The 114,871-nt window shown below is 58.0% G+C and carries 108 protein-coding genes, 2 tRNA genes and 1 pseudogene (1 of these 111 running past the window's edge); 59 read left to right on the top strand and 52 right to left on the bottom strand.

The window, feature by feature from the left end:
* Positions 1-1,649: the 5' portion of a methyl-accepting chemotaxis protein gene (locus G3M63_RS10710; protein WP_150300498.1), read on the bottom strand. The gene continues 1 nt to the left of window position 1, outside the view; the window shows 1,649 of its 1,650 coding nt (coding positions 1-1,649); the start codon lies at positions 1,647-1,649; the stop codon is cut by the window's left edge — 2 of its three bases fall inside, at positions 1-2.
* A 200-nt stretch (positions 1,650-1,849) separates the two neighbouring features.
* Here G3M63_RS10710 and G3M63_RS10705 point away from each other — a divergent pair, with 200 nt between their 5' ends.
* The 13 genes from G3M63_RS10705 (at position 1,850) to G3M63_RS10645 (ending at position 17,679) form a co-directional block, all read left to right on the top strand.
* Positions 1,850-3,127: an MFS transporter gene (locus tag G3M63_RS10705; RefSeq protein ID WP_150300499.1), complete on the top strand. Its 1,278-nt coding sequence runs from the start codon at positions 1,850-1,852 to the stop codon at positions 3,125-3,127.
* Between the two features lie 23 nt (positions 3,128-3,150).
* Positions 3,151-3,471, top strand: coding sequence for a 2Fe-2S iron-sulfur cluster-binding protein (locus G3M63_RS10700; RefSeq protein WP_150300500.1), 321 nt, complete (start codon positions 3,151-3,153; stop codon positions 3,469-3,471).
* 15 nt (positions 3,472-3,486) lie between these two features.
* On the top strand, positions 3,487-4,722 hold the full coding sequence (locus G3M63_RS10695) for an NAD(P)/FAD-dependent oxidoreductase (RefSeq protein ID WP_150300501.1): 1,236 nt from the start codon (positions 3,487-3,489) through the stop codon (positions 4,720-4,722).
* A gap of 125 nt (positions 4,723-4,847) precedes the next feature.
* Positions 4,848-6,086 carry a multidrug effflux MFS transporter gene (locus G3M63_RS10690; RefSeq protein WP_150300502.1) on the top strand — a complete coding sequence of 413 codons (1,239 nt, stop codon included), beginning with the start codon at positions 4,848-4,850 and terminating at the stop codon, positions 6,084-6,086.
* Between the two features lie 35 nt (positions 6,087-6,121).
* Positions 6,122-8,362, top strand: coding sequence for a CoA transferase (locus G3M63_RS10685; protein ID WP_150300503.1), 2,241 nt, complete (start codon positions 6,122-6,124; stop codon positions 8,360-8,362).
* 135 nt (positions 8,363-8,497) lie between these two features.
* On the top strand, positions 8,498-9,235 hold the full coding sequence (locus tag G3M63_RS10680) for an SDR family NAD(P)-dependent oxidoreductase (RefSeq protein ID WP_163983032.1): 738 nt from the start codon (positions 8,498-8,500) through the stop codon (positions 9,233-9,235).
* Positions 9,236-9,263: 28 nt separating this feature from the next.
* Positions 9,264-10,565 carry an acyl-CoA dehydrogenase family protein gene (locus G3M63_RS10675; protein ID WP_150300505.1) on the top strand — a complete coding sequence of 434 codons (1,302 nt, stop codon included), beginning with the start codon at positions 9,264-9,266 and terminating at the stop codon, positions 10,563-10,565.
* Complete coding sequence (locus tag G3M63_RS10670) at positions 10,562-11,614, top strand: phosphotransferase family protein (protein WP_223825013.1); 1,053 nt, start codon at positions 10,562-10,564, stop codon at positions 11,612-11,614. Before G3M63_RS10675 ends, G3M63_RS10670 begins: the two co-directional genes overlap by 4 nt.
* Positions 11,615-11,670: 56 nt before the next feature.
* Positions 11,671-12,429: an SDR family NAD(P)-dependent oxidoreductase gene (locus G3M63_RS10665; RefSeq protein WP_150300506.1), complete on the top strand. Its 759-nt coding sequence runs from the start codon at positions 11,671-11,673 to the stop codon at positions 12,427-12,429.
* Between the two features lie 621 nt (positions 12,430-13,050).
* Positions 13,051-14,415: a DUF1329 domain-containing protein gene (locus G3M63_RS10660; protein WP_150300507.1), complete on the top strand. Its 1,365-nt coding sequence runs from the start codon at positions 13,051-13,053 to the stop codon at positions 14,413-14,415.
* Positions 14,416-14,450: 35 nt separating this feature from the next.
* Entirely contained in the window at positions 14,451-15,482 is a 1,032-nt protein-coding gene (locus G3M63_RS10655; RefSeq protein WP_150300508.1) for a hypothetical protein, read from the top strand.
* Between the two features lie 63 nt (positions 15,483-15,545).
* Complete coding sequence (locus tag G3M63_RS10650) at positions 15,546-16,334, top strand: SDR family NAD(P)-dependent oxidoreductase (RefSeq protein ID WP_150300509.1); 789 nt, start codon at positions 15,546-15,548, stop codon at positions 16,332-16,334.
* 61 nt (positions 16,335-16,395) lie between these two features.
* A complete protein-coding gene (locus tag G3M63_RS10645; RefSeq protein ID WP_163983030.1) occupies positions 16,396-17,679 on the top strand; it encodes an MFS transporter in 1,284 nt (427 codons plus the stop codon).
* A 7-nt stretch (positions 17,680-17,686) separates the two neighbouring features.
* On the opposite strand, the gene G3M63_RS10640 is transcribed toward G3M63_RS10645, so the two are convergent.
* The 4 genes from G3M63_RS10640 to G3M63_RS10625 form a co-directional block, all read right to left on the bottom strand.
* Positions 17,687-18,493 carry an FkbM family methyltransferase gene (locus G3M63_RS10640; protein WP_150300511.1) on the bottom strand — a complete coding sequence of 269 codons (807 nt, stop codon included), beginning with the start codon at positions 18,491-18,493 and terminating at the stop codon, positions 17,687-17,689.
* A gap of 184 nt (positions 18,494-18,677) precedes the next feature.
* Entirely contained in the window at positions 18,678-19,031 is a 354-nt protein-coding gene (locus G3M63_RS10635; RefSeq protein ID WP_150300512.1) for a nuclear transport factor 2 family protein, read from the bottom strand.
* A gap of 66 nt (positions 19,032-19,097) precedes the next feature.
* A complete protein-coding gene (locus tag G3M63_RS10630) occupies positions 19,098-20,375 on the bottom strand; it encodes a cytochrome P450 (RefSeq protein ID WP_150300513.1) in 1,278 nt (425 codons plus the stop codon).
* 42 nt (positions 20,376-20,417) lie between these two features.
* Positions 20,418-22,007 (bottom strand): NAD(P)/FAD-dependent oxidoreductase, encoded by a 1,590-nt coding sequence (locus tag G3M63_RS10625; protein WP_150300514.1) that lies wholly within the window; start codon positions 22,005-22,007, stop codon positions 20,418-20,420.
* A gap of 525 nt (positions 22,008-22,532) precedes the next feature.
* On the opposite strand from G3M63_RS10625, the gene G3M63_RS10620 reads away from it, so the two are divergent.
* The 9 genes from G3M63_RS10620 to G3M63_RS10580 all read left to right on the top strand — a co-directional run bounded on the left by G3M63_RS10620 (position 22,533) and on the right by G3M63_RS10580 (position 33,078).
* Positions 22,533-23,891, top strand: coding sequence for a DUF1329 domain-containing protein (locus G3M63_RS10620; RefSeq protein WP_150300515.1), 1,359 nt, complete (start codon positions 22,533-22,535; stop codon positions 23,889-23,891).
* Positions 23,892-23,963: 72 nt separating this feature from the next.
* Positions 23,964-24,872: an alpha/beta hydrolase gene (locus tag G3M63_RS10615; protein WP_163983028.1), complete on the top strand. Its 909-nt coding sequence runs from the start codon at positions 23,964-23,966 to the stop codon at positions 24,870-24,872.
* 229 nt (positions 24,873-25,101) lie between these two features.
* Positions 25,102-26,763, top strand: a complete 1,662-nt coding sequence (locus G3M63_RS10610; protein ID WP_163983026.1) for a DUF1302 domain-containing protein — start codon at positions 25,102-25,104, stop codon at positions 26,761-26,763.
* A gap of 41 nt (positions 26,764-26,804) precedes the next feature.
* Entirely contained in the window at positions 26,805-28,154 is a 1,350-nt protein-coding gene (locus tag G3M63_RS10605; RefSeq protein WP_150300518.1) for a DUF1329 domain-containing protein, read from the top strand.
* A gap of 31 nt (positions 28,155-28,185) precedes the next feature.
* Positions 28,186-28,983 (top strand): SDR family NAD(P)-dependent oxidoreductase, encoded by a 798-nt coding sequence (locus G3M63_RS10600; protein WP_150300519.1) that lies wholly within the window; start codon positions 28,186-28,188, stop codon positions 28,981-28,983.
* A 38-nt stretch (positions 28,984-29,021) separates the two neighbouring features.
* Positions 29,022-29,468, top strand: a complete 447-nt coding sequence (locus G3M63_RS10595; protein ID WP_150300520.1) for a nuclear transport factor 2 family protein — start codon at positions 29,022-29,024, stop codon at positions 29,466-29,468.
* Between the two features lie 63 nt (positions 29,469-29,531).
* The gene (locus tag G3M63_RS10590; RefSeq protein WP_150300521.1) at positions 29,532-30,902 is read left to right on the top strand and encodes a phosphotransferase family protein; all 1,371 of its coding nucleotides are present in this window, start codon (positions 29,532-29,534) and stop codon (positions 30,900-30,902) included.
* Positions 30,903-30,932: 30 nt separating this feature from the next.
* Positions 30,933-31,778 carry an SDR family oxidoreductase gene (locus G3M63_RS10585; RefSeq protein ID WP_150300522.1) on the top strand — a complete coding sequence of 282 codons (846 nt, stop codon included), beginning with the start codon at positions 30,933-30,935 and terminating at the stop codon, positions 31,776-31,778.
* Positions 31,779-31,824: 46 nt separating this feature from the next.
* Positions 31,825-33,078, top strand: coding sequence for an MFS transporter (locus G3M63_RS10580; RefSeq protein ID WP_150300523.1), 1,254 nt, complete (start codon positions 31,825-31,827; stop codon positions 33,076-33,078).
* 10 nt (positions 33,079-33,088) lie between these two features.
* On the opposite strand, the gene G3M63_RS10575 is transcribed toward G3M63_RS10580, so the two are convergent.
* The gene (locus G3M63_RS10575) at positions 33,089-33,985 is read right to left on the bottom strand and encodes an AraC family transcriptional regulator (protein WP_150300524.1); all 897 of its coding nucleotides are present in this window, start codon (positions 33,983-33,985) and stop codon (positions 33,089-33,091) included.
* Between the two features lie 265 nt (positions 33,986-34,250).
* On the opposite strand from G3M63_RS10575, the gene G3M63_RS10570 reads away from it, so the two are divergent.
* The gene (locus tag G3M63_RS10570; protein WP_150300525.1) at positions 34,251-34,607 is read left to right on the top strand and encodes a hypothetical protein; all 357 of its coding nucleotides are present in this window, start codon (positions 34,251-34,253) and stop codon (positions 34,605-34,607) included.
* Between the two features lie 74 nt (positions 34,608-34,681).
* Positions 34,682-35,089 carry a VOC family protein gene (locus G3M63_RS10565; protein ID WP_150300526.1) on the top strand — a complete coding sequence of 136 codons (408 nt, stop codon included), beginning with the start codon at positions 34,682-34,684 and terminating at the stop codon, positions 35,087-35,089.
* 2 nt (positions 35,090-35,091) lie between these two features.
* On the opposite strand, the gene G3M63_RS10560 is transcribed toward G3M63_RS10565, so the two are convergent.
* Entirely contained in the window at positions 35,092-35,871 is a 780-nt protein-coding gene (locus G3M63_RS10560; RefSeq protein ID WP_150300527.1) for an SDR family oxidoreductase, read from the bottom strand.
* A gap of 113 nt (positions 35,872-35,984) precedes the next feature.
* Here G3M63_RS10560 and G3M63_RS10555 point away from each other — a divergent pair, with 113 nt between their 5' ends.
* Positions 35,985-36,626, top strand: coding sequence for a TetR/AcrR family transcriptional regulator (locus G3M63_RS10555; RefSeq protein WP_150300528.1), 642 nt, complete (start codon positions 35,985-35,987; stop codon positions 36,624-36,626).
* 50 nt (positions 36,627-36,676) lie between these two features.
* Here the strand turns inward: G3M63_RS10555 and G3M63_RS10550 are convergent, their stop codons facing one another.
* The 7 genes from G3M63_RS10550 to G3M63_RS10520 form a co-directional block, all read right to left on the bottom strand.
* Positions 36,677-37,507, bottom strand: a complete 831-nt coding sequence (locus tag G3M63_RS10550) for an SDR family NAD(P)-dependent oxidoreductase (protein ID WP_150300529.1) — start codon at positions 37,505-37,507, stop codon at positions 36,677-36,679.
* Between the two features lie 37 nt (positions 37,508-37,544).
* The gene (locus G3M63_RS10545; protein ID WP_150300530.1) at positions 37,545-38,357 is read right to left on the bottom strand and encodes an enoyl-CoA hydratase/isomerase family protein; all 813 of its coding nucleotides are present in this window, start codon (positions 38,355-38,357) and stop codon (positions 37,545-37,547) included.
* 1 nt (position 38,358) lies between these two features.
* Positions 38,359-39,324: a lactoylglutathione lyase gene (locus G3M63_RS10540; RefSeq protein WP_150300531.1), complete on the bottom strand. Its 966-nt coding sequence runs from the start codon at positions 39,322-39,324 to the stop codon at positions 38,359-38,361.
* A gap of 70 nt (positions 39,325-39,394) precedes the next feature.
* Positions 39,395-41,908 (bottom strand): RND family transporter, encoded by a 2,514-nt coding sequence (locus G3M63_RS10535; protein WP_150300532.1) that lies wholly within the window; start codon positions 41,906-41,908, stop codon positions 39,395-39,397.
* 128 nt (positions 41,909-42,036) lie between these two features.
* Positions 42,037-43,185 (bottom strand): YCF48-related protein, encoded by a 1,149-nt coding sequence (locus G3M63_RS10530; protein ID WP_163983024.1) that lies wholly within the window; start codon positions 43,183-43,185, stop codon positions 42,037-42,039.
* A gap of 119 nt (positions 43,186-43,304) precedes the next feature.
* Positions 43,305-44,672 (bottom strand): DUF1329 domain-containing protein, encoded by a 1,368-nt coding sequence (locus G3M63_RS10525; RefSeq protein ID WP_150300534.1) that lies wholly within the window; start codon positions 44,670-44,672, stop codon positions 43,305-43,307.
* 23 nt (positions 44,673-44,695) lie between these two features.
* Positions 44,696-46,366, bottom strand: coding sequence for a DUF1302 domain-containing protein (locus tag G3M63_RS10520; protein WP_150300535.1), 1,671 nt, complete (start codon positions 46,364-46,366; stop codon positions 44,696-44,698).
* A gap of 445 nt (positions 46,367-46,811) precedes the next feature.
* On the opposite strand from G3M63_RS10520, the gene G3M63_RS10515 reads away from it, so the two are divergent.
* Entirely contained in the window at positions 46,812-47,675 is an 864-nt protein-coding gene (locus tag G3M63_RS10515) for an SDR family oxidoreductase (protein ID WP_150300536.1), read from the top strand.
* Positions 47,676-47,747: 72 nt separating this feature from the next.
* Here the strand turns inward: G3M63_RS10515 and G3M63_RS10510 are convergent, their stop codons facing one another.
* Positions 47,748-48,656, bottom strand: coding sequence for a LysR family transcriptional regulator (locus G3M63_RS10510; protein ID WP_150300537.1), 909 nt, complete (start codon positions 48,654-48,656; stop codon positions 47,748-47,750).
* Between the two features lie 130 nt (positions 48,657-48,786).
* On the opposite strand from G3M63_RS10510, the gene G3M63_RS10505 reads away from it, so the two are divergent.
* The 9 genes from G3M63_RS10505 to G3M63_RS10465 all read left to right on the top strand — a co-directional run bounded on the left by G3M63_RS10505 (position 48,787) and on the right by G3M63_RS10465 (position 61,687).
* Complete coding sequence (locus G3M63_RS10505) at positions 48,787-52,350, top strand: indolepyruvate ferredoxin oxidoreductase family protein (RefSeq protein WP_150300538.1); 3,564 nt, start codon at positions 48,787-48,789, stop codon at positions 52,348-52,350.
* Between the two features lie 25 nt (positions 52,351-52,375).
* The gene (locus G3M63_RS10500; protein WP_150300539.1) at positions 52,376-53,557 is read left to right on the top strand and encodes an isovaleryl-CoA dehydrogenase; all 1,182 of its coding nucleotides are present in this window, start codon (positions 52,376-52,378) and stop codon (positions 53,555-53,557) included.
* Positions 53,558-53,597: 40 nt separating this feature from the next.
* Positions 53,598-55,205 (top strand): carboxyl transferase domain-containing protein, encoded by a 1,608-nt coding sequence (locus G3M63_RS10495; RefSeq protein ID WP_150300540.1) that lies wholly within the window; start codon positions 53,598-53,600, stop codon positions 55,203-55,205.
* Between the two features lie 60 nt (positions 55,206-55,265).
* Positions 55,266-56,060 (top strand): gamma-carboxygeranoyl-CoA hydratase, encoded by a 795-nt coding sequence (locus tag G3M63_RS10490; RefSeq protein ID WP_150300541.1) that lies wholly within the window; start codon positions 55,266-55,268, stop codon positions 56,058-56,060.
* Between the two features lie 68 nt (positions 56,061-56,128).
* Positions 56,129-58,084, top strand: coding sequence for an acetyl/propionyl/methylcrotonyl-CoA carboxylase subunit alpha (locus G3M63_RS10485; RefSeq protein WP_150300542.1), 1,956 nt, complete (start codon positions 56,129-56,131; stop codon positions 58,082-58,084).
* Positions 58,081-58,989 (top strand): hydroxymethylglutaryl-CoA lyase, encoded by a 909-nt coding sequence (locus G3M63_RS10480; protein WP_150300543.1) that lies wholly within the window; start codon positions 58,081-58,083, stop codon positions 58,987-58,989. The genes G3M63_RS10485 and G3M63_RS10480 overlap by 4 nt, the downstream gene beginning before the upstream one ends.
* A 36-nt stretch (positions 58,990-59,025) precedes the next feature.
* On the top strand, positions 59,026-59,724 hold the full coding sequence (locus G3M63_RS10475) for a CoA transferase subunit A (protein WP_150300544.1): 699 nt from the start codon (positions 59,026-59,028) through the stop codon (positions 59,722-59,724).
* Between the two features lie 2 nt (positions 59,725-59,726).
* The gene (locus G3M63_RS10470; RefSeq protein WP_150300545.1) at positions 59,727-60,377 is read left to right on the top strand and encodes a CoA transferase subunit B; all 651 of its coding nucleotides are present in this window, start codon (positions 59,727-59,729) and stop codon (positions 60,375-60,377) included.
* A 128-nt stretch (positions 60,378-60,505) separates the two neighbouring features.
* A complete protein-coding gene (locus tag G3M63_RS10465; protein WP_150300546.1) occupies positions 60,506-61,687 on the top strand; it encodes an acetyl-CoA C-acetyltransferase in 1,182 nt (393 codons plus the stop codon).
* 44 nt (positions 61,688-61,731) lie between these two features.
* Here G3M63_RS10465 and G3M63_RS10460 read toward each other — a convergent pair whose 3' ends face one another.
* Positions 61,732-62,055, bottom strand: coding sequence for a 2Fe-2S iron-sulfur cluster-binding protein (locus tag G3M63_RS10460; protein ID WP_150300547.1), 324 nt, complete (start codon positions 62,053-62,055; stop codon positions 61,732-61,734).
* 199 nt (positions 62,056-62,254) lie between these two features.
* Between G3M63_RS10460 and G3M63_RS10455 the strand changes: the two genes are divergently transcribed.
* From G3M63_RS10455 to G3M63_RS10445, 3 genes are all read left to right on the top strand, one after another.
* Positions 62,255-63,196, top strand: coding sequence for a Rieske 2Fe-2S domain-containing protein (locus tag G3M63_RS10455; protein WP_163983022.1), 942 nt, complete (start codon positions 62,255-62,257; stop codon positions 63,194-63,196).
* Between the two features lie 21 nt (positions 63,197-63,217).
* The gene (locus G3M63_RS10450; RefSeq protein ID WP_163983020.1) at positions 63,218-64,255 is read left to right on the top strand and encodes an aromatic ring-hydroxylating dioxygenase subunit alpha; all 1,038 of its coding nucleotides are present in this window, start codon (positions 63,218-63,220) and stop codon (positions 64,253-64,255) included.
* Positions 64,256-64,329: 74 nt separating this feature from the next.
* A complete protein-coding gene (locus tag G3M63_RS10445; protein ID WP_163983018.1) occupies positions 64,330-64,704 on the top strand; it encodes a VOC family protein in 375 nt (124 codons plus the stop codon).
* Positions 64,705-64,907: 203 nt separating this feature from the next.
* On the opposite strand, the gene G3M63_RS10440 is transcribed toward G3M63_RS10445, so the two are convergent.
* Positions 64,908-67,250, bottom strand: coding sequence for an FdhF/YdeP family oxidoreductase (locus G3M63_RS10440; RefSeq protein WP_163983016.1), 2,343 nt, complete (start codon positions 67,248-67,250; stop codon positions 64,908-64,910).
* A 194-nt stretch (positions 67,251-67,444) separates the two neighbouring features.
* Between G3M63_RS10440 and G3M63_RS10435 the strand changes: the two genes are divergently transcribed.
* Positions 67,445-68,377: a zinc-binding alcohol dehydrogenase family protein gene (locus tag G3M63_RS10435; protein WP_150300552.1), complete on the top strand. Its 933-nt coding sequence runs from the start codon at positions 67,445-67,447 to the stop codon at positions 68,375-68,377.
* 782 nt (positions 68,378-69,159) lie between these two features.
* Here the strand turns inward: G3M63_RS10435 and G3M63_RS10430 are convergent.
* Entirely contained in the window at positions 69,160-69,429 is a 270-nt protein-coding gene (locus G3M63_RS10430; protein WP_150300553.1) for a BPSL0761 family protein, read from the bottom strand.
* Between the two features lie 147 nt (positions 69,430-69,576).
* On the opposite strand from G3M63_RS10430, the gene G3M63_RS10425 reads away from it, so the two are divergent.
* Positions 69,577-69,732: a hypothetical protein gene (locus G3M63_RS10425; RefSeq protein WP_163983015.1), complete on the top strand. Its 156-nt coding sequence runs from the start codon at positions 69,577-69,579 to the stop codon at positions 69,730-69,732.
* Here G3M63_RS10425 and G3M63_RS10420 read toward each other — a convergent pair.
* From G3M63_RS10420 to dapA, 7 genes are all read right to left on the bottom strand, one after another.
* Positions 69,729-71,147: a DUF6035 family protein gene (locus tag G3M63_RS10420; RefSeq protein WP_150300555.1), complete on the bottom strand. Its 1,419-nt coding sequence runs from the start codon at positions 71,145-71,147 to the stop codon at positions 69,729-69,731. The genes G3M63_RS10425 and G3M63_RS10420 overlap by 4 nt on opposite strands.
* 499 nt (positions 71,148-71,646) lie before the next feature.
* Complete coding sequence (locus G3M63_RS10415) at positions 71,647-71,889, bottom strand: hypothetical protein (RefSeq protein WP_163983013.1); 243 nt, start codon at positions 71,887-71,889, stop codon at positions 71,647-71,649.
* Between the two features lie 589 nt (positions 71,890-72,478).
* Positions 72,479-72,568, bottom strand: a tRNA-Ser gene (locus tag G3M63_RS10410).
* Between the two features lie 45 nt (positions 72,569-72,613).
* Positions 72,614-73,327 carry a phosphoribosylaminoimidazolesuccinocarboxamide synthase gene (purC, locus tag G3M63_RS10405; RefSeq protein WP_150300557.1) on the bottom strand — a complete coding sequence of 238 codons (714 nt, stop codon included), beginning with the start codon at positions 73,325-73,327 and terminating at the stop codon, positions 72,614-72,616.
* Positions 73,327-74,124 carry an MBL fold metallo-hydrolase gene (locus tag G3M63_RS10400; protein ID WP_163983011.1) on the bottom strand — a complete coding sequence of 266 codons (798 nt, stop codon included), beginning with the start codon at positions 74,122-74,124 and terminating at the stop codon, positions 73,327-73,329. Before G3M63_RS10400 ends, purC begins: the two co-directional genes overlap by 1 nt.
* Positions 74,125-74,128: 4 nt before the next feature.
* Positions 74,129-75,241, bottom strand: coding sequence for an outer membrane protein assembly factor BamC (gene bamC, locus G3M63_RS10395; protein WP_163983009.1), 1,113 nt, complete (start codon positions 75,239-75,241; stop codon positions 74,129-74,131).
* Positions 75,242-75,276: 35 nt separating this feature from the next.
* Entirely contained in the window at positions 75,277-76,152 is an 876-nt protein-coding gene (dapA, locus tag G3M63_RS10390; RefSeq protein ID WP_163983007.1) for a 4-hydroxy-tetrahydrodipicolinate synthase, read from the bottom strand.
* A 199-nt stretch (positions 76,153-76,351) separates the two neighbouring features.
* Between dapA and G3M63_RS10385 the strand changes: the two genes are divergently transcribed.
* A complete protein-coding gene (locus G3M63_RS10385) occupies positions 76,352-76,909 on the top strand; it encodes a glycine cleavage system protein R (protein WP_150300561.1) in 558 nt (185 codons plus the stop codon).
* Between the two features lie 22 nt (positions 76,910-76,931).
* Positions 76,932-77,399 carry a peroxiredoxin gene (locus G3M63_RS10380; RefSeq protein ID WP_150300562.1) on the top strand — a complete coding sequence of 156 codons (468 nt, stop codon included), beginning with the start codon at positions 76,932-76,934 and terminating at the stop codon, positions 77,397-77,399.
* Between the two features lie 45 nt (positions 77,400-77,444).
* On the opposite strand, the gene G3M63_RS10375 is transcribed toward G3M63_RS10380, so the two are convergent.
* Positions 77,445-78,536: an AI-2E family transporter gene (locus G3M63_RS10375; protein ID WP_150300563.1), complete on the bottom strand. Its 1,092-nt coding sequence runs from the start codon at positions 78,534-78,536 to the stop codon at positions 77,445-77,447.
* On the bottom strand, positions 78,533-78,784 hold the full coding sequence (locus G3M63_RS10370) for a sulfurtransferase TusA family protein (protein ID WP_150300564.1): 252 nt from the start codon (positions 78,782-78,784) through the stop codon (positions 78,533-78,535). The genes G3M63_RS10375 and G3M63_RS10370 overlap by 4 nt, the downstream gene beginning before the upstream one ends.
* A 103-nt stretch (positions 78,785-78,887) precedes the next feature.
* On the opposite strand from G3M63_RS10370, the gene G3M63_RS10365 reads away from it, so the two are divergent.
* The gene (locus G3M63_RS10365; RefSeq protein ID WP_371923583.1) at positions 78,888-80,327 is read left to right on the top strand and encodes a M48 family metalloprotease; all 1,440 of its coding nucleotides are present in this window, start codon (positions 78,888-78,890) and stop codon (positions 80,325-80,327) included.
* Here G3M63_RS10365 and nadA read toward each other — a convergent pair whose 3' ends face one another.
* Entirely contained in the window at positions 80,328-81,368 is a 1,041-nt protein-coding gene (gene nadA / locus G3M63_RS10360) for a quinolinate synthase NadA (RefSeq protein WP_163983005.1), read from the bottom strand.
* Between the two features lie 178 nt (positions 81,369-81,546).
* Here nadA and G3M63_RS10355 point away from each other — a divergent pair, with 178 nt between their 5' ends.
* Complete coding sequence (locus tag G3M63_RS10355; RefSeq protein ID WP_163983003.1) at positions 81,547-82,188, top strand: Yip1 family protein; 642 nt, start codon at positions 81,547-81,549, stop codon at positions 82,186-82,188.
* Between the two features lie 403 nt (positions 82,189-82,591).
* Complete coding sequence (locus G3M63_RS10350; protein WP_150300567.1) at positions 82,592-83,107, top strand: DUF4142 domain-containing protein; 516 nt, start codon at positions 82,592-82,594, stop codon at positions 83,105-83,107.
* Positions 83,108-83,489: 382 nt separating this feature from the next.
* On the opposite strand, the gene G3M63_RS10345 is transcribed toward G3M63_RS10350, so the two are convergent.
* The 4 genes and pseudogenes from G3M63_RS10345 to G3M63_RS10330 all read right to left on the bottom strand — a co-directional run bounded on the left by G3M63_RS10345 (position 83,490) and on the right by G3M63_RS10330 (position 85,246).
* Positions 83,490-83,936 carry a PA2169 family four-helix-bundle protein gene (locus G3M63_RS10345; RefSeq protein ID WP_150300623.1) on the bottom strand — a complete coding sequence of 149 codons (447 nt, stop codon included), beginning with the start codon at positions 83,934-83,936 and terminating at the stop codon, positions 83,490-83,492.
* 80 nt (positions 83,937-84,016) lie between these two features.
* A pseudogene (locus G3M63_RS19540) lies at positions 84,017-84,172 on the bottom strand (DUF2892 domain-containing protein); the annotation flags it as partial.
* Between the two features lie 293 nt (positions 84,173-84,465).
* Positions 84,466-84,690 (bottom strand): DUF2061 domain-containing protein, encoded by a 225-nt coding sequence (locus tag G3M63_RS10335; RefSeq protein WP_150300569.1) that lies wholly within the window; start codon positions 84,688-84,690, stop codon positions 84,466-84,468.
* A 37-nt stretch (positions 84,691-84,727) separates the two neighbouring features.
* Complete coding sequence (locus G3M63_RS10330) at positions 84,728-85,246, bottom strand: ferritin-like domain-containing protein (protein WP_150300570.1); 519 nt, start codon at positions 85,244-85,246, stop codon at positions 84,728-84,730.
* Positions 85,247-85,594: 348 nt separating this feature from the next.
* Between G3M63_RS10330 and G3M63_RS10325 the strand changes: the two genes are divergently transcribed.
* The 3 genes from G3M63_RS10325 to G3M63_RS10315 all read left to right on the top strand — a co-directional run bounded on the left by G3M63_RS10325 (position 85,595) and on the right by G3M63_RS10315 (position 88,056).
* Positions 85,595-86,764, top strand: a complete 1,170-nt coding sequence (locus G3M63_RS10325) for a hypothetical protein (RefSeq protein WP_150300571.1) — start codon at positions 85,595-85,597, stop codon at positions 86,762-86,764.
* A gap of 9 nt (positions 86,765-86,773) precedes the next feature.
* Positions 86,774-87,505, top strand: coding sequence for a DUF892 family protein (locus G3M63_RS10320; protein ID WP_163983001.1), 732 nt, complete (start codon positions 86,774-86,776; stop codon positions 87,503-87,505).
* Positions 87,506-87,594: 89 nt separating this feature from the next.
* Complete coding sequence (locus tag G3M63_RS10315; protein WP_150300573.1) at positions 87,595-88,056, top strand: hemerythrin domain-containing protein; 462 nt, start codon at positions 87,595-87,597, stop codon at positions 88,054-88,056.
* Between the two features lie 101 nt (positions 88,057-88,157).
* On the opposite strand, the gene G3M63_RS10310 is transcribed toward G3M63_RS10315, so the two are convergent.
* From G3M63_RS10310 to aspS, 13 genes are all read right to left on the bottom strand, one after another.
* Positions 88,158-88,233: transfer RNA gene (locus tag G3M63_RS10310), tRNA-Lys, on the bottom strand.
* A 155-nt stretch (positions 88,234-88,388) separates the two neighbouring features.
* On the bottom strand, positions 88,389-89,243 hold the full coding sequence (gene ybgF / locus G3M63_RS10305) for a tol-pal system protein YbgF (RefSeq protein WP_150300574.1): 855 nt from the start codon (positions 89,241-89,243) through the stop codon (positions 88,389-88,391).
* Between the two features lie 8 nt (positions 89,244-89,251).
* Positions 89,252-89,767: a peptidoglycan-associated lipoprotein Pal gene (pal, locus tag G3M63_RS10300; RefSeq protein ID WP_150300575.1), complete on the bottom strand. Its 516-nt coding sequence runs from the start codon at positions 89,765-89,767 to the stop codon at positions 89,252-89,254.
* A 42-nt stretch (positions 89,768-89,809) separates the two neighbouring features.
* The gene (tolB, locus tag G3M63_RS10295) at positions 89,810-91,090 is read right to left on the bottom strand and encodes a Tol-Pal system beta propeller repeat protein TolB (protein ID WP_150300625.1); all 1,281 of its coding nucleotides are present in this window, start codon (positions 91,088-91,090) and stop codon (positions 89,810-89,812) included.
* Between the two features lie 29 nt (positions 91,091-91,119).
* Positions 91,120-92,199 carry a cell envelope integrity protein TolA gene (gene tolA, locus G3M63_RS10290; protein WP_256669774.1) on the bottom strand — a complete coding sequence of 360 codons (1,080 nt, stop codon included), beginning with the start codon at positions 92,197-92,199 and terminating at the stop codon, positions 91,120-91,122.
* Positions 92,196-92,642: a protein TolR gene (tolR, locus tag G3M63_RS10285; protein ID WP_150300576.1), complete on the bottom strand. Its 447-nt coding sequence runs from the start codon at positions 92,640-92,642 to the stop codon at positions 92,196-92,198. The genes tolA and tolR overlap by 4 nt, the downstream gene beginning before the upstream one ends.
* Positions 92,643-92,653: 11 nt before the next feature.
* Positions 92,654-93,325, bottom strand: a complete 672-nt coding sequence (tolQ, locus tag G3M63_RS10280; RefSeq protein ID WP_150300629.1) for a protein TolQ — start codon at positions 93,323-93,325, stop codon at positions 92,654-92,656.
* 26 nt (positions 93,326-93,351) lie between these two features.
* On the bottom strand, positions 93,352-93,795 hold the full coding sequence (ybgC, locus tag G3M63_RS10275) for a tol-pal system-associated acyl-CoA thioesterase (protein ID WP_150300577.1): 444 nt from the start codon (positions 93,793-93,795) through the stop codon (positions 93,352-93,354).
* Between the two features lie 66 nt (positions 93,796-93,861).
* Complete coding sequence (gene ruvB / locus G3M63_RS10270) at positions 93,862-94,905, bottom strand: Holliday junction branch migration DNA helicase RuvB (protein WP_150300578.1); 1,044 nt, start codon at positions 94,903-94,905, stop codon at positions 93,862-93,864.
* Between the two features lie 44 nt (positions 94,906-94,949).
* Positions 94,950-95,549, bottom strand: a complete 600-nt coding sequence (gene ruvA, locus G3M63_RS10265) for a Holliday junction branch migration protein RuvA (RefSeq protein WP_163982999.1) — start codon at positions 95,547-95,549, stop codon at positions 94,950-94,952.
* Positions 95,550-95,564: 15 nt separating this feature from the next.
* Entirely contained in the window at positions 95,565-96,092 is a 528-nt protein-coding gene (gene ruvC, locus G3M63_RS10260) for a crossover junction endodeoxyribonuclease RuvC (protein ID WP_150300580.1), read from the bottom strand.
* Positions 96,093-96,232: 140 nt separating this feature from the next.
* Positions 96,233-96,979: a YebC/PmpR family DNA-binding transcriptional regulator gene (locus G3M63_RS10255; RefSeq protein ID WP_163982997.1), complete on the bottom strand. Its 747-nt coding sequence runs from the start codon at positions 96,977-96,979 to the stop codon at positions 96,233-96,235.
* Positions 96,980-97,150: 171 nt separating this feature from the next.
* The gene (gene aspS, locus G3M63_RS10250) at positions 97,151-98,929 is read right to left on the bottom strand and encodes an aspartate--tRNA ligase (RefSeq protein WP_150300582.1); all 1,779 of its coding nucleotides are present in this window, start codon (positions 98,927-98,929) and stop codon (positions 97,151-97,153) included.
* A 470-nt stretch (positions 98,930-99,399) separates the two neighbouring features.
* Between aspS and G3M63_RS10245 the strand changes: the two genes are divergently transcribed.
* Both G3M63_RS10245 and G3M63_RS19645 read left to right on the top strand, forming a co-directional pair.
* Complete coding sequence (locus G3M63_RS10245; RefSeq protein ID WP_150300583.1) at positions 99,400-99,870, top strand: Dps family protein; 471 nt, start codon at positions 99,400-99,402, stop codon at positions 99,868-99,870.
* A gap of 192 nt (positions 99,871-100,062) precedes the next feature.
* Positions 100,063-100,683: a cold-shock protein gene (locus G3M63_RS19645; RefSeq protein ID WP_306110134.1), complete on the top strand. Its 621-nt coding sequence runs from the start codon at positions 100,063-100,065 to the stop codon at positions 100,681-100,683.
* 24 nt (positions 100,684-100,707) lie between these two features.
* Here the strand turns inward: G3M63_RS19645 and G3M63_RS10235 are convergent, their stop codons facing one another.
* Positions 100,708-100,923 carry a SlyX family protein gene (locus tag G3M63_RS10235; protein WP_150300584.1) on the bottom strand — a complete coding sequence of 72 codons (216 nt, stop codon included), beginning with the start codon at positions 100,921-100,923 and terminating at the stop codon, positions 100,708-100,710.
* 1 nt (position 100,924) lies between these two features.
* Complete coding sequence (locus G3M63_RS10230; RefSeq protein WP_150300585.1) at positions 100,925-101,350, bottom strand: HIT domain-containing protein; 426 nt, start codon at positions 101,348-101,350, stop codon at positions 100,925-100,927.
* A 266-nt stretch (positions 101,351-101,616) separates the two neighbouring features.
* Here G3M63_RS10230 and G3M63_RS10225 point away from each other — a divergent pair, with 266 nt between their 5' ends.
* The 3 genes from G3M63_RS10225 (at position 101,617) to G3M63_RS10215 (ending at position 105,377) form a co-directional block, all read left to right on the top strand.
* Positions 101,617-102,900, top strand: a complete 1,284-nt coding sequence (locus tag G3M63_RS10225; protein ID WP_163982995.1) for an OprD family porin — start codon at positions 101,617-101,619, stop codon at positions 102,898-102,900.
* Between the two features lie 156 nt (positions 102,901-103,056).
* Positions 103,057-104,790 (top strand): proline--tRNA ligase, encoded by a 1,734-nt coding sequence (locus tag G3M63_RS10220; protein ID WP_150300587.1) that lies wholly within the window; start codon positions 103,057-103,059, stop codon positions 104,788-104,790.
* Between the two features lie 8 nt (positions 104,791-104,798).
* Positions 104,799-105,377, top strand: coding sequence for a lytic transglycosylase domain-containing protein (locus G3M63_RS10215; protein WP_163982993.1), 579 nt, complete (start codon positions 104,799-104,801; stop codon positions 105,375-105,377).
* Positions 105,378-105,620: 243 nt separating this feature from the next.
* On the opposite strand, the gene G3M63_RS10210 is transcribed toward G3M63_RS10215, so the two are convergent.
* Positions 105,621-106,082 carry a TlpA disulfide reductase family protein gene (locus tag G3M63_RS10210; RefSeq protein ID WP_163982991.1) on the bottom strand — a complete coding sequence of 154 codons (462 nt, stop codon included), beginning with the start codon at positions 106,080-106,082 and terminating at the stop codon, positions 105,621-105,623.
* The gene (locus tag G3M63_RS10205; protein ID WP_163982989.1) at positions 106,079-107,350 is read right to left on the bottom strand and encodes a YihY family inner membrane protein; all 1,272 of its coding nucleotides are present in this window, start codon (positions 107,348-107,350) and stop codon (positions 106,079-106,081) included. The genes G3M63_RS10210 and G3M63_RS10205 overlap by 4 nt, the downstream gene beginning before the upstream one ends.
* Before the next feature lie 100 nt (positions 107,351-107,450).
* Between G3M63_RS10205 and arsC the strand changes: the two genes are divergently transcribed.
* From arsC to G3M63_RS10190, 3 genes are read left to right on the top strand one after another with little or no spacing between them, the layout of a single operon-like run.
* Positions 107,451-107,804 (top strand): arsenate reductase (glutaredoxin), encoded by a 354-nt coding sequence (gene arsC / locus G3M63_RS10200; protein ID WP_163982987.1) that lies wholly within the window; start codon positions 107,451-107,453, stop codon positions 107,802-107,804.
* Positions 107,801-108,418 carry an NAD(P)H:quinone oxidoreductase gene (wrbA, locus tag G3M63_RS10195; RefSeq protein WP_163982984.1) on the top strand — a complete coding sequence of 206 codons (618 nt, stop codon included), beginning with the start codon at positions 107,801-107,803 and terminating at the stop codon, positions 108,416-108,418. Before arsC ends, wrbA begins: the two co-directional genes overlap by 4 nt.
* Complete coding sequence (locus G3M63_RS10190) at positions 108,405-108,812, top strand: DUF2069 domain-containing protein (RefSeq protein WP_150300596.1); 408 nt, start codon at positions 108,405-108,407, stop codon at positions 108,810-108,812. The genes wrbA and G3M63_RS10190 overlap by 14 nt, the downstream gene beginning before the upstream one ends.
* Positions 108,813-108,847: 35 nt before the next feature.
* Here the strand turns inward: G3M63_RS10190 and hda are convergent, their stop codons facing one another.
* Genes hda through G3M63_RS10175 form a run of 3 tightly spaced genes read right to left on the bottom strand, consistent with a single transcriptional unit; the run spans position 108,848 to position 111,891 of the window.
* Positions 108,848-109,543 (bottom strand): DnaA regulatory inactivator Hda, encoded by a 696-nt coding sequence (hda, locus tag G3M63_RS10185; protein ID WP_218573596.1) that lies wholly within the window; start codon positions 109,541-109,543, stop codon positions 108,848-108,850.
* 17 nt (positions 109,544-109,560) lie between these two features.
* Entirely contained in the window at positions 109,561-110,658 is a 1,098-nt protein-coding gene (locus G3M63_RS10180) for an AI-2E family transporter (protein ID WP_150300598.1), read from the bottom strand.
* Positions 110,659-110,688: 30 nt separating this feature from the next.
* Complete coding sequence (locus tag G3M63_RS10175; RefSeq protein ID WP_163982980.1) at positions 110,689-111,891, bottom strand: DUF2066 domain-containing protein; 1,203 nt, start codon at positions 111,889-111,891, stop codon at positions 110,689-110,691.
* Between the two features lie 281 nt (positions 111,892-112,172).
* Between G3M63_RS10175 and purM the strand changes: the two genes are divergently transcribed.
* The 3 genes from purM (at position 112,173) to G3M63_RS10160 (ending at position 114,721) form a co-directional block, all read left to right on the top strand.
* Positions 112,173-113,237, top strand: a complete 1,065-nt coding sequence (gene purM, locus G3M63_RS10170) for a phosphoribosylformylglycinamidine cyclo-ligase (protein ID WP_150300601.1) — start codon at positions 112,173-112,175, stop codon at positions 113,235-113,237.
* 3 nt (positions 113,238-113,240) lie between these two features.
* Positions 113,241-113,885 carry a phosphoribosylglycinamide formyltransferase gene (gene purN, locus G3M63_RS10165; protein WP_163982978.1) on the top strand — a complete coding sequence of 215 codons (645 nt, stop codon included), beginning with the start codon at positions 113,241-113,243 and terminating at the stop codon, positions 113,883-113,885.
* Positions 113,886-113,956: 71 nt separating this feature from the next.
* On the top strand, positions 113,957-114,721 hold the full coding sequence (locus G3M63_RS10160) for a DUF3108 domain-containing protein (RefSeq protein ID WP_223825017.1): 765 nt from the start codon (positions 113,957-113,959) through the stop codon (positions 114,719-114,721).
* Positions 114,722-114,871: the final 150 nt, after the last annotated feature.

The raw sequence follows: 114,871 nt of genomic DNA, 5'->3' as shown, positions 1-114,871 counted from the left end.
CACGTCCGGAAATGGCTGACCGACATTTTTAACTCCCCGGCCAGTTCCCGTAGAGACCCTACCGCCGACGTGACCTGATGTGAAACCATGTCGCCCTCCTCCGCCATTTTGGCGATGCGTTCGATACCCAGCGAAATATCTTTCCCGCCCTCATTCTGAACCTGCACGGCCGACGCGATTTCGCTTACGCCCGAGGTCGATGCACCCACCAGCCTGGCAGCTTCGGACAACACGCTTACGAGCTCCTCAAGCAGCTTCTGGCTGCTGTCCAGCGCGGCAGCCCCTTCATCAAGCACACTGGCAACGCTGTTGGACTGGCTTTCCAGCCCGTGCGTCAGGTCGTTGATCGAATTGGCCGCCGTGGCGGAGCGCTGGGCGAGGTTGCGCACTTCATCAGCGACCACGCTGAATCCGCGGCCGCTTTCGCCTGCGCGGGCAGCTTCGATAGCGGCGTTGAGGGCCAACAGATTGGTTTGTGCTGAAAGTTCCTTTACCTGGTTGATGCTGGCGGCGATGGCGGTGGTGCTGGCGACGAAATCACCGACTGAGGCAGTAATTGCGGAAAAGGCATCGCGCACGCGGCATATTTCGTCCAGCAGTCTGGTCAATGCGGACTGACCGGCCTGGGCCCCCCGCAAGCTGTCTTCCGCCGAGGAACGCAGCGCGTCCGCATGGGTGGAAATGGAGGCAATACCGCCGCTCATCTGCTCGACCGTAGTCGCCGCCTGGGTCGCTGCACTGGCTTGCTCATTAGCCCCTTGCGCCACCTGATTGGAGGTAGCCACCAACTCATCGGCGGACGCGCCAACCGAGCCGGCTACCCGGGTTACCTGTCGCACAGCCGACTGCAAGCTATCTATAAGCACGTTAAAGGCGATTGCAGTCTGGGCAATTTCATCTCGTCCGATCACCTGCACCCGATGGGTCAGATCGCCATCGCGCAGCTTCACCGCAGCCTGCTCAATCGCCTTTATCGACCTGAGTATCTGATGTCGCATCAGCAAACCTACAATCAAGCCTAACGCGATGGCTACAAAGACGGCGATTACCAACGCTTCGGTTACCGACGTGGCGGTCTCGTTGGCCCCCTCAAAGGACACACCGGACAGTTCCTGTTGCAGTGTCATGAACTGCGCCAGCAACCCGAGCACACGGTTATATTCAGCACGCACGTATCCCAGCTGCGAGGGTGCCATATAGGGGTTGGTTAGCGCGGCTTCAGCCAGATCATCCACCCCTTGGGCGAATGCCTTGGCCTGTTCGCCGAAGGTCTGGAAGGTCTGTCGTTCCTCCTCGCTCAGATCGGCGGTATGGGCCAGCCCTGCCTCGATACCTGCCAGCATATCCCGCACACTGGCCTGCATATCCTCCACGTAGAACTGCATGTCTTCCTTGGATACTTTGCCCTCGGCTTGAATAAGCTGCACTACTGCGGCGTAGGATCCGACCATTGCGGCTTGTGATGCCGATGAGATTTCCAGCGCTCGCTGATACTGACTGAAGCGGACCTGCTCAATCTGGTGAAGCACGGTCTGCTGGCGATTCAACCCGTAATAGGCTACCGCTGACACGACGGCCAGCAGGAGCACGATGAGCGCAGGAGCAAACATGAGCTTTGCACCCATGGAAAAACGGCTGAGCCATGGCATAGTTATCCCTCGTCTTTTTTATTGTTGTCGTGTGCATGGAACAGTCCCTTGGTCTGGACAATCCTGTCCCCATGCAATATTCTGACTTCAGTATATAGTTCTGAATCCAGAAATTGAAACCGCTCTTGCAAAGGTTAACCTCAAGGGGAATGACTGCAGCGTTCAAACTGGTGATATAAAAACAATGAAGGACATTGCACATGAATGTTTCAGTCAATAACGCCTCCATCGACTTTTCAGAGTTTCGAACCAGTTGGCGAGTACTGATCCTGGCACTGTTAGGTATAGGCATCAGTATTAATTCCTCATTGCTCTACGGCTTCGGAACGCTGGTTGTTCCTCTGGAAGAAGCCTTTGGCTGGAGCAGAAGTGCCCTGCAGGTAGCCGTTACCTTCCTGTTCGTGGGCGCGGTCATCTCGCTGCAGTTGGTAGGCTGGTTCAATTTGCGTTTCGGCATCAAGAAAGTAACCGTAGTCTCCATGTCATTGACGGTGCTGGGTTACCTGGGGGCCACGCAGATCGGCGGGTCGGTCTGGAGCCTTTATCTGGCATTCACGATCATTCCAATATTGAGCATTGGCAACCTGGCGGTCAGCTGGACGCAGTTACTCAACATGTGGTTTGAGAAGAATCGCGGCCTGGCATTGGCCATTGGCCTGTCCGGAACCGGCTTGGCCGCCGCGACCATCCCGCCGTTGCTTTCCTGGGGCATTGGCATTTGGGGCTGGCAATCGGCGTTTATCATACTGGCCATGCTCAACCTGTTTCTGCTGTTGCCCCTGACCATCTGGTGGTTTTCGGTACCCAAGCCCAAGAGCCATGCCAGCGAAGCTAGCAAGCAGGCTGCCCAGCGCAGCATCGCCGGCATGACGTTCAAGGAAGGTTTCACCTCGAAAAAATTCTGGATCTGCAATATCGCCCTGGTACTGGTAATTTCGGTAGTTATCGGCATGGTTACCAATACCGTACCAATTTTGCGCGACATGGGACTGTCTGCGGAAGAAGCCGGTCTGATTTTCGGTGGCTTTGGCATTTCACTGGTTTTTGGCCGGATTCTGGTCGGTTATCTACTGGATCGCGTCTGGCCTCCAGGCATATCGGCCCTCAGTCTAGCCATGCCAGCCCTTGGCTGCGTCATTCTGCTCAGTGGCACCACCGACTTTACCCTGCTCCTGCTGGCAGCGATTTCGTTTGGCTTTGGTGCAGGCGCCGAGTTTGATATTGCCGCCTTTCTAATTGCGCGCTATTTCGGGCTGAAAGAATACGGTCGCCTGTTCGGATTCCACATCGGCCTGCTGACCGCCACCTCGGCCGCCTCACCTTTGCTGTTTGCAGCATTCCTGAGCCAGACAGGCTCCTACACGGCCATGCTTATCTATTGCGCGGTCTGCTCCATCGTAGGGCCGTTAATGCTCCTCACGCTGGGCCGGCCTCCTGTATTTGAAGTATCCCCACCCATGAAGGCTGCAGTGGCCTAAATCTGTTCACGGAGACGTTTACAATGCCAACAATTACGCTTATCGAACACAACGGTACCCAGCACTCAGTCATGGGTGAGGTCGGCCAATCCGTTATGCAAGCTGCCATGAACGCCATGGTGCCGGGCATTCAAGCCGATTGCGGCGGCGCTTGCAGCTGCGCCACCTGTCACGCCTTCGTTGAGGACGCCTGGACGGGCGTCGTCCCGGCGGCAGAGGACGCTGAGCTGGACATGCTGGAGTTCGCCAACGAACGCCAGGAAACCAGCCGCCTGACCTGCCAGTTGACCATTCAGGAAAATATGGACGGCATGGTGCTGCGTTTGCCTGAGTCCCAGTACTGAGCCCCAGGAGCAGATATGACGCTTTCGTCAGTTGTAATTGTCGGTGCCGGCCAAGCCGGATTTCAGGTCGCTGCGTCGCTGCGCCAAGGCGGATTCGCCGGAAGGATTTCCCTGGTGGGAGATGAGCCTGGCCTGCCTTATCAGCGTCCGCCCTTGTCCAAGGCGTACCTGCTTGGCAAGATCAAGGCAGAGAATCTGGTCTTCCGGCCCGCTGCGTTTTTTGATCAACAGCAGATCGAACTGATTCACGATAAAGCGGTGATCATTGATCGCCAGAATCAGCGAGTGGTACTGGAAAGCGAAAAGGCACTGGAATATGACCATCTGGTTCTGGCAACCGGCGCCCACAACCGGCCGCTTTCGATCCCGGGGGAACACCTCGAAGGCGTGTTCGGTATCAAAACCCTCGCGGATGCCGACGCATTGGCGCCCAGGGCCAAGGACGCCAAGAATGTAGTAGTGATCGGCTGCGGGTTTATCGGACTGGAGTTCGCCGCGGTAGCCGCGGCGCAAGGCGCCAGCGTGCAGGTGATCGACCGCGGTGACCGTCTCATGGCCAGAGCGATTTCTCCGCAGATGTCCGACTTGTTCCTCAAGGCGCACGAGTCCTGGGGCGTCAAATTTCACTTCAGCCAGGCGGTCGATCAGATCATGGGGAAAGACGGCAAGGCCGTCGGCGTCGAAAAGGTTAACGGCGACGTCATCCCTGCCGATCTGGTGGTGTACGGTATCGGCGTTATTCCGAATATTACTCTGGCCACCGAAGCTGGATTGGAAATAGAAAACGGTATCAAGGTCGACGCTGATCTCTTGACCAATGACCCGCATATTTCCGCCATTGGCGACGTAGCCTGTTTTCCCTGTGTTCACAATCATGGCGAGCATACCCGTATCGAGTCGGTTCCAAACGCCATGGACCAGGCGAGAGCGGTATCGGCAAGGCTGCTGGGTAAAGCCGCGCCGTTTGCCGCGACGCCCTGGTTCTGGACCGATCAGGGCAATCTGAAACTGCAGATTGTCGGTCTGTCCACCGGATACGACAGTACCGTGACCCTGGGATCGATGGAGTCGAACCAGTTCTCCGTGCTGTGCTTTCGCAGGGATCACCTGGTCGCTGTCGAATCGTGCAACCGCCCGGGTGATCATCTTGCCGGCAAGAAACTCCTGTCCCGTCCTCCTGAACTAACCCAGCGTGAAGCCAAGGAACCTGATTTCGACTTGAAAGCCTGGGAAGTCGCTCACCGCAGTTAACCGCTTGGTCGTGGTGGCCCCTGATACCCGCGAGGGTTGAAGGGGTTTTTAACGTAGCTCCGTTGGTATTCCGAGCGCGCTGGCCCTGCATACATCTCTGAACCACTGCGCTGGAGTTGCCATCAATGAGTGACACAGAAAAGACGCCATTTTTCCCTGGCTGGCTGTTCCTGCTTGCCATGTTGACGGCACTTTCCCCGCTGTCAGTCGATCTGTATCTACCCGCTTTTCCTTCAATAGGGCAGAGTCTCGGCGTCGAGTCGTCGGATGTGCAGATTACCCTGGCCATCTTTCTGCTGGGCATGTCGCTGGGACAACTGCTATACGGCCCTCTCAGTGACCGATACGGGCGCAAGCCCCCATTGTATGTCGGGCTCGCACTTTACATAGCTGCCTCCCTCGGTTGCATGCTGGCAAACGACCTGACAACGCTCACCGCTTCACGGTTTCTCCAGGCTCTGGGGGGCAGCGCCGGCGTGGTCATTTGCCGAGCCGTTATCCGCGACCGTACCACCACCGCGCAGGCCGCCTGGGCGTTCTCCATGTTGATGCTGGCACTGGGACTGGCGCCGATTCTGGCGCCCATGGTGGGCGGCCTGCTGTTGATGGTAATGGGATGGCGTGGGATTTTCGCGGTGCTCGCCGGCGTCGGCCTGGTGCTGCTGTTGAGCATGCATTTCAGCATGCGTGAAACGCTCTCCCGGCACACCTCCGAGCGTCTGGGCGTTCGCGGTACCTTTCGCCGTTACGGCAGCCTGCTAGGAAACGGCCAGTTCATGATGTATGTGCTGATCGGCGCTCTGCCCTTTGGCGGCATGTTCGCCTATATCGCCGGCTCCCCCTATGTGATCATCGAACTGTATGGCGTGCCTGCAGAGCACTTCGGCTGGTTTTTCGGGATCAATGCGTTCGGCATGATTGCCGGCTCGCAATTCAATGCACGGCTGGTCGCCCGCTTCGGGCCCGCCACCATGTTGAAGTACGTCATTCGGGTCCCGGTGGTCGCGGCGCTCACCGGGCTTGTCGCGACTCTGTTGGACGTTGCCTCCCTGCCCTTGCTCATGATCTGCTTTTTTGTCTACATGACCTCGATGGGCCTGCTCACCCCCAACGCAGTCGCCCTCGCCATGGCCAATGAAGGGCATCGTGCCGGCTCCGCCTCGGCCATCATGGGATCTATCCAATTTCTCTTGGGTACCTGCGGGGCAGCGGCGGTGAGTATCTGGACCATGCCCAGCGCCGTTCCGTTGACCGGCGTCATGTTGTTGCTGTCGGGTGGCAGCCTGCTGATCCATCAGTTCGGTCATCGACGCGACATTCTCATTCGGCACGGCTCGGACATCGAACAACCTACCCAGCAATAGCTGCACCGGACAAAACAAGATACTCAGAGGTGCTTATGAGTGAGTCAACGTTGCACGGCCTGCGTGTCGTCAGCCTGGGTTCAGGCATTGCGAGCGCTGCGGCGGGTTTGCACCTGTGCGAAGCAGGCGCCGAGGTGATTCTGGTCGAGCCGCCCGGCAATCCGGCGCGGAGACAGGAGGCGCTATTTGCGGTGCTCAATCGGGGCAAGAGCAGTGTCACGCTGGATATCGACGTGCCGGACGGGCAGCAGCAACTCGAACAGCTGCTGGCCGTCGCCGACGTGTTCATCCACGAATTCACTCCCAAACAGGCCGCGACGCTGGGGCTTGACGATGTACAGCTGGCGGAGCGCTTTCCTGGCCTGATCGTTTCAGCCATCACGGGCTGGCCAAAGAAGCATCCATTGGCCGAAGCAATGCCACGTGAAACCCTGGTGCTGGCACGCCTGGGCCTGCTCGACGAACAGCCGGGCCACCGCGCTGGGCCGGTATTCGTGCGCATGCCCTTTGCCAACTGGCTGGCAAGCTGGCTGTGTGTGGTGGGCGTGATGGCGCGGTTGATCGCCCGTGATCGTGATGGACATGGCGGCGCGGCGCACACCAGTCTGGCCCAGGCCGCGCTGGTTCCGATGACCATGCACTGGAGCCGCGCGCAAACGCCGACACCGGTGTTTGCCAAGGGATTGGACAAGCACATCCCGATCCCGCTGCACCAGTGCGCCGATGGTCGCTGGATTCACGTGCATTACTCGCCGGATAAATCGCCGTGGATGGACAGCGCCATGGCTGAGCTGGGCGAGGCGGAAGTCGCTCGGCTCAATGCACAGTGGCCGCCAAGCCATGTGGCGCCGAATTTCGGGGCCAACCGGGCCATCATCGCCATGCGGCCCGCTCAGGATTGGGTCGAGCATTTCTGGCAGCACGATGTTTCCGCGCAGATTGCCGCGCCGTTCGGTGACATCTATTTCGACGAGCAGGCGCGGCTGAATGGCTATGTCGTTGAAGTGGATGACGCCACGCTCGGCAAGACGCTGCAACCGGGGCCAGCCTGGAAGATCACACCGCCGGCACGCATAGGTCGTTCCGCACCTCAGCCTGGAGCGGACAACGGCGCCGGCTTCAAGACTTCACCAAAGCGGCGTTTGATTCCGGGCACGGCGCGTCAGGGCGAGCCGTTGCCACCCTTGCATGACCTCAAGGTGCTCGATCTGGGCGCCTATCTGGCCGGACCGTTCGCCTGCATGATGCTGGCCGATCTGGGCGCAGAGGTCATCAAGGTCGAAGCCCCAGCCGGCGATGCCATGCGTCGGCTGGAACGCATTTTCAGTGGCACTCAGCGCGGCAAGCTCGGCGTCGCGCTCAAACTTGGCGATGAGCTAAGTCAGCCGGCGGTCGAGGCGCTGGTACGTTGGGCCGATGTGGTCCATCACAACATGCGCTTGCCGGCAGCGCGCAAGCTGAAGGTCGATTACGACTGCCTCAAGCTGATCAATCCGCAACTTCTCTACTGCCACGTCAGTGCTTATGGACCCACCGGGCCACGTGCGGATTGGCCCGGCTTCGACCAGCTGATGCAGGCCTCCTGCGGCTGGGAAGTAGAACAGGGCGGTGCCGGCCAGCCGCCGATGTGGCTGCGTTTCGGCGTTGGTGATTTCTTTGCGGGGCTTTCTTCGCTGTACGTTCTGCTATTGGGTCTTTACCAGCGGGCGCGGACCGGCGAAGGGCAAATGGTGAACGCGTCGTTACTTGGCGCTACGTTGCTCACCATGAGCGAAGCGGTCGTCCGCGAGGACGGTAGCGTCACGCCGATAGCGCACCTGGACGCCACCCAGACTGGCCTGTGCGACACGCACCGGCTGTATTGTTGTAGTGACGGCTGGGTCGCCGTGGCGGCGCTGGCGCCCGAAGAAGCGCAGCGTTTCCACGGGCTAGTCGGCGCTTATCCCGAGGCGCATTTCGCCGCGCAGACCCAGACCGATGCGCTGTTATCCTTGAGCGCGCACGATGTGCCCGCCGAAGCCGTTCTTGAGGCGCAGCTCGACCCCTTTCTCGACAACCCTGACCACGCCGCGGCTGGCTTGCATACCCGTTATCGACATGCGGTGTACGGCGAACTGCAACAGATTGGCGCGTTCTGGGATTTCGGTGATCTGCCATTGTCGCTGGATCGCCCGCCACCGGCCCTCGGCCAGCACAGCCGCGAGGTGCTCGGCGGGCTTGGTATCGGCGATATTGAGTTGGACCGACTGGCTGCGGCCGGCGTTGTTCGGCTGTGAAACCTTGTACGCATCCCATCGAACCTTGCTGGCGGGTGGCACTGCGACCCGCTCCCTCTGAATCGACGCCGGAACCCAATGCAGTCAAACGGTTGCGCGTTGAGAAGCGAATAAAAACAAACAAGGAAAAACGCCATGAACGAATTGGATTTCAGCGGCAAGACGGTGCTGGTAGTCGGTGGCTCCAGCGGCATCGGTAACGGCATCGCGCAGAGCTTTCGCCAGCGCGGCGCGGAGGTGCATGTTTGGGGGACCCGCCCGAGCGCACAGGATTACGCTGACTCGGTGGATTCGCGCCTCGAAGGACTGCACTACGCGCAGACCGATGTCTCCGACGCTGACGTGATCGAGGCTGCGGTCGTGCCGTTCACTCGGCTTGATGTGTTAGTTCAGGCGCAAGGTACGGTGCTCTACGATCGTCAGGAATTTCTCACTGAAGGCTTCAAGAAAGTATTGGATATAAACCTCACAAGCCTGATGGTCTGCGCGCAGAAGTTTTTCGAGCTGCTCAAGGAATCACGTGGCGCGATGATTACGGTCAGCTCGGCGGCGGCCTTCCATTCGACCCGAGGCAATCCGGCCTACAACGCCTCCAAGACCGGGGCCTTTGGCCTGACCCGCACGCTTGGTGAGGCCTGGGCGCGCGATGGCATCCGGGTCAATGGCATCGCTCCGGGCCTGGTGGAGACCAAACTCACCCGCGTCACCACTGAAAACCCCAAACGCCTCGAAGGTGCGCTACGTGCAATTCCACTGGGCCGCCTCGGCACCCCACAGGACATGGCCAACGTTGCGCTGTTCCTGGCTTCGCCGCTGGCTGGCTACATGCTGGGTCAGACCTTGTTGGTCGATGGCGGCATGCTGCTCGCTTGAGCGTCACTCATACTGTTAGGGGCAAGACATGAGCTGGGATTTCGAAACCGATCCGGACTTTCAAACCGAGCTGGACTGGATCGACCGCTTCGTTCGTGAGGAAGTCGAGCCGCTGGAGCATGTACTGGGCAGCCCTTGGAACATTCATGATCCGCTATTCAAGCAGCTGGTGCGTCCACTACAGGCGCAGGTCAGGGCTCGCAGGCTCTGGGCGTGTCATCTTGGTCCTGAGTTGGGCGGGCCAGGTTATGGCCAGGTGCGCCTGGCGCTGATCAATGAAATTCTCGGCCGTGCACTGTTCGCGCCTATTGTTTTCGGCTGCCACGCGCCGGATTCGGGCAATGGCGAAATTCTCGCGCACTACGGTAGCGAAGAGCAGAAACGCAAGTACCTCGAACCCTTGCTCGGCAACGAGATCGTCTCCTGCTTTGCCATGACCGAGCCCCAGGGCGGCGCCGACCCCAGCGTGTTCACCACCGAGGCCGTGCGCGACGGCGACGACTGGCTTATCAGCGGTGAGAAGTGGTTCGGCTCCAATGCACGCTACGCGGCGTTTTTTATTGTCATGGCAGTGACCGACAAGAGCGTTTCGGTGCACAAGGGCACCACCATGTTTATCGTTCCGGCGAATGCGCCGGGCGTGAACATCGTGCGCAACGTCGGTATAGCCGACGATCCGGAGGCCACGCACGCCTACCTGCGTTTCGACAAGGTGCGGGTATCGTCCAGCGACCTGCTCGGCGAGCCCGGCGAAGCCTTCGTCGTCGCCCAAGTGCGACTCGGTGGTGGTCGCGTGCATCACGCCATGCGCGTTATCGGGCAGGCGCAAAGAGCGCTCGATGCATTGTGCGAGCGCGCCCTGTCGCGCACCACCCAGGGCGGCCTGCTGGCCGAAAAGCAGATGGTGCAGGAAAAAATCGCCGACTCCTGGATCGAGCTGGAGCAGTTCCGGTTGCTGGTGATGCGCACCGCCTGGCGCATCGACAAGTACCAGGACTATTTGCGCGTGCGTAAAGACATCGCCGCAGTAAAGGCAGCCATGCCCAAGGTGCTGCATGACATTGCCGCGCGCGCCCTGCATGTACATGGCTCGATCGGCGTGTCTGAGGAGATGCCATTCGCCGGGTACATTCTGCGTTCCTTCCAGATGGGCCTGGCGGACGGCCCGACTGAGGTGCATAAGGTCACCGTGGCCAAGCAATTACTACGGGACTACCAGCCAAGCGACAGTCTCTTTCCCAGCTACCACCGCCCGACCGCGGCGGCGCTGGCACGTGAGAAATATGCCGACGCGCTAGCGACGTTGGAACAAAGCGGAGAGCAGCGGTGAGCAGCCAGGCTGAGTGGCGCGAGCTGGTCGATCTCGACCGTTTGGGCGCCTGGATGGATGAGCGGAAACTTGCGTCCGGACCGCTGGAAAATGCCGTGCGGCTCACCGGCGGCACGCAGAATCTATTGCTGCGCTTTCGTCGGGGCGAACGTGAATTTGTGCTGCGTCGGCCATCGGCGGAATTACGGGAAGTAGGTGGCAAGACCATCGCACGCGAAGCCCGCGTGCTGAAGGCACTGGCGGGCAGCCGGGTGCCGCACGCCGCATTGATCGCGGCCTGCGATGACGAGACTGTCCTCGGTGCGAAGTTCTACCTGATGGAACCCGTGGATGGCTTCAATCCCAATTGCGCAGCCGGTTTGCCGCTGCCCCATGCCGGCGATCGCGACATTCGCCAGCGCATGGGACTGGCCATGGTCGACGCGCTGCTTTGCCTTCATGAGCTGGACTATCGAGCCATCGGTCTCGACGGCTTCGGGCGGCCCGACGGCTTTCATCAACGGCAGGTGGCCCGCTGGCTGCATCAGCTTGAAAGCGTTGCCGGCTACGCCGGTTGGCCGGGCGCAGGCAGCCTTCCTGGGCTCGACCGGCTGGCGCGCTGGCTGAATGACAACTGCCCGCAACGGTTCAGCCCAGGCATCCTGCACGGCGACTATCATCTATCCAATGTGATGTTCAGTCGCAAGGAGCCGAAGCTTAGTGCGATCGTTGACTGGGAGCTTGCTACCGTCGGCGATCCGTTGCTGGATCTTGCCTGGCTGGTGGTGACATGGCCGGACGCCAGCGGCCATGGCGCCGGCACGATCGAGGTACATCCCTGGGAAGGGTTCCCCGCAGTGGACGAGCTGGTGGCGCGCTATGTGGCCGGCAGCTCCCGCAGCTTCGAAGCCTTTACCTGGTATCTGGTGCTCGCGGCTTTCAAGCTTGGCATTTTTCTAGAAGTCAGCTACGCCCGGGCTTGCGCGGGCAAGGCGTCGATGGAACACGGTAGAAAACACCACGCCTCAGCGCTGCGGCTGTTTGAGGGCGCGCTGTCGCGAATCGAATAACCACAATCTCCTATCCAGCAGCGGCAGGCGTCGCTGCACACCATGAGGGCGGCTCCATGCAACTGGCTGGCAAACGCATCATCGTGACAGGCGGCGCGCGCGGCATTGGCGCTGCGATCGTCGCGGCATACATCGCCGAGGGCGCCCATGTCATCAGTCTTGATGTCGACACCTCGCAAGAGCCTGTGATGAGTGAGGGAGGCGGTTGGGCAAAAAGCCGGATCTGTGATATCTCCGATTCCGCGTCGGTGAACGAAGCGTTCGACTTGGCTACCGGTCAGTTGGGCGGGCTGGACGTGCTGGTCAATGCTGCTGGAATAGCGCCCAACGCCACTGCTGATGAAATCACCCTGGATGAGTGGGAACAAGTGTTTGCGGTAAACACCCGCGGCACCTTTCTGACCAACCGCGCGGCCTACGAGCGTATGCGACAAGGTGGCGGGCGGATCATTAATTTTGCCTCAGCCGCTGGAGTGGGCGGGCAGCCTGGCAAAGCGCACTACGCCGCCAGCAAGGGCGCGGTCTTGGCATGGACGCGTACCGTCGCACGCGAGTGGGGTCCGCACGGCATTACCGTTAACGCCATCGCCCCGGCGATATGGACGCCAATGTACGACGCCACCCGCGCCAGCATGAGCGAGACCCAGCTTAAGCAGCACGATGCATTCATGGCCAGTCTGATTCCGCTTGGAGGCCAGCTTGGCGATGCCACGCAGGATCTTGCGCCCGTTCTGGTTTTTCTCGCCGGTGAGGGTTCGCGCTTCGTGACCGGCCAGACCCTGATGATTGACGGTGGAATGTTGATGCTGAGTTGAGATAGGGACCGGGCCGCTAGTTGCCACGGAGCGGCTTTGACGTTCAGCGGCATGGTGTATTTTCATCTCATAACCCCTCTCAGAAGGGGTTTTGTTTTACTTGGAGTAAAACGATTCATTCAGCCTTCCTGGCGCATCGTCCATCGCCCCAAAAAAAACACACATGGTGCTCGCCACCTCCCACCGTGCTTGACCTACAACAACTATCAGCCACCGCCTGAATAACCCTCATGCTAATTTCCAACATAATTCTTCGGTTAGAACTAGATTCTCTATCGTAGATTTATTCGAATTGCTCTGCTAGGTTCAATGCATGGCCAAGGCGCGTGCATATAGCGCTCGTCAATTTAGTTTCAATAACAAAAACAAAAGGTTGCCTTCGATGAACCATCCAGAATGGCCTTGCATGGCCAGCTCACATCCTCGCGTTGTCATGTATCGATTGCCGGAAAGCTCAACGCTGGAAGGCATTCGTTTCTGTGATCAGCTCCTTCATACCCTGCAGAACGCTTTTCGAGCGCGCCTGAAAAATGCCCTGCCGTCCAGCTGCAGAGCCACGCTGCTATCCCGGACAGACGTAAAGCTGGGCCATCGTTCAAATAAAAACAATTGGAGAACCATATGAAGCATCGATTGGTGTTACTCGCCGCACTCAGCGGCCTCTCGACATTCTCGCTGGCTGCGGTCAGCCCCGAAGAAGCAGCCAAGCTGGGGGAAAGTCTTACGCCCTGGGGCGCCATCAAAGAAGGCAACAGTGAGGGCACCATCCCTGCGTATACCGGCGGTCTGCGCACGGCGCCCGAAGGTTTCGAGCCCGATTCGGGGTTCTGGGTTGATCCCTATAAGGACGAAGAACCGCTGTTTCGTATCGACTCCAGCAACATGGATCAATACGCCGACAAACTGAGTGCCGGACAAAAGCACCTGTTGCAAACCAATCCGGACTATTACCTCGACATCTTTCCCAGCCACCGTACTGCCGCCTATCCAAAGGAAGTGGTCGAGGCAACCATTCGCAACGCCACCGAGTGTCATACCGAGAAAGACGGGCTGGCTGTGGATACCGCCTGTCGTGGCGGACTACCTTTTCCCATTCCCCAGTCGGGCAACGAAGTGCTATGGAACCAGCAGCTGCGTTACAAGATTGGCTCCGGGTACTCGACCACTGCCTCCTCCAACAGCTGGATCATCGATTCCAACGGCAGCGTTACCAAAGCCGCGGAGCAGCAGACCTTTGAAGAAATGCCCTATTACCAGGTTGACCAGGAAGATCGGAACCCCGACATGTATGCCAGGGTATTTTCCCTCAACCGATACCCAGCCCGCCGGGCAGGCGAGGTAACGGTTCTGGCCGACTACCTCGACCCGATAGAACAACCCCGCAGGGCCTGGAGCTATTCCCCAGGGCAGCGCCGCATCAAGCTGGCCCCGGAATTCGCCTTCGATACACCCGTCGCGAGTCAGGGCGGCGTCACGCTTTTCGATGAACTGCAGATGTTCTCCGGCAGCCAGGAGCGTTTCGATTACAAACTGGTCGGCCGCAAGGAGATGTTCATTCCCTATAACGCTTACGAGTTCTATTTCAATTGTGGCCAGGAGGAGCAGATGCTTGAAAACCATGCGAATCCTGAATGTGAGCGCTGGGAACTGCATCGTGTCTGGGTAGTGGAAGCCACTCTCAAGCCAGACAGCAGACATGTGTATGCCAAGCGCACCTACTATCTGGACGAAGACACCTTCGGTGTCGGCTTGTATGACGCCTGGGACCAGCAGGGGAATCTGTATCGGTCGATGTTCCTGAGCGGCGTTCAACTCTACGACCTGGACATTCCCTACAACGTCAAAAACGTAATCTACGACTTCAACAAGGGAATGTACGGCGTGATCAACGATGGGCTGAAGGGCGGTTACAAGTTTGTTTCCACCCCGCTACCTGAACGGAACATGGCGCCGGAAGCAATCGTATCGCGGCATAGCCAGCGATAACCCACCCCCAGTCACCTAAAAACAATGAGAATGCTATGCGAACTTTTACAACGATTCCTGAACGCGGCGATTTTGGTTATCAGCAGCTGGTTGGCCCCCACAAGGTAACTGGGCCAGCGATGGCCGGTGAACGGGGCTTCTTCGGGCTGCAGTTGAGCAAGAGCTCCCCCTTTGGCTCGGTGCGCGACGAAGAGGGCAACATTTACTCTTTCGTGCGCTCGCTCCTGGCGCCCAACGGCACGCCCAATCCAACCAAGTTCATCTATCAGACCAACCATATTGATGGACAGCATCTACGCATGGATCATGAGCGTATGGCCGCCCAGGCACCCACGCCCATCCCGGTGCAGACGCTGGAAGGCGACACCGTCACCTGGACCAATCAGCCTGACGAGCCCGGCAATTCCTGGAAGATCACCGCGTCCAGCGAAAGGCTCACCTGGAAGGAGGAAGGCCTGTTTGAACTTGAAGGCAAATTGCTTGGGCCCGGATTGCAGTGGTACTTGCCAGGCGTTGAATGGGGCACCTTTTATGTTTCCCAGCTCTGGGATATTTCGGGAACCTGCGAGGGCCGTCCGGTAAAGGGCGCAATGGCCCTGGACCAGTTCTACATGGCCGAAGGCGGCGCCATCCACTTCAAGAAGGACCTGGTGGTAAACAACAAGATGCACGTCATCTGGTGGTCATTCGTGACCATCTACAAGGACGGCACTTGGGACTCGGGCTCATTCATGGTCGGTCACGAACACCTCGGCTATGCCATTTTCATGAATGAAAAAGGCGAAATACGCACGACGACCGATATTGAAGGCGTGGCGGTGCACAAGGACGGCAGCTACTTCCTGGATTCGGCGCGCATCATCCTGGACGGTGAGGAAGAATGGGAATTTGTTCCCGCGCCGAAGGGCGAAATGATCGATTTCGTCGGCGGCTTCCCCATCACTGCCCAGCAGGAAGGGCGCTGGCGTCGAGTTGGCGACGATCGCGAACCAGACCGCTGGCTGGCCTGGGGCGAATCGGACCGTCGCAACGGCACAGCCCGCAACGTGCGCGGCGCTGATCTGTAACGCTGCTTCATGTCTGCCTGCGTTGCAGGCAGCCAACTCGATTCGACACTGCGGGAGCAATACATGAGATTCAAAGACAAGGTCGTTCTGGTGACTGGCGCCGGACGCGGCATGGGCAGAGCCATCGCCCTGGCCTACGCTCAAGAAGGCGCCAAGGTTGTGGTGTCAGCAAGAACCCCGAAATACGGTCATGAAACGGTCGAGCAGATAAACGCGCTGGATCGTGAAGCGGCGCTGGTCGGCGGCGATATAGCCGACCGGGCAGCGATAAGGTCCATGGTAGAGGGTGCCATCGAGCACTTCGGTCAGCTGGATATTGTGGTTCACTGCGCGGCAGATACCGCCCACGGGTTGATCACCGAGATGCCGGACGAGACCTTCGATCACTTGGTACGCAGCAACATCCAGTCCCTGTTCTGGCTGGCCAAGGATGCCGCGCCGCACCTCACCAAGGCGGAGGACAAGGGACGCATCATCTTCATTTCCTCCGGCGAGGCCAACCGCAAGTACACCCCAACGCTGATCCCCTACGGCTCAAGCAAGGCCTTTATGAACGCCTTCGCGCGCGGGCTTGCCGTCGAATTCGGCGCACTGAACATTCTGGTCAACGTGGTCGAACCGGGCCTGATCGGCACCCACCATATGTTGAGCACCCTGGGCGACGAGCTACCCCACTTGCTGGCGGAGCATTTTCCGGTTCCCCGATTGGGGCAATCGGCTGATATCGCTTCCGCAGTGTTGTTCCTGACCTCAAGCGAGGCGGGTTACATCACCGGCACCTCGCTGCTGGTGGATGGCGGAGCCACCATGGTCGCTTTGCCCAAGGTCGAAGAGTTACTTAAAAAATCATAAAAACAATGCTGATTTCATGCGCCGGCTTTCATGCAGGCGCAGGTGCCGCAGGAGTTGCAAAATGTCCGACCATAACCTGTCACGTCAACCAAGGCTGGATCTTACCGAATTCCGCCTGGGCTGGCGGTTTCTGATTCTCGGCGTGTTTGGCGTTGTTACCAGCATGAGTGCGGCCCTGCTCTATGGCTTCGGCACTATGGTTATCCCGCTTCAGGAGGCCTTTGGCTGGAGCCGCGGCGAATTGCAGGCATCCATTACCTTTCTCTTTGCTGGCGTGGCCGTCGCGTCGCAGTTGCTCGGATGGCTGTACGCCCGCTTCGGCTTGCGGCGGGTGGCCATTGTCTCCCTGGTTCTGCAGGTTCTGTGCTACGCCGCCCTGACCCAGCTCAATGGCAATATCGCCTGGCTGTATTTCGCGTTTTTCGCCATGCCGCTGCTTTGCCTGGGAACCATTGCCATCACCTGGACCCAACTCATCAGCCTATGGTACGAGCGCAACCGTGGGCTGGCGCTGGCGATAATCCTGAGCGGGACCGGCGTGGCGGCGTTAATCGTTCCGCCCCTGCTGGCCTGGTGCATGGAACGCTGGGGCTGGCAGGCAGGCTTTGTACTGCTCGCGATCATGCCCCTGGTGACCACGCTCCCCATGGCGCTGCTGTGGCTGCACATCCCGACAGCCGAGCCCCAAAGCATTCAAGGAAAAGCCCGCACGGCCCTTCTGGCGGCGAGCGGATTCAGCTTTGCCGAAGCGCGCAAATCAAGGATCTTCTGGATGTGCAACCTATCGCTCATTCTGTCCGTATCGCTTATCGTCGCCATGGTCACGGTGATGGTGCCTTACCTGCAGGACAAAGGCGTACCAGCACTTACCGCCAGCCAGATCTTCAGTGCCTTCGGCGCATCCATCATTGTCGGGCGGTTGTTTGTTGGGTACCTGCTCGATCATTACTCGCCCATCGTCATTTCCGCCGCTGCGCTGTTCACCCCGGCCATAGGTTGCCTTATCTTGCTGGTAACGGGCCCCGAGTCTACCGCCTTGCTGGTGCTGGCTACTGTCTGCATAGGTTTAAGCGCGGGCGCGGAATTTGATATTGCCGCCTTTCTCATTGCCCGCTATTTCGGCATGAAGGATTATGCGCGCATCTTCGGCTTGCATCTGGGTCTGGTGACTATCGTGGCGGGGATGTCTCCGGCTTTTTTCGGCTACATCCATACCCAGTACGGAAACTACGACCCCGTCATCATGTATTCGCTGGTCGCGGCAATGGTGGCATCCCTGAGCCTGTTGACGCTGCGCTCGGCCAGCGCATTCCAGCCCCAGCCCTATCAACCCGAAATGGCTTGATGACGGCTCAGGCCGCTCGCTCGAACACCCAGGTCTGGGACCTGACATGGCAGAGGCGGAAACCCTGACGCATTATCGTGTTGACTACGCTGACAGTGGCCTCATCGCCTATATCCGGTGAATGCAACTCGACCATGATCAGTCGCAAATCATCGGGCAGCTTGTCGGGCAACAGCCCTACTTCCGCGCCCTCGATATCCAGCACCAGGACGCTGGGACAGATGCTGGCCAGCAGATCGGAGATCCTGGCGACCGCCGTCTGAACCGGCTCCCCCGACCCATGATCCAGCACCGAACTCCACCAGTATTCATCCTGCACGCGAAGCGTCAGCGTATCGCCTGAGTAGTCGTCGGCCACCACGGCCGCCGCAATCAGCCGACATTCCTGTCCGTTAAGCTGAACGTTCTGTCGGATAATCCCATGCATAAGCCCATTGGGCTCGACGATGGTGACCGGATTACCCGAACAGCGCGCCGCCAACGAGCCGGTCATACCGGCACCGCCGCCACACTCCAGCACCTTATCCCCCGGTCTGACCATTTTCTCGATCAGCTCGAGGTCCGCTTCTTCGTAATCACCGAGGGCAAAATAGTAAGCCATGCGTGGGCTGAAACCCCTGAACACCAGCATTTTCAACGGATGCAACGGATGGTCCAGCACTACCGGCTCCAGCAGGCTATCGAGCCATTCACGGATGTGTTCGATCTGCTCCAGATCGTCCGGCTGATCATGCGGCCAGACGTTCAAGCCTCGCTGGGAGACGATTTGCCGACGCTCTTCGATGCGCCAGCTCTCAACGAGTTGTTTGCTCATAGGGGATATCCTGGATGGGATTTGCTCGGCCTGGATGGGATTTGCTCGACGCTAGCGCCAATCATAGCAGAGCTGGGCTGTGCATCTGTGCGTCGCGCGCCAACATGCACCAGACGCCGAAAAACCGCAGCGTTACCTGCGGTTATTTTGAGGCCTAGACTGAAGGGTCAGACTGGCCTACCCATCATTGCTTGATGAAGTAGCGCACCAGCGTCTTGCCCTGCTCGAACTTGTACAGCTCGATGGTCTCGATAACACCGCTACCGTCGCGCATCACGTTCTTGTGGTGGCAGGCTGCTTCGTTGGCGGCAATGATCGACAGCTCGACCTCCACGCTGAACTTGCTGTTCTGCTGGTCCCACATGCCTTCCAGCACCGCGAAACCTTCCATCACGGGTCGGCCCAGATATTCGATATCCAGCCCATTGGGGGAAACGTTTCGGTAGTGTTCAAAAAAACCGTCCCGGTCACCGGCGTTCCAGCATTCCAGCTGGCCGTGCAAAAATTTCTCGATCTCTTTACTATCGATATTGCTCATTTATCTTCACCTTGTAGGGCTGGACTATCGTAATCCGGACCATCGTAATCTGGCTTGTGCTGCGCTTCAGTCCCAGATCGCATGAACGGTCTTCGCGCCACGCAGCTGCGCCCCGGCAATCTTAGGCGCGGGCATCTCCGGATCCAGCCGGATGTTGGGGAACAGATCGAGAATGCCGTTGATCGCGCTGTTCAACTCTACCTTGGCCACGAACTGTCCAATGCACATATGCGGACCAAACCCAAATCCCAGCGCAGGGCGCGCCTTGCGATCCAGCTCGAAGGCATCCGGATTGTCGAAGGCTTCTTCATCCCGGTTGGCGGAAATCACCATGCACTGGACCATCGAGCCCTTGGGCACCATAACGCCGCCAATCTCGACGTCCTTGGAGGCCTGGCGGACCTTGAAGGTCGAGACCGGCTCGTAACGCACGGATTCGTCGATCAGCTTGCCGATCAGGCTGCGATCAGTGCGCACTCGTTCCAGCAGTTCGGGGCGCTCCAGCAACAGCGTCATCACCGAGCTGAACGTCCGGGTGGTGGTTTCTCCCGCAGCGGGCAGCAGCGAACGGACGAAGGTGGTCACTTCATGATCGTCCAGTGCCCGCCCCTCATATTCCGCATTGATCAGGCGGCTGATCAGATCATTACCTTGAGTACCCTCGGCACGCTTGCGGACGACAATCTCTTTGATCGCATCGTAAAGGTTCTTCACCGCCTGGCCAGCCAGGGGACCGTAAATTTTGGCCTTTTCCGGATCGATCTGGTTTGCCGCCACCAACGCGAGCGCCCAGCTGGCGTACCTCTTGAACTTCTCCGGATCGTCGGCCGGAAAGCCCATCAGCGCATACATGGCGCGAATCGGAAAGTAGAGGCCGAAGTCCATAAGATTGGCTTTCTTGTCTGCCACCATGGGCAACAGAAATTCTTCCCGGATGACGCGGTCAATCTCGGGCCGCCACTCATTTACGGTTTGTGGCATGAACACCGGCTGGAGTAGCGCTCGCGTGCGACGGTGCTGCTCACCATCCATCGCCAGGACTATCAAGCCGTCAAAAAACGCACCCAGCCCTTCGGCGATAAAACCGCTGGTGAAGGTGTCGGCGTCACGCAGTACCGCCATCACGTCCTTGTACCTGAACAGCGTCACCGCACATTTGGCCGCCTTGGCGCCGGCATTGGTCGGTACCTTGAGGTAGGTGTCGACGAAGTCGCCCTGCATCACCGGTTCGTTGCGGCGCTTTTCCCGGCATAGGCCATGGATATCGACGTCCGAACCAAGATAGGTATCCGAGACCGCGTGGTAGGCGGCTTCGATATCAAGTTCCTGAGCTGCGAGTGACATAGCATGTTCTCCTGGTAAGAATGTAATTCTTGTTATTTATCGTTAGGGATTCTTCGCCAGATAACTGGCCACGCGTTTGGCTGCCAGGCGACCAGACATGCCATTCACGCCGCCGCCGGGGTGAATGCCGGCACTGCCCAGATACAAGCCCGCGACCGGCAGGGTATCGCCGCCCAGTCCGTGAGCCGGGCGCATGGTGCTGGAGCGCATGGAGGTGGTGTCGATATGCACGACACATCCATTCACCGTGTTCAGCCGTGCGGTAAAATCGGGCGCGGCTTCGATCCGCCGGCCGATGACATGTCCGTTGATACCTTCCACATAGGCCGAAAGCTGATCGATTACCTGATCCGCCACCGCTTCCCTGATGTTGTCCCAACCGTCCTTCGGGTTGACCGGCATGACCGGCGGATAGATATAGAGCACATCCTGGCCGGCCGGAGCCTGGGAAGGATCCGCCGCGCTGGGAACGGCCATGGTGATATACGGGAGAGTGGGTACTTCACCGCGGGCGCAGGCGGTAAAGTTTTCCAGCACGGCTTCCTCGGTGCCGATCAGCAGACAGGTCGTGCGCAGGTCGATGCCGTCATCCCGGGCTTGTTCGAAGCGCGGCACGGAAATCTGACCGTCCAGTGCCACGTCTACCTTGAGCGGTCCGGAGCCCTTGGCATTGGCCGGCGCCATGGCGATACGGGTAAGCAGATGCCTGGGCATTTCGCCCGCCGTGACCATCTCCAGCGCCACCTTGGGATGGCAGCCGGCGATCACCGAGCGGGCGGTAAACTCGCGCCCATCAGCCAATTTGACCCCCTTCGCCCTGCCCTGGCTGGAGACGATTTCCGTCACGGTTGCAGAGATGATGACCTGCCCGCCAAGCTCCTCGAGCCTGGAGCGCATGGCATTGCTTAGTTGCTGCATGCCGCCGAGCACGCGGCCGACACCAAAGCGGTGAAGAAAGCCCAGCAAGGCATAGTAGATGCCGCCGCCATCAGCGGTAATATCACCGGCCAGGCCGGTCAAGGCGCACATCGCGGAAATGGTCACTGGATGTTCAAAGCGTTCACGCGCAGCCTGGTGCGCGGAGCCTGTCATCAGGGCCATCAATTCAGGTTTGAGCTTGCGATTTTTCAGGGCGCTGCCCACGACTTTCAGCTTCGCACTCAGGTTCAGTTTGGCCGGATCAACACGCATCATGGGGAGCGCAATTTCGAGGAACATGTCAATAACGTTCATGAACTCCAGAAATGCTTCAGCGTCCTTTTCACTGTAGCGCCTGATTTCCGCAGCGGTCTTCAGGCGGTCTCGCCAGAACACCAGCGAGCTCCCGTCCGGGTGCAGATACACATACCCTGGTGCCAGCTCGATCGCCTTGAATCCGTGGCGCTCAAGGTCCAGTTCCTGGGGTATGTGGGAGTGAACACGCATCGACATCATGTCGAGAGCGCACGGGTGCACCAGATGCTCAGGTGCTTCAGGGATCAGATATCCCGACGATGCCATGCCGCCCACTTTGTCGAGCGCCTCCAGCACCAGGATCTTTTTCCCTTCCAGGCCGAGGTAGCAGCCCGCTGACAAGCCGTTGGTGCCGCCACCGACGATAATCACGTCAAAATCAGTCTTGTTGTTATTCATGGTTGTATCCCTTTTTCAAGCTGATGAGCACCCTATAACAACGTCCGATCAGGTGCTGCGCAACCGTTTTACTCTGAGTAAAACGATTCGCACTACACAGGGTTCTCACCATAAGTGCCTCTAACAATAGCACCTACAATTCTTATTGCAGAATTTTAATCTGCATATGGAATTATAAAAAAATCTCTGATAGGGTCTACCCAGGCATTGCTAACAGTCCGAACGAGCTCTCCGATGTTCGTCGAGGCTGCGCAACAGGCAATCAGCCGCTAGAAAATAAAAATAAAAGGACAGAACAATGAGAACAGATCTGGATCATTCCGGACGGTCATCATGGTCAGTGCATTTATCAGCGCTTTTTCAGGCGCTGGTAGATCTATGCAGCCCGCGCTTTTCCTTCACTATCTCAAATCAGGCATTACCCATCTGCAATGGTAGCGGAGCTGTAGAGCCTTCCATCGCCGTAAGCGATTGGCGTGGGTCCAGCAGTACTCCCTCTAACAACATCAATAACGGAGAACTTTCATGAAACTGAAGATCGCTATCGGTCTGTTACTGAGCGGAATATCTGCTGCCTCCTTCGCGGCCGTCAGCCCTGAAGAGGCAGAAAAGCTCGGACAAAGCCTGACACCTGTCGGGGCAATCCAGGCAGGCAACGCCGACGGAACCATTCCCCCTTATGAAGGCGGACTGCGCACCGCACCGGAAGGCTTCGAGCCAGACAGCGGTTTCTGGGTGGATCCGTTCAAGGACGAAGAGCCCCTGTATCGCATTACCTCGGCCAACATGGCTGAGTATGCCGATCTGCTGAGTGCCGGGCAGAAGGAAGTGCTGCAACGCAATCCCGAGTATTACATGGACATCTATCCGTCCCACCGGACAGCGGCCTATCCGAAGGAAGTGATGGACGCGACCATCCGTAACGCCACTACCTGCGATACCTACAAGGAAGGTCTGGCACTTGAAACCGACTGCCGCGGGGGGATTCCCTTCCCAATCGCGAAAACCGGCAACGAAATGATGTGGAATCTGTTGGTGCGCTACAACGATGGCAAGTACGGCACCACCACGTCGTCATCCGATACCTGGGTGGTAGACCGCAACGGCACCGTTACCCGTACAGCCAACCAGTCGACCTTCGTCGAACGTCCTTATTACCAGATCGACGTCCCCGGTCGCGATCCGGAATTGTTCTACCGCGTTTATTCCCTGACCAAAGCGCCTGCGCGCAAGGCCGGCGAACTGACAGGTCTGATGGACTTCCTTGACCCTACCGAGCAGCCACGTCGTGCGTGGAGCTACACGCCAGGCCAGCGCCGCGTGAAATTGGCCCCGGAATTCAACTACGACACGCCGGTCGGCAGCATGGGCGGTCTGGAACTGTTCGACGAGCTCTTCATGTTCTCTGGTGTGCAGGACCGGTTTGATTTCAAACTGGTTGGCAGAAAGGAGATGTTGATTCCTTACAACGCCTACAAGTTCTACTTCGATTGTGACGATCAATTCCGGACCTCACATGCCAATCCAGAGTGCGAGCGCTGGGAGAAGCATCGCGTCTGGGAAGTGGAAGCAACGCTGAAGCCGGGCATGCGCCACGTATACAGCAAGCGTACCTACTACCTGGATGAAGATACCTTCGGTGCGGGCCTGTACGACGCATGGGACCAGAATGGTGAGCTGTACCGCTCGATGATGATGGGTGGGGTGCAGTTCTACGATCACGACATTCCCTACATCGTCAAACACACCATTTTCGACTTCAACAAGGGCATGTACGGCATCATCAACGACGGCATGACCGGTGGTTATCGCGTATTGAGCGAGGCCAGAAGCGAGCGTGAGCTGAACCCTGAAGCGATCGTATCGCGTGAATCACAGCGCTAATTGAACGACCCGAGAGCCCTTCAGTTGCATTCGCAGCTGAAGGGCTTTTTCTTTGCAACAAGGAATCGACCCATGCGGCAAATCAAACTGACGTGGAATGTCAGCCATCTCACGCCCTATTCCATACCCGTTACGCTGTCGGGTTCATTGTTCGCCCCAGACGAAGCAGTAGCGACCGAGCGCCCGGTCGAGCTGCTGGTGTGCCTACATGGCGGCAGCTGTTGCGGTGAATACTACCATCCGAGCTATCTGGACCCCTCCTACAGCTTTGCCAGATTCATGACCGACCGTGGCTATCTGGTGCTGGCTCTGGATACCCTTGGAATGGGTAACAGCAGCAAGCCCGAACCCGAAAAACAACTGACGCTGGAGGTGATTGCCGCTGCCAGCGACTTCGCGGCACGGCAAGCCGCTGTCGCACTACAGGACGGCGAATGGCTGCAACTGCCGCCGCACAGCAAGCTGCGTGTGTCCGGCCTGGGCCACTCAATGGGCGGCATGCTGTCGGTTTATCAACAGGGCCGTTTTAAAAGCTTTGAGCGGCTGATCGTTGCGGGATGGAGCAACCTGCCCCTTGAGCTTGGCGACACTGACGCAGCCAGCGTTCAGGCGAGCCTATCCGATGGCGGCTACATTCCGACTGATCGGCAGACAATGCGCGGATTCTTTCACCTGCCTGATGTGCCGGAGGACCTGATAGCGCGTGACGATCAGCACGCCGGCCTCACGCCAGTAACACTCGCTCTGGCGGCGCTTACCCCAGGTGCGGTGGAGAACCAGGCAGGTGCCATCGACTGCCCGGTGCTGCTGCTATACGGCGAGGTCGATGTCAGCCCTGACCCACAACGTGAAGCCTCATTCTACCCCCAAGCCAGTGACCGAACGGTCACCCTCATCGGACACGCGGCCCATATGCATAACATGGCCTCCTCACGATTGCAGGTATGGCAGGCGATGGATACCTGGCTGCAGGCGCACTGAGCCGCCAGCTATTAAGGCCGGCCGGTTTGGTCCGGTTTGGCTTTGTCCGGCCGGCCAACCAGGCGAATGGATTCTCCGCAGCAAACACTGCCGACGCCTGTTACAGCGCAAAGCAGTTTATCGATAGGTCCAGGCAGTTCAGCGATAGGCATTGGCGTTGTCGCCTCCATCCCTGTCGCGTTTACTGACAACGGTCAGATTATAAAAACAAGATCAACGGAGAAGCTTAATGTTCAAGCCAGAGTTGTCATCACTCAGCAAGGCTGTAGGACTTTCAGTCGCGCTTGTCTGTGCCAATAACATTCAGGCAGCAGAATTCGATACCGGTAATCCCGACTTGATCGGTCGCTGGGACAACACCATTCGCTACAACCTGGGCGTCCGCGCCGAGGGCCGCGATAACGCGCTCGGCAACAACGCCACCTACGACGAATCGAACTACAAGTTTGATCGCGGCGATGTGGTAACCAATCGTCTGGATGTGATGAGCGAGTTCGAGCTGGCCTATAAACGAGACCACGGCCTGCGCATCAGCGGTGCGGCCTGGTACGATCAGGCCTACGCCGATACTGACGTCGAGACCAATCCGGGCAATGTCTATTACCCCGGCGCGCCTGCCGGTCCGAGTACTACCAGCTATTTCGATGATCAGTATTCGTCCCACACCAAGCGCTACCACCGAGGCTTGAACGGCGAGCTCCTCGATGCCTTTCTATTCACCAGGTTTTATGTAGGCGATGCGCCTGTCAGTCTTCGCGCCGGACGCCACACGCTCTACTGGGGCAATGGACTGTTGATTCCCGGTCATGCCGTGTCCTACGCGCAGGCTCCCCTTGATGGCCGCAAAGCCCAGGCAAATCCCGGTACCGAAACCCGCGAGGTATTCCTGCCTCTGGCACAGATTTCCGGCCAGGCGCAGGTGACCGACCGGCTCTCCCTCGCAGCACAGTATTTCCTTGAATGGGATTCGACGCGCGCACCTGAAGGCGGAACCTATCTGGCCTCCGCCGATGTTGCTCTGCAAGGCCCGGATCGCTTGCCCGTCGCCCCCGGCTTTGCCTTTCCCATTGAGGACTCGCTCGAACCTGACAACCGTGGCAACTGGGGCGTCATGGCGCGTTACAGCCTCGATTTCATGCAGTCGGATATCAGCGCGTTCTACCGGGAGTTTGACGACTACACCCCCTGGGGTATGCAAACCGGACCCAGCTCTGCTCGTTATATATATCCCGAAGACATCAAGCTCTATGGCTTGAGCTGGTCAGCGGGCCCGGTACTCGGCGGTGCTTCGGTGGGCGCTGACCTGTCGTATCGCGAAAACGCTTCGCTGATTTCCAGTCGGTTCGATCTGGCAGACAACCAGGGCGCGCGGGGCGACACCTGGCATATGGTCGCTAATGCGCTCTGGCTATTACCTTCCACACCGCTTTGGGACACCGGCTCTCTGATTACCGAAGTCGCCTACAGCCACCTGGATAAAGTAACCGAGAACGCCGATCAGTTCCGCGGCGAAGGCTATGGCGGCTGTGTCGACCAGGATAAGGACTGGGGTTGCGCTACCCGCAACTACGCCGGGCTGGCGATCAACTTCACGCCTCAGTGGTTAGGTGTTCTGCCTGGCTGGAATATCTCCGCACCAATGAGCCTCAACTACGGTCTTTCCGGCAATGCTGCCACCGGCGGTGGCAACGAAGGCGATTACAACTTCAAAGTGGGCATCAAGGGTGTGCTGGATGAGCGCTACGACATCAGCCTGTCTTACATCGGCTATGGCTCCGACACCATCACCCGCAACGTTCCTGGCGTCGGGAACACCGTGGTAGGGGGTAACGGCAGCATCGGCCTCTCCGATCGTGACTGGGTATCGTTAACCCTGAGCACTGCGTTCTAGGTAACAGCCTTCAGACATAACAATAAAATTGGGAGTACTCCATGAAGATGAATCAGATTGCAATCAGCCTGCTCGCGGTCATAGCTACCTCGGCGCTGGGTAACGAGACATGGACCGCCGATGACCTGGGCCAGGACCTTACCCGCTTTGGTGCGATAGCCGCAGGTAATGAAGCAGGCACCATCCCCGCTTACGCCGGCGGCCTGAAAGTGCCCGCCGGCCTGGAGCCAGCCGACGGATCCTGGCCAAATCCCTTCGCCGACGAAGAGCCGCTGTTTCGCATTACCGCCGACAACGCCGATGAATTTGCCGACGAGCTGTCCTCCGGGCAAATGAAGTTGCTCAAGCAGTACCCGGATACCTACTACATGGATATTTATCCGACCCACCGCACGGCGGCTTTCCCCGAGGCCTTTCTAGCGGCAACCGTAGACAATGCAGGCAATCCGGAATGCAAATCGCTTCACGGTGGGTTATCCGTCAGCGAAGCCTGCCGTGGCGGGCTGCCCTTTCCGATTCCGGAGATCGGCGAACAGGTAATGTGGAACTACCTGCTCAACTATCAGGGTATCAACGGCTGGGATTGGAACCACAGCGCCTATGTGGTCAACCAGGGCCATGTCACCTTGACCAACACCAACCGTTCCACCGGTGAAAAACCGTTCTATCAATTGGACGTGGACGGACGCGACCCGAAGATCGCTAGCCGGATCTGGTCACGCATCGTCGCCCCGGCCCGTACCGCTGGCACCGCCTCCGGGTATTGGGATCACCTTGATCCAGTGGAGAATGATCGCTATGCCTGGAGCTATTCGACCGGACAGCGACGCATCCGCAAGGCCCCGGAATTTTCCTATGACACGCCCAACGCGGCGTTCGGCAGCGTGTCCTTCTACGACGAAATCTTTCTCTTCTCCGGCAAGATGGACCGTTTCAACTGGACGCTGGAAGGCAAAAAGGAAATGTTTCTGCCCTACAGCAACTACGAGTTGAAATGGGGTTGCGACATGGACACCAAGCTGATGGACAACCATATCAACCCGGCCTGCGAGCGTTGGGAACTGCACCGCGCCTGGGTAGTTTCAGCTGAGCGCAAGGAAGGTGTGCGGCACGCACAGAAATCCCGCCGTTACTACATTGACGAAGACACCTTCGGCGCGGCCTTGTACGACGCCTGGGATGACAGCGGCGAAATGTTCCGCTCGGGCGCGCAATACAATATTCAGGCCTATGGCATCCCCAATAATCCGCAGCAGGATTCCTATTCGTTGTATGACTTCACTCGCAGCCAGTACGGGATGTTCGGCAATGGCCCGACGCGCTACCGCGATGCGCCCATTATGGAGCGCGAAGCCAATCCACAAACCATTGCCGCTGGCCAACGCCGTTAACGCTTACCTGATCCCCAGATTGGAGCTTTCCATGAACAGACTTGCTGGAAAAGTAGCCGTGATCACTGGCGCAGGGAGCGGCATCGGCCGCGCCAGCGCCATCGCATTTGCCGCTCAGGGCGCCAAGGTTGTAGTGACCGATCTGTATGCGGACGCCGCGGATCGAGTCGCCCACAGCATCACTGCGGCGGGCAACGAAGCGACGGCGCTCAAGGTTGACGTTGGCCAGGAGGCCGATCTCAAACAGATGATAGCCACCGCCATCGAGACCTACGGCCGGATCGACATCCTGTTCAACAACGCAGTCAACAAGAACCCGGAAACAGCGCGGGACGTGGACTTCATCAATTTCAATGAAGAGCTGTTCCACGCCAACATGCGCGTCAACGTGCTGGGGGGCGTTCTTGCCTGCAAACACGCCCTGCCCCACATGCTGGAGCAAGCCTCCGGCTCGATCATCTTCACCTCGTCCACCAGCTCGATTGCCGGGGAAGTCGCCCAGTTCAGCTATGGCGCGTCCAAAGCGGCACTCAACTGGTATGTGCAAACCATCGCCGCCACCTTCGGCAAGCAGGGCGTTCGCTGCAACGCGATTCTCCCTGGCGTGATCCGTACCGCTGCCCTTGAAGGCTGGGCCAATGAAGAGATGACCCGCGCCTTCCTCGACCTGCAGAACGTGCCGCAGCTGGGCGAGCCGGAAGATATTGCCAATATGGCGCTCTTCCTCGCCTCGGATGAGGCGCGTTATGTGAACGGCGCCCTGATGCGCGTCGACGGCGGCATGAGTTGCGGCACGCCCATGGTCCCGGTAGTCCGTGCCTACCTTTGAGCGCAGACCTTCAACCTACTCCAGAAGAGATTTTTGCAATGGGCTTACGACAAGAAGAAATCATCAGGGAATTCTGCGCGGCATGGGGTGACGGCACAGCTACGTCGCGCCCGCAGCTGGACACCATTTTGAACATGATGAGCGAGGACGCAGTCTGGCAGCTTTGGGTTCCCGGCGGGCCAGTGATTCGCGGCCGCGCTGCGCTACGTGACGAGATCCAGCGGCAGATGAGTTACGTCACCCACAACCACTGCGTCATCCGCAACATGGTGTCCTCGGACAGCATCGTGATGACCGAACGGGATGACTACGCCGTCTCCAGCGGCAAGCCCATGCCGCATTCCATGGTCGCGGTTTACGAACTCGATGCCGAGGGCAAAATCACGGCGTGGCGCGAGTACCTCGACACCGCCGATCTGGCAAAGAAAAAGGGCGTGTCCCTGGATCAGGTTGGCGGGCCGGAACTGGCTGCCCCAGGGGCCTGAGCGCTCTATTCATTTACAGACCTGGCCGGCGCCAGGTCCAAAAGCTTATTCGTGGAGTAACCAATGAACATGGTCTTAGACAATGCCAGTACCGACCAGTTGATGGAACAAAAGATACGTGGCTTCGTGGAAACGCTGCTGGGCGGGACCGTGGTCAGCACAGACCGGCTACCGCGCTGGCGCCCGGCCTGGAACATGGACCTGCAACGTGGCGACGAAATACTCAAACTGCACATCCGCGGCGACCGGGGCGGTGACGTCAGCCCGTTTCCGGATGATCTGCGCCGCGAAGCGGATATTCTCGCGCTGATCGGTCAGCAGGGCGTTCCGGCACCGCATATCTATGGATTCTGCGAAGACCCGCTGGCCATCGTCATGCAAGCCGTGCCCGGCACTAGAGATGTTTCCACCGCCAGGGACGACGCCGAACGCCTGAGCCTGGCCAAGCAATACATAGACGCCATGGTCGCCATGCACCAATTGCCATTGGATGGCTTTGTAGCCAAGGGCATCGATCTGCCCGAGGGTGCCGAAGCCATTTCGCTGGCCGGGCTTAACGCCTATTACCCGCTTTACGCGCGCAATAAAACCCGTCCGCAGCCGCTACTGGAATTTGCCCTCAACTGGCTACGCCGCAATGTGCCCCAGCACCGCACCAAGCCCAGCCTGGTGCAGTACGACTCGGGTCAGTATCTGTTCGAGAACGGCAAGCTGACCACTCTCTATGATTTCGAGTTCGCGATGATCGGCGACCCGCTGGCCGACCTGGCATCAGCGCGGATGCGGGACAATTACGAACCGCTTGGAGGGCCTTTCAAACAGCTCTACGAATATTACCAGCAGGTCAGCGGCGAACCGCCTGAGCCCGACGTTGTGCGGTTTCATACCACACTGTTCTCCACCGTCAGCACCATGCAGTTCTCCTCGACCGTCGCTACGCCAAAGCCGGGAGATCCCCACGATACCTATATTGAATTCGATATTGCCCTGCGCCGCGTAGTAGTCCACGCCCTGGCTGAATCAATGGGCGTGGCAATCGAGACGCCAGTGACTCCCATCAAACCACAGGGACCCAACGCCGAACTGCTGAGCATGCTGAGCGATGCGGTCGAACAGGTCGAAGTGGCTGATCCCTTTCAGAAGACCAAGCTGAACGCCGTGCGCAAGATCGTGGAATATCTGGGCAAGGCCGACGCCATGATGCTGGAGCTACAAGCCCAGGACATACGTGAAACCGAAGCACTGCTCGACCAGCGCTTTGCAGATCATCAGGAAATGGAGGCTGCGCTGGAGAGCTTCGTTACCACCGCTGGCGCTGAGCATGATCTGCCCCTGCTGACACTTTTTGCTTCGCAAATTGAACGGCGCGTCCAGGTGTTCGGCGGCACTGCTATTGGCGCCTCCGCCAGCCATATCGACCTTCCCCCCCTATGAACCTGGACACTGATCGTACCCGGAGCGGATATGTCTGAAGAAACCATCAACCAGCTGGACGATGCGCCCGCGTTTCACCGTCGTTATGGTGACTGGGCGCTTATCGCGGGGGCATCGCATGGCATCGGTGCAGCCTTCGCGCGCGAGGTCGCGGCGCAGGGTCTGAATTGCATTCTGGTCGCCCGAAACGAGACAGCGCTTGAGTCCCTGAAAGCCGAGCTTGAAGCGCAGCACGGCATTCAGGCGTTATGCGTGACGCAGGACCTGTCGGCAGCGGATGCCACCTCAAGGCTGCTAGGAGCCATCGGCGCCCGTCAGGTCGGCCTGGTGATATACAACGCCGGCGGTGATCCCTTTATCAGCCAGTTTCTCAACACCGATGCCGAGCATTGGATGAAGCTGCTCAGAATGAACACGCAGACGGTCATGGATATCAGCCACGCGTTTGGACGCCGGATGATAGAGCAAGGCCGTGGCGGGTTGCTGCTGGTAGGTTCACATGCGGCACTGGGCGGCGTGCGCAAGCTGGGGATGTATTCAGCAACGAAGGCCTTTTCGCTGAATCTGGGCGAATCGCTTTGGGCCGAGTGGAAGGATCGAGGCGTCGATGTGCTCAATCTGCTGATCAGCACCGTGGATACCCCAACGATGCGCGAGACCATGCAACGATTGAATATTCCCAACGCAATGACCATGCCGTTACCGCAGGCGGATGACATTGCCCGCCTGGCTCTGCAGGAACTGCGAAACGGGCCGACGCTGATTCATCCGGAAGATCTTGCGGTTGCGGCAGGCGCAGACTCGCCCGGCAGCCTGAGACGTGACCACGTAGTAAAGAAAAGCGCCGAGGCGGCTCAGTTTATCGGTAACGACTGACGCTATACCGCAAGATTTGAAACCATCTTTAACGGGCAGAGAGACCATGAAACAGTTCGATAACAGAGAATTCAAAATCGGCTGGAAGATCCTCATTCTCGCCATCGTCGGCGTGGCGACCAGCTCCAGCTCGCTGCTGTTATACAGCTTCAGCGCAATGATGATACCGCTGGAGCAGGCAATGGGCTGGGGCCGCAGCGAGTTGCAGGCCGCCATCACCGCCCTGTCGCTCGGCACCATAGTCGCGGCTCAACTAGCGGGCTGGCTGAACCTGAAATTCGGGTTGCGCATTGTCACCATCCTCTCGCTGCTCGCTCTTTCAATCAGCATGGTTCTGCTGACCCAGATGCAGACCACGATATGGAGCCTTTATCTGGGTTATTTTCTGGTACCCCTGGCGGGTCTGGGGACGTTGCAGATCACCTGGTCCCACCTGGTCAACCTCTGGTTTGTGGAAAATCGTGGGCTGGCCCTGGCCATCATTCTCAGCGGCTCCGGACTCGCCGCAGCCGGGTTGCCGCTACTGGTCACCTGGGCTGTATCAACCTGGAACTGGCAAGCCGGATTTATCGCGCTGTCGCTGCTGCCGGTTCTGATAGCCCTGCCGCTGACCTTGCGCTGGTTGATGCCTGTCAGGTCAGAAAACAGTGCGGCTTCGGTGGGACAACCCCAGCCCCAGGACCCATCCAGCGGCATGCTGCTGAGTGAGGCGCTAAAATCCTGGCGCTTCTGGGTGTGCAACCTGTCCATGACCCTGGTGGTAGCCTGCGTTGTCGGACTGGTCACCAATATCATCCCGCTGCTGCAGGACAGAGGGCTGAGCGCCGTTGAGGCCGGACAGATTTTCAGTGCCTTCGGTATTTCGCTGATCTTCGGAAGACTGGTAGTAGGCTATCTGATCGATCGTTTGTGGGCCCCGGGAGTAGCGTCCATCGCCCTGCTTATGCCCGCTGTTGCCTGCCTGATTTTCGCCCTGAGCAGCGGCAACACCGGGCTCTATGTTCTGGCAACCTTGCTGGTAGGCATAGGTGCAGGAGCGGAGTTCGACATCGCCGCCTTTCTTATCGCCCGATATTTCGGCATGCGTGATTATGGCCGGCTCTTTGGTGTTCACCTGGGTTTGATCACAGCGGGTGCTGCCGCAGCGCCGTTACTGTTTGGCGCGCTCTACAGTCTTACTGGCGACTACTCCGGCCTCCTGGCCTTCAGCGCCGTCTGCTTTGTTGTCGGACCCCTGATGCTACTGACGCTGGGCGGTTACCCGGTATTTCGCCGCGACGACGCCGTGCCCGCTTACTGAGAGCAACTGCCTACCGGTGCATTTGACGAAAGGCTTCAGGGGTCATACCGACCTCCTTGCGGAATGCTGCCGTAAAGGAGGCCGGATTGAGGAACCCGGTTTGATAGGAGATCTGCTTGATCAACACCTTGCTATCGAGCAGCAGTGACTTTGCGCGGCGGATGCGTGCCTGCGCGGCAAATTGGCGTAGCGTGAGACCGGTGGTGTTCTTGAACTGCTCCGAAAGGCGCCTGGCCGGCATATCGAGCGCGTCTGCCAATTGCTTGAGGGAGCTGCTGTGTTCAGGTTCCGTCTCGAACATTTCGCGCAGGGTTCGCAGCTGCCTGGGGCTCAATTTTCCTGAATCAGCGGTAACCTGGGAACTCAGGAACTGCCGATGCAAATCAAGTGCAACACCGGTCAGCAGGCACTCGGTATGCAGCTCGCTGGCAAAACCGGGTGCAGCAACTTCCTGGGCAAGACGCTGCAGTGACGTCCTAAGGTAGGGGCTCTCCAGATTCAGCATGCTGTCGCTCAGACAGCCATCCCACTGCCACTGGATTCCAGCCAGCGGGCCCATGATGCCGGGATCGAACAGGCATATCATGGCCTTGTATTCGGATACGCCGTGGCAAAACTGAAATTCCGTATCCCGCGGCAGAAACAGCGCCTGCCCAAGCGGCTGAAATTCACAGCTGAGGTCGGAAAAACGGCCTTTATTATCCGAAAAAGGAGACCACCGTCTTGCTGGTGTTGGTAGTACCAGACGCAGCAGACAGCTGCTCTTCGCCTGAATCACCGCCGTGCCGGAATTTGACCAATGCGCATGTTCAATACGTATGTCAAAGCCCTCATTCACCAGTCGAGATTCTGTCAGAAACTCTCCAGCTGCGGACGGATCGTATTCATCGTAATGTACTGAATACATAAGAGGCACTCTCAGCGGTTATTTTTGTTGAACACTGAATTTACATTTCAGCATAACCACTCAAGCTCAATAAACAATCCACAAATAACAGTTTCAGGTATTCGAAAAACCAATACCTGAAACTACTTTTTTAATCAATAAAGAGCGAAGTGGTAACTTGTTCTTTTCGTCGAACAAACCCAAACTTCTCGGAGCAATTGCAGGAACTCCTGAGAGGGTAGCGTCTCTACAGATAAGCCCCTCCCAACATAGCAGGAGAATTACAATGAAGAAGATTGCGGCGACACTAGGCTTGCTCGCTTGTCTGCCATTGGCGGCTTTCGCGGAAAATATCGAGCTGGACAAGGAGCTGAACGGCCTGGATATCGAAACGAAGATAGTCGGTGATGATACTGCCACTACGCCAGGGCCTGGAGGAGCAGTCGGTACCCAAGTGCTTCAGGTAACCAATAACAGTGATTCTACCGTGACCTGTCAGTTAAACCCGGGGCCTGCCGAAACTGCGGCTTCTGAATCCCCAATGACTCCCATCAAGGCAGGTGCGTCGGCCGTTCTGCGATTGGACGGCAGTTATGCAAGCGCCACGATGCGAGCGAAACTGATCTGCAAGGAAGAAGAGTAATATACGTCTATTGCCGGCTAACCAGCTGTGGTTAGCCGGCAAGAGGCAAACTCCATAAAAACGGCAGGCAAGCCATGATTCTCAGAATGGACCACTTCACCATCGTCACTGACCAGCTCGAGGAGACACAGCAGTTCTATGTGAACCTGCTTGGACTCGAAGTCGGAGCAAGGCCACCCTTTCCAGTGCCCGGGCTGTGGCTTTACGCCAAGGGCCGCCCTGTGCTTCACGTTATCGCAATAAATGACATGCCCAACCCTCGCCGCGGCGTGCTGGATCATATGGCGTTCTTTGCGCAGGGTTTGACAGAGACATTAGACAAACTCGACCGGCACGCCATTCGTTATCGAATCATCCGCGCGCCGGGGGACATCCGGACCTGGCAGGTGTTCTTCAAGGATCCCAATGACGTGGACGTCGAACTCGATTTTGCCCCCGCAGAGCAGGCTCCAGCCGATTGGAAAACCAGAAGCAAAGCCTGATTTCAAATCAGGCCGGTATAGGCTCCGCCATCCAGCTGCAAATTCTGCCCGGTAATGTAACCCGCCTGAGCCGCGCACAGAAAAGCGCAGGCGGCGGCGAATTCCTCAGGAGTGCCGAAACGCCGTGCCGGAACCGGGCGGAGCATTTCGGTTCTCGCCTCCTCCAGACTGATGTTCCTGTGCTTTGCCAACTGGCCGGTCATGTAGGCCAGCCGATCGGTCGCGATGCGTTCGGGCAAAAGATTGTTGATCGTGACATTGTCACGGATAACTTCTACCGACAGGGCTTTCGAGAACGCCGTCAGCCCGGCTCTGGCTGCCGTCGAGAGACCCATTGGCAACCGCGGGGACTTGACCATGGCCGAGGTGATATTGACGATCCGACCAAAACGCCTCTCGCGCATTCCGTCAACGACAGCCTGAATCAAAAGGATGGCGCTGAGCATATTGGCCTCCAGCGCTTGCTGCCAGCAATCGAGATCCCAGTCCTGGAACTTGCCCGGCGCGGGCCCACCATTGTTGGTGATCAGAATATCCGGAGCGGGACAAGCCGCCAGGAGCGCGTCCCGGCCAGCGCTGGTGTTGAGATCCGCGACCACCTGAACCACCTCAAGACCCGTGCTGTCACGGATTGCCATCGCAGCCTCATTCAAGCTGACGGCCTCGCGGCCATTGATGAAAACCTCGCATCCTTCAGCGGCCAGGGCCATGGCGCAGGCTTTACCCAGGCCCCGCGAAGAAGCACAGACAATGGCTTTGCGACCGGTAATATTCAGATCCATATCTGCTCCCGTTGCCGACTCGTCAGCGGCTCAAGTTCATTACAGTGATGCCGCAATCCTTTATGCTATGAGCACTAACATCTGATGTTTTTTCACTGAAGCCAGAGACAACTATGAACACCCCGTCAACCCGTGCAGAACCTGGCAAGCGGGATACCATGAATCGTCTGCTCGCCGCCGCCAGGCAGATCTTTGCTCTGAAAGGTCTGGCGGGTGCCCGAGTAGAAGATATCGCCCGGGAAGCCGGCGTGACCAAACAACTGGTCTACCACTATTACGGCTCCAAGGAAGTGTTGTTTTCAACCGTCCTGGATGACGCCTCCCAGCGGATAATGCAGGAACTGATCGCACTTGATATAGATGACCTGCCGCCGGAAGAAGCGCTGCGAAGACTGCTCAATTGCTGTTTTGACCAGTATATGGAAGACCCGCTCCTGGGCGCCCTGGCCCTGGAAGGCATTCGCTATCACGAGGCGTCGGAGACCAGGCCCAACAGCTTCACCAGCCAATCCCCAGCGCTGGCCATCAAGTTTTCAGGGGTTCTCAAGCGTGGAATCGACGCTGGCGTATTCAAGCAAAATATCAACGCCCGTCTGTTCCTGGCGAGTTCCGCGCTGCTGATGTCAGGCGGGTTCACCAACCATTACACCATGTCCGTTCTGGTCGGCTTTGACACTACCTCGGAAGATGGCATGCGGATCTGGCGTGAACACTCGGCCAACTTCATTCTTGCCAGCATCAGGCGACAGCCCTGACGCCTGTAGCGCCCCAGGCCAGGAGCGCAAATCAAAGACACTGACCCCGACTACATGCCGCCGCGCCCCGACTGCTCGAAGAAGGCGCGCATTGCCACCAGCGAAGGCGTGTGACTGCCAAAGCCGCCATCTGCTACCAGCGTAGTACCGGTCACAAACGATGACTCGTCGCAGGCGAGAAAGGCCACCACATCAGCAATCTGCCGCGGGGTGCCCAGCTCCTGCGTCAGGTGATTGTCACGCAGAATACTCAGCAGCTCGGGCGGCATGGAACCGTGGGCATTTTCCGCAGGCGCCAGACCAATCTGCACCGCATTGCCGCGCACACCCAGCTTGCCATACTGCGCTGCTACCAGCTTGGGCAGCATATTCAACGCAGCCTTGGTTGACGCGTAACCGGTCAGGGACAGATCTCCCTGGGCGCCCAGTCCGGAGGTGGCAAAGATTACCGAGCCTTTGCCCTGTTTCAGCATCACCGGAATGACATGCTTGGAACACAGCACGGCGCCGCGCAAATTCACCGCAATGGCGCGATCAAAGGCGTCCATGTCCAAGTTGCAGATATCGCGGTCCTTCTGGCGCTGGCTCACATCCAGCACGGCGGCATTGTTGTGCAGCACGTCGATACGGCCGAACCGGTTCATCACCTGCTCGACCATCGCCTTGACGTCGTCTTCGCTGGATACATCGGTGCGTATGGCAATGGCCTGGCCACCGGCCGATTCGATCTCTGCCGCCACACTGGCCGCTGCTTCCTGATTGATATCGACGATCGCGATGGCGGCACCATGGGAGGCCAGTACCCGCGCGCACTCGGCGCCCAGACCACCACCAGCGCCGGTGATGATGGCTACACGATCCTTGAGCTTGTCTGTTGTCATTTTAGTGTTCTCTTGTCTTGATACGAGATGATCGGTTTCACTCACCAGTGAACTGCGGCGCACGACGCTCGGCAAATGCCAGAGCAGCCTCCTTTGCGTCCTTGGTGGTGGCCAACAACGAAAACAGGTCCAGTTCCAGATCCAGCCCTTTCTTCAGGTCGACTTCCGAGGCAGCCCGCGCGGCTCTTTTTGCATACACCGAAGCCATAGGAGATTTGCCAGCGATCTGCAATGCCAGCGCCGACACTTCCTCAAGCAAGGTTTCGGCGCTTTTAGCGACACGCGATACCAGGCCGATCTGCCGCGCCCTTTCGGCGTCCAGGCGTTCACCCGTCAGCAGCAGATCAAGCGCATGACCTGGCGCCACCACCCGGCACAAGCGCTGCGTACCGCCGCCGCCCGGGATCAATCCCAGGCCGGTTTCCGGCAGCGCCAGCACCGCATTGGGCGAAGCAAAGCGGATATCACAGGCTAGCGCCAGTTCCAGACCGCCGCCCATGCAGTAGCCGTGAATGGCGACGATGACCGGCTTGCTTATCGCATCGATAGCTTCGATCCAGCGGGCGCCCTCCATTCGTTTACGCACCTGGATGGAGGTCTCGACTCCGCGCTTTTCCTTGATGTCCGCCCCGGCACACAAGCCCCGTTCGCCCTCACCGCGAATCACGATGACGTGAATTCTGTCGTTCTTCTCCAGCCGTTCGAGGGCCGCTGGTACACCAACGCGGATTGCATCGTTGATGGCATTGATCTGGCCGGGACGGGTGAGTACCACCCAGCCCACGGCCCCGTCGCAATGCATCTGCACTGCTTCATTGATTACTTCGGGCAGGCTTTCCTCAATGCTCATGTCAGCACTCCTCGAACTCGAACAATTGGCCTCTGAGCTCAGACGGATCGATCCTGATCAGTGCCTTGCCACCCACCGCATCGCTGGACTCGATCCAGCTGAACGCCGTGCCCCGCGCGCGCAGATCTTCAGCCTTGGCGGCCAGATCGTTTACTGCGATGCGGATGTAATAGGGGCCGGGACCCCAGCTGTTGAGGTACAGACCCGCTTCACTGTTCCAGCGGGTCGCTTCGATGATGTCCAGCGTGGCGCTGTTGGCCAGGCTGAAGCCCATGCGCGCGCGGCGATAACCTTCGCCCTCGATCAGCTCAATCGGACCGGAGGGCTCCCAATCGAGATTGGCAGAGCAACGGCGAAGTGTCTCGTTCAGGTCGCGCACCAGATAGCCGCGGGCGGAAACACGCACCATATCGCCGGGCTTGGAATCACGTGGCTGCGGAGCGGGGACCGAGAACGTATCGGCAGGCATCTGCAGCGGCTCCATTGGCATGACTTCGATACACAGTCCGCCATCGACGATGGGATCGTAGACCGGCTTTTCTGGCGACGCTCCTAACCACAGACGGTCGAAGGGCATGTCTGGCGTGCGTTGCGCCATTCGGAACGGTAGACGCCGACGCATCAGTTTCGCTACCAGGGCATCGAACTTGTCCCCGTGCAGGGACAGCACAATGGAGTGCGTCAGCATCGGACGATGCCGGCCCTGATACTCCTTCAGGCTTTCCAGGAAATCATGGAACATCGGATCACCCGGGTTGGGGCGGTCCAGATGCCACTGCGGCTCGACCCGGGTCGGCGACACGGCCAGTGATTTGTGCACCCGCAGGAAATGGGCGATATAGGGATGGTCATCAAAGGCCTGGCGCCAGCGCTCGTGCTTGTGGATGCCCAGCTTGTCCACCAGCAATTCGGTCATTCCATCCGGGTCTGGCACCATCATGTCGGCGCTCATCAGTAATTCGAACATCTTTATCTCCATTTCTTACAGGGGAGCGAAAAAATCTTGTTGTTTGGCAAGCGCTACCTCAAGTAGCGCTTCAATGAGTGTCTACCACCGCCTGCTTTTGAGCTTGAGTAGGCTGCGAGGCAATAGGCACCGGAGCCTCGGCGGGGGACGAAAATCCTCCGCTGCCCTTCTTCCCGGTACCAAAATCTCTGAGCAGAAAGTGCGACAGTGCCGGAATCAGAATCAGCGCTCCCAGCATGTTCCAGAGGAACATGAAGGTCAGCAGGATGCCCATGTCGGCCTGGAACTTGATCGGTGACCAGGCCCAGGTGACAACGCCTGCTGCCATCGTCAAACCGATCAGCGCTACTACCCGGCCAGTAAAATCAAGCGAACGACGGTAGGCCACTGCCAGCGATTCCCCGCGGCCCTGCACGGCAAGCTGGACACTCAGCAGATAGAGCGCGTAATCAACCCCGACTCCGACACCCACCGCCATGACCGGCAAGGTGGCGACCTTCAGGCCAATCCCCAACCAGACCATCAGCGCCTTGGCAATGATGGTGGTCATGATCAACGGGATCAGCGCAACCAGGGTGGCGCGAATACTGCGGAAGGTGATCAGACACAACAGAGCGGTAGCGCCGTAAACCGCGAAGTACATGATGATGATGCCTTTCTGTACCTCGATATTGGTTGCCGCTTCGATGCCCGCGTTGCCGGCAGCCAGCAAGAACTGGACAGGCTGCTCACCGTCGGGCCCGGTTCCGTGCTCCGCGTTGAAATCCTCCACCACGTTCAGCACGCGGGTAAGGGTCTCTGCCTTGTGGTCGGTGAGATAGGCGATCAATGGGGTAACCGAGCAGTTCTGGTTGGTGATGCCAGGCGACGAGATCATCGCTGCGTCGACGGATGCGTTGGTAATCGCCTGATCACGGCTGATAGTCAGCCACTTGCCGCTACCCTCAGCCATTCCCGCGGTCATGAACCGTACTGAGTCGGCCAGGGAATTGGTGGTCTGCACGCCTTCGGTCTGGCGTAGACGCCATGCCAGCTTATCCATGGTTTGCAAAGGTCCATAAAAGCGGCAGCCGTCTACGTCGGTCTTCATGATCACCGCAAACTGATCACTGGAAAGACCATAGTTGGCTGAGATAAACGCATTGTCCCGGTTGTATCGTGAATCGGCCCGCAACTCGGGCGCACCGGGATCCAGATCGCCGATCTTGAGGTCCATCATGACGACCGCACTGACGCCAGTGATCAGCACCGAGACCGCGACGGCAGCGGTAGCCCACTTGCGCTGGGTGAACAGATCCAGACCCTGCCAGATCTTGCCCTGCCAGCTCTTGTTCTGCTGCTCGGCCGCGTCCTTCTCGATGGCCAGCCTGGCGGCTTTCCTGCTTACGCCGATATAGGACAGCGCGACGGGAATCAGAATCAACTTGGTGAAAATCAGCACGGTGACACCGATACTGGTGGTCAGCGCGAGGTCCCGAATGACCGGAATATCGATGATCGCCAGCACCGCAAACCCGACCACGTTGGTCAGCAGTGCAGTCAAGCCGGTCAGAAACAGCCGTCTGAAGGTATACCGTGCTGCAACGTATTTATGGGTGCCACGTCCGATATCCTGAAGAATGCCGTTCATCTTCTGGGTGCCATGGGACAGACCAATGGCGAAGATCAGAAACGGAACCAGGATTGAATAGGGGTCGAGGTCATAGCCTAGAAGCTGCATCAAACCCAACAGCCAGACCACGCCGGTAATCGCGATACTCACCAGCAGCAGTGTGCTGCGTACGCAATGCGTGTAGAGATACACAAACAGCGCAGCAATCGCCACGGAAATCGCAAAGAACAGCATCACGACCTGCAACCCATCGATCAGATCACCGACCAGCTTGCTGAAACCCACAATATGGATACCGATCTGATCGCTTTCCAACGATCTGATTTGTTCCTCGAGCTGGTCAGAAAATTCGCTGTAATCCAGCGGCTCACCCGTTTGCGGATGTGTCTCCAGTAGCGGCGCAACAATCATGCTTGATGCCCTGTCGTTGGCCACCAGGCTGCCTGTCAGACCCGCGCGGGTGACGTTACGACGCAGCGCGGTGATGCTGGCGTCGCTGCCGTCATAATCGGATGGCATGACCGCCCCGCCGCTGATGCCGTCTTCGGTGACTTCGCGCCACCGCACGATCGGCATCCACAACGAGCGCATCCAGGATCTGTCTATCCCTGGAATCAGATAGAGGGTGTCATTTACTTCCTGCAGAGCTTCCAGATACTCCGGGTCATAAATACTGCCCTGCTTGTTGGAGACCACGACCCTGATGTTATTACCAAGCCCGGGTAGTTCACTCTTGTTATCGAGATAGTTCTGAATATAAGGGTTGTTGACCGGAATCATTCGCTCGAAACTGGCGTTAACGTCCAGTTTGGTTGCAAAGAATCCCAGTACGATAGTGACTAAAAGACAAGTAACAAGGACCAGAATCCGATGGCTGAAAATAATACGCTCAAACAGGCCACCAGAACTTTTGTCAAAGTCCTTGACGTCACGCACGACCGGCATCCCAGCGTTGCTTTTAAGATCGACCATCATCCTCTCCACATATATCAGCTTGCACGGCGGTTTTCTCAACCCAGTGCAACCCGGACATAAACTCGTTTAGACCAACTGTCCTTACCCAAACCTCTAGCGAGGTGAACGGAAGTGCGGTATGGCTACTATTGAAACTGGCTGATATCTATCTTTCGAAGCCCGGAAAATTGCGCAACGATGAGCGTGCCGGGCGCTTCCGGTCTGGCCGAGGAATACACCTGCCCGGCATAAGGGACCGACAGAAGATCGGTCTCCAGCGTCGTGGTATCCAGGCGAACCAGCTCACCTCGCTCGCTCACCAGCAATACCTCTCCGCCGGCGGCGCCATCCAAGGCGTCGATCAGCGTCGCGTTTTGCTGAGTGTCCACATGCTGCCAGTTCTCGCCTCCGTCACGACTGACGTAGAGATTGCCCCTCAGACCGTAGGCCATCAGCGCGCCATTACTGATATGCACTCCGAAGAAGGTGCCGGTATAGGGAGTATCAACCTGCACGAAACGCTGCGCTTCACGGTCCAGCCGCATCAGCAAGCCCTGCTCTCCGCTGATGTAGACCTGATCGCCCTGCATGTCGATGCTGTACAGATGCATACGACGGTCGTTCTCGGTATGTTCGGTCCAGGGTTCCCAGGTAGCGCCGTTGTCGGTAGTGCGCAGCAGCATGCCAAAAGCACCCAGCACGAATCCTTCGCCGTTCTCCCTCACGAATACGTCGAGAAAAGGCGTGGCCATGATGTCGGGATCGGCAGACGTGCTGGTTCCAAGGTCGACTTCCCGGAGCATGCTTTCCGCTTCGAACTCATCAAGATCCGATACGTTGGCGTAATGTTCCCTGAGAAGAGTGACCAGACTCCGACCGTCCAGCTGCACTTCCCATGAAAATCCACCATCGGTGGTTGCCAGCAAGACAGAGTCATGGCCGACGGCCCAGCCGTTGAGCTCATTCTGGAAGTACACCTGAACCAGATCGACAGCCACTGGACTCGGGGACTGGGTCCAGGTTTCGCCATCATCGTCAGATATCATGATCAATCCGCGCAAGCCGACACCCACGAGGTTCTCACCAGCACGGGTGACGGCGAGAGTGGGCTGCGCGTGCGCGGCGGCCTGAACCAAAGCGGATTGTTGCAACGGGTCATGGAAACCGGTTGGCGATTCCGAAGCTTGCTCCGAAGCCGATACCGTTAACCCGATGCAGCAAGCCCCTGCCATGGCGAGCAAGGCACCTGGGCGGCGTTTACCAGCAGACCAACTGAACAGACGGGATACATTCATTGTTTTTATCCTCAGTGATCCCAGGAGCATCCTCATGCGGGATGCACCCGGGTCAACCGGTATGATCGGCAGCGCTTTATCCGTCCTGGAGAACCAGCGTTGCCCTGGTCTGGCTCTGGTTAGCGAACGCTTTCTCGGCCCACGATGGCTTCAGGGTTCAACTCGCGCTCAGAACGAGGCTCCTCGAGTACCTGATAGCCGCCATTGAGCGCATCATTGATCAAACCGTACATGCCCTTGTTGAAGTCATAGATAGAGTGCTTGACGACGTAAGGAATATCGTGGTTATAAAGCTGAACGCCACCCAGCATCATTGAACGATACAGCTGACCACTCTGGTCCCAGGCGTCATACAGGCCAGCCCCATAGGTGTCTTCGTCCAGGTAGTAGGTCCGCTTGCTGTAGACGTGGCGGTTGCCTTCCTTGAGCGTCGCTTCCACTTCCCATACACGGTGCAGTTCCCACCGCTCGCATTCGGGGTTGACGTGGGACTCCATCAGCTGGGTGTCAGCATCGCAGTGAAAATACAACTCGTAGTTGTTGTAAGGAATGTACATCTCCTTTCTACCAACCAGATCGAAGTCAAAGCGGTCCTGCATACCCGAAAACATGAACAGCTCATCGAACAATTCCAGCCCGCCCATACTGGCTACGGGGGTATCGTAGGCAAACTCGGGGGCCAATTTGACCCGACGCTGTCCTGGCGTATAGCTCCAGGCACGACGTGGTTGCTCGGTCGGATCGAGGAAATCCGTATAGCCGGTCAGCTCACCCGCCCGGCGTGCAGGGGCTTTGGTAACCGAATACACACGGGTGTACATCTGCGGATCCCGTTCTTCCAGATCCGTCTGATAGTAAGGACGCTCAACGAAGGTGGCCTGCTCGGAAGCCTTGGTCACGGTGCCGTTGGAGGCCACGATCCAGCTATTGGATGAGGCGGTAGTGGTACCGTATTGGCCGTCGTTGTAACGGGTCTGCTGGTTCCACATCAGCTCATGCCCGGTTTGTGGAATCGGGAAGGGTATACCGCCCCGACATTCCGGCTCCAGGGCAAGACCGTCTTTCACGGTTTCACAGGTGGTAGCATTGCGCACGGTGGCGTCGAGAACATTCTGGGGATGCGCCGCCGTACGATGACTGGGGTAGATATCCATGTAATAGGTGTCTGGATTACGTTTGAGCAATTCGATCTGACCTGCACTCAGCTGATCCGCATACTGCTCATAGTTACTGGCATCGATACGAAACAGCGGCTCTTCATCCTTGAAGGGATCCGCCCAATAACCGCTACCCGGTTCAAAATCAGCAGGAGCGTCACGAAGCCCCCCTTCAAAAGGGGGGATAGTGCCAGCTTCATTGCCCGCTTGAATCGCCCCGACCATGGTAAGAGACTCGCCAAGCTTGGAAGCCTCCTGCTCAGGCACTGCGGCCAGTGAATATGCCGAAATCCCTGTCAAGGCGATGCTTAAGGCAAAATGAAGTTTCATAACGTGCTCCGATATTGTGTTTATTAAAAGGAGGTCTTGTAGGTCAGCGATACCCAACCGCGGTCAGTACCACCTACTGCCCCGTTGCCATTGACCATTTCTGCGCCGTTGGCATTCAGGGTGTTCTTCTCCTGAGCTGAAGTATCCGCGTAGCGCAAGGTAAAGTCGTGGCTCTGACGATAGGTCATTTGCGCACCAACAGACCAGGCCAACGCGCCTTCAGATCCGCCACCGGCAGTGGCCGCGTTACCATGCAAGCCGTAGTTGACGGTCAACGGAACGGATAGATCCCACGACGGCAGGATGGCCAGGTATTGCGGTGTATAGTTCACAGCTACGGCCGCGTAGTTGCGGGTCGAGCAACCGTCTTCCTTATCTCCAGAGCCTGGAATAGTTGGCGTTCGAAGATCGGTACAGGCTGCGTTACCCTCTCCTTTATAAAGCTCCTCGTTCTTGGTGACCTTGTCCAGATGACTGAATGCGAGTTCAGCTACCAGCACCGAGTTATTTGCCAGCCAGTTGCGGGGCACACCATACACTGCGTTAATCACGGCATGATAGGTGTCACCGCGAGGACCTTCGTTATTGACGGAACTGATGCCTGTGGCGTTCAGTGCGCCATCCTGGCGGTACGACACTTCCGCGCCGATGGCTGCAGAACCAATATTGCCTGCGTAGCTGATACCCATCAGTTTCACGTTCCGTGGGTAAACCAGGCGGTACTGGCCAGCCGCCATATCAATCTGAGGAGACAGCCATGCCTGGTAGTCATCAAATTGACGGTAATAAGCGCCCACCGTTGCGCCTAGATCCTGCAGGTCATAGCGTGCCATGACACCCCAGTTGGCATCGTCGCGTCCGAACTTGGAGTCCGCATGACGAAGATTGAAGCCGGGCGCCGCTGGCAGACGGTCTGGACCTTCAAAGAAAGGATCGGCTGCGCCGAAATAGGTGCCGCCATACGGAAAGCGGGTGTGATCCCATTCGTAGAAATACTGGCCGGAGATGGACAGGTTATTGGTCACCTGGGCCTTGGCAGATACCTGCCCGATCGGCAAAAACACTTCTTTGGTTTCAATACCCGGGCTGGTGACGGCTTTCACCGCATCCGTTGGCGCCTGGGAGTAGGACATGGCGTGGGCGCCAAACAACAGACCCTCACCCCAGTACTGCGTGTGCTGCCCGACTTTTATGTTGACCGGCGTGTTGCCCAGATCGAAGTTGGCCCAGACAAACGCATCCAGAATCTCTCCAGATGGACCGTAGACGTAGCGCTCTACTTCCGAGCTGTAGGTGTCGTTGTTATAACTTGTCGAATAACCCGGCACGTTGCTTTCAACGGTGCGATCACTGTAGGCGTCGTCGTACCATGCAGCCGCGCTGACCCGGGCACCGTAATGCCATTTGTAGGCGAGGTCGATTTCCGTCAGCAGATCGAGGCGGTTGGTGACGATGTCGCCTTTATCAAACTTCCCGTTCGACTCGTCAAAGTTGGGGTTATTCATAATCGCGCTGTCCTGGTCCTCCGCGCGGATACCCAGGTTATAGCGAACGGTATTGTCCCAGCGCAGCCGAATATCAGGATTTCCGACATCGATTTGCATGGCTGAAGCGCTGCCCGTAGCCGCTAGAACTGCAAGAGCCAGCGCACTACGAGCCAAACCGATGTGACCAAATTTGATTTTAGTGTTCATCTGTATTCCTTGTTTTTATTTTCAGTGGCTAATGAAAATTTTTCGCGTATCGCTGCAACACCACAAGCCTCTTCAACCACAACACCAGTTGGCTTAGCCTGCCGCGCTCCGTTCAGCGTCTAGCCATCCTAGCGGAAGACAATCCGCAATTCCATATTAAGATTTTCATTCTGCATTCAGATTTGAAGATAACAGCGAAATTGGAGCAGATGCAACAGCCATCAAATCTGCTGTAGAACCCTTGAAACCGCACATTCGCCGTTTTTTGCTTGTAATCAATGGCATAAATTAAACATAAATTTATTTTTTGTTCCATTTGTGTTTCTTTTTTTCGGCGGTTGTCGGTTTAATAGAAAGCAGGGGCTCGACTGGAAACGCCCTGAAATGGCGCTTCCAGCCGAGGGTAGAGCGTGTATACCCCAACTTCCATCACTACGGAGAATGTATGAATATTGATTTAAGTGGTAAGCGAGTGATCATTACAGGCGCCTCCCGCGGCATTGGCCGAGCGATTGCCAGAGCGTTTGCGGCGGATAGTGCCAAGGTCGCTATCTGCGCGCGCGATGCGCAGGCTGTTGCGGAAGCCGGCAACGAACTGGAGCGCAGCGCAGCGGCCGTGATAGCCCGCTCGGTCGATGTCACTGATACCGCTGCGGTCCAGGCATTCGTTGCAGAAGTCACCGAAGCCTGGGGCGGTGTGGATGTGCTGGTCAATAACGCAGGCCAGGGTAAAGGCGGCAATCTGGATAGCCTCACGCCCGAAGACATTCTTGCCCATGCCAACGTGTTGCAAATGGGTCACTTTCGCTTTGTTCAGGCTGTTGTGCCTTTCATGCGCAAGCAGCGCTGGGGCAGAATCGTTGAGATCAATGCACTGGCAGGCGTGGTGCCCACTCCCGAAGGGATTCCGTCGGTCATCAACCGCGCCTCCTGCGTAGCCCTTTCGAAATCGCTTGGCATGTCGCTGCCCAAGGACAATATCCTCGTCAACACACTGAACATGGGCTGGATCGATACCGGGCAATGGGATCGGCATTTCAAGGAAATGGGCCCCGGCGTAACCCGGGAAGAGTTTGATGCGATGGTCATGAAAGTGGTGCCGGTCGGTCGATATGGTCAGCCGGAGGACGTGGCGGGCATGGTGCTGTTCCTCGCCAGCGATTACGCAAGTTTTATCAGCGGCGCATCAATCGACATCGCTGGCGGAATGGGTGGCCAGATCGCCTACTACCCCACGCTCAAGCGCGATTTTGCTGAAGCCATCAGACAAAGACGCGAACAGACGAGCCAGAGCGAGCCGGGGGAGTGATGTCCTGGCACATCACCCTAGGGTCTGTTGCCGTTTCGGCACGGCCGCGACGAAACGGCAACAGACCCTAGCTCAGGACCCACAAGCATGAATGAGGAATTGCTGGAAGGCGCTGGCAGCCTCGTTCAGGCTTGCGCCTTCACGCCACAGCAAGCCCAGTTCCATCGGCGGTACGGCGTCGGTAAGCGGACGAATTTCGATTTTCTTGCCTTCCAGCGACCAGGCGCGGTACAGCATGTCCGACAGAATGGTCACTCCGAAACCGTGTGCCACCAGCCCGCGCAACGATTCCATCGAAGAGGTACGAAAAGCCACCTGCGGCTCTAGGCTCTGGCTATGCCAGTAGCGCAGCGCCGATGTCTCGCCTTCATCCACCGTGGGCATGATATAGGCGTATCCGGCAACATCCTTCAAGGTGATGGACGCCGACTGCATCAGGGGATGGGTGGAAGCCAGCCACAATTGACGGCGAGACCTGATCAACACGCTGTGCTCCAGGCCGCCGAGATCGCTGGCATTGGAGATCACGGTCAACCCCACGTCGAGCTCACCCGAGCTGACTGCCGCCTCGATATTGCTTCGATCCATATCGATCAGGTCGATTTCGACGTCGGGGTAGCTGCGCTTGAACCGCGCCAGCAAATTGGGCAGAAAGTAGCCCAGCACCGTATAGGTCGCCCCTACCCTGACCACACCGCTGATCGCATGGCTGAGAAAAAACGGCTCGCTGAGCGCATCCTGCAGCGTATCGAGAATGTGACTTGCGTGCTGAAAGAACTTGTTGCCCTCCGCTGTGAGGCTGACGCCGTAGGGCATCCGCTCGAACAGCTTCACGCCCAGGCGCTCCTCCAGCTGCATGACCGCAGTGGTGATGGCCGACTGCGATACATGCACCTTGCTGGCCGCCTGGGAAAACTGGCCGGTCTCCGCAGCGGCAACGAAATAGCGCAACTGGCGCATCGAAACGTCATGGTTTGCCATTTGTTTTTCAGATACCTATATCTAGTTTTTATAAATTTACGATACCCGCCGCCCTTCATATACTCCAGTCAATCCGTACTACCGTGCATTGCAGTAGCCATAAACAGAACAAGACAGGTAATGATCAGCCATGGGAACTTCCCTCTCGCTTGACGACAAGTATACGCAGATAAGCGGCTATCAATTGATGACCGGAGTCCAGGCGCTGGTCCGGCTGCCGCTTATGCAACGCCAGCGCGATCTGGCTGCGGGGCTGAATACCGCTGGCTTTGTTTCGGGCTATAGAGGCTCACCACTCGGCGGCTTCGACCAGCATCTGTGGCGCGCCCGGGAATACCTGAAAGAGAGCCACACCCATTTCCAGCCAGGCGTTAACGAAGAGCTGGCCGCCACCTCCATCTGGGGCACCCAGCAGGTCAACATCTTTGAGGGCGCCACCTATGACGGCGTATTCGGCATGTGGTACGGCAAAGGTCCGGGCGTGGACCGCTCCGGAGACGTCTTCCGGCATGCCAATGCTGCCGGCACCTCGAAGTTCGGTGGTGTACTGGCCGTCGCCGGTGATGACCATGGCGCCCGCTCCTCTTCACTGCCGCACCAGACAGAGCATATATTCAAAGCCGTGATGATGCCGGTTCTGGCACCTTCTGGCGTGCAGGAATACCTGGATTACGGCATTCACGGTTGGGCCATGTCCCGTTACTCCGGTTGCTGGGTGGCGCTGAAAGCCGTCGCCGATACCGTTGAGAGCGCAGCGATTGTCGATATCGATCCGTTCCGCGTCGAATCGATCATTCCCGACTTCCAGATTCCCGAAGGCGGCCTGAACATCCGCTGGCCCGATCCGCCGCTGGCTCAGGAACAGCGCCTGCTCGAACACAAGCTGTATGCCGCCTTGGCCTATGCCCGCGCCAACCGTATCGACCGCGTGGTCATGGACTCACCCAACGCCCGGATCGGCATCATCACCGCAGGCAAATCGTACTTGGATGTGTGCCAGGCGCTTGAGATGCTCGGCATCGATGCAGAACAGGCCCAGCAGATGGGACTGCGCGTTTACAAAGTGGGCATGGTCTGGCCCCTCGAAGCCGAAGGCGTACGCCATTTCGCTGAAGGCCTGGAAGAGATCATCGTGGTGGAGGAAAAGCGCCACATGATCGAGTACCAGATGAAGGAAGAGCTGTATAACTGGCGCGAGGACGTGCGGCCACGCATCGTCGGCAAGTTCGACGACAAGGGCGAGTGGAGCATGCCCCACACTGATTGGCTGCTGCCGGCCATCAGTGAGCTGACGCCGGCGCACATCGCCCGCGCCCTGGCCAAGCGGATTCTGCGCCTGCGTCCGGACGACAGATTGCAGAACCGCTTGCAGCAGCTCGAAGCACAGCTCACCACCAAGAACGTAATGGGCGCGCTGATGGATCGGGTACCTCACTACTGTTCGGGCTGCCCGCACAACATCTCCACCAAGGTGCCGGAAGGCAGTCGGGCGCTGGCGGGTATCGGCTGTCACTACATGGCCGCGTGGATCTATCCGCAAACCCAGACCTTCAGCCAGATGGGCGGTGAAGGCGTAGCCTGGATTGGCCAGGCGCCGTTTACCACCACCAAGCACGTATTCGCCAACCTGGGCGACGGCACCTACTTCCATTCCGGCATCCTGGCAATCCGCGCAGCGGTCGCTGCCAAGGCGCAGATCACCTACAAGATTCTGTACAACGATGCCGTAGCCATGACCGGCGGACAACCGGTTGACGGCACTCTGACCGTGCCGCAGATCACCCAGCAACTGGCTGCTGAGGGGGTCAAGCGTATTGCCGTGGTGACCGACGAGCCGGAAAAATACGAATCGGTGAAGAACCTGGCCGACGGCGTGCCAGTCCTGCACCGTGACGAAATGGAAAAGCTGCAGCAGGAGCTGCGCGAGTTCGACGGCGTGTCCGCTATCGTTTACGACCAGACCTGCGCTGCCGAAAAACGCCGCCGCCGCAAGCGCGGCAAGTTCCCTGATCCGGCGCGCCGGGTGGTCATCAACCAGGCGGTTTGCGAAGGTTGCGGCGATTGCAGCAGCAAATCCAACTGCATGTCGGTGGTGACCGTCGATACCGAATTCGGCCAGAAGCGCAGCATCGACCAGTCATCGTGCAACAAGGACTTCTCCTGCCTGTCCGGCTTTTGCCCGAGCTTCGTAACCGTGGAAGGCGGCGCATTGCGCAAGGCCAAGGCGCTGGGCAACACCGGTGACGATGAATGGCATCTGCCAACGCCGGCCATGGCCTCACTGGATCAGCCCTACAGCATTCTGGTCACTGGCGTGGGCGGCACCGGCGTGGTGACCATCGGCGCCTTGCTCGGCATGGCTGCCTACATCGAAGGCAAAGGCGTGCTGAACCTGGATATGGCCGGCATGGCGCAGAAAGGCGGCGCCGTGTGGTCGCATATCCGCATCGCTGCCGAGCAATCGCAGCTACATGCACCGCGCATTGCTGCAGGCGAAACCAGTCTGCTGCTGGGTTGCGATCTGGTGGTCAGCGCCAACAACGAGACCCTGGAAAAGCTCCGCCACGGCGTGACCCATGCCGTGGTGAATTCGGACGAAAGCATCACCAGCGAGTTCGTACGCACCTTTGCCCTGCAGGCCGAGAGCGGCAACCTCGAAGCCCATCCCGATCCCAAGTTCCGCACCCAGGCCATGTCGGCGCAGATTGCTGAAGCGGTTGGCGAGGGTCAGTCCAGTTTCCTGGATGCCAGTCGTATCGCCACCGTACTGATGGGCGACTCGATTGCCACCAACACCTTCATGCTCGGCTTCGCCTATCAGAAGGGCTGGCTACCTGTCGCGCAAGAATCGCTGGTCCAGGCCATCGAGCTGAACGGCACCGCAATCGAGTTCAACCTCAAGGCATTCGATTGGGGCCGCCGCGCCGCCGCTGATTTGCCGCGCCTGCGCAGCCTGATCGACAGCAACAGCAGCAAAGCCGCAGCGCAACCGCTGTCGCAGAATCTGGATGAGGTCATTCAGCGCCGTATCGCCACTCTTACCGAGTATCAGAACGCCAAACTGGGTGACAAATACCTGGCGCGCGTGCAGCAGTTCCGCGAGGCTGAAACGCGAATCGCTGGCGAGCCGGGCAAGCTGACCGAGACCGTCGCACGTAATTACTTCAAGGTGCTGGCTACCAAGGACGAATACGAAGTGGCGCGGCTGTATACCAACGGCGATTTCATGAAAAAGATCGAAGCGCAGTTCGAGGGCAACTACAAGCTCAACTTCCACCTGGCTCCGCCCATCATGAACAACGCCAAGCCAGGCGAAGAACCAAAAAAACGCAGCTTCGGCCCGTGGATGATGCGCAGCTTCAAGTTGCTGGCACGTCTGAAGTTCCTGCGTAATTCGGTCATCGATCCCTTTGGCTATACCGCCGAGCGCAAGGTAGAACGCGAATGGCTGGCGACCTACGAAGGCATTCTTGACGAGGTGCTCGACAAGCTGACCGCAGAGAAACTGCAAACCGCCGTAGAGCTTACCAACCTGCCAGACATCGTTCGCGGCTACGGTCCGGTCAAGGAGCGTTTCCTGGATCAGGCCCGCATTCAGCACGCCCGGCTGCTATCGGCATGGCGCAATGAGCGCAAAGCGGAATTTCACGACGCCACCGCCAAGGATGCGCGCATCCAGGCCACGCAGCTATAAACATAAGAACAGGAGATTACATAGTATGAGCGCTATACCCGGACTGGACTTCTTCCTTGGTGAAGACATCGACATGCTGCGTGATTCGGTTGCCGGCTTTGCTGCCAAGGAAATCGCCCCGCGTGCCGCCGAAGCCGACCGCACCGACGAGTTTCCGATGGATCTGTGGCGCAAATTTGGCGACATGGGCCTGCTTGGTCTTACCGTGGCCGAAGAATACGGCGGCTCGGGTATGGGCTATCTGGCGCATATGATCGCCATGGAAGAAATTTCCCGCGCAGCCGGCGGTATCGGCTTGTCCTACGGAGCGCATTCGAACTTGTGCGTGAACCAGATTCACCGCAACGGCAGCGAAGCGCAGAAGCAGAAGTTCCTGCCCAAGCTGATCTCCGGCGAGCACATCGGCGCCCTGGCCATGAGTGAGCCGAATGCCGGCTCTGATGTGGTCTCCATGAAACTGCGCGCCGACAAGAAAGGCGACCGTTACGTGTTGAACGGCACCAAGATGTGGATCACCAACGGACCTGATTGCCACGTGTTGGTGGTCTACGCCAAGACCGATCTCGCCGCTGGTGCCAAAGGCATGACTGCCTTTATCCTGGATACCAATACCCCTGGTTTCTCCGTTGCGCAGAAGCTCGACAAGCTCGGCATGCGCGGCTCGCACACCGGCGAGCTGGTATTCAACAACGTTGAGATCCCGGAAGAAAACATTCTCGGCGGCCTGGGTGAAGGCACCAAGGTGCTGATGAGCGGCCTGGACTATGAACGCGCGGTGCTGAGCGGTGGCCCGATGGGCCTGATGCAGGCGTCCATGGACATCGTCACGCCCTATATTCATGACCGCAAGCAGTTCGGTCAGAGCATCGGCGAGTTCCAGCTCATTCAGGGCAAGGTCGCTGACATGTACAGCACCCTCCAGGCGTGCCGCGCCTATCTCTACAGCGTCGGCAAATACCTCGACGCCATGGGCAGCGGGCATGTCCGCCAGGTGCGCAAGGATTGTGCGGGCGTGATCCTGTATACCGCCGAAAAAGCCACGTGGATGGCCGGTGAAGCAATCCAGATCCTCGGCGGCAATGGCTATATTAATGACTACCCCACCGGCCGCATCTGGCGTGACGCAAAACTGTACGAGATTGGCGCAGGCACCAGCGAAATTCGGCGCATGCTGATCGGGCGCGAACTGTTCAACGAGACCCGGTGAAGCCCCTCATAAAAAGCGCCCTTATAAAAAGAGATAACCCATGAGCATTCTCAACAGTCAAATCAACCGCAACGCGCCAGAATATGCGGTTAACTGCTCGGCCATGCAGACACTGGTGACGGACCTGCGCGAGTTGCTGGCGCGCGTTGCCGAAGGCGGCGGCGCCAAGGCCCAGGAGCGCCACCTCTCGCGCGGCAAACTGTTGCCCCGCCAGCGCATCGATGCCCTGCTCGACCCAGGTTCGCCGTTTCTGGAAATCGGCCAACTGACCGCCCATGAGGTCTACGGCGAAGACGTGCCCGCCGCCGGTCTGATCGCCGGTCTAGGGCGTGTGGAAGGTGTCGAATGCATGATCGTGGCCAACGACGCAACGGTCAAAGGCGGCTCCTATTATCCGCTGACAGTTAAGAAGCACCTGCGCGCGCAGACCATTGCCCAGCAGAACCGCCTGCCGTGCATCTATCTGGTGGATTCCGGCGGCGCCAACCTGCCACGCCAGGATGAGGTCTTTCCCGACCGCGAGCACTTCGGCCGCATCTTCTTCAACCAGGCCAACATGAGCGCCCAGGGCATTCCGCAGATTGCCGTGGTCATGGGCTCCTGTACCGCTGGCGGCGCGTATGTGCCAGCGATGGCAGACGAAGCCATCATGGTGCGCAACCAGGCAACCATTTTTCTTGCCGGCCCACCGCTGGTCAAGGCCGCCACCGGTGAAGTGGTCAGCGCCGAGGATCTGGGCGGCGCCGATGTGCACTGCAAGACCTCAGGCGTGGCCGATCACTATGCCGAGAACGACGAACACGCCCTGGCCCTGGCCCGGCGCTGCATCGCCAATCTGAACTGGCGCAAGCAGGGTGAGCTGAACTGCCGCGCACCAATCAACCCGCGCTACGCCAGCGACGAGCTATACGGCATCATCCCGGCCGATGCCAAGCAACCCTTTGATGTGCGCGAAGTGATTGCCCGCCTAGTCGACGACAGCCAGTTCGATGAATTCAAGGCGCTGTATGGCACCACGCTGGTATGCGGCTTTGCCCATCTGCATGGGCATCCGGTAGCGATCCTGGCGAACAACGGCATCCTCTTCGCCGAGTCCGCGCAGAAAGGCGCCCACTTTATCGAACTGGCCTGCCAGCGCGGCATTCCGCTGCTGTTCCTGCAAAACATCACCGGCTTTATGGTCGGTCAGAAATACGAGGCCGGTGGTATCGCCAAGCACGGCGCCAAACTGGTTACCGCTGTGGCCTGCGCCCAGGTGCCAAAATTCACCGTGATCATCGGTGGCAGCTTCGGTGCCGGCAACTACGGCATGTGTGGCCGCGCCTACGATCCCCGTTTCCTGTGGATGTGGCCCAATGCGCGCATTTCGGTGATGGGCGGCGAACAGGCAGCAGGCGTGCTGGTGCAGGTCAAGCATGAGCAGGCTGAACGCGCCGGCGAGACCTTCAGCGCCGAGCAGGAACAGACGCTGCGCAAACCGATTCTTGAGCAGTACGAGCGGCAGGGTCATCCCTACTATTCCAGCGCGCGGTTATGGGACGACGGGGTAATTGACCCGGCGCAGACCCGCGACGTGCTCGGTCTGGCGATATCGGCCGCGCTAAATGCGCCTATTGCACCGACCCGCTTTGGGGTGTTCAGGATGTGATTGCTTTCAGCTGCCGCTTCACCCAGGCGGCTGATTGCCACAACACGGATTGAGAAAGCCATGACCAGCTTCAAGACAATCGAACTCGAATACAGCGACAACGGCGTAGCAACCCTGTGGCTGAACCGGCCCGAACGCAACAACGCGTTCAATGCCGAGATGATCCGTGAGCTGCTGGCAGCCATGGATGAGGTTCAGGCCGCCAAAGGGCTGCGGTTTCTCCTGCTGCGCGGGCGCGGCAAGCACTTTTCTGCCGGAGCCGATCTGGCCTGGATGCAGGAGTGCGCCAAGCTCGATTATCAGGCCAACCTGAGTGATGCCCGAGAACTTGGGCAACTGATGGCCAGTCTGGCGCAGCTCAGCCTGCCGACTCTGGCCGTGGTACACGGGGCAGCCTTTGGTGGTGCGCTGGGTTTGATCAGTTGCTGCGATATCGCTATTGGCACCAACGACAGCCTGTATAGCCTGTCCGAGGTGCGTATCGGCTTGCTTCCCGCAGTCATCAGCCCCTATGTAGTGCAAGCCATCGGGCAACGGGCGGCGCGCCGCTACGCCCTGACCGCCGAGCGTTTCAGCGGTGAACGGGCGCGGGAACTGGGATTGCTCGCCGAATGCTATCCGGCCGAGAAGCTGGACGTGGCGCTACAGGAGTGGGTCGATAACCTGCTGCTGAACAGCCCCCAGGCCATGAATGCGACCAAGGCGCTTATGCAGACCGTCAAGCACGGTGAACTGACCGGGGAAGTACGCAGTTATACCGAAGCGGCCATTGCCGGCATCCGGGTCAGCGCGGAAGGTCAGGAAGGCCTGAGCGCCTTTCTGGAAAAGCGCAAACCGGCATGGCAGCCAGACTGAGAGCTACCCGGTAAAGATAGTGAAAACCGAACAACATAAAACTTCGCCATGATGTGGGACGAACAAAAATGATCAATACCCTGCTTATCGCCAACCGCGGCGAAATTGCCTGCCGGGTCATGCGCACCGCCAGCGAGATGGGCATTACCACTGTCTCCGTACACAGTGACGTTGACCGTCAGGCACAGCACGTCCTGCAAGCCGATATAGCCATCGGCCTTGGTGGCGCGAAACCAGCGGACAGCTATCTGCTGGTCGACAAGATTCTCGCCGCCGCCCACGCCAGCGGTGCCCAGGCGATTCATCCCGGCTACGGTTTTCTGTCCGAGAATGCCGGTTTTGCCCGTGCCTGCGAAGAGCAGGGCCTGATCTTCGTCGGGCCACCCGCCTCGGCCATCGATGCCATGGGCAGCAAATCAGCGGCCAAGGCGTTGATGGAAAAGGCCGGCGTGCCGCTGGTGCCCGGCTACCATGGCGACGAACAGGACCTGCAGACCTTCGTAACGGCTGCCGAGCGCATCGGCTACCCGGTGCTGCTCAAGGCCACCGCCGGTGGTGGCGGCAAGGGTATGAAGGTGGTCGAGCGCGAAGCGGATATGGCTGACGCCCTGGCGTCGGCGCAACGCGAAGCCCAGTCCTCCTTTGGCGATGCGCGCATGCTGGTGGAAAAGTACGTGTTGCAGCCCCGCCACGTGGAAATCCAGGTGTTTGCCGACCAGCATGGCAATGGTGTTTACCTGAACGAACGCGACTGTTCGATCCAGCGCCGTCACCAGAAAGTGGTTGAAGAAGCGCCTGCGCCGGGCCTTTCGCCCGAGCTGCGCAAGGCCATGGGCGATGCGGCGGTGAAAGCTGCCCAGGCTATCGGCTACGTCGGTGCCGGCACGGTGGAGTTTCTGCTGGACGCGCGCGGCGAATTCTTCTTTATGGAAATGAACACCCGCCTGCAGGTCGAGCATCCGGTCACCGAAGCCATTACCGGACAGGATCTGGTCGCCTGGCAATTGCGGGTGGCCCAGGGCGAGAAGCTCCCGCTGACCCAGGAGCAGGTGCCGCTGATGGGGCACGCCATTGAGGTGCGCCTGTACGCTGAAGATACCGATAACGACTTTCTCCCGGCCAGCGGCACCCTGCAGCTGTATCGCGAGCCACCCGCCGGCAAGGGCCGCCGCGTGGACAGCGGCGTTACCGAAGGCGACGTTGTCTCGCCTTTCTACGATCCGATGATCGCCAAACTGATTGCCTGGGGCGAGACGCGGGAAGAGGCGCGCCTGTCCCTGCTGGCCATGCTGCGCGAGACCGTGGTGGCTGGCGTGCAGACCAACCTGAAGTTCCTGACCCGTATTCTGGCCCACCCCGCCTTCGCCCAGGCCGAACTGGATACTGGTTTTATTCCGCGTCATGCAGAGCAATTGTTGCCCGCGCCTGAAGCACTTGATGAGCAGTTCTGGCGCACCGCGGCGAAGGCCTGGTTGCTGGCAATGCCTGGCGCCTCGTCCGTAGCCTCCGGACCTGGCGAATCCAGCCCATGGACTGACCTGACTAGCTGGCGCGCTGGACTGCCCGCGCAGAGCCGCCTGCACCTGCGTTGTGGTGAGCTGGATCAGCCCTTTGCCGCCGTAGACGTAACCGGCTGCTCGTATTGCCCGACTACCCAGACGCTATTGATCACCGAGGCGCAGCAGACCCGCCGCCACCGCCTGCTGATCAGCAATGGCGCGCTGTATCTGCACTGGCACAACAGCTGGCAGCGGATCGATCGATTTGACCCGATTGCTGAAGTGGACCATTCCCACCAGCATGCTGGTGGTTTGCAAGCGCCGATGAATGGCAGCGTCGTGCGCGTCATGGTCGAGCCAGGCCAACAGGTCGAGGCTGGCGCCGTGCTGCTGGTGCTCGAAGCGATGAAGATGGAACACAGCATTCGCGCAGCCGAAGCCGGCACGGTGAAGGCAATCTTCTGCGCCGAAGGCGAGCTGATCGCCGAGGGCACTCTGCTGGTGGAAATGGAGGAAGCGCAATGAGCCTGCCCGCCTCGGTCAAACTGGTCGAAGTAGGCGCGCGTGACGGCCTGCAGAACGAAGCCCAGCCAGTCAGCAACGCTGACAAGATCCGCCTGATCGATGACCTGAGCAACGCCGGGGTGGGCTACATCGAAGTGGGCAGTTTCGTCTCGCCCAAGTGGGTCCCGCAGATGGCCGGCTCTTTGGACGTATTTGCCGGGATTCAGCGGCGCGCCGGCACGACCTACGCGGCGCTCACGCCTAACCTGAAAGGTTTTGAAATGGCTCTGCAAGCCGGCGCTGAAGAGGTGGCGGTGTTTGCCGCCGCCTCCGAAGGCTTTTCACAGCGCAATATCAACTGCTCGATCAGTGAAAGCATACAGCGTTTCGAACCCGTCATGAGCGCCGCAGCCGAAGCCGGCGTGCGGGTACGCGGCTATGTATCCTGCGTGCTGGGCTGTCCCTATGACGGTGAGATCGCCGCCAGCCAGGTCGCCAGCGTGGCCCGCGAACTGCACGCCATGGGCTGCTACGAAATCTCCCTGGGCGACACTATTGGCACCGGCACGCCCGGTGCCACGCGCAACCTGTTTGAAACCGTTGCGCAGCATATTCCGCGCGATCATTTGGCCGGCCACTTTCACGACACCTACGGGCAAGCGTTGGCCAATATCTACGCCGGGCTGCTGGAAGGCATCCAGGTATTCGACAGCTCGGTTGCCGGCCTCGGCGGGTGCCCCTACGCCAAGGGTGCCACCGGTAACGTCGCCACTGAAGACGTTCTCTACATGCTCAATGGACTGGGCATCCACACTGGAATAGACCTGGACGCACTGATTCAGGCCGGCAACCGCATCAGTAAGCTGTTGAACCGGCCCTCCGGTTCGCGCGTTGCCCGGGCCAGAAGCAGCCAGTGTGACCAATAACGACAGACTTTAACGGGAAGAGGAGCATCTATAACAATGAACAAAATCTATCCTAACGCTCGGGAGGCCCTCGCCGGGCTTGTCGACGACGGCATGACGCTGGCGGTCGGCGGGTTCGGGTTGTGCGGTATTCCCGAAGCGCTGATCGAAGCCCTGCGCGACACGCAGAAGAAGGATCTCACCGTTATCAGCAACAACGCTGGCGTTGACGGTTTCGGGCTTGGGCTGCTGCTCGAATCCCGCCAGATCCGCAAGATGGTCTCGTCCTATGTGGGCGAGAACAAGGAGTTCGAGCGCCAGTACCTGTCAGGCGAACTTGAGCTGGAATTCACGCCCCAGGGTACCCTGGCGGAAAAGCTGCGCGCCGGTGGCGCCGGGATTCCGGCTTTCTATACCCGGACCGGCTACGGCACGCTGATCGCCGAAGGTAAGGAAACCCGCCAGTTCAACAGCGAGTGGTACGTCATGGAAACCTCGCTGACGGCTGATGTGGCCCTGGTCAAAGCCTGGAAGGCTGATAAATCCGGCAATCTGGTGTTCAACAAGACCGCGCGCAACTTCAATCCCCTAGCGGCGACGGCCGGCAAGATCTGCATTGTCGAGGTCGAGGAAATCGTCGAAACCGGCGCGCTCGATCCCGATCAGATTCACCTGCCGGGAATCTATGTACAGCGGATTGTGCTCAATGCCAATCCGGAAAAACGTATCGAAAAACGTACCACACGGAGCGCTTGATCATGGCCTGGACACGCGAACAAATGGCGCAACGAGCCGCTCAGGAATTGGCTGACGGCTTTTACGTAAACCTCGGCATCGGGCTGCCTACGCTGGTGGCTAATTATATTCCCGAAGGCATGGATGTGTGGTTGCAGAGCGAAAATGGCCTGCTCGGCATCGGCCCCTTCCCGGAGGAAGACAAGGTCGATCCAGACCTGATCAACGCCGGCAAGCAGACCGTTACCAGCCTGCCCGGCAGCAGCTTTTTCGACAACGCTGACTCCTTCGCCATGATCCGTGGCGGACATATCAACCTGGCGATCCTGGGGGCAATGCAGGTGTCGGAGAAAGGCGATCTGGCTAACTGGATGATTCCCGGCAAGATGGTCAAGGGCATGGGCGGCGCGATGGATCTGGTCGCCGGCGTCAAGCGCGTCGTGGTGCTGATGGAGCACAACGCCAAGGACGGCAGCCCGAAGATTCTCAAGCAGTGCGAGCTTCCCCTGACCGGCCTTGGCGTCGTCACCCGGATCATCACCGATCTGGCGGTGCTGGACATCACCGACGCTGGCCTGGAACTGCTCGAACTGGCGCCCGGCATCACCGTCCAGGCATTGCAGGAAGCGACCGGTTGCCCGGTGCTGACCGAGCAATATCAAAACAAATATTAGCCTACCCTGCAGGGTAGGCTTCACTGGTTTCCGGAGTAGCTGACCAAGCTGCACTGGGGAGTGCTGCCCGTTGAAGGTTTTACGTGGCTCACCATTGCGGTAGCCACGTTTTTTTTGGAGAAAAGATCATGCAAGACGTCGTCATTGTCGCAGCAACGCGTACCGCCATCGGTAGTTTTCAAGGCTCGCTGGCCAACGTGCCTGCGGTTGAACTGGGCGCCACCGTTATCCGCTCGTTAATGAGCAGCACCGGCCTGGACGCCAGCCAGGTTGATGAAGTCATCCTCGGCCAAGTGCTGTCCGCCGGCTGCGGCCAGAACCCGGCCCGCCAGTCGGCGATCAATGCAGGCCTGCCGTTCAGCACCCCGGCGCTGACGCTGAACAAGCTGTGCGGCTCCGGCCTCAAGGCCGTGCACATGGCCATCCAGGCGATCCGCTGTGGCGATGCCGAGATCATCATTGCCGGCGGCATGGAAAGCATGAGCCTGGCGCCCTACGTGCTGCCCAAGGCGCGCACCGGCCTGCGCATGGGCCATGCCCAACTCGAAGACAGCCTGCTGAAAGATGGCTTGATCGATGCTTTCAACGACTACCACATGGGCATCACCGCCGAAAACCTGGCAAGCCAGTATCAGGTCAGCCGTGAAGACCAGGACGCCTACGCCCTGCTTTCCCAGCAGCGCGCCAATGCGGCGATCAGTGCCGGACGCTTCCAGGATGAAATCACGCCGGTGATGATTCCCCAGCGCAAGGGTGATCCCGTTGCCTTCGATACCGACGAGCAACCCAGGGCCGACACCTCTGAAGGCAGCCTGGCAGGCCTGCGTCCAGCGTTCAAAAAGGACGGCAGCGTCACCGCCGGCAATGCTTCGACGCTGAATGACGGCGCAGCGGCGGTAATGCTCATGACGGCGGACAAGGCGAAGGCGTTGAATTTGCCGGTGCTGGCGCGTATCAAGGGCTATGCCAGCGCAGCGGTGGATCCGGCGATCATGGGTATCGGACCGGTGCCAGCCAGCAAGAAATGCCTGAGCAAAGCCGGCTGGTCTATCGCGGAACTGGACCTGATCGAAGCCAACGAAGCCTTCGCCGCTCAATGCCTGTCGGTCGGCAAAGAGTTGGAATGGGATGTGTCGAAGGTCAACGTCAACGGCGGCGCTATTGCCCTGGGTCACCCCATTGGCGCATCCGGTTGCCGTGTGCTGGTTACCCTGCTCTATGAAATGGCTCGGCGTGATGCCAGGAAAGGGCTGGCGACGCTGTGTATCGGTGGCGGCCAAGGCGTCGCGCTGGCAGTCGAGCGCGATTGACCAGCGCCGGCGCGGAGCCGGGGACGGCTCCGCGCCACTTTTCATCAGATTTGTGTTGGTGGAAGAGTCACCACCATGCCCTCATGCACAGCCTCCAGGATCACGCAACAGCCCAGGCGGCTCTGTGCAAGCCGGGGAGCAGCGGTACCTTCAAGCATGTCATCTTCCATACCATCCATTTCCGGCAACTGGTCCAGCCATGACTCGTCAATATAAACGTGGCAGGTAGCGCACTGGCACGCCCCTCCACAATCACCCAGGATCCCTTCCAGACCGTGGTTGGCCGCAACCTGCATAAGCGTCTGGCCCGCAACGGCTTCTACAACCTGTTGACGATCATCTGAAAAATTGAAAATTACGGTCGGCATTGGTGGTTCTCCGCGCCTGGTGACTACCGGTAACTGGGTATTCATGATGCCTTACAAATTAACAGATTTGAACATTTATAAGATATCTGTCTACTTTCATTTGATCAAAATGCCGAGCCAGCCTAAAGTATTTCCAGGCATCTTCAGCAAGGCGAAGGCTGCACATAACACTAAAACAACAACAACGAGGTAGACCCTGATGGCTAATAGCGCTTGGTGGGCTTCGGCTTTGTCCGAGGCCGTAAACAATGAAAAACCCCTGGCAGTCGTCTGCAATGGCGAGGAGCTGGTCCTGTTTCGGGACAGGCAAGGTCAGGCGTTTGCATTGGAAGACCGTTGCCCTCACCGCCGCGTGCCCCTATCCCTTGGCTGCGTTGTAGAGAGCGGAATTCAGTGTGGCTACCATGGCTGGACATTTGACGGCGCCAGTGGCGCTTGCACGGCGATACCCAACCTGCACGTCGATGAACGAGTGCCTGCCCGATATGCGGCGCGAGCCTATCCGGTGGCTGAACGAAACGGATTTGTTCACGTCTGGTTAGGGGAAGGTGAGCCGAACGAGTCAGTGCCTGCGGCAACTTATCAGCCTGAAGGTCGCGAATATACCGGCGCGGCCACCGTCAGTATTCTGCACGAGGAATATCTTGCCGCAATGCTTGATGGACCCCACTGCCTGATCAGTTTTGACGCGGTAAAGATGACCGATTTCTTTCTGGGCGATCCCTGTCTGAAGGATAACCATCTGGTCCTTGATCGAGGTGCAGTCTGGTCTACCAGGGTGCTTCCGCCGCAATTCGTTGTCGACTATCCCCTGATCGTCCGTACGTCCGTTCCTGTATGCGGAGGCGACATTCGCGTCGACCTTCTCACCGAGGAGGAAACGCCGCTGTGTACCGTTTTCATTGCCTCGGGAGCCAACCGACGCGGTACCACCAGTCTCTGTTGGCGAGGTTTTCTGCACCGAAGCGAGGGCGGCGTTGCACCGCTGCGCTGGCGTGCAGCGCGCCGGGCACAACGCCCACCTTTTCGGGTGAACTCCCATGTCGATGGCGAAGCGTTAGCCGCTCTGCTGGTAGCACCCTCCCGTGACTTGGACCGGCTACGCGATCAATCGCTGATTCCTGTACGCGCCGCCGTCTGATTGTCCCAAGGAGAATTCACAATGCACACTGTATCCACCAACGACACTGTCGCAGGGCAGCGCAGCAAGCGTCCCTCCGACTGGACTCCGGTCAATTATGATCTGCACGACACCTGGTTTCCGGTCTCGCACAGTCGCGACGTGAGCTCAAGGCCAATCCGCCGGATCATCCACTCCCAGCCTTACTTTCTCTGGCGTGAAAACGGTATACCTCAGGCAGCAGAGTTCCATCCATCGCGGCTGGCAGCCCTGCGCCACGCCAGCAGCGCCTTCACCGGAGGCTCCGGCAGCTATCCTGTCATCGAGCGCTACGGCTATATCTGGGCGTGGTATGGCAACCCCGATCACGCAGATATTCAGCTGCTGCCACATATTCCCTTCCTGCCCCTGGACGGCAATATCCCGGGCTACACGCAGCGGACGGTCCGGTTCGACGCCTCATCGGCGCTCTCGGTGGAAAACCTCATAGACCTGACCCACGCCGATTTCCTGCATGCCAATACCATAGGCGACGGCATCTCCGAATCCGACGTCGTCGAAGTCGAATGGACGTCCGAAACGGTAACCAGGACCCGTATGGTCACGCAAAAGTCAGTCGCGCCGGTGATGCGCTGGGTGGGTGGGATACGCGCCAAGTATCAGGATTTCCGTGCCGTGCTACATATTCACTTGCGCAGCAATGTCTGCATTTCCTACCCCCGATTTCGACCTGGTTACGACGTTCCTAATCTGCAACCGTTTTTGCCGGTAGGACGGCATCGCTCCCGTTGCGACGTTACTTTCAACACCACCGCAGCGCCCTCTCCTTTTCGCTATTTGATGCCGCGCATCAATTACATCATCCAGCCTCAGGACAACTCAGTGGTACGTCCGCAGAACCAGCGCTATCTGGACGAATCAGACAGGCGTGACCTGCATTCTCGCTTCGACGCACCTGGCACTCGATACCGCTACCAGATGGAACAACTGGCTAAGCGCCAGCGCCGGGGGGACTTTTCCTACGGTACTGATGCGGAACCGGGACGTGACATCACCACATTGCTAGGCATGGATGGCTAAATGCTCCGCGCGCCCGAGAAACCTTGCGATCAACTGAGCGCCATGTAACGCGCTCCAACCAGGAGAACTGCCCTATGTTTTCACACGTCACTGTAGGTACCAACGACCTATCCAGAGCTCGCATCTTCTACGATTCAGTGCTTGGCGCACTGAGTTATGAAAACCTCGGCAACATGGAAACGGCATCGCTCTGGGGCGGCGCAGGCCCGCGCTTCGTAGTGCTGAAACCAGCCGACGGCAACGTCGCCAGTGTAGGCAACGGCCTGACCGTAGGCTTTGCAGCGGCGGATCGAGCCACAGTGGATGAATTCCACAAGCGTGCCCTGGAGGCAGGAGGAACGGATGCTGGCGCCCCGGGGTTTCGGGACGTGGGGCCGAATGTGTACGCAGCCTATGTACGCGATCCGGATGGTCACAAGATAGTGGCCAGCTGCATTAGCGAAGGTTAGTGCTCCCAAAGGCAACGAGAAAAGTCGCCGGAGTAAAACGATCAAATCGCTTCTGCCATTATTAACGCGCCCCGGAGCGCTTCCCTTCAGAAGGGCTTCCGGGGGGTCCATGCCAGCATTGCAGCCAAGCTTGAGCCTAAAGCCTCAACATAGCTAATCGAGGCCTTTCGTGCATACATCCTGGCGGGTAGCGACTTACTGACCTATCCATGGACAAACCTTAACTGGTGCTTCGATCCGAAATCACTCGGATAAAGCTTGATCGGTATGAACTTCGATGCTGGCGTGAAGCTGTCAACACCGTAACTATCCAGCGGCACCAGCGGATTGATCTCTGGGTAATAGGCCGCTGCCTGCCCTTCCGGAATGTCGTAGGGAAGCAGCGTGAACCCTCGGACTTTCCGTTCTACTCTGTCATCCCACAACGAAACCAGATCAACCTTCTCGCCGGCCTCGAAGCCCAACCGGTCAATATCCGCCTGGTTGATGAACAATACTTCGCGCTGCCCGGATACGCCCCGATAGCGGTCGTTCAGGCTGTATATCGTGGTGTTGTACTGATCGTGAGAGCGCAGGCTCTGAACAATCAGATCGTGGCTCTGCTCACTGGCATGAACCTTCTCGTGAATCAGACTACCCGGCAGGGAGGTAGCTGAAAAACGCGCCTTCTCGGTACTGGTACGCCACACACGCTGGCTGGCCAAGTTGGGCAAGTGAAAGCCGCCAGGCTGCTTCAGACGGTCTTCAAACTGATCGAAACCGGGCACCGTCCGGGCAATGGCGTCCCGGATCAGCCGATAGTCGTCACGCATCGCTTGCCAGTTTAAGGGATGGTTGCCCAGCGTGGCCTTGGCGATGCCGGCTATGATCCAGGGTTCCGAGCGCATCTGCTTTGACAGAGGCTCTAGTTGCCCAAACGATGCGTGCACCATGCTGAAGGAATCTTCAACGGTGACGCATTGAGGGCCTGTTGCCTGCTGGTCGATATCCGTTCTGCCAAGACATGGCAAAATCAGAGCGTCCCTGCCCACCATCAGATGGCTGCGATTGAGCTTGGTACTGATCTGCACCGTCAACGCACAGTTGCTCAGTGCCTGATGGGTCAGCACGCTGTCAGGCGTGGCTTGCGCAAAATTACCACCCAGCGCTACAAACACACGGGCTTCGCCTTTGAGCATGGCGTGGATGGCTTCAACAGTGTTGTGGCCATCGCGGCGTGGCGGCTCGAAACTAAAGCTCTCCGCCAACCGGTCGAGGAAGTCCTGCGGCGGCCTTTCATTGATGCCCATGGTGCGGTCACCCTGAACATTGCTGTGCCCGCGCACCGGACAGAGGCCAGCACCGGGGCGTCCGACGTTGCCGCGCAATAGCTGCAGGTTTACGATTTCCTGAATAGTCGCCACGCCGTGATGATGTTGGGTGATGCCCATCGCCCAGCAGAAGATGACGTTGGACGCCTCGCAATAGAGCTTGGCGGCCCTCTCGATCTGACCCAGACTCAGGCCTGATTGCTCGACAATGTGCTCCCAGCCAGTGGCATCCAGCACCTCCAGATAGGCGGCAAATCCATCGGTCTGCATGAGAATGAAATCATCGTCCAGTACGCCGGAAACCCCGCGGCGTTGCGCGTCTCTTTCCCATGCCAGAAGATATTTCGCCATGCCCCGGAGAATGGCCATGTCACCACCCAGCGCCGGCCGAAAGAAATCCGTATGCATCGGCTTCGACCGGTTGGTGAGCATTTCCGACATCTTCTGCGGATGCTGAAATCGCTCCAACCCGCGCTCCTTCAATGGGTTAAAACACACCACCTGCGCGCCGCGCCTGACAGCATCCCGCAGCGGCTCAAGCATGCGTGGGTGATTGGTACCGGGATTCTGCCCCAGAACGAATATGGCGTCGGCGTGCTCGAAGTCTTCGAAGGTCACCGTGCCCTTACCCGTTCCCAGACTCCCATTCAACGCTACACCGCTCGCCTCGTGGCACATGTTCGAGCAATCGGGAAAATTATTGGTACCGTAGGCACGGGCGAACAACTGATAGAGAAAAGCCGCCTCGTTGCTGGCACGACCCGACGTATAAAATTCAGCCTGATCCGGAGATTCCAGATGATTGAGGTGGTCGGCAATCAACGCAAAGGCAGCATCCCAACTGATCGGAAGATACCGATCGGTCGCTGCGTCGTAGCGCACCGGCTCCGTCAAGCGCCCCTGGTATTCAAGCCAGTAGTCATTTTGCTCACGCAACTGGGTAACGCCGTGCCGAGCGAAAAATGTGGCGTCCACCCGGCGGCTGGTCGCTTCCCAATTGACCGCCTTGGCGCCATTCTCACAGAATTTGACCGCACCGGATTCCGGTGAATCACCCCAGGCGCAACCGGGGCAATCAAAGCCTCCCTGCTGATTGGTTCTGAGCAACGCCTTGATGTTCTTGATGGGCTGTTCGCTGTTCAGCCACGCATGGGTAACGCTCAGCAACGCACCCCAGCCAGCTGCCGGGCCATTGTAGATTTTGAACTGCGTTTTGCGGTTTTGTAACCAACTCATCCGGTATCCACCAAGTGCGGGTGCTTGGATCGGAGTATCGCGAAGAGACTTTAGAAATCCTGCATTCGCCGCGCCCCGTTCTTTTGACAGAATATCAATCTTACTACAGAATCATATCCCACTACAGCGCACAAACATGCCAGACATCAGCCGGAGCTTCTCTCTCACGCATTTGTCGGCAACAGGAGATAACAATGAAAGCAGCTGTCATTACCGAACGCGGCGCCCTCCCCGTTATGCAGGACTTCAAGGAACCGGAAGCCCAGGACGGCGCGATACTGATCGACGTTGATACTGCAGGCCTCGGCGGCTGGGACGTGCTCGGCGCGTATCGACTCGGCGTAGCCTATCCCTGCGTCATCCGTGGCGAGGGCGTCGGTCGCACGGCGGAAGGCAAGCGCGTGTATTTTGGCGAACGTTCTGTATTGCCTTTTGGCGCCTGGGCCGAGCGCACACTGGTCCCTGCCGAAGAAGTCTGGGAGGTGCCGGACCATATCGATGACCGTACCGCCATTACCATGGGTATTGCCGCAACCGGCGCGCTGATCCCGCTGGAAACCGCAAAGATTCAACCCGGTGAGACCGTATTGATCCTCGGCGGTACCGGCACGCTCGGGCAGATCGCCCTGCAGCTTGCCCGTTATCTGGGAGCGGGCAAGGTAGTTGCCGCAGGCAGAAGTGAAGCAGCTCTGGCACGCTTGAAAGAGCGCGGAATTACCGACGCGACGGTATGCCTCAAGGGCGACGAAACTGATGTGGCGGCACTCAAGGCCGAAGCGGGAGAAGGTTATGACGTAGTGCTTGATCTGGTGTGTGGGCAGCCCATGCTGAATGCATTGAAGGCAACGCGATGGGGAGCGCGCATCGTAACCGTCGGCACCGGTGCGGGACGGCAACTCAATCTGGATATCGCTGACCTCCTGTTCAGGACGCTTTCATGCATCGGCACCGGTCAACGCCCTCCGGCTGACCGTCGCAAAATCTGGGAACGCTTGCTGGATATCACCACCACGGAAAACATTACTGTGGACTATGCCGAGTTCGACTTCGACGAGACGCCAAAAGCCTGGGAATCACAGGTGAATGGGCCCCACGCAAAAATTTACGCGAAGGTCGGTAAATCTTGAGTTTGCACAGGTGAAACTCGACCCAATCACATCAGATAGCTAGGTAGGGCGCGCGCTATCCACCAATCCAGCTCCGGGACGGCTAAGGAATGCCGCCTGTGAGCTCAAGACACCCTCTCCCGGCACAAGCGTTAGCGGTTTAGCGTAAAGATTCAGACGCATCGGGTAAATGTGCTGGAAGTGGTTCGCTCGATAAAAATAAGCTTCTTTAGCTGTCATGGGCGACAAGGATGTTTTAGAGCAATGCGTGTTGATCGTGGAATTAGAAGCCGCCCGGATGCTCGCCAATCGGCTACATACTGTTGACAGTATTGTTTAAGCTCGATGCTGATCTGGCATTCCCGTTGTGGTTGCGGTGGAGTCAGTGTGGTATGGCTTGACTATGGAAAACAAATGCAGGTTCTTGGCGCTTACCCTTGATCAAAAAAATAAAAAAATTCTAGGAAACGTTCATGACCACCTTAGGAGCACCATTTAGCCATGTTTTCAAGATGGGATTTTTCGCACCCTTGTTAGCGCTTGCTTAATGCTTTCCGGGCATTGTCGAATGGAAACCAGAGCCCAACGCAACCCATTCGTTGCGTATTTTGATCGCGGCGGTAAGGGCCTGATCATACCCTCCGTACTTTGCTGCTGAAAAATATTATTGTCGGTACTTCCTCAGCACGCTCTTCCGTACCAGGTAACCACCCGGGTAGCCTGGATGAATCTGAGCTCGGGTACAAATTCGGTCGATTCCATGATTTCTCTAACGTCTCTACAACGGAGCGACGTGCTCCTGGTTACTCTTCAGATGGACTGAAACGAGGGCTTCCGCTTAACAACAGAGCAAGCTGCTGGTCGTCTGTCTTCAAGCCACACAGCCGCTTTTCTATCTCGCCAATGGCTTCCAGATGAAAATTTTCCGGGTAGTGCCGCAACAGCGCCCTGGCTTCGTCACGCAGTTCGTGCGGCAAAGCCGTGTCGCCAAGTAGCTGCTGCAAAAACAGCCTGGTACGCAGTACTGCCCGAGCGCGCTCATAAGGCAGTGTCGTGTCTGCTCCTAGCCGCATTCAGATCCCATCATCAATCAGAATCGGGCGCTCTGGTTTGGTTTTTCTATATATGACGGTTCGCTCAAAATTAGCCGGACCTTCAGCAAGTCCGAAATAAGGATGCCCCCGGGCAAAATATCTCTTCCCGTTCGAGCAGGTTAACAGTTGCGACGTTCTCCCTTCCTCGATTTCACCTTGCTCGACTCGCAACACCATGCCGACTTCCATGTCATACGTCTCGCTTTGCTGTCATGGCATGAGCAGGTTGATAATGTGATCCACAACGGAGTCGGCCTCGATCAGCATCAGTTGGCCGCTTAGGTTGGTATGCCTAGAACGTCTTTGGGATGAAGAATCAATTTGTGGGCCACCTCAGGAAAAAGAAAGCTAAGGAGAGGATCGAAATCGCGGTTTGGCATGTATTTCTCATCGCCCCGTTTCAGCGCAGCTCTGTAACCCTTCGCCTTGGCGAGCCAATTTTTTTTTGGATCATGTATTTTCATGGTCGCTGCGCGGTCGTGCGCCTCCAGCATCAATCGAAATAACCAAATCGTTCGCTTTCGTTGATCGACCAAATAATGGCCGACCTTTACGAGGTCCGTGTGACGCGTGCCTACGGGCATTCCTGCTCTAGCCGAGTAGGCAGCAACGAGATAAAAGTGCAGGCCATCACTGCGAACCGGCCGATCCGGTAGCAAAATACCGCGCTGAAAAAAACGAACCATGAAATCAGACCAGGTACGGTCGAATTCTTCACCATGGATTTGCTCCGCCAGGAACGACAAGTAAAAACGGTTAAAGTCTTTTCGCAGGCTAGCGTCGTGTTCGTGCAACTGAATTGTATACAGCTTCGCCTGCGTTGCCGACCTGGCTGATTCGTAATCGAAAAAATATGCGCGGGGCACGCCTGCATAGCTGTTATCGAAAGTCAATTGATCGAAATAGACTATACTGCGTCCAATCCGTTCGACGATTTCCGTACCTGCCAAAACCGGCTCAAGCCACATACACTCAAGAGCGAACCTCTTGTTCACTTGCGAAAGCTGCACAGTCTCTCTCGTAATACGAAACGCGTTTCTGTTGTTCGCATAAAAGATGTCGTCTTCAGACAAACGAAACAGATCCAGTTCTAGATCCCTAAAAAGCCACAGAAGCCTCCCCTCGTTTCGCCGATAAAACGCCATGCGCTCGGCTATAACGTGAAGGAACGTGGTCGACAACTGTACTTCAAATGCGACGCGCAGACCGTTCCTGCAGCTCCGAACATCAGGCTGACGCCAACTGACGCCATCGATATCCCACCACCGCTTCTCTGACATCGTCTCGGAAAAAGAAGCATCTGCAGCCAGGCTCTCGAGAAGCATACCTTTCAGTTGCTTATGTTCATGCCCTTCTTTAGCCTGGGCGAAGCGCCTTGCGTCAATGGCTTTTGCTCCGGACCCGCCGAGGCCCGTGCACGAGCCATCGTCTCGTAGGTGTTTGAAAAAGAAGCGTTCGACGGCCCGGTCTCTAATTTTTATAGATGCGAGAATCATTGCATTCTCACACTTTGGGCAAACGTATCTACTCTGCCCCTCGATCAACTGAATACGTAAAGCGACGCGACGCTCGCTTATTACACTGCCATAATCCTCTCCTCCCATGAATTCCAGCAGGCTGAGCCATCGACCTGTATCTCGGTCCAGCACCATTTCATGTTCTTGAGTCTGAGCAGGCTCTACGATGCATCCGTTCATAAAGCTCCTTCCGATGTGCGGATATCTATCAATATTTTATATCAACGCAGGCCCAGCGATGCAGGAGATTGGCCGTGTAAGGTTTCGACGAAGCTCTGGGGCTACGGATCAATCAGCGACGTGAATCGTGCCTTTAACTTCTTAAACAGCGATCCAGATTAGACCGGCACCAGAAACGGTCTGCTCCGAGCGACTGCGTCTGACTGGGGAGTGGCTTATCCAACTTAAGAATTGCGTCTGTCCCGTTCTTTCGCATAACCACTCGGTCAGCTCACCGTTGCACCACACCTGCCGACGGCGGTACGCGTTGTTGCCATCCAGACCGCCGCTCAGCATCGACTGCGTTCGCCGACGCTCGACGCCCAGGTCACAACGCCGCTACGAAAAGCAACCCACCGACCGCTGGCTTTTCCGTCTAGACACTGTCTCATTTGTCTCTAGCGAGAAAGATGGGAGATGAATGCACACCAGCCAACAGACGCCTCAGGCAAACCCGCAATTAGTGTGGGTCTGCAACGGTCTCGAGCAGCGGATTGTGACAGTGCGCCTTCAACCCGGACATGGACGCGGCCATCAAATCGCGTGCCGCCGTGCAGCTGTAAGCTTTCAACATCTTCGGCAGTTCGGCCAGCAGCGCGCATCGCTCGATCTTCACCCGAGTATGTTCGGCCAGGTAGTCCATTCGCAGAAACGATGCCTTTTCGTCATCTGCATTGGCTGCGAGAGAAAACAGGGAAACCATATGACTCAGTGCCTTGGTGTCCATAGGACAGCACTGTCTTGACCTGCATCTCGTTGGGCTGCCCTCCCGTAGCCAGGTTCATCCCGGCTGCAGCCAGCGCATCGAGAAGACCCTATAGACACGCACGTTTTTATGGGTCTCTCCCGGCACCTCAATCCGGACATCACTTCCGGTGACGCACCAGCCCGTCAACTGATGCTCATACGCTTCCAGTTTATCGATTGGCCATCGGGTGCTACACCGGCCAATCTTCACCGGCTTCGAGAGCGAGCCATCTGCAGCCCACACCTAGATTGTCGCCCGTGAAACTCCATAACGTTTTGCGACTTCGTTGACCGTCAACAACACCTTCTTTCCTCGCGTATCGGTTTGATAGGCGAATCGTGGCGCAAAGCCCCTTGAAAGCGAGCGGCGTAAACACAGAAACAAGCGGTTGGACGGGGTAAAGCGACGGATAAAAGTGTCGGCGACAAGAGGGAGCTGGTGTTGTAGACACAAAACTGCCCCAGATCATCCATTTCCAGGATGTGGGGCAGGATGTTGGGTAGAAACCAAAACGACATATAAGCCGTTGATTTGTAAGGAAGCATGGCGGAGAGTCAGGGATTCGAACCCTGGGTACGGTTGCCCGTACAACGGATTTCGAATCCGTCCCGTTCGACCACTCCGGCAACTCTCCAGTCGGCGCGCATAATATCAGCTATGCGCGGCGTTACAAAGGGTTTCAGGGCAAACTGACGCCCAGTCTTTGTGCGACTTCTTCATAGGCTTCGATAACGCCACCGAGGCCCTGACGAAAGCGGTCCTTGTCCATTTTTTTGCCGGTTGCCTTGTCCCACAGACGGCAACCGTCCGGGCTGAACTCATCGCCCAACACGATCTCGCCCTTGAACACGCCGAACTCAAGTTTGAAGTCGACCAGCATCAAGCCGGCGTCATCAAATAGCTGCTTGAGAACATCATTCACCTTGAGCGTGAGTTCCTGCATGCGCTCAAGCTGGGCAGCAGTGGCCCAGCCGAAGGTCACCACGTGCGAGGCATTGATGAAAGGATCGCCCTTGGCGTCATCCTTCAGAAACAGCTCGAACGTCGGCGGCACCAGGGCCTGCCCTTCCTCGATACCCAGACGCTTGACCAGACTGCCGGCAGCATAATTGCGAACCACGCACTCGACCGGAATCATGTCGAGCTTCTTGACCAGACATTCGGTGTCGGAGACCAGGCTATCGAACTGGGTCGGAACGCCCGCCGCCTCGAGCTTCTGCATGATGAACGCGTTAAAGCGGTTGTTGACCATGCCCTTGCGGTCCAGCTGTTCGATCTTCTTGCCATCGAATGCCGATGTATCGTTGCGGAACAGCAGGATCAGTCGATCCGGATCGTCGGTGGTGTATACCGACTTGGCCTTGCCACGATACAGCTCTGTGCGTTTTTCCATTACCGGCTCCCGCTTTCGGCAAATTGGTGATGGGATAATCCCGAAATATCCTGCCAGGGCAAGCCCTGCTTCTGTTCGGCCAGACACAGCTGACCAGGCCACTCCTGTAACGCCCGGGAGAGTTCGCCCAGGGCAAGGTCCGGCCGATTGTTCTTCTCACTGATGTGCGCAATCGCGACATGCTTCAGTGTGCTGGTATCGATTTCAGCCAGCAGCCCCGCCGCTTGCTGGTTACTCAGATGCCCGAGGCTGCCGCCTACCCGCGCCTGCAGACGGGGCGGATACGGTCCATTTCTCAACATGACCGGATCGTAGTTGGCCTCGAGAAACAGCGCATCCAGGCTCGCGTATTGCTCGACGATCCAGGGGGTAATGGTGCCGGTATCGGTCAGGATACCCAGCCGGTGCAGACCGCTATCGAAAATATACTGGCAGGGTTCACGGGCATCGTGCGGCACAGCGACAGGGGTTATTTCCAGATCACCGATCACGAAACGCCTGCCCAGTTGTACCCGCTCGAAGGGAAGTTCCGGCACGGCCATCGCATGGTGCGTACCGGCAGTCATATACACCGCAATGCCGTGGCGCCGGGCCAGGCGCTCGACACCTTGCACATGATCAGAGTGTTCGTGGGTGACCAGGACCGCGTCCAGCTGCTTTGGACTGATTCCAATGGCGGCCAGACGCTGCTCGGTGGTACGCAAGCTGAACCCGCAATCGACAAGCACGCGGGTGCGGCCGCATTCAACCAGCGTGGCATTGCCGCGACTACCGCTACCCAGCGAACAGTACCGCATCAGCTCAACTCAGATTGTCACGGATGCGTGTCAGCAGATCCCGCGCCAGCCCGAGGTCGGTGGCGCTGTCGATGCTTCGCTCAACGGTAACCTGAACCTGATTGCCGATTTGCGTCAGACGTACCTGCACGCGGTCCGCACCGCTCTCAGGCTCCGGCTCACCGCGGCCAAACAGACGCGCGAAGAACCCTGCCTCTTCTGCCTGTTCGCTGGCCGACTGCTCCAGATCGATGTAATAAACGCCAGAGCTGCGGTTCAGGTCAGCCACTGCCAGATCCGCGCGGCCGAGCGCAGATCCCACCGCGGCCCAGGCACGATTGAAGTCACGCTGAATGGTCAGCACCGGATTGCCGGCGCCATCCTCGCTCAGTTCTGCAGTATCAGCGACCGATCCCTGCAGAGACGTCGCGAGTGAAGCAGCACTGGCGGTATCGGACTGGTTCAGGTAGGTTTCCATTTCCGCAAGCAGCGCGCGCTCGAGATTGCTGTTGTCAGAATCATCAGGCCATTCGGACTGTGTTCCGCCCTGGCTGCGCGACATGTGCAGTACGTGGATCTCACTGTTGGCGCCCTGCACGCCCGGCTCGATACGAACCCGGAATCGCTGTTCCCTGCCTTCAAGCCGTCGCCCTTCTCCCACCGAGGGAGTCAGCCGGCGAACCAGCGGGTTACTGGCTTGAAGGTCGAATGCCAGCCACTCAGTCTCGAACTCACCAAGGGAAGAGGACTCACTGGCGACCGGCACCTGGTAATCCTCGAAGAACTGGCGCACCCGACCATACAATTCGGTCGGCGAGTTTGCGGCGAGCAGCCAGCGACGCGAGCCAGTCTGCTGCAGGGAAAACCCCGCATCATTGCCGCTGACCATCATGGGTTGCGGGCGTGGCACGACGAACTTGTCGGCATTTGCGGGGGCAGTCACACCCGGAACGGGCAACATGTCGCCAAGCGGCTTGCTGTTGATGCCATCGGGAACCTGCATACGTGGCTCGACCGTCGACAGCTGGTAATCACCGCCACGATCACGGAAATATCCTTCCTCACCAAACATATAACCACAGCCGCTAAGACTGCTACCCATTACCAGGATAGCCAGCGCACCCGTTACAGGCTTCATCTTGTATTCCTTGCTAAACATGTTCCGGGGTTGTCTCATAACAGACCGCATTGACGCAGCGCTTCGCGAACCGGCTCGTGGCACCGGGCACTGAGTGGTGTCAGAGGTAGACGCAAACCGTCACCGATCAAACCCATCTCGCTCATCGCCCACTTCACCGGTATCGGGTTGGATTCGATGAACAGCGTCTTGTGCAACGGCATCAATGCGTCGTTCAGGCGCCGGGCCAGATCCGCATCGCCAGCCAGGGCAGCCGCGCACAGTTCATGCATGGCGTGCGGCGCAACGTTGGCCGTCACCGAGATGTTGCCCTTGCCGCCCAGCAGGATCAGTTCGACCGCAGTCGGATCGTCGCCTGAGTAAACGCTGATCCGGTTGCCGACCCGGTCAATCAGCTCACGGGCACGCTGCATGTCGCCAGTCGCTTCCTTGATGCCAATGATGTTGGGGATGTCGGCAAGACGATCGACGGTCTCCGGCAACATATCGCAGGCGGTACGGCCCGGCACGTTGTACAGAATCTGGGGGATTGCAACCGCTTCGGCGATGAAGCGGTGATGCTGATACAAGCCTTCCTGCGTGGGCTTGTTGTAATACGGCGTCACCAGCAAGCTGGCATCAGCCCGCACGCTGCGTGCGGCTTCGGTCAATTCGACCGCCTCGCGAGTGGAATTGGCACCGGTCCCGGCGATAACCGGAATGCGCCCGGCAACCTGCTCGACGACGCGGCGAATAGCTTCCTTGTGCTCGGTCATATCGAGGGTAGCGGACTCCCCTGTCGTGCCGACCGCAACGATGCCGTCAGTACCCTGCTCAAGGTGGAAGTCTACCAGTCGCTCCAGCGCGGACCAGTCCAGGCCGCCGCGCGAGTCCATCGGTGTTACCAGCGCCACCAGGCTGCCTGAAATCATGCAACTGCTCCACTTGAAACGTTAATCGGCAATGGTACTTTCGCGCCGCGATCTGCACAAGGAGCGGCGCCGGCAAAGCTGCAATCCAGGCGGATGAAACTGACGGTTGAACCCATGACGACGGACAGGGACAATAGCTCCCTTGCGTCACGCCTGTCTTGCACTCTGGCCTGACAGAAACACCAGTCAGAGGATCATCATGTCCATTACGCCCAGCCAGAAGGAACAGTTCCTGGTTATCACTGCAATGGGGCAGCAAACCACCGCGCTGGCCACCTTGCTCACCAAACTATGCATGGAGCACCGCTGCCTCATCGTCAGTAGTCGCATGAGCCGACACGGCACTTGTACTGCGCTGCTGTTACAGATCAGCGGCAACTGGGATGCCCTTGCCCGCCTGGAGACATCACTGCCGGCCCTGGCCAAGCGTGAACACTTCACGCTTTCGATGAGCCGCAGCAAGCCATTGGAAGAACGCCCCCAGGCGTTGCCTTATAACGTGTTCGTCACCGCGGCCCAACGGCCGGAGCTGGTGGCCGAGCTCTGCACCTTCTTTCAGCAGTTGGAAATCGAGCTGGAAGAACTGTTCAGCTTCACCTATATGGCCCAGCACACCGGAACGCCGATGCTCAACCTGACGCTGACCATCGCCATCCCGGCCAAGACGCAACTCAGCTGGCTGCGCGAACAGTTTCTCGACTTCTGTGATGAGCTGAACCTGGACGCCGTCATCGAACCCTGGCGTCCCCTCCACTGATAGCGCTGTAAGGATTTAATCAATGAGCATTGAGCTGGATACCAGGGTGCCTGATTTTACGGTCGTGGCGACAAGCGATAAAACCATCACGCTGTCAGAGCTGGCCGGACGCAAGGTGGTACTGTATTTCTATCCCAAGGACAGCACGCCCGGCTGCACCACCCAGGGTCAGGGATTTCGTGACCTGCATGAAGAATTTGCTGCTGCGAACACGTTGGTGTTTGGCGTTTCGAGGGATAGCCTGCGCAAGCATGAGAACTTCAAAGCCAAACAGGCGTTCCCGTTCGAGTTGATCAGCGACGCGGACGAGGCGCTCTGCAAACTGTTTGACGTCATCAAACTCAAGCAGATGTATGGCAAGGAGTACGAAGGCATCGAACGTAGCACCTTCCTGATCGACGAGAACGGCGTTCTTCGGCGTGAATGGCGTAAGGTCAAGGTCGCAGGCCATGTCGAGGACGTGCTCAAGGCTGCCCGGGAACTCTCCTGAAGTCACGCTGGCGGGCAATTTCGACGTTGCCCGCCTCTATAAAAGCTAGGCGCCAGGTTCTTCCAGCGGCGGCACTTCAATATCTGCTTCCACGCCCCGCGGCCACGCGTACAGCACCGCCTTGAACAGCGTCGCCAACGGAATTGCAAAGAACACGCCCCAGAACCCCCACAGGCCACCAAAAATCAACACGGCTGCAATGATCGCTACCGGGTGCAAGTTGACTGCTTCAGAGAACAACACCGGCACCAACACGTTGCCATCCAGTGCCTGAATCACCGCATACACTGCCATCAACACCATGAACTCGTTACCCAGGCCCCACTGGAACATGCCAACCATGGCGATCGGCAGGGTGGCAACTGTCGCCCCGATATAAGGCACCAGTACCGAGAGCCCGACTATCACCGCCAGCAACGCAGCGTAATTGAGGTGCAATACCGCAAAACAGACATAACTCACCGCGCCCACAATGATGATTTCCACGGCCTTGCCGCGAATGTAATTGGCAATCTGCTGGTTCATTTCCGTCCAGATACGCGTCATCAACCGGCGCTCACGTGGCAGATGCGCAATGAACCAGCGCGTGATGGTCTGGTTGTCCATGAGAAAGAAAAATACCAGGATGGGTACCAGAATCAGGTAGACCAGAATGGTAATCAACAATGGCAGACTGGCCAGCGACTGGGATAATAACCACTGGCCGAGCTGGCCAAACTCACCACTGGCAGTATGGATCAGCTGGGTTATCTGCTCCTCGGATACGAATGCCGGGAAGCGATCCGGCAGGTGCATCAGTTGTTCCTGCCACTCGACAAGCATGCGCGGCAGCTCGCCGATCAGAGCCAGCGTCTGACGCCACACCAGCGGTATCACCACGCCGATCAGCGCGCCCAGCACGCCAACAAACAGCAGGAACACTACCCACACAGCCAATACATGCGGCACATGCCAGCGACGCAAGCGCAGCACCAGCCCCTGCAACAGATAGGCGACCACCAGACCAATCAGCAGGGGCGCCAGTTTGTTGCCGAAGCTGATCACCACGGCGAAGCCCAGTATCAGCACAATGGCGAGGACTACCGCTTCTTCGTCTGAAAAATACCGCTGAATCCAGTTACGGAAGACTCGTATCATGCTTTCTTCCGCAGCCAGTAATGAAATTCTCCACCCTCGACAGAGGCGTTGAGCAACTGGTGGCCGGACAGCTCGGCGAAACGTTCAAAGTCGCGCTGGGAGCCGGCATCGGTGGCACTGACTTGCAGGACCTCGCCGGGTACCATTTCGTTGAGAGCCAGCTTGGCCTTGAGCAAAGGCAGAGGACAGGATAAACCCCGAGCGTCCAGTAGCCGATCGGCCCCTGATTCACACGATTTAACAACCATTTGCAGACTCCTTGTGATGCCTCAGTATAACCTTGCCGAACAGCGCGCAGACAATCATATACCGACGGGTTAGTTTACTTTCATGCAACGTATCAAAGCGGCCATCGCCCTCCTGCTCCAGGCAACGCTGATGTACTCGTTGGCGGTGGTCACGCCTGCCGCGGCAGCCTCTGAAATCAATCTTCCTTCGCTGGGTGATACCAGCTCATCGATCATGTCCCGCGAGCAGGAGCACCAGCTCGGCCGGGCCTGGGTCTCGATGTTGCGCGGCGCGGTTGCGACGCTCGACGACCCGCTGCTCAAAGACTTCGTCGAGGACCATGTCTACAAGCTCGCCGAAACCAGCCGGCTAGAAGACCGAAGGCTGACCTTCGTAGCGATAGACAGCCCTCAGCTCAATGCGTTTGCTGCGCCAGGGGGCGTGGTAGGCGTGAATGGCGGCCTGTTTCTGCATGCCCACACCGAGGCCGAGTTCGCTTCGGTCATGGCACACGAGCTGGCGCACCTGTCGCAGCGGCATTTCGCGCGCAACCTGCAACAGCAGCAGCGCATGCGTATCCCATTGATGACGGCCATGCTCGCCAGCGTGGTACTGGCTGCTGCAGGGGGCGGTGATGCAGGCTTCGCCGCTCTCGCCTCCACCCAGGCTGCGGCGATTCAGGAACAACGTCGCTTTTCTCGCCAGAACGAACAGGAAGCCGACCGCATCGGCATCACCAACCTGCAGCAGGCCGGCTATGATCCAGAGGCCATGCCTGACATGTTTGAACGGCTGGCGCAGCTGAGCCGCTTCAGCCGCACCCCGCCGGAGTTCCTACTGACACACCCGGTACATCAGTCGCGCATCGCCGACTCACGCAACCGTGCCGAGCAACTGAGCGGCAATGACCGCAAGGACAGCGTCGCGTATCAGATGATGCGTGCCCGGGTGCAGCTGAAATACGAACAGAGTCCGGGCCTGGCCGCACAGCGCTTCAAACTGTTGCTGGACGAGCATGACGGTGAGCATGATGCCGCTCGCTATGGCCTGGCGCTGGCTCTGACCCGCAGCGGTCAGTATGACGACGCAGCACAGGCGCTGAAGCCACTGCTGGAATCGCGCAGTAACGACATTGCGGTGAATCTCGCACAGGTTGAGCTGGACGCCAGTCGCGACCAAACGGAGCTCGCGTTGCAGCGCCTGGACCGCCTGCTGGCCATAGCGCCCGATAGTTATCCGGTACTCCAGAGCAAAGCAGACACCCTGCTTGGCGCACGGCGTTACAAGGACGCCGAACAGGTTATCAACCGTCTGGCCAACCTGAGGAGCGACGATCCGGATGTGTGGTTTCTGGCGGCGGAAATTCGCGGGCTGGCGGGGAATATCCTGGGTGTTCACATGGCCCGCGCCGAATACTTCATGCTGGCCGGCGATCTGGATCAGGCCAGCCAACAACTCGACCTGGCGTTGAAACGCGCCGATGACAGCTTCGTGATGACCTCGCGTATCAATGCGCGCAAGCAGGAGCTTGCGCGCCAGCGGGAGATCATCGACAGCTTCTGATCAGACCCTGGCTTTGCTGGTGAAATCCAGCATCCGCTCCAGCGGTTTGATCGCCTTGGGAATCAGAGCCTCTGGCACCAGAATTTCGTCAGTGCCCTGCTCCAGCGCCTGCAACACCCGGGGCAAGGTATTCATTGCCATCCAGGGGCAGTTGGCGCAGCTGCGACAGGATGCGCCGCTTCCGGCCGTTGGCGCCTCGATCAGCTGCTTGTCCGGCGCACCCTGCTGCATCTTGTAGAAAATGCCGCGGTCAGTCGCCACGATGAACGTCGGATTGGGCAAGGTCTGGGTTGCCTTGATCAACTGGCTGGTCGAGCCTACAACGTCGGCCAATTCCACCACCGGTGCCGGCGACTCCGGATGGACCAGTATTGCCGCGTCCGGATAGACCTTCTTCAAATCCAGCAGCGCCTTGGCCTTGAATTCCTCGTGCACGATGCAAGAGCCCGACCAGAGCAACATGTCTGCTCCGGTCTTCTGCTGGATGTAGCCACCCAGATGCTGGTCCGGCGCCCAGAGGATCTTCTCTCCCTTATCCATCAGATGCTCGACAATCGCCTCGGCACAACTCGAGGTAACCACCCAGTCCGCTCGCGCCTTGACCGCTGCTGAAGTGTTGGCATACACCACCACAGTGCGATCGGGATGCTGATCGCAAAATGCCGAAAACTCGTCGATCGGGCAGCCGATATCCAGTGAGCAGGTCGCCTCAAGAGTAGGCATCAACACGCGCTTTTCCGGGCTGAGGATCTTTGCCGTCTCACCCATGAAACGCACGCCCGCCACCACCAGCGTGCTGGCAGGATGATTTTTGCCGAAACGGGCCATTTCCAGTGAGTCCGAAACACAGCCGCCAGTCTCCTCAGCCAACGCCTGTATCAACGGGTCGGTGTAATAATGAGCAACCAGCGCAGCGTCGTGCGCCTTGAGCGCAGCCGCGATGCGAGCCAGATAATCGGCCTGTTCAGCTTCGCTCAGTACGCGCGGCGCCTTGGCCGCGAGATGCGCCTGAACAAGTACACGCTCGGGAATCTGAGACATAGTTCGAACCACTCAACGAGATTTGACCGGCCAATAATACCATGCCAGGTCAAGCCCCCGTGCTTCCTGTTGTCGCCAACTCTGATTACGCGGGTGTTCCCACGGCGTGAACTTAGCGCAACGCTATCCAGTCAACCGTAACAGGCCCAGCCTGTATTAATCACTCCAGGAGCTCGTCATGTTTCAATTATTGCCCAAGCTATTCACCTCTCCGCGCTCTGCCTGGCTGCCGATTCGGGAACACGCCGAGCAACACCCATGGGGCTTCCTTCCCGTTCTGCTCGTGTTGTCGGTCATTCCAGCGATCTGCGCCTATATCGGGACGGCACATGTGGGTTGGGAGCTCTTTGGCAGTGAAGACCCGACCTATCTCAATCAGGGCAGTGCGCTCTATCTCGCATGCATGGTTTACCTGGGTTTTTTGTGCGGCGTGTCGATAATGGCTCTCATGACGCGCTGGGTCCTGTTCCGCACACCGGGCCGGCCCACCCTGTTGCTTGCCTATACCTTCGCCACCTGCCTTTCCGTTCCGTTGATGCTCGCCAGCATCGGCGCGGTGATACCTGTGCGCATGATGCTTCTGCTCTTCGCGGTGCTCGGAACGCTGTACTCGATAATTCTGCTGTTTCGCGGCCTGCCGGTTTTCATGCATCTCAAACGCAACGATGAAACGCGCTTTTACGGAGCCTGCATTCTTGCTGTTGGCTTTCTGGTGTTTTTGACTAATGGCTTTATCTTCATGGAGCTGTGGTGGCAGCCCCTTAGCGGCGGTGAGTACATTAGCGAGCCCGCCGAATCAGACGATTTTTCACAGCCATGATCTCAAGGGTCGGCCTCCCGCTGCTACCGACAAGCCGGGCCGGCCCGATCATCACTCAAGGCGATTCAATAGTCCGCGATATATCCCAGTAAGAAAAGTTCAGTTCGCCAGGAACTTCGATTCATTCCAACAAGCATCCGCGGCTTTACGAACTTTTGCATAAATAACCAATCCATATTACCGAGAAGGGCATAACGCTCGGTCCATACACTGGTGTACGGAGGGTTTGAGATACGGCTAGATGACGTTCCGGCCCGTTTGTGTTTTGGAATCGGATCAACGCTTGCCTCGTATAAATGCAATTTTTTAATCCCGACAGAAGCTCCTCGGATAATGCGGGCTCGTGTAATCCGCAAGATCAGCTTCCAGGCCTAATCAATCAACAAACCGAAGGATAACTAACATGACCAAAGTGAATTATATTAAGAACGGTATGCTCGCAGTGATTCTCGGACTCTCCGCGTCAACTTCCTGGGCGCAGGATATGGATGCGACAGAGTTTGTTGATGAAGCAACTGCAAAAGGCATCGCCGAGATCGAAGCAGCTAAGCTTGCAATCGAACAAGGCGAAAGCTCGGAAATCAAATCCTTTGCTGAACGGATGATCGAAGATCACACCGAGATGAACCAGAAGCTTAAGGAACTCGCCCAGGAAAAGAATCTCGAAGTTTCCGATGATGCCACTTTGATGGATCAGGCCAAAGCGATGATTCTTGAAATGCGTGACGGTGAAGGTTTTGACGACCATTACGCTAGCAACCAGGTAAACGCCCACGAGCAGACCATCGAACTGTTCGAAAACGCTGCGAAGAACCTGAACGATGAAGAGCTCCAAGAGCTTGCCAAAGACAACCTTGAAACCCTGCGCGAACACCTCGCCAAGGCCAAGGAGCTTGAAGGCCAGACTGAAGCTCAGTAATCAGACGGTCCGGGGAGGCAGCGCTAGCGCGCTGCCGCAACCCGAAGAGTACTTCCCTGCCCGCCCCTTCCCGCACTACCAGACTACCTCAGCTCATCCCTAACCTGACTCTCTGACTTCAGAGTCGATCAGTCCGCCCAAGCGGCATTAACTGTTAGCTGTTACCTCCTCGATCGGTCGCCTAGCCCCCCGACGCGAACCACCTTCGCGTGGCACGGACCCGTTATACACACTACACTCAAGCGTCGATGGATTGACCGGTTTGCCCGGTTAGTAGCCAGCCATTCTGGCGCTTGAAGTCCAGACGACAGGGAAATGTCCCTTTTTTCAATACGAACACAAAAAAGGGCAGCCTGGGCTGCCCTTGTCCGAACCGTATCGATCAAGCCTTGTGACTATCGCGCAATGCTTTTACCTGATCGTGATTGCGCAGAACACCGTCATACTGGCGCTGCACGACCGCCCGTATATCGGTTGGTAGTTCTTTGTCTAGCGCCTTCTTATAGCTCTTCTTGGCTACATCTTCCCCGCGCTCACACTCATTCAGAACTGCCTGATCGTCTTTTCCGGTAATTGCCGATTTTATATCGACCCACCGGCGGTGCATATCGCCACTCACACTGGTGCTATCCTCGGGATCGCCACCAAGCTGAAGCACCAGGGCTTGCAGCTCAGCAGCTGCCTTGCCACATTCCTGGGCTCTCGCTGAAAAGGTGTTCTTCAGATTTACGCTTTGGGCATCTTCGGCACAGGCTTTAAAACCAGCCTCGCCATCTTTGCTGGTTTCGATAAGATCGTTAAGCGTGGAAATTACGTCTTTAGTGTCCATGGTCGTCATAATTGACTCCTGTTTCGAACGAAAGTGTATCTAGCCTGGAAGCCGCAGCGAGACAGGCTTCAACCCGTCTTCTGCATCATTTTTTTCTTCATCTCGCAGTGGCCCGTATAACCGCGATAAATAGCGGCGCCGCCCATGGCCAGACTGATCAATCCAAACAGTCCGCCTTTGCGCAGTCCTTTGCCCACCAGCAAAGCGCCGCCCGCGACAGAGGCCACACGCTCCATACCGGTCACATTGATGTCGCTGGATGAACCGGATTTGGTCACACTGGATGAGCCGGATTTGACCGGAGGCGTCTGGGCCTGAGTGGAAGGGCCAGCATTGGGAGTTGCAGAAGTTGCCGTAACATTCCCTTGAGGCTGATTTGTCTGAACCATGAGTGTTCCCCTTTAATGATATGAATGTATGAAAGCACTGGAGCGGGACGTTGCCACCTCTAATAAAGACCCGTTGGTCCGCCGGTGGTTCAACGACACGGCTTTATGCTCATGAATAAACAAGACTAAATTGTGGAGGTCTATTTAGTGCGGCGGCCAAGATTGCCATGACCAAGACCTTTTTGCGGACTCCGTTCGGAGCCAAAACGCTGCCACGCTCGCTCATGGAAGTAATACGCCACGGTATTTACCATCGGTTCTACCAGAGCGATGAGGCCGCCGGTGATTACGCTCCCGGTAAGCAAATAGGCAACGGTGAACGCAACGGTGAAATGAACAACTGCGAAGGTAAATGTCTTCAGCATTCCACTCCCGAAAAAGGCAGGCCGTAGCCTGCCCCTATTAGCGTTTGGCCGTCGTGTCCGGCGCGGCGTCACGAGTAAGATAGGCTTGGGTCAGTTCCGGAAGATGGTCTTTAAGCCATGCTGCCATAGCTTCTTCCTGAGGCAGAATCTGCTCGCAAGCGCGCTGTGTTTCAATATCGCCGGTGGCTTTCGCTGCAGCAATAAGGACAGTGTAGGAGGCTATTTCCATATTCTCGAATACGTAGCCAGACATAGCGCCCTTGATAACCTCGTCACTGACGAACATGCCAGACGCGCCTTGGCCGAACGCCATGACCTTGCCCCCCATATCCTTGATGGTTGAAGGACTTGCATTCAGCCTCGCCAGGCAGCCGTCCAATAGCTTCTGCTGGCCCAGAGTTTCCTCAATATGCTGATCGATACGGGCCTTTAGCTTCGGATAATTCTCCAGCCGAGACGATTGCGCTTTCAACATGGTCTCAGCTTGCTGTTCCATCGCATGTGCGTCACGCAGCCAATCCACGAGGTTGTCAACTTTTGCATTGCTGTCGGTCATCGGGGTGCCCTCTTGATAGGTGATCCTGTAATTGAGAAAGGCTGAGGACAACGAAGTTCCGACCTGGTGAATTCAAATCTTTTCCGCCGACTTTTAAATCAGTGTATTAGGCGCAACCTGAACGGCTCGTCTCATTTTCCGGACGGATATTGCACGGCATCCAGGCATACCAAAGTTGGAGACCAGCGATGCGTTACTTGGTTCTATCCGTTCTTCACTGATTATTCCAAGAAATTAAAAACGGGCACTAAGAACCATTTGATATATAAAAACTATGAACGTTCTTGCTGGTTAAACTTCTACTTTGTACTACCACATCAACGTGCCATTAACCGTCTGGAGGCATTCATGCACGGACTTTCGGGAATATTCGACAACCAGGGCGTTCCGCTTGAAAAGCAGGAATTCTCCTGGAAGGACATAGCCAGTAAACCGATCAGCAAACTGGACGATGATGCGTTTACCCGGGTGCGCGTGATACTTATGAATGGTATCGAGCAGGATGCACTGCGTTTAAAGCATATCGGCGCAAGAATGAACAAGTCACTGCGGCTGCCCCTGGCCCAGGTCCGTCGGGTGGAACAGCACCAGATGACTGCCATAAACTGGCTTCTATCCTCGGATCACTCTCCACTGGAAACCACTGTCGCCTACGAGCAAGTCGCGATTGAAGTGACCGCAGCCGTGGCTCAAAACGAGCCTGACCCGTATCAGGCGCAGACCTACCGCTTCGGACTGCTGGAGGATTTCGATCACCTGTACCGCTACTCCGCCATGCTCGACCGGCTGGAGGGAAAGGACGCTAACAACATTCTGCAGGGCTATACCGACATCATCCCCGGCCGTCCCACCTCCGAGCATCACCGCGCCCCTGAAAGCGACCTGCGCGACAATTACGAGAGAGAAAACGCCGCGCTCATCACCAAGATTCACGCAGCCATGATCACTGCTGCGGAATATCAAACACATGATTACTACATGAATATCGGCCCGCTGTTCGCCGACCCGGTGGCGCGTCAACTTTATGCTGAAATCGCCTCGGTGGAAGAGCAGCACGTTACTCAGTACGGCTCGCTCATGGACCCTGACGAATCCTTCCTGGAAAAGTGGCTGATCCACGAAGCGATGGAAGTTTATAACTATCAAAGCTGCGCTCAACAGGAGGACAACCCTCGCATCAAGGCCATGTGGGAGCGGTTCCTGGACTACGAACTGGGTCATTTGAATCTGGTCTGTGACCTGTTCAAGCAATACGAGCGTCGTGATCCGGCGGAGATTATCGGCGGGTCCGTACCCGCAATGATCGAGTTCAAGAGCCAGCGCGAATTTGTTCGCAAGGTGGTATCCGAGGAAGTCAATCTGCGCACTTCGGGCAACAAATACGTGCCCAAACAAGAGGAAAGCCCGCTATCGCTGGCTTACCGCACCCAGATGAACACCCCGATTATCCCGGCCAACATAGTCTCAGCAGGCTATAACTGGCGCCCGGGTACCGAATTGGCAGAGAAAAAATCCTAGGAGGCTTCCATGGTGAGTTCAGCAAAAATGGGCCATAACCTGACCGGCGCCCAGATGTCCCCAAAAGACACCGCAAAGATGGCAGAGGCAGTCGAGCATTACCCGGCGGATGTCCCGGGCAACGCATCAGACCTCTTGATTGCCCGTCGTAACGAAACCAACGAATCCGGCCGTATCGGATCCGTACCCGTGCCGGGTTCTGCAACGGGCATGCTCAAGTCCACCTTCGAAAAGATGATGGGCAAGAACCCGGAAGTCCTGATCGACAAGCTGGGTGAACGGCTTGCTTACGAGCGTACCGGCGTGCGGCTTTACGAAGCCGCCATTGCCAAGGTTCAGGCACTCGATACCGGCGCCGGCGCACCCCCGGACCTGCTAAAGACCTTGCAAACAATACGCAACGAGGAGGAAGAGCATTTCCACCTGCTCGTTGCAGCAGTGGAAAAGCTCGGTGCAGATCCGACTGCCATGACGCCCTCGGCCGATGTCGCAGGCGTGATCGCACTAGGCGTAATGCAGGTGCTTACTGATCCACGCACCAACATTTCGCATGCACTGAACGCGCTCCTGACCATCGAACTTGCGGACAACGCAGCCTGGGAACTACTGATCGAAATGGCAGAAAGTGCGGGGCAGAAAGATATCGCCAAGAGCTTCGGCAAGGCGCTCACCCAGGAAGAACAGCACCTCGCCAATATCAAGGCGTTACTCAGACAGGACCAGCTCAAGCAGCTGTCCTGATAAAAATAGCCTGAGCCAGGGCCTGGGCCGACATGATCGGCCCTTTTTTTCCGCACTGTCCGTCGCGGAGCCGTCGATGAGGATTAGCCATGAATGCGATAGACCTGTTGATTCAGGATCATGAAAAGCTGAAAAAACTGCTCGAACAGATCAGCTCGACGACCGAGCGAGCCGCCAAGACACGCACTGACGTACTGGCGCAGATCGAGACCGAGCTGCTCAGCCACACCCGTATCGAAGAAGAGATTTTCTACCCAGCCTACCGCGACGCTAGCGACAAGGAAGGGAAAAAGATGTTTCACGAAGCAGTGGAAGAGCATCGTGCGGTCAGCGAACTGGTGTTACCCGATCTGCTGAAGACGCAGCCTGACACCGTGCAGTTTTCCGGCCGAATCAAGGTGCTCAAAGAGCTGCTTGAACATCATATCGAGGAGGAAGAAAGCGAGATGTTTCCCGATGCCAGAGAGGTGCTCAAGGACGAGGAGCTAAACAGGCTAGGCGAGGAAATGGAGACGAAGAAAAAATCCATCAAAGCTGAAATGAAGAAGTAGGCACAGGCTGAGGTAGTCAGGCTGGCGCAGATCAAGAGCCTGGCTCACCTTCAACACCAACGGAAAACCGAAAGAAAAGACACAGCGGGGGAATCAAAAAATGGTGGGTCGTGTAGGATTCGAACCTACGACCAATTGGTTAAAAGCCAACTGCTCTACCAACTGAGCTAACGACCCCTTTGATGCGCGGTATATTACTGATTTTGCACAGAAACTCAAGAATTTTTTGCGCTTTTTTTCCAGGGTCCGCTACCGCTTCGTCGCGAGCCAAAAAGCAGTAATCCGAAGGTCCAGAGAGACGGCAGAGCGAGCGCCCTGCCGAAAGAGATATCCTAACCGAGGTTGTCCAGGTCGCGCCGCGCGAGTTGTGCAGCTGAAGAACCGGGATGCTTGGACAGAACTTCCTGATACAGCTGACGCGCCTTGTCTGCATTGCCTAGACGACGTTCGACATCAGCCAGCTTGTACAGGGCGTCTGCTTCTTTCCGATGGCCCTGAAAGTTGCTGATGACCTGAGCGAAAGCGCGACCCGCTGACTCCAGATCAGACTGGGCCAGATGGACCTCACCCAACCAGTACTGCGCGTTTCCAGCGTATGTACTGTCAGGATAGCGACGCAGAAACGCATTGAACGCCATGGCTGCTTTTTCAAAATCGCGGGTCTTGACCAGGTCAAAAGCCGCCTCGTATAGCAGTTTCTCGCGTTCAGGATCTGCCGGCGCCTGCTGGCTCGGCGCATCGGGGCGGTTCGCACCTGATTGCTGCTGCGCTGTCGGAGCGTTCGCCGCTGGTGCCTGGTTGCTCGGCGGCTGAACGGTCGCAAGCGGATCATCAGGCGAGCCGTTGGCCCTCCCGTTACGCGGTAATGCTGTAGTACCGCCCGTCATTGATGTTAACCGGCGGTCGAGATCCTCGTACTGGTCAAGCTGGTTCTGTTCCAGCTGTTTCAGTCTATGTTCCTGCTCTTCAAGCAGGCCACGCAACATCGATACTTCCTGCTGCAGTTGGTCCACCTGCTGCATGAGCTGGCCCTCGATAGAGAGCCGGCCCCCGGAAGTCGCGGGTGCAGGAGTGGCTGGCTGGCTGGGGCGTGCACCGCCCGAGCTGCCATCGATGATCGGTGCCTGTGCCAGGGCCGCTAACGGCGACAGCAGACAGACAAACGCAACACTCCTGAACCCTTTCATGCGACCTCTTACTTACGCAGTTCTACGCGACGGTTCTGAGCCCAGTCTTCTTCGCTGGAACCCAGTGCATCCGGCTTCTCTTCACCGTAGGAAACCAGCTCCAGCTGTGCCGGAGAGACGCCCTGAAGAACCAGATAACGCTGAACCGCACCGGCACGACGCTCGCCCAGAGCCATGTTGTACTCGCGGGTGCCACGCTCGTCAGTATGACCTTCGAGGACTACACGATTTCCTTCGGCTTTCAGGTCCTTGGCGTGAACGTCCAGGGCGCGCATGGCTTCCTGTTTCAGGTCAGCGCTGTCGAATTCGAAGTAGAAGGTGGTGATTGCACGCAGAGCGGCTTCTTCGCTGGTCACGCCGTCATCCGCCGAAGAGGGAGAAGTGCTGGTGTAACCGGCGTTCGGGTCAACTGCCCCGGTGCCAGCGCCAGTACCGGACGCATCACCACCCTTGGAGGAACACCCTACAACCACACCAAAAGCTACGATCAGAGCTGCTGCTTTGCCGAACTTGATAACTTCCATCATAAAACTCCTGAAACCCCATACGGTTTGTGTTGTTGCACCCTAAGGCAGGTACGGTGACCATGAAGGCACGCGCAGGTCGGTGAACTGTGTCGGTATGACCGACCGCGCACGACCGTTAGTCGAGACCAGCATGAGAACGCCTTTTCCCTGTTGACGGGTGGCATAAATTAACATAGTGCCGTTGGGAGCGACAGTAGGCGACTCATCCAGCGACGTTTCTGTCAAAATCCTCAGATTGCCGCTCTTCAGATCCTGAGTGGCAATATGAAAATTACGGTAGCCCTGCTGCCGGTGAACCATGACCATGGTCTGCCCATCCACCGAGAGCTTGGCATTGGCATTATAGTTGCCAACAAATGTCAGGCGCTCCGAAGAACCGCCGTTTATATTCTGTTTGTAAATCTGTGGTCGCCCACCCCGATCGGAAGTAAACACGATCGTATTGTTATCCATCCAGGCCGGCTCGGTATCGATTCCGTAATGGTTGGTCACCCGCCGCATATTCTTGGTGGCAAGGTTCATCACATAAATTTCTGGATTGCCGTCCCGCGACAACACAAACGCCAACCGCTCACCATCAGGCGACCACGCCGGAGCACCGTTGAGGCCCTCAAAGCTGGTGATACGCTCACGCCGCCCCGTCTGTACGTAATGAACATAGATCTCGGGCCGGCGCGACTCGAAGGATACGTAGGCAATACGTTGACCGTCCGGGGCATAGGAAGGCGTCAGGATCGGCTCCTTCGATTGCAGCAGGGTCACGGCACGTGCGCCGTCATAATCCGAGCGCTGCAAGGTAAAACGCGTGTTCTCCGCCGAGTGACGCTCGGCAGCCACGTAGAGCAGCTTGGTGTTGAACGCGCCCTTGATGCCCGTGAGCTCCTCGAAAATTTCATCGCTCATATGGTGCGCCATATCACGCAGCTGCCGCTGGGTACCGCTCACCGTCTTGGACAACAGAACCTCTTCGCGAGCCACACCGTAGAGCACATATTTTATTTCGAAGCGGTCAGCCGACGGATTGGTAACGCGGCCAGCCACTACGTACTGCACGCCCAACGCATTCCAGTCCCGCGGGAATATCTCACTGGCCTGGGTCGGATAGCTGAGCATGTTGCCGCGATCAAACGGCACGAACATACCAGTATGACCGAGGTCGTTGCCGACAATCTCAGCGACGTCCTCTGGCAGTGGCGACGAACCCTGCCACCCAAGAGGAACGACTGCGACCGGCGTTGCCTTGTCCGTACCACGGGTAATTTCAATGGCATTCTGTGCCATTGCAGTCTGGGCCATGAACAGTACGGCCACAGCCGCCATCCACAACCGGGTTAACTTCGCTGCTTTTCTCAAAATGACAAATCCTCTGGCCTGAATCGCAGGGTCAGGTTACGGAACCTGCGATCGAACGTTGTTGGATCTTCCCGCGACAATTGTTGCATTTCCGGGATCCGTCCCACATTACGCACCGCCTGCACTGCCGATTGGTCAAAGCCCGCATCACCGCTCGAACGAGACACTACCGCATCGGTAATCTGCCCGGTGGGCAGCATGCTGATCTTCACTTCTACCACCATACCGTTTCGCGCGGTGGGCGGTCGACGCCATTGGGCGCTAACGTAACGCCGTATGACGTCTTCGTAGCTGGCCGCAACTTCATCGCCCACCTGGTTGGCCTGGGCCTGCTGATACTGTGTTTCATCCGCCAGCAACTCGGCCAGCGCTTTGGCCCGGGCGTCTTCCTGCTCACGCTTCTGTTTTGCGACGCGATCGGCTTCAGCTTTCTTCTTTGCCTCCTCGGCAGCCTTTTTCTTGGCGTCCTCGGCAGCTTTGTTCCTGGCCGCTTCAGCGGCTTTCTGCTTGGCAGCTTCTTCGGCTTTGCGTTTGGCGTCTTCTGCTGCCTTCTTCTTCGCAGCTTCAGCCTCGGCAGCTTTCTTGCGGGTTTCTTCCTCAGCGGCCTTGCGCGCGGCATCCGCTTTACGCTTGATCTCTTCTTCAGCCTGTTGCTTGGCTTTTTGCTCGGCTTCGGCGCGTGCCGCAGCGGCCTGTTGCTGCTGTTCGGCCCGGGCTGCTTCAGCCGCGGCGGCAGCGGCCTGCTTCTCAGCCTCGGCGGCGCGCTGCGCGGCCTCCTGCTCTTGTTGCTGCTGCTGTTGCTGCTGCTCCAGCTCTTCCGCTTCGTGGCGCGGCGCAGCGGTGCGCGCCGATTCGCCGGCAATCTGCTGATCCGTCTGGTTGGTCGCCGGGCTCTTCGAATCCAGCTGCACCAGGGTCGCCTGCACAATGGGCTTGGCCGGTTCAAACTCGGGTGCCGACGAGAACGAAACGAACAGCATCATCGCCACCAGCAGATGTAGCGCCAGCGCCTTCAGCAGAGGCGCAGCGTAACCTGCCGAGTGCTCTTCCGGTGTCCGGTCTTCGCGCGTATTCACGGTGCCTCGGTAATCAATCCGACATTGGGAACGCCAGCCTGCTGCAGCGTTGCCATAGCGGTTACCACGATGCCGTAATTGGCCGTCTCATCGCCCCGTATGTATACCAGCGTATCCGGTCGGGCGTTGATAATCTTGGTCACCTTCTCTGACATTTCTTCGAGGGACACAGCGCTCTCGCTCTGATTCTCGGTATCCACTGCTTCACCCAGATTCCAGTAATAGGTACCGTCCGCCAGAACAGACAAGGTCAGCACCTGCTGATTGCTGTCGGAGGGCAGCACTTCGCTGGACACCTGAGGCAGGTCGACCTTCACGCCCTGGTTGAGCATGGGCGCGGTCACCATGAAAATCACCAGCAGCACCAGCATGACGTCGATATAAGGCACGACGTTCATCTCGGCTACTGGCTTGCGTTTACGGCGTCTGCCTTGCACCTGCATCGTGACTCCTGTTATTCGTCCCGGCTATGCACGCGGCGGTGCAGGATGCTCGAGAACTCGTCAGCGAAGGTGTAATAACGGCTGATCAGCGTCTCGGAGCGCGCAGAGAATCGGTTGTAGGCAATCACCGCAGGGATGGCCGCGAACAGGCCCATGGCCGTAGCGATGAGCGCTTCGGCGATGCCCGGTGCAACCGTTGCCAGCGTGGCTTGTTGCACAGTGGCCAGGCCGCGGAAGGAATTCATGATCCCCCATACCGTGCCGAACAGACCCACATAGGGGCTGGTCGAACCGACCGTCGCCAGAAAAGACAAATGCTGCTCGAGCTTTTCTTCCTCGCGGGAAATGGCCACGCGCATGGAGCGTTGCACAGCCTCCATCACCGCCTCCGGGTCCACTCCGGCCTGCTGGCGCATCCGGGAGAACTCCTTGAAACCCGCGCGAAAGATCTGTTCCAGGCCGGAATCGTTATCCGGGCTGCCGGTCACCTGACGATACAGTTTGGACAGGTCTATGCCGGACCAGAAACGGTCTTCGAAATTCTCCAGCGCGGCCTTGGCCGAGCGAATAGTGGTGCTACGCTGGAAAATCATTACCCAGGACACTACGGAGGCGGCTACCAGTACCAGCATCACCAGCTGGACCAACAGACTCGCACTGGATATCAGGTGCCACATCGACATTTGATCAGCTTGCACTCTTGCCTCTCCTAACTCGGCCGTACAGGTGCTGCCTTGCAAGCCAGAAAAGCTTCGCTCAAGGCAGCTGGAATTTTTATGGGCTTGTAATGGTCTGCACTTACACAGGCCACCAGAACTTCGCCCTCACATAATACTGATTCATCCGCCCGTTTAACCTGCTGGCGGAATCGGACGCTCGTTCGCTTGCGTTCCAAGACCTCCGCGGTGATGACAAGTTCGTCATCCAGCCGGGCGGGCGCGTGATAGCGAGCTGCTACCGAGTGCACTACGAAAATGACGTTATCGCCCTGCAATCTGCTCTGGTTGAAACCCAGGCTGCGTACCAGCTCGGTTCGCGCCCGCTCCATGAATTTCAGATAGTTGACGTAGTAGACGATGCCCCCGGCATCGGTGTCCTCGAAGTAGACCCGGGCCCGTATGGAAAACGGTGTCCCTGAAGTGTCAGCGCGCATAATGTAGATACAACCGAAGCTCTTGCATATAGAAATTCTCGGGGAAGCGAAAATATTTTTTCTGCGTCAGCCGGGATCGAACAGGTCCCGCGACATCTGCTCCATTTTCGCCGGAAGATCGAGGCCAAAATACAGGTAGGCGTGCCGGGTCACAACCCGCCCGCGTGGCGTGCGCATAATGAATCCTTGCTGGATCAGGTAGGGCTCGAGAACATCTTCGATAGTATGCCGTTCCTCACTGATCGCCGCCGCCAGGCTATCAACGCCAACTGGTCCGCCGTCAAACTTGTCGATCATGGTCAGCAGCAGCCGCCGATCCATATGATCGAAACCCTGTTCATCCACATCCAGCAGATTCAAGGCCTTATCGGCTACTTCCTTGGTGATCTTGCCCTGGCTGCGTACTTCGGCGAAGTCACGCACTCGACGCAGCAGGCGGTTGGCGATACGCGGCGTTCCACGCGAACGGCGTGCAATCTCCCTGGCGCCGTCCGGATGCAGATCCAGCCCAAGGATCCCTGCGGAGCGGCCGACAATCACCGACAGATCATCCACTCCGTAAAACTCCAGACGCTGAACGATACCGAAACGGTCACGTAACGGATTGGTCAGCATCCCGGCGCGGGTTGTCGCCCCGACCAGAGTGAAAGGAGGCAGATCAAGCTTGATCGAACGCGCCGCTGGGCCTTCGCCGATCATGATATCGAGTTGATAATCCTCCATCGCCGGGTAGAGAATTTCCTCCACCACAGGCGACAGACGGTGAATCTCGTCGACGAACAGCACATCGCCGGCTTCAAGATTGGTCAGCATCGCGGCCAGATCCCCGGCCCGCTCGAGGACCGGTCCGGAGGTGCTTTTAATCTTCACGCCCATTTCCTGGGCAATAATATTGGCCAGAGTGGTCTTGCCCAGACCGGGTGGGCCGAAAATCAGCACGTGATCCAGCGCCTCGCCGCGACCCTTGGCTGCCTTGATGAATAATTCCATCTGCTCGCGCACGGTTGGCTGGCCGATGTAGTCGGCCAACCGGTACGGGCGAATTGCCCGGTCTATCACTTCTTCCTGTTGCCGCGGGGCGGCAGCAATCAAACGGTCTTCTTCCAGCATGCGGTGTCCGTGGCGATTAATGTCTGGCGGTAGCGCTGCGGCTGCTACACCATGCCTTTGAGTGCACGGCGAATCAACTCTTCGCTGCTCAGTCCGTCTTCTTCTACTGCTGCCACCGCCTTGCTCGCCTCCTGCGGCTTATAGCCGAGCGTGATCAAAGCGCTGACCGCATCGGCCGTCATCGACGGCGCGGCAGCCACACCGGTCACCAGTGGCTTGAATGATCCGGGCATGGCCTCCCACGCCTTGAATCTATCCTTGAGCTCGACCAGCAACCGTTCGGCAGTTTTCTTGCCAACGCCAGGCACCTTGACCAGCGCATTGGCATCCTGGGATTGCACTGCACGTACCAGCTCGTCGACGTCCAGACCGGACATCAATGCCAGCGCCAGCTTGGGCCCGACACCGTTGAGCCGTATCAACTCCCGAAATAAAGCCCGATCCCGCTTTGCGGAAAAGGCATACAGCAGCTGGGCGTCTTCACGCACAACCATATGCGTGTGCAGGGTCGCTTGCTCGCCCAATGCCGGCAGCTGATAAAAGGTGCTCATGGGCGCATCCAGCTCATAGCCCACCCCATGCACGTCCAGCAAAATATGCGGCGGTTGTTTTTCCAGCAAAACGCCTGTCAGCCTGCCAATCACTAGTCATCCTCTCAATTAACGACGACGCACTCGTCCCGAGCGCAGCCCGATCAATCCGCCCCCCAACTGTGCATGCAGCGCGGCGGAATGGGCATGACACAGCGCAATGGCCAGCGCATCGGCGGCATCGGCCTGTGGCGTACCAGACAGTCCCAACAGCTGGGTGACCATGTGCTGCACCTGCGCCTTGTCCGCCGCACCCGTCCCGACTACCGACTGCTTCACCTGCCGCGCAGTGTATTCATGCACATCCAGGCCCGCATTGACTGCTGCAACAATCGCCGCGCCACGGGCCTGGCCCAGCTTGAGTGCCGAGTCGGGATTACGGGCGAGAAACACCTGCTCGATGCTCAGAATGGTCGGCTGGTAGTTAGTGATCAATTCGGACAAATGCTCGAATATCTGCTGTAACCGGCCTGGAAAGGGCCCATCGCCCAGACGAATGCATCCAGAGGTCACATACTCGCACTGCCCTGCCCGCTCACGAACGATGCCGAAGCCGGTTATCCGCGAGCCGGGGTCGATACCCAGTATCAGGGCCATGTATCTCGTTTCCTTGAAGTCGCCGGCATCACCGTCCGCGGTGTGCCTGCGTGGTCATACCGCCAAGATGCCCGATATGAAAATGGGAGGCAACGCCTCCCATGATGTGCCGAGGACAGACCCTCTGATCGCCGCTTTGATCAGCTCATCTGCTCGAGTACGTCATCCGGAATGTCGGCATTGCTGTATACGTTCTGCACATCGTCCAGATCTTCCAGCATGTCGACCAGACGGATCACTTTCTCTGCGGTATCCAGATCCAGCGTCGTAGTCGTTGACGGGATCATCGCCACGTCCGCCGACTCGCTGACAAAACCACCTGCATCAAGCGCATCCTTCACCGCACCGAACTCTTCGAAGGTGGTGAATACATCCAGCGAGCCGTCAGCATTGGTCACCACATCTTCGGCACCGGCTTCGAGCGCAGCCTCCAGCAACGCCTCTTCATCAACCCCGGAGGCGTAGCTGATCTGACCGCGACGGGTAAACAGATAGGCTACCGAACCATCAGTGCCGAGATTACCACCACACTTGTTGAAGGCGTGGCGTACTTCGCTGACGGTGCGATTGCGGTTATCGGTCATGACCTCAACCAGAATCGCCACCCCACCCGCGCCGTAGCCTTCATAGGTGAGTTCCTCCATGTTGTCGGCATCATTACTGCCGGCACCACGGGCTATGGCTCGATCGATGGTGTCGCGTGTCATGTTTGCCGTCAGCGCCTTGTCGACCGCCGACCGCAAACGCGGATTGTCCGCCGGCACCGGCCCGCCGAGCTTGGCAGCCACGGTCAGCTCACGAATCAGCTTGGTAAATACCTTGCCCCGTTTGGCGTCCTGAGCCGCCTTGCGGTGCTTGATATTGGCCCATTTGGAATGCCCGGCCATAAAGACTCCGTACTTGATTAAGGAGCCCTGAATAACTGCTGCGCTCGGCCATGCTGCGTTGAAATCCTACTCAAAATGCTCATTTACAATACGTAAACTCCGCTCTTTCGTAGGATTTCGCCTTGCCTGACCTTCGCTCGCGACGTTCTTCAGAGACTCCTAGGTTCTACTTCAACCTTCAACCTTCGGCTGCTCGCGCAGGCGAATATGCAGCTCGCGCAGCTGCTTGGTATCAACCATACCCGGCGCCTGGGTCATGACATCAGCAGCGCTCTGGGTTTTCGGGAAGGCAATGACTTCACGGATAGACGCAGCGCCAGTCATCAGCATCACCAGACGATCCAGACCGAATGCCAGACCACCGTGCGGCGGTGCACCGTATTTCAGTGCGTCGAGCAGGAAGCCGAATTTCTCCTGCTGTTCTTCGGCGCTGATGCCCAGGATGCCGAACACGGTCTGCTGCATGTCCTTGCGGTGGATACGAATCGAACCGCCGCCCAGCTCGGTACCGTTGAGCACCATGTCATATGCACGTGACAGTGCGTTGGCCGGATTGGCCGCCAGCTCTTCAGCTGTACACTTGGGCGCGGTGAACGGGTGATGCAACGCACTCAGGCTACCGTCGTCGTTCTCCTCGAACATCGGGAAGTCGACGACCCACAGCGGTGCCCATTCACAGGTAAGCAGTTCCAGGTCATGGCCAAGCTTGATACGCAGCGCGCCCAGGGCCTCGGAAACGATCTTGGCCTTGTCGGCACCAAAGAACACGATATCGCCATCCACTGCACCAACCCGATCGAGGATGACGTTAAGGTTGCCCTCGGGGATGAACTTGACGATCGGTGACTGCAGACCATCGAGCCCCTTGGCGCGCTCATTGACCTTGATATAGGCAAGACCCTTGGCACCGTAGATACCAACAAACTTGGTGTAGTCGTCAATCTGCTTGCGCGGCATGCTCGCCCCGCCTGGCACACGCAATGCAGCAACGCGACCCTTGGGATCAGTCGCCGGGCCGCTGAATACCTTGAATTCAACCTTATCCAGCTGATCAGCCACGTCCACCAGCTCCAGCGGGTTACGCAGGTCCGGCTTGTCCGAGCCGTAGCGGCGCATGGCTTCTTCAAAGCTCATGTGGGGAAAGGCGTCGAGTTCGAGCCCGAGCACTTCCTTGAACAGCCCGCGAATCATGCCTTCGGTCAGACCCATGATGTCCGCTTCGTCGAGAAAGCTGGTTTCGATATCGATCTGGGTGAATTCTGGCTGGCGGTCAGCGCGTAGGTCTTCATCGCGGAAGCATTTGGCGATTTGATAGTAACGATCAAAGCCGGCCACCATCAGCAACTGCTTGAAGAGCTGGGGCGACTGCGGCAGAGCAAAGAAGCTACCAGGGTGGGTGCGGCTCGGCACCAGATAATCGCGGGCGCCTTCAGGGGTCGCGCGGGTCAGAATCGGCGTTTCCACATCCAGAAAGCCGTTCTCGTCCATATAGCGGCGAATGCTGCTGGTGATGCGCGAGCGCAACTTGAGCTTTTCAGCCATCTCCGGACGACGCAGATCGATGAAGCGATAACGCAGACGCGTTTCTTCACCCACGTCAGAGTATTCATCCAGCGGGAACGGCGGTGTTTCAGCCTGATTGAGCACTTCGAGCTCATAACCCAGCACTTCAATCGCGCCGGACGCCATGTTCGGGTTCACCGCCCCGGCAGGACGCGGACGTACCTTGCCGCGTACCTTCACCACGTACTCACTGCGCACCCGGTCAGCGGCGGCGAAAGTCTCTTCGCGATCAGGATCGAAAACCACCTGTGCCAGACCTTCGCGGTCCCGTATATCGAGAAAGATCACCCCGCCATGGTCGCGGCGGCGGTGGACCCAGCCGCAGAGTGTGACTTCCTGGTCCGCCAGCGTTTCGTTCAGCTGGCCGCAATAATGGGTACGCATCATGGTGTGGTGTTCCTGTAGTCGACGAATCGGGCTGAGTTGGGCGGCGCCGCACAATGGCCGCCAGTCCGCTCGCATAAAAGCGCCATAATATACCCGAATTCGTCCCGCCGCGGGGAGAGCTCTGCTGAATCGATTGCCGCGCAAGCACACACCGAAACCTATTCAGCGATACGGCTTCACAAAAGCGAAATGCGTTCGTTCGCGCAACCATGCCGAGCCTGTCAGGCGTCAGGTAACCTCGAATGCAGGCGCGGCTGGCAAAGAAGGGTTGAGCACTGCATCACACTCCCTATACTGGTTGCAGCTAAGCAGCCTCGAGCAACGTCGTTTAGGCAGGCCGACGAGATCTGGATCGAACGAAAGGGGACCGGGCTGACACCCACGCCCCTCTCTTATGTGAGGTCCCTCCGCGGCATGGCCTGCGCATCCGTTCGAGAGGCTCCTTATGTTCCACCAACCAAGGAGTCCCCATGAAAATTGATATTGGTATTTCCGAAGAAGACCGCTCCACCATTGCCGACGGTTTGTCGCACCTGTTGGCTGACACCTATACGCTGTATCTGAAGACCCACAACTTCCACTGGAACGTCAAAGGCCCGATGTTTCAGACCCTGCACATGATGTTCGAAACCCATTACAACGAACTGGCGCTGGCTGTGGACGATATTGCCGAGCGCATCCGGACCTTGGGTTTTCCGGCGCCGGGCACCTACAAGAAGTTTGTGGAACTGAGTTCTATAAAGGAAGAAGAAGGCGTACCCGATGCCAAGGACATGATCCGTCTGCTGGTTGAAGGACACGAAGCCTGCGTACGCACCGCGCGCGGCATCTTCCCATCCTGCGATTCAACCAATGATGAGCCTACCGCTGACCTGCTGACCCAGCGCATGCAGTTCCATGAGAAGACCGCATGGATGTTGCGCAGCCTGCTGGAAAGCTGAGCACCAGTGACTGACGTTTGTTCGCGGCCGCGACGAAACGACAGTAATCCCCCTGGCTAAAAGCGGGCCTGGTCCTGCTTTTAACCAGGGTCGACCTTCGTCCATTTTGTGACACCGGGTGTTTCAGGTTAGAGTTCGCACCCGGCCATAAATCGCCGTTTGCCGGTTTATTTTATTGTCATGAATCTAAGGATGAACAACTTGAACAGCATTCGTTATCTACATCTCTTAATCGGTCTGGTGGCATTGTTCACCGGGCTGTATTTCAGCATTCCGCTCTTTTCCCAGGCTGGCCCGATCGATCTGGTTGCCCTCGCCACGCTGTTGCTGGGTCTGATCAATATGCAACAGTTCAACAATGCTGCGGTGCCTGCTGCCTCAGGACGGCGCATCGCCTGGGTCATCGCTGGCGTTCTGCTGATTATTGCGACCGTGATCCCGCTCGCCGTGATGTTCGGGATTGCTGCTGCGGAACCCGTGATGATCTATGCGCTCGCCATGGCTATTGTGGGTGTCTGTATCAGCACTATTCTTGTTCTGATCAGACACCTGACCCGCTCTGCTTCAGGTCGAGCTTATGAAGACGACACCTACGAAGAAGATGACGACCGCGAAGCCGGCACAGTGAAATGGTTCAACACCAGCAAGGGTTTTGGCTTCATTTCCAGAGACCAGGGCGAGGATGTCTTCGTGCATTTCCGCGCGATTCGCGGTGACGGGCATCGCATCCTGGTAGAAGGCCAGCGCGTGGAGTTTGTGGTGGCGCGCAGAGAAAAAGGCTTGCAGGCGGAAGACGTCACTATCATCGACTGATCCTCCGCCTGCATTCAGCGGTGATCAGTAATGCGGCGGCGGTTCATCGTCCGCCGCTTCTCCCGGCATGGAAGCTGCCAGGTCTGCCTGGCGGCTGGCTAATAATTCCACCGCCCGGCGCAGGGTATCGAGTTCCAGTTGTTGTTTGCCCACCATATCGTTCAGGGCTTGAATAGTGTCGTCCTGAAAAGCCATTTTGGCTTCCAGTTCGTCAATACGGTTTTCCAGTTGCTTGCTCATGTCATACCTCCGCAAATACAAAGTCGGTTGACAGGACGGCTTGCAGCCTGCCGATACGCTCCTGGCGTTCTGCTTCCTGGTAAGGCTTCGCCGGATGTTTGCCCCAAACCGGCGAAGGCCACGCCGCATCATCACGATACCGCGCTATATGATGAAGATGTAATTGACTGACCATGTTCCCCAGCGCAGCTATATTCAGCTTATGAGCAGCAAAGGCATCCTTGATCGCTTCGGCTAACAGGCAGGACTCGTCCAGAAGTTGGGCCCTGTCCGCCTTATCCAGCTGGAATATTTCCTGGACTTCTTCGCGCCGCGGGACTAATACAAACCAAGGATAGTTCGCATCATTGATCATGAGCAAACGACTAAGCGGATAATCTCCTATCAAAATGCCATCATGAGCGAGTTGCGGATGAAGTTCGAACATATGCCCCCCAGAAAAGATCTAACCATGAATCGAATAGTCGAGTTCAGCCACGGAACGGAGCGAGTTATCCTCGCCGCAATCGCATTCATCGCTAGCCGGCTTCTGACACCTACTGCTACGACAAACTTTGGGCTTAATAAGTCAAGGAGCGATGTCGGAATCTCGTTCTTTCACACCTACCTCTTTAGTGCTTTAATGTTACCGGATAATAATAAGGAAAAATGGTTCCGTTGAACCTCGAAGCTTTTTTACTGAAGGAGTACACAATGAAAAACGCTGTCAAATGGAGTTCCCTCGCTCTGGCCGTGGCTATGGGTAATGGGGTGATTGCATCACATGCGCTGGCACAAGAATCCACTCCCGGTGTAGGCATTGTTGAAGGCGCAACTGCGACCTTGAGCAGCCGCACAATGTATTTCAATCGTGATTTCCGTGACGACGACGGCAATGCTGACGGCATTCGGGAAGAAGCAGCAACGGGCATGGTGCTCGATTTTCAATCCGGTTACAGCGAAGGCCTGATCGGCTTGGGCTTCGATGTGACTGCCATGGGCGGCTTGAAGCTCGACAGTGGTAGCGGCAGAACCGGAACAGGCATACTGCCAGTCGATCCTGATGGCAGCGCGCCCAACGAATATGCGGAAATCCGCGGCACTGTAAAAGGCCGCATTGCCGAAGATACAGTTCTTCGTTACGGCACGCATTTCGTAGAGAACCCCGTGGTCGCCTATGAAGACGCCCGCCTTCTGCCCAACCACTATTATGGCTACAGCGTAACCAACGAGTCGATCGAAGGATTGTTCGTCGAAGCCGGTCGCATGACGGATCGGGGCGAGATGGCTGGCTCATCACAAACTAATGATGGTTATCGCATTTCCACTGACGATTACAGCTATGGAGGAGATGTCAGCTATCTAGGCGGTAGCTACACCTTCAATGATGCTTTGGCAGCCACCCTCTATACCTCCAAGGCTGACGAGCTTTGGAAGCGCCATTTCCTTGGCCTCGCTCATACCGCAGAGCTGACTGACGCGCTGAGCCTGACCACCGAATTGTCACATTACAACACCTCAGATGACAGCGGAGCAGAGGCAAACTTCGATAACGACGCGACCTCGCTAGCCCTGACGCTGGGCGCCGGCAATCATGGCTTCACCGTGGCGTATCAGCGTATGAACGGTGACAGTGGATATTCCTACCTAGATGGCGCAGTCTTCCTGGCGAACTCGGTCCAGTACTCTGACTTCAACGCCAAGGACGAGCGCTCCTGGCAGGCCCGTTATGACTATGACTTCGCCGGTCTGGGCATTCCGGGACTGACCTTCATGACCCGCTATATCACCAGTAGCGACATCGATACCGAATACGAAGGTGTCGAACGGGACAGCCGCTGGGAACGCGACACCAACATCAGCTACACCGTGCAGAACGGTACGCTCGAAGGCGTCAACATCCTCTGGCGCAACGCGACAGTACGTCAGGCCGCCGCCTTTGACGGCGACATCGACGAGAACCGCCTGATCGTCTCCTACTCCTGGGACCTGCTGTAACCCAGACTGTAGTTGACTGAGAAACCCGGCTCCGGCCGGGTTTTTTATTGTCCGGGCAACACCCCGACAGGCGCCGGGCCAGGCTATACGCCGGCCAGTCACAACCGTACAATACCGCCGATAAATCTGACCTTGATCTCAGGACCCTCCTTCCCTATGCGTACCAGCAAATATCTGATCTCCACCCTCAAGGAAACACCCGCGGACGCTACGGTCATTAGCCATCAACTGATGTTGCGCGCCGGCATGATTCGCAAGATCGCCTCCGGCCTGTACACCTGGCTTCCGATGGGGCTGCGGGTACTGCGTAAAGTCGAGAAAATTGTCCGCGAAGAGATGGACAACGCCGGCGCTCTAGAAGTACTGATGCCGGCCATCCAGCCCGCTGAACTCTGGCAGGAGTCCGGCCGCTGGGAACAGTACGGCCCCGAACTGCTGCGCCTGAAGGATCGCCACGACCGCGAATTCTGCGTGGGTCCGACGCATGAAGAGATCATTACCGAGCTCGCACGCAACGAGATCAGCAGTTATAAACAATTGCCGCTCAACCTGTATCAGGTGCAAACCAAATTCCGCGACGAGATCCGCCCCCGCTTCGGTTTGATGCGCGCCCGCGAATTCACCATGAAGGACGCCTATTCGTTCCACATGGACCAGGCTTCACTGCAGCAAACCTACGATGTTATGTATCAGGCCTACTGCAATATTTTCAGCCGCCTGGGCCTGGATTTTCGCCCGGTAGTGGCCGACAACGGCTCCATCGGTGGTGAAGGCTCGCATGAATTCCATGTACTGGCCGAGTCCGGTGAAGACGCCATCGTTTTTTCGGATTCCGGCTCCTACGCCGCAAACATGGAAAAAGCCACAGCCCAGGCGCCCTCGGGTGATCGCCCGGCTGCCAGCCAGGAGCGTCAGGTGGTAGATACCCCCGACCAGCTCACTATCGAGGCGGTCAGCCAGTTCCTCAAGGTTCCGGCACAGCAGTCTGTGAAGACACTTATCGTGCTCGGCGCTGCCGAAAAGGACAAGCCGCAGCCGCTGGTTGCGCTGATCCTGCGCGGCGACCACGAACTCAATGAGATCAAGGCCGAGAACCATCCGGCTGTCCACGCGCCCCTGACCTTTGCCAGCGAGCAGCAGATCCAGCAGGTAATCGGCTGCAAACCCGGCTCGATTGGTCCGGTCGGGCTCAGCATCACGGTTATCGCGGACCATAGCGCAGCCTGGCTGGCCGATTTCGTGTGCGGCGCGAACGAAGACGGCAAGCACTTCACAGGCGTGAACTGGGAACGCGACGCCCAGTTCAGCGAAGTGGCCGATCTGCGCAATGTGGTCGAGGGCGATACCAGTCCGGACGGCAATGGCACCTTGGTCATAAAGCGCGGCATTGAGGTGGGCCACATCTTCCAGCTTGGCCGTAAATACAGCGAAGCGATGAACTGCCAGGTGCTGAACGAACAGGGCAAGACCACTACCCTGACCATGGGTTGCTATGGCATTGGTGTATCCCGCGTTGTCGCCTCGGCTATCGAGCAGAATTACGATGACCGTGGCATTCTCTGGCCGGACGCCCTGGCGCCCTTCCAGGTGGCGTTGATCCCGATGAAAATGGAAAGCTCGGAAGCAGTGCGCGAGAAAACCGAAGAGCTCTACGCAGCGCTGCAGCAGGCCGGTATCGATGTGCTGATGGATGACCGCGACAAGAAGACCAGCCCTGGCGTCAAGTTTGCCGACATGGACCTGATCGGCATACCGCACCGCGTTGTGATCAGCGATCGCGGCCTTGCTGAAGGCCAGCTGGAATACAAGTACCGCCGGGACAAGGACGCACAGAACCTGCCCGTCGCAGAAATGCACGATTTTCTGCTCGGACAGATCAACAGGGCCTGATCACAGCCATGATCCGGCTGGCCACATGGATAGTGACCGCCCTGCTTCTCGGGCCCTGGTCCGGCGCTTCTGCCAATGCGCCGGCCGCGGTTGACCCGGCGCTCAAGGCTGCACTCATTGAAGCGATTGCCGAAGCCGACAGTTTCGATGATCGCTTCGATGCTGAAGTCTGGCTGCTCGACATGTCCACGCGCATGCGCCATTACCTGCCCGATGAAAGGGAGCGGCTGCACTTCCTGCGTCAGGTTCACAGCCAGGCGACCCGCGCCGGCCTCAAGCCGGACCTGGTACTGGCCGTCATTCATGTGGAAAGTCTGTTCGATCGTTACGCCCTGTCGCGTGTTGGCGCGCAGGGCGTCATGCAGGTCATGCCGTTCTGGAAGAACGAGCTGGGGCGTCCGGAAGACAATCTGATCGATCTGGCGACCAACCTGCGCTACGGCTGCACTATCCTCAAATACTATCTGGACCTTGAAAAAGGCAATCTGCGACGGGCCCTCGGCCGTTATAACGGCAGCCTCGGCAGCCATAAATATCCGGACAAAGTGCAGGATTACTGGTACCGCTACTGGTACGTCAAGGATTGAGGCATTTCGGTCTAACCCCGGGGCGTCTCGCAGACGCCGTCGGGCCGGGGGCGACCCTCCTACAATGAGCAGCGAGTAGCGCCGTGCACATACCGGTGGGAGTCTCGCCCTCGGCACGACGCTGGCCGGCAGGCCAGCCAATAGCGCTCGCCCGCAACACCTAAGGTCGAGCTGGCGCTCGACCTTCCCAGAGAACCGTTCAACTCATAGCTGTGCTTAGGGGCATCTCGATTATCGGTTAATTCACGGAGCCCGGTCCGCCTCGCTCAGCGCTGCCAACAAGGCCGCCTCATCCTGCGGACCCTGCAACGTACGGATCACCTGCCCTTGTTCATCCAGCAAATAGGTGGTCGGCAAGACCTGTGGATGCTCCAGCTGCATTGTGTCGGCGAAGTCCTTCCCCAGTACCGGAAAGCGAATACCCATTTCGTCGCTAAGCTGCGTCAGGGCATCTCCGTCGATTCCGTCGAAATTGATACCCAGCACCGCAACGTCCGGCCGCGCCTCGGCCAGCGCATTCAGCTCGGGCAGTTCGTCACGGCAAGGCCCGCACCACTCTGCCCAATAATTCACCAGCATCGGCCGTCCGGACAACTCCTCCTCGGTAATGCTATTGCCGTGCTGATCCTGCCAGCTGTTTCCGCCACAGGCGCTCAACAACAACACCAAGCCGAGCGACAAGAGTTTTCTAACGGGGTTGATCATTTGGTCTCCTTGTCAGAACCCGAGTGAGCAGTCTGCTCGGCATGGCCGGCGCCACATAGCCAGCTTTTAAGGCTGCCGCACATGATGTTCCTGCGCTGATTCTCCAGTTCGGTAACAGCGGCAACGAAAGGCGGATACCAGGCCGGATCGCCTGCCAGCTGGCGCGGCATTTTACCCGGCCCGGGGATGGCTTCCGGTACCTTGGCCAGAAAATCAGCCAGATCAATCTCTGCGAGATCACGGCTCAAAACAAAACCACCCTGCTGCACCCGGGTAATAATGCGTTCAGACTCCAGCCAATCGGTCATCTCCAGCCATACATCTTCGCGAAATTCCCATCCTGCCTCCTTTGCCCGATCCAGGTGCACGGACTGGCCGCGGCTGTGCGCATCGAGAAATATTCGCAACAAGCCCAGCAGGTAGACCAGCCGTGGATATACGGGCCGCTTCCACGCCTGACTGTTAGCCAGGTTGGCCACCAGCTCCGCACCGAACAGGATGATCAACCAGCTGATGAAAATCCACAGCAAAAACACCGGGAACGCCGAGAAGGCGCCGTAAATCAGTTCATACCCCGGAAACAACCGCAGATACAGGCCGAAGATGGCCTTGGCACTCTCGAACAACAGCGCCACCAGCACACCGCCTGCCAATGCATGCTTGAAGGGCACCCGCGTGTTTGGCACGGCCATGTAGGTCAAGGTGAAGGCCGTCATGCTCAACAGTAACGGCACCCACCTCAGCATCCATCGCCCGGCTTCGGCGAAGACCGCGCCTTCACGCAGCAAGGACATGGAAGCAATGTAGGTGCTCACGGCGAAACCTGCGCCCAGCAGCAGCGGCCCCAGGCTGAGTACCGCCCAGTACAGCAGAAAGCTCGAAATGCCGCGGCGGCGCTGGCGCACATGCCAGATGTCGTTGAATGAGCTTTCGATCTTCAACATCATGATGAAGGCGGTGATCATCAGGGTAGCAATGCCCACCCCGGTCAACTGGCGCGCCTGCTCGGAAAACCTGAACAGGTACTGGCGCAACGCTTCGCCGGTGGAAGGGACGAAATTCTGGAAGATGAAATCCTCGATCTGTCCGCCGACGTCACCAAACTGGGGAATAACCGCCAGCATCGCGTAGGTAACCGTCATGATCGGAACCACAGCGAACAGCGTCGTATACGTCAGAGCAGCTGCTGTCTCCATGCAGTTATCGACGAAGAATCGTTTGACCAGATAACGTAAGAAATGCACCGATTGTTCCAATCGAGGCTGCATCACGGCTCCCTGACAGCTGGGTTTATAACGCTTAGAATAGCCATCATACCTGCCGCGAGCCACCCAGGCCCGGCCATCGCTGACCGAATCGGAGAACCCCATGGCAGTCGTGCGTATCTATCACAATCCCCGCTGTTCGAAATCCCGCCAGGCCCTGGAGTTACTCGAAAAGCAGGGCGTCGAGGCTGAGGTGATCCGCTACCTCGAAACGCCGCCGGACAATGCCACGCTGAGCGAGCTGCTATCCAAGCTGAACATGGGTGCGCGCGAGCTGATGCGCAAGGGCGAAGATGTCTATAAAGAGCTGAACCTCGACGATTCTGACCTGAGTGAGGCGCAACTGGTTCAGGCAATGGTGGATTATCCGAAGCTGATCGAACGGCCCATCGTAGTGAAAGGCGAAACCGTTATTGTCGCCCGGCCACCGGAACGGGTTCTGGAGTTGTTCGCATGAGCGCACCTTATGTTCTGGTGTTGTACTACAGCCGGCACGGCGCCACAGCCAAAATGGCGCGACTGATAGCCGAAGGCGTCGAACGGGGCGGCATGGAAGCGCGGGTGCGCACCGTACCCGCGGTGTCTGCGGATAACCGCCAGAGCACTCCGGAGATTCCGGAAAGTGGCGCGATGTACTGCAGCGAAGATGATCTGCGCAACTGTGCGGGCCTGATCCTCGGCAGCCCTACCCGCTTCGGCAATATGGCGGCACCGCTGAAATATTTCATCGATGGCACCAGCAGCTTGTGGTTATCCGGCGCGCTCGCCGGCAAACCAGCGGCCGCCTTCACGTCCACGGCCAGCCTGCATGGTGGCCAGGAAACAACACTGCTGTCGATGCAATTGCCGCTTCTGCACCACGGCATGCTGATCGTCGGCCTGCCCTATACCGAAACCGCCCTGACCGAAACCCGGGGTGGCGGCACGCCCTATGGTGCCAGTCACCATGCCGGTGCCGACGGATCACGCAAGATTGACCAGCACGAGGCAGCGTTGTGCCAGGCGCTAGGCCGCCGCGTTGCCGTGCTGGCCCAACAACTGGCTGCGGGGGCTGCACATGGCCCGGAATAAGCCGCTGCCCGGCCTGGGTTTCCTCGAGCCGCGGGTCAGGGCAACGCGCATAGTCGCCACTGTGAGTTACCTGGCACTGTTATTGACCATACTCATCTACAACGGTTTTTTTGCCGACCTGCACGGGGCCAATCCGCTGGTGATACTCGGCGTACAGCTGGTGCCGCTGCTGATCTTTCTGCCAGGCATAGTGATGGGTTGGCCGCGGGTTTACGCGTTTTTATGCTTCGTCATCAACCTGTACTTCATCCATGGCGTACTGGTCTGTTTCCAGCCCGGGCGTGAGGTTTATGGCGGGCTGCTGGTGCTGTTTTCGTCAGTGTACTTCCTCGCTGCGCTGGGCTTCATACGCTGGGCCTTTCAGGCGCAACGGGTGCGTGCGGGCGAGGTTTGACTGGTGCGAGAATGCGCGATCAGGCCCTGGCCTGATCACCAACCCATTACGCGTTTTACGAAGGGAATGGTCAGTTTGTGCTGGGCTTGCAGCGAAGCCTGATCGAGCAGCTCGAGCGCTGCGAAGATATCCGTCATCCCTCGCGACCCACGGCTGAGAATATAGCGGGCGACTTCATCCGGAAGCTGCAGCCCGCGCAGTTCCGCACGCAACTTGAGCATCCGTTGTTTGTCTTCATCACCCAGAGCTTGCAACTGATAGACCACGCCCCAACTCAGACGCGACGCCAGATCGGGCAGCTCGAGATCCAGCTCACGGGGCGTTGCCGATGCTGCCACCAGCAGCCGTCCGCCCTGATCGCGTAGTCGGTTGTACAGATGGAACAAGGCCTCTTCCCACTCATGCTGACCGGCGAGCGCATCGAGCCCGTCCAGACATAACAGATCGAATTGTTCCATGCCTTCGAGGATGTCCGGTCCGTGGTCCATGACGTCATCCAGCGGCAGGTACATCGCTAGTCCGCTGTTATCGGCCATGCGGTGACAGGCGGCCTGGAGTAAATGCGACCTGCCGCTGCCCGCCGCGCCCCACAGATAGACGCACTGCTCCGCAGCGGGTGACGCCGGGTCAGCAAGGGCTTCCACAGCCGCAACGACCACCGCATTGGGGCCCGCGAAATAATTGGCGAAGGTTGCCTCGTCCCTGAGCTTGACGCCCAATGGCAACTGCATCGGTTGGCCCGGTAGCATCACTCTTCTCTCAACTCGTCCAGTTCGATCATCCCTTCATCGTCGGATTTCTGGTAGGTCTCGGACGCCAGGTAGCTCTGATGCGCATGACGCACCAGCACCATGATCACCGCCGCCACCGGCAAGGCCAGGAGTATACCGACGAAGCCGAACAGGTGTCCGCCTGCAAGCACCGCAAAAATCACCGCCACCGGGTGCAAGCCGATACGATCGCCCACCAGCCAGGGCGTCAGCACGGTTCCCTCGATGGTTTGCGCCACGGTAAACACGGCGACCACCGCGACCAGATGCGCTACATCACCGAACTGGAAAATGGCAGCCACCAGCGCCGCGGCCATGCCTACGGCGAATCCAAGATAGGGCACGATGCTCGCCAGACCAGCAACCATGCCGATCAGCAAGGCAAGCTCCAGACCCACCGCCCACAGGCCCAGTGAATAGAGAATACCCAGGCCCAGCATGACCAGCAGTTGCCCACGGATGAAGGCGCCCAGCACCTCGTCGCAATCGTGGGCCAGTTTGACCACCAAGGGCTCATGATCGCGCGGCAGCAGGCCCTTGATACGCCCAACAATCACATCCCAATCCCTGAGCAGGTAAAAGCCGACCACGGGGATCATCACGAAATTGACGACCCAGGTCAGCAGCCCCATGGTCGAACGGGTCGCCTGCGCCAGTACCGCACCCACCACACCGGTATTTTCGCCGAGATTTTCGCGAATGCGTTCGCCCACGTCGGACAGCCTGACTTCGGTAATCGGCACACCGGTCCTGGCCTGGATCCAGGGCAGCGCAACCTCGGTTATCCAGTGCAGCATGTCCGGTATCTGTTCGCGTAGCGCGGAAATCTGATTACCAAGTAGCGGAATCAGCACAACCAGCGCCAACGTCAGGACACCCGCGCCAGCTGCAAAGACCACCAGCACACCCACCACGCGGGACATGCCGTAGGACTCCAGCCGATCGACGAGCGGGTCGCCGAGATAAGCGAGCAACATACCGATCAGAAAAGGCGACAGTATCGGACTGAGCAAATACACCATCGCCACTGCGGCGAGCAGCCCTGCCAGCCATATCCATCGCGAATCAAAAGTCATTGCGTTGCCCTCGTGGCGATCGCACAGCGATTAACGCCACCGGTAATACAGCGTATGGGGATCCGGCTCGACCGGTTCCGGCAGCACATTCACCGGAGCCGGTGCCGTCTCCATCGACGTGTCGGCGGCCGTGCTCAGCGGGTCATCGGTTGGACTTGTTGCGCCCTGTTCATCAGTGACCCCTTCTACCGGTGTCGGTTGGGTGACAGGCTCAGGCAGCAGGATGGGCCCTTGCTCGATGGGTTCAGGCTCGGGAGCCGGTATGCGTACCAGACGCTGATCAAGGCTCAGCATGCGCTCAAGTTGTGACTCGCTGCCAGGGAAATCCACACGTACCGTCACCACGTCGGTATCCACCGAGAGCATCTGCGGTGTGCTCTGTCCGCCGAGTTGCTGCAGCATGCCCTGCAGGCTTGCGTAATCGTCGATGCTGTTGATCTCCTGCACCACGAGCGTCCAACGGGTCAGCTCATCCTCGGATACCGCAGGCACCGCATATTGTTCGAACGCAGCCGCTGCCACCTCCCGCATTATCTGATCGGCAGCAACGGCAGGATCATCACCACTGGCGCGACCGGAATAGGCCTGGTCATGCAGCCATATATGCCAGTCAGCACGGGTGCTCTCCCCGTTTGCGGTGAACGCGATCGCCAATACGCCCTCGCTGGCATAACGCTCGCTGGCTTCCAGCAAATCCTCGCGCTTGCCCTCGCGAACGACCTCTTCAGTCACCATGCCCCGGTCTTCGAGGTCACCCATGGGAAAGCTCAACGCAACGCCGCGGTAGGCTGCTGCGGTTTTCAGACGATCACCCCATGTGCTCCCGGCACCGATCAGTTCATCACCCAGCGTACGCGCCTCGACCGCCCAGACCAGCATGCCGGGGCGACTGCGCCCCAGCATGGGCAGGCCACCGCTGACCATGACCCGGCGTACGGCGGAGGGCTCAAACTCAACGAGCAATGATCCGTCCCGCCCGCTGATACGGCGCACCAGATCACGCGGGTCGTTCAAGGCATTCGCGACCGGGCCGCTGTCCAGGTTTACATTGGCGCCACCAACGCGGGTGAACATGACTTCTGCCGCCTGGCGTAGCGTCTCGTCCCGGGACGCATCTTCTGCCTGTGGCTGGTTAACCCGATACAAACCCTCGAGGACCGCGGCAGACAGGTTGAAAGGCGTCCACAGCACCAGGGAAAGCAGGCTGATGACAACAGTGCGCAAAGAAAACATGGGCGATTCCGCTCGGCTGGTGCTGGTTTTGTCTCGCTGACGCGAGTACTGCAGCTGTATTAAAGCGCATACATTAAACAAGCGTCGGAGCGGCGGCAACCAAGCCGCGCCAAGAGCCGTTGCTGTTGAGCTCGGACGTAGCTGGCGCGGCCTTCACTTCGACGTACCGAAGGGATCGTGAGCATGGTCCTGATGCGGTTGTATTGGTACACTAGCCCACTTCCCCGCGGCCGCTCCGAGCACTGGCCGTTCGCCCCCTTTTCGACCATCGAGACCGACGCATGAGCAGCCAGAACCCTTCCAAACCTTCGATCAGCTACAAGGATGCCGGAGTCGACATCGACGCTGGGAACGCTCTGGTAGACCGCATCAAGCATGTCGCCAAACGTACCACTCGCCCCGAAGTCATGGGCGGACTGGGTGGCTTCGGCGCGCTCTGCGAGATTCCCGAAGGGTACAAGAAGCCGGTCCTGGTCTCCGGTACTGACGGCGTGGGCACCAAGCTGCGCGTAGCGATGGATCTGGGCAAACACGACACCATCGGCATTGATCTGGTGGCAATGTGTGTCAATGACCTGGTCGTGTGCGGCGCTGAGCCCTTGTTCTTCCTGGATTACTACGCCACCGGCAAGCTGAACATCGATGTGGCTGCACAGGTGGTGACTGGTATCGGTGCTGGCTGCGAACTGGCCGGCTGCGCGCTGGTGGGTGGCGAGACCGCGGAAATGCCCGGCATGTATGAAGGCGACGATTACGACCTGGCTGGCTTTTGCGTCGGCGTGGTCGAGAAGTCCGAGATCATTGACGGCAGCAAGGTCCAGACCGGCGACGTCCTCATTGCGCTGCCCTCCTCCGGTCCGCATTCCAACGGTTATTCACTGATTCGCAAGATCATCGAGACGGCCAATGTCGACATTGCGGACATCACGCTGGACGGCAAGCCACTGGCCGAACTGCTTATGGCGCCGACGCGCATCTACGTCAAAGCCCTGCTGCAACTGATCAAGCAGACTGGCGCAGTCAAGGCCATGGCGCATATCACAGGCGGCGGCCTGCTGGAAAACATTCCGCGCGTTCTACCTGCCGGCGCTGGCGCCAGCATTGATCTGTCCAGCTGGGAGCGTCCGGCGGTATTCAACTGGCTGCAGGAACAGGGCAACGTGGACGAGACCGAAATGCACCGGGTACTCAACTGCGGTGTAGGCATGGTGATCTGTGTGGGCGCTGACCAAGCCGACGCGGTTCTGCAGAACCTGCAGCAATCCGGCGAGCAACCCTGGGTGATCGGCCAGATCGAGGCAGCTGCAGAAAACGGCGAAGCCGTCGTCCTGCGTAACGGTCACTGACCTGTGGTCTGTCGTATCGTAGTGCTGATCTCCGGATCGGGCAGCAATCTGCAGGCATTGATCGACAAGCTTGACCGGCAACACGGCGAAATCGTCGCCGTGTTGAGCAACCGGCCCGAGGCCTTTGGGCTGGAACGCGCCAGGCGCGCGGGTATCGAGACACTGGTACTCAACCACAGAGACTACCCGGACCGCGAGAGTTTCGACCGGGCGATGATCAGCACTCTGGACGCGTTGCAACCAGATCTACTGATCCTTGCCGGTTTCATGCGCATCCTCACGCCGGAATTCGTTAGTCATTATCATGGTCGACTGCTGAATATCCATCCGTCGCTGCTGCCCAAATACAAGGGTCTGCACACGCATAAGCGTGCGCTGGAAGCGGGTGACAGCGAGCACGGAGCCACGGTGCATTTCGTCACAGAAGAACTTGATGGCGGACCGTTGGTCGTACAAGCACGGGTTCCGGTTATTGCAGGCGACACGCCCGAATCCCTGGCCGAGCGAGTCCAGTACCAGGAACATCTGCTATATCCTCTAACGATGAACCTGTTCGCAAGCGGCCGGCTCCGACTGATTGATAGCCGTGCCTGCCTGGATAACGAGCCCCTTGGGGCCAGAGGTATCGAACCGGAACAAATTGACTAGGGTCCGTTGGTGTCCGTGTTGTGGCCATCTGCCGTGGACATCCAGCAGTCTCCGAACATTGAGGGATACACATGCATGATCGACAGCGGCACATACGCGGGTTGCGCCGGGCAAGTTGGCTCACAGCTCTCGCCTTTGTAATCGGCAGCAGCATGGCTAGTGCCCAGGAAATACTCCCCTTTACTGCAAGTTACGCTGCGGATATGCGCAACGTGCCGCTTAACGGCGAAGCCAACCATTCACTCACGGAAAACGCAGACGGCACCTGGACCATGGAGTTCAACGCCGGTATGTTCGTCGCCCGGCTCTCCGAGAAAAGCACCTTCCTGTTGCAGGAAGACGCGATTGTCCCGGCCGAATATGAATACAAGCGTCGCGGCCTCGGCCGTAGCCGCACCACCACCCAGCACTTCGACTGGGAATCCGGTGTAGTAACGGGCGATCATAAAAAAGAGCGTTTTACCCTTCCGACCGAACCCGGCCTGCTCGACAAGACCACCTACCAGCTCGCATTGCAACGCGACCTCATCGATGGCAAGACCGATATGCGCTACCGGGTGGTGGATGGCGACGATATCGAGGAATACCACTTCCGTGTGGTGGGGGAAGATCGGGTCACGACCCGTGTTGGCCAGTTCGATGCCGTTGAAGTTGAACGCGTTCGCGAACCCGACGCCGAACGCGAAACCACTATCTGGTTCGCCAAAGACTGGCAGTACCTGCTGGTACGCCTGAACCAGATCGAGACCGACGGCCAGCACTATCAGATCGTGCTGAAAGAGGCCACGCTTGGCGGCGAACCAGTGGAAGGGCTTGCCCCGGGCAAAAAGAACTGAGACAGAGCGAAAAAAGCTCAACCCCCCGTAAGAATGCCGTTGGATCGCCGAACCGTCGCGGTAATGCCGACTAACAGGCAAGCTCCAGGCACCGCTAAAACCAGGCGTCCTGCGGACGCCGTCGCGCCGAGGGCGACCCTCCTACGAAAC

Source organism: Pseudomonas sp. OIL-1 (genome assembly GCF_010669185.1).
GTDB lineage: Bacteria > Pseudomonadota > Gammaproteobacteria > Pseudomonadales > Pseudomonadaceae > Halopseudomonas > Halopseudomonas profundi.
Note: the sequence above shows the minus strand (reverse complement) of the source record. Positions and strands in the feature narration are given on the sequence as shown.

Bases quoted from the DNA above. Each gene is read 5' to 3' on its own strand.
- G3M63_RS10705 (WP_150300499.1), top strand. From the start codon at position 1,850: ATGAATGTTTCAGTCAATAACGCCTCCATCGACTTTTCAGAGTTTCGA.
- G3M63_RS10700 (WP_150300500.1), top strand. From the start codon at position 3,151: ATGCCAACAATTACGCTTATCGAACACAACGGTACCCAGCACTCAGTC.
- G3M63_RS10695 (WP_150300501.1), top strand. From the start codon at position 3,487: ATGACGCTTTCGTCAGTTGTAATTGTCGGTGCCGGCCAAGCCGGATTT.
- G3M63_RS10690 (WP_150300502.1), top strand. From the start codon at position 4,848: ATGAGTGACACAGAAAAGACGCCATTTTTCCCTGGCTGGCTGTTCCTG.
- G3M63_RS10685 (WP_150300503.1), top strand. From the start codon at position 6,122: ATGAGTGAGTCAACGTTGCACGGCCTGCGTGTCGTCAGCCTGGGTTCA.
- G3M63_RS10680 (WP_163983032.1), top strand. From the start codon at position 8,498: ATGAACGAATTGGATTTCAGCGGCAAGACGGTGCTGGTAGTCGGTGGC.
- G3M63_RS10675 (WP_150300505.1), top strand. From the start codon at position 9,264: ATGAGCTGGGATTTCGAAACCGATCCGGACTTTCAAACCGAGCTGGAC.
- G3M63_RS10665 (WP_150300506.1), top strand. From the start codon at position 11,671: ATGCAACTGGCTGGCAAACGCATCATCGTGACAGGCGGCGCGCGCGGC.
- G3M63_RS10660 (WP_150300507.1), top strand. From the start codon at position 13,051: ATGAAGCATCGATTGGTGTTACTCGCCGCACTCAGCGGCCTCTCGACA.
- G3M63_RS10655 (WP_150300508.1), top strand. From the start codon at position 14,451: ATGCGAACTTTTACAACGATTCCTGAACGCGGCGATTTTGGTTATCAG.
- G3M63_RS10650 (WP_150300509.1), top strand. From the start codon at position 15,546: ATGAGATTCAAAGACAAGGTCGTTCTGGTGACTGGCGCCGGACGCGGC.
- G3M63_RS10645 (WP_163983030.1), top strand. From the start codon at position 16,396: ATGTCCGACCATAACCTGTCACGTCAACCAAGGCTGGATCTTACCGAA.
- G3M63_RS10640 (WP_150300511.1), bottom strand. From the start codon at position 18,493: ATGAGCAAACAACTCGTTGAGAGCTGGCGCATCGAAGAGCGTCGGCAA.
- G3M63_RS10635 (WP_150300512.1), bottom strand. From the start codon at position 19,031: ATGAGCAATATCGATAGTAAAGAGATCGAGAAATTTTTGCACGGCCAG.
- G3M63_RS10630 (WP_150300513.1), bottom strand. From the start codon at position 20,375: ATGTCACTCGCAGCTCAGGAACTTGATATCGAAGCCGCCTACCACGCG.
- G3M63_RS10625 (WP_150300514.1), bottom strand. From the start codon at position 22,007: ATGAATAACAACAAGACTGATTTTGACGTGATTATCGTCGGTGGCGGC.
- G3M63_RS10620 (WP_150300515.1), top strand. From the start codon at position 22,533: ATGAAACTGAAGATCGCTATCGGTCTGTTACTGAGCGGAATATCTGCT.
- G3M63_RS10615 (WP_163983028.1), top strand. From the start codon at position 23,964: ATGCGGCAAATCAAACTGACGTGGAATGTCAGCCATCTCACGCCCTAT.
- G3M63_RS10610 (WP_163983026.1), top strand. From the start codon at position 25,102: ATGTTCAAGCCAGAGTTGTCATCACTCAGCAAGGCTGTAGGACTTTCA.
- G3M63_RS10605 (WP_150300518.1), top strand. From the start codon at position 26,805: ATGAAGATGAATCAGATTGCAATCAGCCTGCTCGCGGTCATAGCTACC.
- G3M63_RS10600 (WP_150300519.1), top strand. From the start codon at position 28,186: ATGAACAGACTTGCTGGAAAAGTAGCCGTGATCACTGGCGCAGGGAGC.
- G3M63_RS10595 (WP_150300520.1), top strand. From the start codon at position 29,022: ATGGGCTTACGACAAGAAGAAATCATCAGGGAATTCTGCGCGGCATGG.
- G3M63_RS10590 (WP_150300521.1), top strand. From the start codon at position 29,532: ATGAACATGGTCTTAGACAATGCCAGTACCGACCAGTTGATGGAACAA.
- G3M63_RS10585 (WP_150300522.1), top strand. From the start codon at position 30,933: ATGTCTGAAGAAACCATCAACCAGCTGGACGATGCGCCCGCGTTTCAC.
- G3M63_RS10580 (WP_150300523.1), top strand. From the start codon at position 31,825: ATGAAACAGTTCGATAACAGAGAATTCAAAATCGGCTGGAAGATCCTC.
- G3M63_RS10575 (WP_150300524.1), bottom strand. From the start codon at position 33,985: ATGTATTCAGTACATTACGATGAATACGATCCGTCCGCAGCTGGAGAG.
- G3M63_RS10570 (WP_150300525.1), top strand. From the start codon at position 34,251: ATGAAGAAGATTGCGGCGACACTAGGCTTGCTCGCTTGTCTGCCATTG.
- G3M63_RS10565 (WP_150300526.1), top strand. From the start codon at position 34,682: ATGATTCTCAGAATGGACCACTTCACCATCGTCACTGACCAGCTCGAG.
- G3M63_RS10560 (WP_150300527.1), bottom strand. From the start codon at position 35,871: ATGGATCTGAATATTACCGGTCGCAAAGCCATTGTCTGTGCTTCTTCG.
- G3M63_RS10555 (WP_150300528.1), top strand. From the start codon at position 35,985: ATGAACACCCCGTCAACCCGTGCAGAACCTGGCAAGCGGGATACCATG.
- G3M63_RS10550 (WP_150300529.1), bottom strand. From the start codon at position 37,507: ATGACAACAGACAAGCTCAAGGATCGTGTAGCCATCATCACCGGCGCT.
- G3M63_RS10545 (WP_150300530.1), bottom strand. From the start codon at position 38,357: ATGAGCATTGAGGAAAGCCTGCCCGAAGTAATCAATGAAGCAGTGCAG.
- G3M63_RS10540 (WP_150300531.1), bottom strand. From the start codon at position 39,324: ATGTTCGAATTACTGATGAGCGCCGACATGATGGTGCCAGACCCGGAT.
- G3M63_RS10535 (WP_150300532.1), bottom strand. From the start codon at position 41,908: ATGGTCGATCTTAAAAGCAACGCTGGGATGCCGGTCGTGCGTGACGTC.
- G3M63_RS10530 (WP_163983024.1), bottom strand. From the start codon at position 43,185: ATGAATGTATCCCGTCTGTTCAGTTGGTCTGCTGGTAAACGCCGCCCA.
- G3M63_RS10525 (WP_150300534.1), bottom strand. From the start codon at position 44,672: ATGAAACTTCATTTTGCCTTAAGCATCGCCTTGACAGGGATTTCGGCA.
- G3M63_RS10520 (WP_150300535.1), bottom strand. From the start codon at position 46,366: ATGAACACTAAAATCAAATTTGGTCACATCGGTTTGGCTCGTAGTGCG.
- G3M63_RS10515 (WP_150300536.1), top strand. From the start codon at position 46,812: ATGAATATTGATTTAAGTGGTAAGCGAGTGATCATTACAGGCGCCTCC.
- G3M63_RS10510 (WP_150300537.1), bottom strand. From the start codon at position 48,656: ATGGCAAACCATGACGTTTCGATGCGCCAGTTGCGCTATTTCGTTGCC.
- G3M63_RS10505 (WP_150300538.1), top strand. From the start codon at position 48,787: ATGGGAACTTCCCTCTCGCTTGACGACAAGTATACGCAGATAAGCGGC.
- G3M63_RS10500 (WP_150300539.1), top strand. From the start codon at position 52,376: ATGAGCGCTATACCCGGACTGGACTTCTTCCTTGGTGAAGACATCGAC.
- G3M63_RS10495 (WP_150300540.1), top strand. From the start codon at position 53,598: ATGAGCATTCTCAACAGTCAAATCAACCGCAACGCGCCAGAATATGCG.
- G3M63_RS10490 (WP_150300541.1), top strand. From the start codon at position 55,266: ATGACCAGCTTCAAGACAATCGAACTCGAATACAGCGACAACGGCGTA.
- G3M63_RS10485 (WP_150300542.1), top strand. From the start codon at position 56,129: ATGATCAATACCCTGCTTATCGCCAACCGCGGCGAAATTGCCTGCCGG.
- G3M63_RS10480 (WP_150300543.1), top strand. From the start codon at position 58,081: ATGAGCCTGCCCGCCTCGGTCAAACTGGTCGAAGTAGGCGCGCGTGAC.
- G3M63_RS10475 (WP_150300544.1), top strand. From the start codon at position 59,026: ATGAACAAAATCTATCCTAACGCTCGGGAGGCCCTCGCCGGGCTTGTC.
- G3M63_RS10470 (WP_150300545.1), top strand. From the start codon at position 59,727: ATGGCCTGGACACGCGAACAAATGGCGCAACGAGCCGCTCAGGAATTG.
- G3M63_RS10465 (WP_150300546.1), top strand. From the start codon at position 60,506: ATGCAAGACGTCGTCATTGTCGCAGCAACGCGTACCGCCATCGGTAGT.
- G3M63_RS10460 (WP_150300547.1), bottom strand. From the start codon at position 62,055: ATGCCGACCGTAATTTTCAATTTTTCAGATGATCGTCAACAGGTTGTA.
- G3M63_RS10455 (WP_163983022.1), top strand. From the start codon at position 62,255: ATGGCTAATAGCGCTTGGTGGGCTTCGGCTTTGTCCGAGGCCGTAAAC.
- G3M63_RS10450 (WP_163983020.1), top strand. From the start codon at position 63,218: ATGCACACTGTATCCACCAACGACACTGTCGCAGGGCAGCGCAGCAAG.
- G3M63_RS10445 (WP_163983018.1), top strand. From the start codon at position 64,330: ATGTTTTCACACGTCACTGTAGGTACCAACGACCTATCCAGAGCTCGC.
- G3M63_RS10440 (WP_163983016.1), bottom strand. From the start codon at position 67,250: ATGAGTTGGTTACAAAACCGCAAAACGCAGTTCAAAATCTACAATGGC.
- G3M63_RS10435 (WP_150300552.1), top strand. From the start codon at position 67,445: ATGAAAGCAGCTGTCATTACCGAACGCGGCGCCCTCCCCGTTATGCAG.
- G3M63_RS10430 (WP_150300553.1), bottom strand. From the start codon at position 69,429: ATGCGGCTAGGAGCAGACACGACACTGCCTTATGAGCGCGCTCGGGCA.
- G3M63_RS10420 (WP_150300555.1), bottom strand. From the start codon at position 71,147: ATGAACGGATGCATCGTAGAGCCTGCTCAGACTCAAGAACATGAAATG.
- G3M63_RS10415 (WP_163983013.1), bottom strand. From the start codon at position 71,889: ATGGTTTCCCTGTTTTCTCTCGCAGCCAATGCAGATGACGAAAAGGCA.
- purC (WP_150300557.1), bottom strand. From the start codon at position 73,327: ATGGAAAAACGCACAGAGCTGTATCGTGGCAAGGCCAAGTCGGTATAC.
- G3M63_RS10400 (WP_163983011.1), bottom strand. From the start codon at position 74,124: ATGCGGTACTGTTCGCTGGGTAGCGGTAGTCGCGGCAATGCCACGCTG.
- bamC (WP_163983009.1), bottom strand. From the start codon at position 75,241: ATGAAGCCTGTAACGGGTGCGCTGGCTATCCTGGTAATGGGTAGCAGT.
- dapA (WP_163983007.1), bottom strand. From the start codon at position 76,152: ATGATTTCAGGCAGCCTGGTGGCGCTGGTAACACCGATGGACTCGCGC.
- G3M63_RS10385 (WP_150300561.1), top strand. From the start codon at position 76,352: ATGTCCATTACGCCCAGCCAGAAGGAACAGTTCCTGGTTATCACTGCA.
- G3M63_RS10380 (WP_150300562.1), top strand. From the start codon at position 76,932: ATGAGCATTGAGCTGGATACCAGGGTGCCTGATTTTACGGTCGTGGCG.
- G3M63_RS10375 (WP_150300563.1), bottom strand. From the start codon at position 78,536: ATGATACGAGTCTTCCGTAACTGGATTCAGCGGTATTTTTCAGACGAA.
- G3M63_RS10370 (WP_150300564.1), bottom strand. From the start codon at position 78,784: ATGGTTGTTAAATCGTGTGAATCAGGGGCCGATCGGCTACTGGACGCT.
- nadA (WP_163983005.1), bottom strand. From the start codon at position 81,368: ATGTCTCAGATTCCCGAGCGTGTACTTGTTCAGGCGCATCTCGCGGCC.
- G3M63_RS10355 (WP_163983003.1), top strand. From the start codon at position 81,547: ATGTTTCAATTATTGCCCAAGCTATTCACCTCTCCGCGCTCTGCCTGG.
- G3M63_RS10350 (WP_150300567.1), top strand. From the start codon at position 82,592: ATGACCAAAGTGAATTATATTAAGAACGGTATGCTCGCAGTGATTCTC.
- G3M63_RS10345 (WP_150300623.1), bottom strand. From the start codon at position 83,936: ATGGACACTAAAGACGTAATTTCCACGCTTAACGATCTTATCGAAACC.
- G3M63_RS10335 (WP_150300569.1), bottom strand. From the start codon at position 84,690: ATGCTGAAGACATTTACCTTCGCAGTTGTTCATTTCACCGTTGCGTTC.
- G3M63_RS10330 (WP_150300570.1), bottom strand. From the start codon at position 85,246: ATGACCGACAGCAATGCAAAAGTTGACAACCTCGTGGATTGGCTGCGT.
- G3M63_RS10325 (WP_150300571.1), top strand. From the start codon at position 85,595: ATGCACGGACTTTCGGGAATATTCGACAACCAGGGCGTTCCGCTTGAA.
- G3M63_RS10320 (WP_163983001.1), top strand. From the start codon at position 86,774: ATGGTGAGTTCAGCAAAAATGGGCCATAACCTGACCGGCGCCCAGATG.
- G3M63_RS10315 (WP_150300573.1), top strand. From the start codon at position 87,595: ATGAATGCGATAGACCTGTTGATTCAGGATCATGAAAAGCTGAAAAAA.
- ybgF (WP_150300574.1), bottom strand. From the start codon at position 89,243: ATGAAAGGGTTCAGGAGTGTTGCGTTTGTCTGTCTGCTGTCGCCGTTA.
- pal (WP_150300575.1), bottom strand. From the start codon at position 89,767: ATGGAAGTTATCAAGTTCGGCAAAGCAGCAGCTCTGATCGTAGCTTTT.
- tolB (WP_150300625.1), bottom strand. From the start codon at position 91,090: ATGGCGGCTGTGGCCGTACTGTTCATGGCCCAGACTGCAATGGCACAG.
- tolR (WP_150300576.1), bottom strand. From the start codon at position 92,642: ATGCAGGTGCAAGGCAGACGCCGTAAACGCAAGCCAGTAGCCGAGATG.
- tolQ (WP_150300629.1), bottom strand. From the start codon at position 93,325: ATGTCGATGTGGCACCTGATATCCAGTGCGAGTCTGTTGGTCCAGCTG.
- ybgC (WP_150300577.1), bottom strand. From the start codon at position 93,795: ATGCGCGCTGACACTTCAGGGACACCGTTTTCCATACGGGCCCGGGTC.
- ruvB (WP_150300578.1), bottom strand. From the start codon at position 94,905: ATGCTGGAAGAAGACCGTTTGATTGCTGCCGCCCCGCGGCAACAGGAA.
- ruvC (WP_150300580.1), bottom strand. From the start codon at position 96,092: ATGGCCCTGATACTGGGTATCGACCCCGGCTCGCGGATAACCGGCTTC.
- G3M63_RS10255 (WP_163982997.1), bottom strand. From the start codon at position 96,979: ATGGCCGGGCATTCCAAATGGGCCAATATCAAGCACCGCAAGGCGGCT.
- aspS (WP_150300582.1), bottom strand. From the start codon at position 98,929: ATGATGCGTACCCATTATTGCGGCCAGCTGAACGAAACGCTGGCGGAC.
- G3M63_RS10245 (WP_150300583.1), top strand. From the start codon at position 99,400: ATGAAAATTGATATTGGTATTTCCGAAGAAGACCGCTCCACCATTGCC.
- G3M63_RS19645 (WP_306110134.1), top strand. From the start codon at position 100,063: ATGAACAACTTGAACAGCATTCGTTATCTACATCTCTTAATCGGTCTG.
- G3M63_RS10235 (WP_150300584.1), bottom strand. From the start codon at position 100,923: ATGAGCAAGCAACTGGAAAACCGTATTGACGAACTGGAAGCCAAAATG.
- G3M63_RS10230 (WP_150300585.1), bottom strand. From the start codon at position 101,350: ATGTTCGAACTTCATCCGCAACTCGCTCATGATGGCATTTTGATAGGA.
- G3M63_RS10225 (WP_163982995.1), top strand. From the start codon at position 101,617: ATGAAAAACGCTGTCAAATGGAGTTCCCTCGCTCTGGCCGTGGCTATG.
- G3M63_RS10220 (WP_150300587.1), top strand. From the start codon at position 103,057: ATGCGTACCAGCAAATATCTGATCTCCACCCTCAAGGAAACACCCGCG.
- G3M63_RS10215 (WP_163982993.1), top strand. From the start codon at position 104,799: ATGATCCGGCTGGCCACATGGATAGTGACCGCCCTGCTTCTCGGGCCC.
- G3M63_RS10210 (WP_163982991.1), bottom strand. From the start codon at position 106,082: ATGATCAACCCCGTTAGAAAACTCTTGTCGCTCGGCTTGGTGTTGTTG.
- G3M63_RS10205 (WP_163982989.1), bottom strand. From the start codon at position 107,350: ATGCAGCCTCGATTGGAACAATCGGTGCATTTCTTACGTTATCTGGTC.
- arsC (WP_163982987.1), top strand. From the start codon at position 107,451: ATGGCAGTCGTGCGTATCTATCACAATCCCCGCTGTTCGAAATCCCGC.
- wrbA (WP_163982984.1), top strand. From the start codon at position 107,801: ATGAGCGCACCTTATGTTCTGGTGTTGTACTACAGCCGGCACGGCGCC.
- G3M63_RS10190 (WP_150300596.1), top strand. From the start codon at position 108,405: ATGGCCCGGAATAAGCCGCTGCCCGGCCTGGGTTTCCTCGAGCCGCGG.
- hda (WP_218573596.1), bottom strand. From the start codon at position 109,543: ATGCAGTTGCCATTGGGCGTCAAGCTCAGGGACGAGGCAACCTTCGCC.
- G3M63_RS10180 (WP_150300598.1), bottom strand. From the start codon at position 110,658: ATGACTTTTGATTCGCGATGGATATGGCTGGCAGGGCTGCTCGCCGCA.
- G3M63_RS10175 (WP_163982980.1), bottom strand. From the start codon at position 111,891: ATGTTTTCTTTGCGCACTGTTGTCATCAGCCTGCTTTCCCTGGTGCTG.
- purM (WP_150300601.1), top strand. From the start codon at position 112,173: ATGAGCAGCCAGAACCCTTCCAAACCTTCGATCAGCTACAAGGATGCC.
- G3M63_RS10160 (WP_223825017.1), top strand. From the start codon at position 113,957: ATGCATGATCGACAGCGGCACATACGCGGGTTGCGCCGGGCAAGTTGG.